Consider the following 115,343-nt stretch of genomic DNA (forward strand, 5'->3'; position numbering starts at 1 on the left):
CTGAGCCGGGCACGCGCGGGCAGACCCGACGACGCCTCGGCGTCGGCGATGCCGGCCTCGATGGCGGTGAGCTGCTCGAGCAGACCGGTCACGCGATCGGCGAGCACGGCGACGTCCACCGTGCTGACGGCACCCGACGGAGCGGAGGACGCCGAGCGGGACGGAGTGGTGCGGACGGCGGCGGACGCACCGGCGCGGGCCGAGGCCTTCCGGACGTCGGCGGCCGCGGGACGCTTCGGCAGGCGGACCCGGTCGAGAGCGGCACGCGCACTGCGAGCCGCGGTGCGGTGCTCGAGCTCCTCGTCGTCGTCGGACGTCACCGCGCCGCCCAGAGGACGCAGGCCGTACATGCCGATGAAGCGACGCGCCGCGTCGATCGTGTTCTCGTGTTCACGGCACTCACCGCACCGGGGCTCGTCCCGGTAGATCTCGATGTCGGTCCGGCTGCCGCACCACACGCAGCCGCCGGGACTCCACCGCCGGGTGACGGGGGTGTCGTCCGCAGCGGTGTCGTGGGGTGAGGTGGTGGTCATCGTGGAGGAGGCGCCGGAGCCGAGATTTCGATCGTCGATCACGTCGAACCAGCGTAGTGCACGACACGAGGCCCGAGGAGCGGGAGCGGCTGTCGCCTCGTGCTTTTCGCGTCGTCGGTGACCAACGTCATGACACACCCGGCTCCGCTCGGTCGTGTCATCGGCGTGTCGCGTCAGCAGACTCGTCGGTCTTCCCCCGGGGCTCCCGACCGTCCATACTCGGCAGTCGTGAGCACACTCGAAGTCACGACCGTCGCCGACGGCGTGCACGTCGCGTTCGGGCCGGACGTCAACTGGACACTGTTGGTCGACGGCGAGGACGTGACGCTGGTCGACTCGGGATATCCGCGGTACGTCGGTGCGGTCGTCGAATCGCTCCGTCGTGTCGGTCGGCGTCCGGAAGACGTGCGGGCGATCCTGCTGACACACGCGCACATCGACCACATCGGCGGCGCCGGCCACTTCGCCTCGACCTACGGCACGCCGGTGCTCACCTCGGACACCGAGGCGCGGCATGCCCGACGTGAGTATCTCGAACAGGCATCGCCGCTCGACGTGGCGCGTAACGTCTGGCGGCGCGGTGCGCTCGCATGGACGGTGCGCATCGCTCGCGCGGGCGGAACCGAATCGGGCGCCGTCGCCGACGCCGAGGGGTTCGACTCGGTCGTCGGATCCGTGCCGGGTGGGCCGTTGGACCTGCCGGGCGGGCCGGTGCCGCTCGACAGTTCGGGTCACACGTCCGGTCACACCGGGTATCACGTGCCGGGTGCGGGGGCCGTTCTGTCCGGTGACGCCCTGGTCACCGGACACGCTCTGAGCGTTCGGACCGGACCGCAGATGCTGCCGCCCCTGTTCGCGCACGATCGGCCGCGGGAGTTCGACGCGCTCGACGCTTTCGTCGGCCTGGACGCCGACGTCCTGATTCCCGGACACGGGGGAGTGCATCGCGGGTCCGTCGACGACGCGGTGCGGCGGGTCAGGTCCGCACGCGCCTGAGTCGACTCCGGGTCAGCGGGGTCGCCGAATGCGGATGGGACCCTTCGCCGTCGACGGGTCGACCACGTTTCCGCCCTGCGTGATCTCCGCCTCGCCCGCGGCGACGAGACGGCGGGCGGCGCGGCGGACGGGTTCCATCAGGGGGCGCCAGTCGTCCGGCGCCACGGCGCGAGCCACGTCGGAGGGACAGATCGACGAATCGCGCGAGCGACTGTCGAGCAGCCGCCGGATCGCGTCCTCGAGGCCGTCGTCGGCTCCCGCGGAGCCCGTGCGTCGGCACGCGTCGCTGCAGTACTTCACCGAGTCCCAGTCGCGTTCCCACTTCTTGCGCCACTCGATCCGTCGACCGCAGACGGCGCAGGTCTTGTCCGCCCGAGCCTCGGCCTCGCCGCTCGGCGCCTTCTTCCTGTGTGCCACCTCGTCGATTGTGCACCGGTCGGGGATAGCGTGAGCGCGTGCGCAGTCTCACGTCCTCTCTCGGCTCCCGGCGCGGTGGAGCTCCCCGGTCGTCCTCCAGCGTCGGCATGGCCAGCGGTGTCGGTGCGTACGGACTGTGGGGACTGTTCCCGGCCTTCTTCGGCGTGCTGTCCTTCGCCGGACCCGTCGAGGTCCTCGCGCACCGCATCGTGTGGACGTTGGTGCTCATGCTCGTCGTCCTGGCGGTGTTGGGACGACTGTCCACGCTGCGCGGTCTCCCGGCGCGCACGTGGGGTGTGGTGGCGTTGTCGTCGGCGTTCATCTCGATCAACTGGGGCGTCTACATCTTCGCGGTCTCGCAGGACCGTGTGGTCGAGGCAGCCCTCGGATACTTCGTCAATCCGCTCGTCAGTGTCCTGCTCGGCGTCGTGGTGTTCCGGGAGCGGTTGGGCCGTGCGCAGATCGCGGCCCTCGCGCTGGCCTTCGTCGCGGTGGTCGTGCTCACCGTCGACTACGGACGGCCTCCCGTCATCGCCCTCACCCTGGCCTTCTCGTTCGCGCTGTACGGCGTCATGAAGAAGGTGGTCCGGCTCGAACCCACCACGTCGCTGACCGCGGAGGGGCTCGTGGGGGCGCCGATCGCGATCGGTTACCTGGTGGTGCTGGGCGTCACCGGGGGAGCGAGCGCCCTCTCGCTCGGGGTGCCGCACGCCCTGCTGCTCGTCCTCGCCGGGCCCGTCACCGCACTGCCGCTGCTGCTGTTCGGGGTCGCCGCGCAGAAGCTGCCGTTGGTCACCCTCGGTCTGCTGCAGTACCTGACACCGGGCCTGCAGCTCGCGTGGGGAGTGCTGGTGCTGAACGAGGACATGCCCGCGTCGCGGTGGATCGGTTTCGCGCTCATCTGGTGCGCGCTGGCGATCTTCACGGTCGACTCCGTGCGGCGTCTGCGGGCGCATCGCGTGGCGTCGGTGCCGGTCGAGGCGGCGTCCGCGGACACCCCGCGCTAGTCCTCATCCGTCACAGTCGTCACACGCCGCGTGTGCGGAGAATGTTGTCGGCCCGACGACCTAGAGTGGATCCCGTGTCGGACTTCGTTCATCTCCACAATCACACCGAGTACTCCATGCTGGACGGGGCGGCGAAGATCGCGCCGATGTTCGCGGAGGCCCAGCGCCTGGGGATGAGCGCGGTCGGGATGACCGACCACGGCAACATGTACGGGGCCAGTGAGTTCTACAACGAGGCCAAGAAGGCCGGGGTCAAGCCCATCATCGGGATCGAGGCCTACATCGCCCCGGAGTCCCGTTTCAACAAGAAGCGCGTGCTGTGGGGAGACCGCAGCCAGAAGTCGGACGACGTCTCGGGCAGCGGCGCGTACACGCACATGACGATGGTGGCGGAGAACGCGACGGGTCTGCGCAACCTGTTCAAGCTGTCGTCCCTCGCGTCCACCGAGGGGCAGCTGGGCAAGTGGGCGCGCATGGACGAGGAGATCATCGCCAACCACGCCGAGGGCATCATCGCCACCACCGGCTGCCCGTCCGGCGAGATCCAGACCCGGCTTCGTCTGGGCCACGAGCGTGAGGCGCTCGAGGCGGCGGCCAAGTGGCAGGAGATCTGGGGCCCCGACAACTTCTTCCTCGAACTGATGGACCACGGTCTGTCGATCGAGCGGAGGGTGCGAGAAGGACTGCTGAGCATCGGGGAGCAGCTCGGCATCCCCCCGCTCGCGACCAACGACTGCCACTACGTCACCAAGGACGCGTCGGTCAATCACGAAGCGCTGCTGTGCATTCAGACCGGCAAGACGCTGAGCGATCCCACCCGGTTCAAGTTCGACGGCGACGGCTACTACCTCAAGTCCGCGGAGGAGATGCGCGCCCTCTGGGACGACGAGGTGCCCGGCGCGTGCGACTCCACGTTGCTCATCGCCGAACGCGTCCAGTCCTACGACGAGGTGTGGGAGCACCGCGACCGGATGCCGGTGTTCCCGGTGCCGGAGGGCTACACGCAGGGCACCTGGCTCCGCAAGGAGGTCATGGACGGCCTGCACCGCCGCTTCCCCGATGGTCCGACGGAGGAGTACCTCTCCCGTGCGGACTACGAGATCAGCGTCATCCTCGAGATGGGCTTCCCCGCCTACTTCCTCGTCGTCGGTGACCTCATCAACCACGCCAAGGAGGTCGGCATCCGCGTCGGCCCCGGTCGAGGTTCGGCGGCCGGGTCGCTCGTCGCCTACGCGATGGGGATCACCAACATCGACCCGCTCCCGCACGGTCTGCTGTTCGAGCGGTTCCTCAATCCCGAGCGCGTCTCCATGCCCGACATCGACATCGACTTCGACGATCGCCGACGCGGCGAGATGGTGCGCTACGCCACCGAGAAGTGGGGCAGTGATCGTGTCGCGCAGGTGATCACGTTCGGCACCATCAAGACGAAGGCCGCCATCAAGGACTCGGCCCGCGTGCAGTTCGGGCAGCCGGGCTTCGCCATCGCCGACCAGATCACCAAGGCACTGCCCCCGCCCGTGATGGCGAAGGACATCTCGGTCGCGGGTATCACCGATCCGACGCACGAGCGGTACAAGGAGGCCACCGAGGTCCGCTCGCTGATCGACTCGAACCCCGACGTCGCGAAGATCTACCAGACGGCCAAGGGTCTCGAGGGGCTGATCCGCAACGCCGGCGTCCACGCCTGCGCGGTCATCATGTCCTCGGAGCCGCTGACCGACGCCATCCCGGTGTGGAAGCGTCCGCAGGACGGCGCCATCATCACCGGCTGGGACTACCCGTCCTGCGAGGCCATCGGCCTGCTGAAGATGGACTTCCTGGGGCTGCGCAACCTCACGGTCATCGGTGACGCCATCGACAACATCAAGGCCAATCGCGGCATCGACATCGACCTCGACGCCCTGCCTCTCGATGATCCGGCGACGTTCGAACTGCTCTCGCGCGGAGACACTCTCGGCGTGTTCCAGCTCGACGGCAGCGCGATGCGGGACCTGCTGCGCAAGATGCAGCCCACCGGATTCGAGGACATCGTCGCCGTCCTGGCGCTCTACCGGCCCGGTCCGATGGGCATGAACTCGCACAACGACTACGCCGATCGCAAGAACGGCCGTCAAGAGGTCAAGCCGATTCACGCCGAACTCGAGGAACCGCTGAAGGTCATCCTCGGCGAGACGTACGGCCTGGTGGTCTATCAGGAGCAGATCATGCAGCTGGCGCAGAAGGTCGCCGGCTACTCGCTCGGCCAGGCCGACCTGCTGCGGCGCGCCATGGGAAAGAAGAAGCTGTCCGAGCTGGAGAAGGCGTACGCCGGATTCCGCCAGGGCATGCTGGACAACGATTTCTCCGAGGCCGCCATCAAGGCGCTCTGGGACACCGTGCTCCCGTTCGCCGGCTACGCGTTCAACAAGTCGCACTCGGCGGGGTACGGGCTGGTGTCCTACTGGACGGCGTATCTCAAGGCCAACTACCCGGCCGAGTACATGGCCGGACTGCTCACCAGTGTCGGCGACGACAAGGACAAGGCGGCGATCTATCTCGCCGACTGCAGACGGCTCGGCATCACCGTGCTGCCGCCGGACGTCAACGAGTCCGAGCTCAACTTCGCCTCGGTGGGCGAGGACATCCGCTTCGGTATGGGCGCGGTGCGCAACGTGGGCGCCAACGTCGTGGCGTCCATCATCTCGGCGCGCAAGGAGAAGGGGAAGTTCACCGACTTCTCCGACTACCTGGCCAAGATCGATGCGACTGCCTGCAACAAGAAGGTCACCGAGTCTCTCGTCAAGGCCGGTGGTTTCGATTCGCTGGACCATCCACGCAAGGGGCTGATGCTGATCCACGCCGACGCGATCGACTCGGTGCTGGGCACCAAGAAGGCGGAGGCCATCGGCCAGTTCGACCTGTTCGGCGGCGTCGACGCCGACGAGTCCATCACCTCCGTCTTCAACGTGAAGATCCCGGCCGAGGAGTGGGACAGCAAGCACCGTCTCGCTTTGGAGCGGGAGATGTTGGGGCTGTACGTGTCCGGGCATCCGCTGAACGGAGTCGAGCACGTGCTCGCGGCTCAGTCGGACACCGCCATTCCCACGATCCTCGAGGGCAGTCTGAAGGACGGCACGCAGGTCACGGTGGGCGGCATTCTGGCGTCGGTCAACCGACGGGTGAACAAGAACGGTCTGACCTGGGCGTCCGCCCAGCTCGAGGATCTCACCGGCGGTATCGAGGTGCTGTTCTTCCCGCAGGCGTACTCCGTGTTCGGTGCGGACGTCGCCGAGGACGCCGTGGTGCTGGTGAAGGCCAGGGTGTCGGCTCGGGACGATCGGATCTCGCTCATCGCGAACGACATCGCGGTTCCCGATCTGTCGTCCGTCGGTGTCGCCAAGCCCGTCGCCGTCAGCTTGCCGACGCGTCAGTGCACCGCGGACAAGGTCGGGGCGCTCAAGCGGGTGCTGGCCAGCCATCCCGGTACCACCGACGTGCACCTGCGCCTCATCAGTGGCGACCGGGTCACCATGCTCAAGGTGGACGAGAAGCTGCGCGTCACACCGTCGTCGGCGCTGATGGGCGATCTCAAGGCGCTGCTCGGACCCGGCTGCCTCACCGTCTGACGCTGCCTCACCGTCTGACGCTGCCTCACCGTCTGACGCTGCCTCACCGTCTGACGACGGCCGACCGCTCGACGGCTGCCGCGAGGTAGGCATCGGGATCGACGCCGAACGGGTTGTCCCGCAAGCCCTCCGCGATGACGTCGCGGTAGCGGTCGGCCGGCACTCCGCGTTCTCGCACGTGGCTCGACGTCAGAGTCATCGCCGGGACGCCGTCGATGTCGTCCAGGCGCAGCGCCGCGTCGTACTTGCCGCGGTGCGGCTCGGGCGACACCTCGACCGGCAGCAGCGCCCACGCTCCCGGCCGTGTCGGTAGGGACGCGCGGACGTCGAGTGTCTGCTCCGTCTGCGCGTTCTCCACCGTCGAGATGTGGTCGAGGGCGGCCCAGTCGAGCAGGTAGGCGCGGGCGATGCTGTCGGAGTCGGGGGAGGGTGTGAGCGAGAGGAACGCGGACGCTCCGGTCCACCGGGCCGAGACGCCGGCGAAGTACACCGCATGCGGCACGGTGATCCACCGGTGTTCGCGAGGAAGCGAGAGTGTCCGCGGGGCGGCGTGCGCACCGAATCTGCTGTCGGCCGCGGAGCCGCCCAAGTAGGCGTCGAGGCGTGCGGGCAGGGTGTTCGAGCCGTAGCCGACGTACCAGACGAGTTCGTGACTGTTCACAGGGACGGACGGTACCGTCGGATCGTCACGTCGAACTCGACCGAGAGGGATGATCCCATGATCACGAACTTCATCAACGCCGTGCTCGAACTCGTCGGTGGCATCGCCGCCGGAAGCAGCGGTCTCTACCTGGCCCCCGGTGTCCTGCCGTTCGGTTCCTGACATACGGCCGGACCACACGAACGCCGACGGGGCGCCCACGTGGAGTGGGCGCCCCGTCGGTGTCTGTCCGTGATCAGTGTCGGGTGCGGAACCGCTCGGTCGCGCCGAGGGCCCACCACAGCGTCACGCCGACAGCGGCGGAGGTGAGGACTGCCGTCTGCATGCTGACTGTCAGTGCGAGAGCGGCGAAGAGGATGACGGCGACCATGATGCTCTCGAGCTTGTAGAGCGGCCAGTCGGTGCCGGCCACGTCCACGGTACGAACGCTCGTCGAGTGCCGCGGGCGTGTGAACTGCAGGTCGACCGTGGTCATATTCGCCTCCCGAACCATTCGTGTTCCGTGTGCCGTGCGTTGGTCCCCAGGCTACACGTACATGGAAGTTAGGGCGACCGAAACCTCCTGATCACCCTGCGGATGGTTGCCGGAGACCGCCGAGGTGTGTGTACTGGGATCATGCCGCTGCACGGAGAGTACGAGCCGAGTCCGTCCACCTGGGCCGCCGATCAGGCCGACCTGTACGAGAGCTCGGGAGGGACCGAGGGCACCGAGATGCGGGGGATGCCCGTCATCCTCCTCACGACCATCGGGAACAAGACGGGCAAGCTCCGTCGGACCCCTCTGATGCGCGTGGAGCACGACGGTGCGTACGCCGCCGTCGCGTCGCTCGGCGGCGCGCCGAAGCACCCCGTCTGGTACTTCAACGTGCTCGCGAACCCCCACGTCGAACTGCGGGACAAGACCGAGAAGTGGGACATGGTCGCGCGCGAGGTCCACGGCGAGGAGAAGGCGCAGTGGTGGGAGCGCGCGGTCGCAGCCTACCCCGACTACGCGGACTACCAGAAGAAGACCGACCGCGAGATCCCTGTCTTCGTGCTCGAGCGGGCCTGAGCGCAGATTCGTCACCCCCGCCGGCGGCCGCTCCGCAGGTGAGGGTGGGTCGGTGGTCGTCGCACCACCGTGGCAGCATGTCCGTGTGACCGAGACGACGAGCCGTACCGACGCCGCTGCGCCGACCGCAGACGACATCGATGCCGCGGCCGTCCGGCTGCGGGACGTGGCCACCCGCACCCCGCTCGAGTTCTGCGAGCGGTTGTCCGAGCAGACGGGTGCGCGGATCCACCTCAAGCGCGAGGATCTCCAGCGCGTGCGCTCGTACAAGTTGCGCGGCGCGTACAACCTCATGCTGCAACTCGACGACGACGAGCGCGCGGTCGGTGTCGTGGCGGCGAGCGCCGGCAATCACGCGCAGGGTGTCGCGTTCGCGTGTCGGGCGCTCGGCATCCGCGGTCGCATCTACGTGCCGACCAACACCCCGAAGCAGAAGCGCGATCGCATCGCCTTCCACGGCGGCGACATGGTGCAGGTCATCAGCGTCGGCTCCACCTTCGATGCGGCCGCGGCGGCCGCCCTCGCCGACGTCCGCACCACCGGGGCCACCATCGTGCCGCCGTTCGACGACCCGAGAACCGTGGCGGGACAGGGAACCATCGCCGCGGAGATCCTGGAGCAGCTCGGTGCCGCTCCGGACGTCGTCGTGGTCGCGGTGGGCGGTGGTGGGTGCATGACGGGCATGTCGGCCTACCTCGCCGAGCGGTCGCCGAACACCTCCGTCGTCGGTGCGGAGCCTACCGGCGCCGCATCCATGGCGGCGGCGCTCATGGCCGGCGGCCCCGTCACACTCGACGAGATCGACCCGTTCGTCGACGGCGCCGCCGTGCGCCGGATCGGCGATCTCCCGTACCGGGTCGTGTCGTCGCTCGGCGCGACCGTCGCCTCGCATGCCTCGGTGACGGTCGGTGCGGGCGACGACGGACGCGGGTCGGTGGTGGTCACGCAGGTGGACGAGGGTGCCATCTGCACCGCGATGCTGGATCTGTACCAGAGTGAGGGCATCATCGCCGAACCCGCCGGAGCGCTGTCGGTGGCCGCGCTGTCGCAGATCGACATCCCGGCCGGCTCGTCCGTCGTGTGCCTGATCTCGGGCGGTAACAACGACGTCTCGCGCTACGGGGAGATTCTCGAACGGTCGCTCGTGCACAAGGGGCTGAAGCACTACTTCCTCGTCGATTTCCCGCAGGAGCCGGGCGCACTGCGCACGTTCCTCGACGTCGTTCTCGGTCCGGAGGACGACGTGACGCTGTTCGAGTACGTCAAGCGCAACAACCGCGAGACGGGTGCCGCGCTGGTGGGTATCGAGCTCGGTTCGGCCGCGGGCCTGTCGTCCCTCCTCGAGCGGATGGAGACGTCGCCGATGCACGTCGAGCATCTCGAGCCCGGGTCTCCCGCATACCGCTACCTGACCTGAGTCATCCGGCCGACCCCTGACCGCTCGGGTCGACACTGCTCGAACCGCCACCGAGGAGCCGTTCGACCACGTCACGGTGCAGGTCGGGCGGCGTGTGGGGGAGGCCGAGCAGCGCGGCGAGGTAGATGCCGTCGCCCACCAGCCGCACGATCTCGGCCTGCACCGGATCGGTCACCTCGCGCTGCAGCGCGCGGTCCCACATGCCCATGACGTCGATGACGGCCTGCTGCACCTCGCCGGGTCTGCCGTCGATGCTGCGCAGCGCGGCGAGAGTGGAGCGGTAGAGCGCCACCTCCTCGGCGGACGAGGCGTCCGGTGGCTGGAGATACCACTGCGCCAGCGAGGTGCCGGCGGCCTCCGCCTCGACGCGTTGGACGTCGGATCGTTCACCGAGGCGACGCACCAGCGCGGCCATCATCGCGTCCTTGCTGGGGAAGTGGTACAGCAGACCGCCTTTCGAGACGCCGGCCCGAGAGGCCACCGCCTCGAGGGTGGCCTTGTCCGCGCCGTCGTCGAGGAGCAGCGTCTCGAGGGCGTCCAGGATGCGGTCGCGTGTGTCGGCTGCCATGACACGCACTGTACCGGCCGGACGGTTGTTGCTACGCTGTCGGTGTCCGTCGACTGTACCGTCCGGACGGTAAACGAAAGAGGTGCCTCGTGTCCGTGTCCCCGGCAGCGTCCGTGCAGCCGAATCCCGACGATCTCGTACCGGCCGGCGCCACCCGCCGCGACTGGCTCGGTCTGGTGGTGCTGGCCGGTGCCGTGATGCTCATCGCCGTCGACGGCACCGTCCTCGACATCGCGCTGCCGTTCCTCAGCGCGGATCTCCGCCCGAGCAGCACCGAGCTGCTGTGGATCATCGACGTCTACTCGTTCGTCCTCGCCGGCCTGCTGGTCACCATGGGCACCGTCGGCGACCGCATCGGACGACGGCGGTTGCTCCTGATCGGCGCGGTCGGTTTCGGGCTGTCCTCGGTGCTCGCCGCCTTCGCGGTCGACCCCGCGATGATGATCGCGGCCCGTGTGCTGCAGGGCATCTCGGGTGCCACGTTGATGCCCGCCACCCTGGGCCTGATCCGCACGATGTTCCAGGTGCGCCGTGAACGCACGCTCGCGATCGGTGTCTGGGGTGCCATGGCCGGCGGCGGCGCGGCGGCGGGTCCTCTGGTGGGCGGGTGGCTTCTCGAGCACTTCTGGTGGGGCTCGGTCTTCCTGATCAACGTGCCGATCATGATCGCGCTGGTCGTCGTGGGTCCGTTCACCATCCCGGAGTCCAAGGATCCGGAACCGGGCCGATTCGACGTACCCAGCGCCGCGCTGTCGATCCTGGCCATCGTTCCCGTCGTCTACGCGATCAAGGAGACCGCGGCTCACGGGCCGCACCCGTCGATGATTCCGGTCGCGCTGGTCGGTCTGGCCGCGGGCACCGTCTTCGTCCGCCGGCAGGGCCGACTCGCCGCTCCGATGATCGACCTGACGCTGTTCGCGCAGCGTCGCTTCTCGACGGCCGTCGCGACGAACCTGCTGTCCGTCTTCGCGCTCGCGGGAGTGCTGTTCTTCGGCTCGCAGTACCTGCAGTCGGTTCTCGGCACGTCGCCTCTGGAGGCCGGTCTGATCATGCTGCCGGGAACGGCGACGAGCATCGTCGCGTCGCTCGCCGCCGCACATCTCGTACGCCGCTGGGAGGCGGGCACCGTTCTCGCCGTGGGACTCGGGGTCTCCGCGGCGGGGGCACTGCTCCTGACACGTCTCGGTCAGACCGACGGCATCGCCGTGTTCATGGCGTCGTTCGTCCTGGTCGGTGTCGGCGCTGGCCTCGCGCTGACGCTGACGTCGGATCTGGTGGTCGCCTCGGTTCCCGCGCCGCGCGCCGGCGCAGCGTCCGCGATCTCCGAGACGGCGTACGAACTCGGAATCGCTCTCGGCGTCGCGTTGCTCGGGTCGGTGGTGATGGCCGTGTTCCGTGGCGGTATCGACACGTCGGCGCTCGACCCGGACACCGCGTCGGGTGCCCGCGAGACCATCGGCGAGGCGGTCTCGCTCGCGCGGACGCTACCGGCGGAACTCGGTGACGCTCTGACCAGTTCGGCCGGCGCCGCCTTCGTCGACGGGATGCACGTCGCGGCGGTGGCCACCGCGATCGTGCTCGCCGCCAACGCTCTCCTCGTGGCTCTGGCTCTGCGTGGCTCGGACGCCGGCGGCGCGCCGGCCGAGCCGGAGAGTCACTCCAGCGGAACTCACTCCAGCACGACGAAGGAGTGACCCGGAACGGTCGTCGCCGACGCGGTCGCGTTCGGCGTCGGCTCGTCCCACCACAGCAGCGGTGAGCCGCCCACCGGCACTGTCACCGGCGAGTCGGTGAGGTTGCACGCGATGCTCAGACCACGGCCCGCGGTGGGGTGCGCCCGGTGGATCACGATCCATCGGGCGTCCTCGTCGTAGTCGACGTGCACGCCGGTCAACCACGGGTTCGTGATCTCGGTGCGCTGGGCGCGCAACGCCAGAAGTGCTCGGTAGCAGTCGAGTACGCGGGCGTGATCGCCCTCGGTGACCTCGTCCCAGTTCAGCTTCGAGTTCTCGAACGTCGCGGGATCCTGCGGGTCGGGGATGTCCTCGCTGTCCCACCCGTGGGACGCGAACTCGGCCTTGCGGCCCTTCGCGGTGGCCTCACCCAGCTCGGGTTCGGGATGGGAGGTGAAGAACTGGAACGGGGTGGAGGCGTCGAACTCCTCACCCATGAAGAGCATCGGGGTGAAGGGGGACAACAGGATCAGCGCCGCCTTGACCGCCAGCTGCCCCGGCGTGAGTGAGAAGCCGGGACGATCGCCGATTGCGCGGTTGCCCACCTGATCGTGCGTCGTGGTGTACGCGACGAGCGAGCTCGCCGGGAGCACCCGTCGGTCCAGGGGTCGACCGTGCACGCGGCCACGGAAGGTCGAAAACGTCCCGGCGTGGAAGAAGCCCTGCGTGATGGTGGTCGCGAGGCACTGCATCGAGCCGAAGTCACCGAAGTAGCCCTGACGTTCGCCGGACACCGCTGCGTGCACGGCATGGTGGACGTCGTCGTCCCACTGGGCAGTGAGGCCGTACCCGCCGCCCGCCCGGGGAGTGATGAGCGTCGGGTCGTTGAGGTCACTCTCCGCGACCAGGCTCAGGGGTCGACCGACGTGCGCCGACAGGGCCTCGGTCTCCACGGCGAGCTGCTCGAGGATGTGGGTGGCCGTGGTGTCGGCCAGGGCGTGCACCGCATCGAGACGGAGCGCGTCCACGTGGAACTGCTCGAACCACCGCAGTGCGTTGTCGATGATGTAGCGCCGCACCGTGTCCGACTCCGCGCCGGCCACGTTGACCGTCTGTCCCCAGGAGTTCGCACCCTCGGACATGTACGGGCCGAACTTCTCAAGGTAGTTGCCCGACGGACCCAGGTGGTTGTAGACCACGTCGAGCGTGACGGCCAGCCCCCGGGCGTGGCAGGCGTCGACGAACCGCTGGAAACCTTCCGGACCGCCGTAGCCCTCGTGGACGGTGTACCAGAGGACGCCGTCGTAGCCCCAGTTGTGTGTCCCGTTGAAACCGTTGACCGGCATGACCTCCACGAAGGTCACGCCGAGGTCGACGAGGTGATCGAGTCGGTCGATCGCCGCGTCGAACGTCCCCTCCGCGGTGAAGGTGCCGATGTGCAGTTCGTACAGCACGCCGCCCGCCAGCGGGCGACCCGTCCACGCGTCGTCGGTCCACGCGAAGGTGTCCGCGGAGTACAGCGCCGAGGCCTCGTGCACGCCGTCCGGCTGCCGCGGCGAGCGCGGATCCGGGATCACCGCATCGTCGTCGTCCAGGACGAAGCCGTACCGGGCACCGTCGGCGGCGGGCACCTCGGCGCTCCACCACCCGTCCTTCTCGGTCATCGGGTGCAGGTCGCCGTCGAGGTGCAGTCGGACCCGCTCGGGTGTGGGTGCCCAGACCGCGAACGTCCGGGGTCCAGTGGTGCGGGAAGCGGCGCGAACCGGAGTGCTCATGGACGCATCCTTACCCAGTAGCCGGGCCACCGACACCGGACCGGCGGGGGAGTTGCACCACACCCGGGTCGTCGGGTTCTGTCGCGGTGGTCGCGGTGAGTGCATGCTGGTGGTGTGGACGACGACATGCACGCCCGGTCCGACGACATCTACGAGCTCCCGATGTTCCCGCTCGGCTCGGTGGTACTTCCGGGGGACGACGTGCCGTTGCACGTGTTCGAGCCCCGCTACCGCGCGATGGTGCAGCACTGCCTGGACACCGAGTCGCACTTCGGGGTGGCGCTCATCGAGCGAGGCCACGAGGTCGGCGGCGGGGACGTGCGCGGCGTGGCCGCAGTGTCGACCCGGATCGACCGCGCCCTCCCCACACCGGACGGGCGCTTCGTGCTCGAGTGCCGCGGAGTCGACCGGATCCGCGTGCTGGAGTGGCTGCCGGACGATCCGTACCCGCGGGCGCGTGTCACCGCCTGGCCCGATCTCCCGGCGGGCGACGAATCGCTGGACGAGGTGTACGACCTCGTGCAGGAGCGCACCGACCGGCTGTTCGAGATCCTGACCGGCATCGCACGCTCGCGTGATCTGCCCACACCCGAGGCGCCGCGTGTCGACGCGGACGGAACGCGCTCCGGCGCCGAGGTCTGGGAGTTCGCGTCGTCCCTGCCGCTCGGCTCGTCCGATCGCGCGAAGGTGCTCGCGGCAGAAACGGTCGGACGACGACTCCACGTCCTCGCGACCGCTCTCGAGGACGTCATCGCGATCGCCGAGTTCTCCGCGCTGCCCGATCTCTGACCGTCCGACGACGCGGTCGGGGTCTCGATCCGACAGTCGTGGTCCGCGGTCGTTGCTCGCCCACTAGGGTTCTCGGGGCGGGGGTACGCAATCGACACAGGAGGACCCGAGTGGCTCACGAGCGAGCGGGACAACGGGCACAGGCATCGGATCTGGTTGATCTGTCGCATCTGGTGACGGCCTACTACAGCGTGAAGCCGGACGTCGAGAATCCCGATCAGCAGGTGGTCTTCGGTACCTCCGGACATCGTGGATCGTCCCTGGACGGCGCCTTCAACGAAGACCACATCGTGGCCACGACACAGGCCATCGTGGAGTACCGGTCCGCGCAGGGCACCACGGGACCGCTCTTCCTCGGTCGCGACACCCACGCGCTCTCCGAGCCCGCGTGGGTCACCGCCGTGGAAGTTCTCGCCGCCAACGACGTTGCGGTGCTGGTGGATTCGGCAGACCGCTACACGCCCACCCCGGCGGTGAGCCACGCGATCCTGCGTCACAACGCCTCGGGTCCGTCGGCGCTCGCGGACGGCATCGTCGTCACGCCGTCCCACAACCCGCCGCGCGACGGCGGTTTCAAGTACAACCCGCCGAACGGTGGACCCGCCGACAGCGACGCCACCTCCGTGATCGCGGCGCGCGCCAACGAGATCCTGCGCTCCGGTGTGTCGTCCGTGAAGCGCGTGTCTCTGGCGTCGGCACTGGCCGGGTCCGTGCAGAAGTACGACTTCCTCACCACGTACGTGGACGATCTCCCGTCCGTCGTCGACATCGATGCCATCCGGTCCGCGGGTGTGCGCATCGGCGCCGATCCGCTGGGCGGTGCGAGCGTCGACTACTGGGCGGCGATCGCCGAGCGACACCGCCTCGATCTGACCGTGGTCAACCCGCTCGTCGACGCGACATGGCGGTTCATGACCCTGGACACCGACGGCAAGATCCGGATGGACTGCTCGTCGCCCAACGCGATGGCGTCGTTGATCGGCGCCCGGCACGACTACGACGTGTCGACGGGCAACGACGCCGATGCGGACCGGCACGGCATCGTCACCCCCGACGGCGGACTGATGAACCCGAACCACTACCTCGCGGTGGCGATCGACTACCTGTTCTCGCACAGGCCGGGATGGCCCGCCGAGGCGGCGGTCGGCAAGACCCTCGTCAGTTCCTCGATGATCGACCGCGTCGTGGCCTCGCTCGGTCGCACCCTGCTCGAGGTGCCCGTGGGGTTCAAGTGGTTCGTGCCCGGTCTCGTCTCCGGTGAGATCGGGTTCGGCGGCGAGGAGAGCGCCGGCGCCTCGTTCCTGCGGACGGACGGATCCGTCTGGACCACCGACAAGGACGGCATCATCCTGGCCCTGCTCGCCTCCGAGATCACCGCGGTGACCGGGAAGACACCGTCGACCCGCTACCGGGAGCTCACCGAGCAGTTCGGTGACCCGTCCTACGCACGCACCGATGCGCCCGCGACGCGCGAGCAGAAGGCCGTGTTGGCGAAGCTGTCGGCGGAGCAGGTCACCGCGACCACCCTGGCGGGGGAGGACATCACCGCCACGCTCACCTCGGCTCCCGGCAACGGGGCGGCTCTGGGCGGACTCAAGGTCACCACGGACAGCGCCTGGTTCGCCGCTCGGCCGTCGGGTACGGAGGACGTCTACAAGATCTACGCCGAGTCCTTCCGCGGTGCGGATCACCTCGCCGAGGTGCAGAGCGCCGCACGCGATCTCGTGTCGTCCGTCCTGACCGGGGAGTGAGCGCCGCAGCAGGGGCCGGTGCCGGGACGCGGGGGACCGCCCCCGATCCCACCCGCGACATCTGGATCCTCGTCTCGGCCGCGTTCGTCATCGCACTCGGCTTCGGCATCGTCGCGCCCGCGCTCCCGGGGTTCGCGCTCGCCTTCGGGGTCGACGAGTTCGCGGTCACCGTCATCATCAGTGCCTTCGCGGCGACACGGCTGATCTTCGCGCCCGCCAGCGGATCGCTCGTGCAGCGCATCGGCGAGCGCCGGGTCTACCTCACCGGTCTCGTCGTCGTCGCGGTGTCGACCGGGTTGTGCGCACTGGCCCAGACGTACTGGCAACTCCTCCTCTTCCGGTCGCTCGGCGGTATCGGGTCCACCATGTTCACCGTGTCCGCGCTGGGACTGCTCATCCGGATCGCCCCGCCCGATCGCCGCGGGCGCGTCTCCGGCATGTACGCGTCGAGCTTCCTGGCCGGCACAGTCCTGGGCCCGTTCGTGGGCGGCATCGTGCTCGGTGTCGGAGGTCTGCGGGCGCCGTTCGTCTTCTACGCCGTGACGCTGGTCGCGGCCGCCGCCGTCGTGGCGGTGGGCCTACGAACACCCGCCGCGACCACGGAGGCCCATCGGGACGCGGCGGTCGTGCTGCGGTTCGCCGACGCCCTGCGCTCCCCGACGTACCGGTCGGCCCTGCTGTCCAACTTCGCCAACGGATGGGCGGTGTTCGGCGTGCGCACGGCCATCGTGCCGCTGTTCGTCGTCGCCGCGCTCGGACGCAGCGATTCCATGGCCGCCGTGGCCCTCGCGGTGTTCGCGGTGGGCAACGCGGTGGTGTTGGTGCCGGCGGGGCGATGGTCCGATCGGTACGGGCGCAAGCCGTTCCTCGTCGCCGGGCTCCTGCTGTGCGGCGCATCGACCGCGACCATGGGCATCTCGGGATCGACGGAGGTGTTCCTCGTGATCACCTTCGTCGCCGGGCTCGGGTCCGGGCTGATCACGCCGACCCAGCAGGCGGCGGTGGCCGACATGATCGGCTCGCGCGCCCGCGGAGGCCCCGTCCTCGCCGCATTCCAGATGGCCATGGACGTGGGCTCGGTCATCGGGCCGCTGGTCGCCGGTGTACTCGTGACGGAACTCTCCTACGCGGCCGCGTTCGGGACCTCGGGCGCCATCCTGCTGATCGCCGCGGTCGGTTGGATGGTGGTACCCGACACGCGGTCCGGGCGGGTGTCGCTGACCGGGAAGCCCAGCGCGGTGACGATCGATCCGGACGGCGACTCAGGCGGTGCCGACACCGATGAGGGATCCGACGGCGTAGGTCGCCGCGACGGCGAGTGAGCCGAACAGTAGTTGGCGGAGCGCTCCGACGACGGTCGACCGCGAGGTGAAGTGCGCGGCGAGCGCGCCCGCGATCATGAGGCCCACGGCGCCGCACGCGAGCCCGAGGGCGAGGACGTCCGATCCCAGCAGGAACGGTATGAGCGGAATGATCGCGCCGATCGAGAACAGGACGAAGGACGATCCGGCCGCCACCCACGGTGACGGCTTCTCGGTGGGGTCGACACCCAACTCCCGCGAGATGTGCAGATCCACGGCACGATCGGCGTCCGTGTGGATCTCGCGCGCGGCGACCGTGGCCGTCTCGGTCGACATGCCCATGTCGGTGAGCATGCCCACCAACTCCGCCTGTTCGGCCTCCGGGTACTTCGTGAACGCGGCGCGCTCGGTGGTCACCTCGGCATCGATCTGCTCGTTCTGGGTGGACACGGACGTGAACTCGCCGAGTGCCATCGAGAACGCTCCCGCGACGAGGCCGGCGATGCCGCTGAGGACCAGCGCGTGCGTCGAGACGCCCGCACCGCCGACACCCGCGATGAGCGAGGTGTTGGTCACCAGTCCGTCCATGGCCCCGAACGTGGCGGCCCGGAGCCAGCCTCCCGAGACGTCGGCGTGTGTGTGATCGATGTCGTGGGGCAGGCCGGGCCCTCCCTCGACGGGCACGGCGGACGCCTGCGGATCACGGGGCTCGATGTGGGTCACGGGGCGAATGTACGCGCGCCGGAACGTCTCTACCAGCAAGCATTGGCATACCTGACATCCAGTTCTCAGCACACTGTCAGTCGCGCATGACACAGTATTCGCGTGAATGCCTCGAAATCGTCGTCATCGAAATCGTCGAGCAAGTACACGCCACAGAAGTCGTCGAGCACGTCGACCTATGTTCTGGGCGGTCTCGCTCTCCTGGTCATCGCGGCCGTCGTCATCGGCGGAGTGTTGTGGCAGAATTCCCGCAGCCAGCCGCGCGCCGACGGATACGGGTCTGTGCAGAATGCGGCGGTCACCTCCTCGGTCGACGACGACGGCGTGGTGCGGCTGGGTCTCCCGGAGGCGACACGCACGGTCGACATCTACGAGGACGCGATGTGCCCGTACTGCGCCGAGTTGGAGAACACCTACGGCCAGGAACTCGCGCAGAAGATCGACGAGGGCACCATCGCGGTGCGCTATCACATGCTCGACTTCCTGAATCAGTTGTCGCCCAGCGGTGACTACAGCACCCGTGCGGCCGCCGCATCGCAGTGCGTCGCCGCCACGGGCGACGGGCCCGCCTACTCCGCATTCCACTCGGCCCTGTTCTCGCCGGACTTCCAGCCGGAGGAGAAGGGCAGCGCGGACCACACCGCGGACGAGCTCGCCGCCCGCGCCACGGAGGCGGGAGCCTCCGACGACGCGGCGCAGTGCATCACCGACGGAACGCGAGTGGCGGACGCCGCCACCGACGCTGCGACGGGCAGCGCGGCGCTCGCAGCTGCCGGCGCGCGAGGCACTCCCACCGTCATCGTGGACGGCGCGATCGTCGACACCACCACCAACTCCGCCTGGGTGTCCGATCTCGGCTGACGCTGATTTGGACCTCGTCGAACCGATGGTGTAACTTCGGTCGAGCGTTCTTCGAGCGGTGCGAAACACTCTTTCTCACGGTCAGAAGGGCACGGGGCTATGGCGCAGCTGGTAGCGCACCACACTGGCAGTGTGGGGGTCAGGGGTTCGAGTCCCCTTAGCTCCACCGATTGACAGCTCCACCGGAGTAACGGCTCCACCGAAGTAGGCGGACACGCGAAAGGCCCCGTACCGGTCAGGTACGGGGCCTTTCGCGTGTGATGTGGTGTCAGTGCGCTGCGTCGTACGCGCTCTGCACCTCGGAGGGAATGCGCCCGCGGCTCGACACCGTGAATCCCGCGTCCACGGCCCATTCGCGCACGGCCCTGGTCTGTTCGGGACTGCGTCGTCCCATCGGCTTCGTGCTGCGTCGTCCGCTGCGCGTTCCGGCCGACACCTTCGCCGCGTGCTCGATGTAATAACCCAGAACACGTCGGAACTCGGCGGCATTGTCGGGCCCGAGGTCGATCTCGTAGTGCGTGCCGTCGACCGCGAACGTGATGTGTTCGCCGTCGTCCTCGAGAGGTGTTCTGTCGATGTCGTCGACCAGCTGAACAACGACCTTCTTCGCCATGTCTTCTGCTTTCGTCGCTGAGCTCGGTTAATCACGCTTTGCCGAGACCATACCGTGTGAACCGCCCTTCCAATTCGGTCGGGGGCGCCGCGATACACGTCATTTTCTCGGGGCGCGGAGCCATTGTGCACGGATATCGCGATTCACGCTGTCCGGACTCGCGAACGGTCACGACGGGGTCACGGACGGCTACCGATCATCACACGTTCAACCAATTCGCCGTGCCATTCTTGGAAATCGCGAGAACATCGTGTCGGCGTACGTGCGCCGAGGTGGGAAGTGGGGCGTATGCGATCGTCGGTTGCACGACACTGTGGTGTCTCGATCCTCGCGGTCGCACTGGTCTCCGTGGCGGTCCCGCCGGGGGCCGCTGCGATCCCGGTGACACCGGACGCACCGCTCGCGGGCACCGTGATCTTCCTCGATCCCGGACACCAGGGAACGGGCCACGGGGAGAACCTCGCAGCGCAGGTGGACGACGGCCGGGGCGGTACGAAGGACTGCCAGACGAGCGGGATGACGGCGCTCGGCGGAACGCCGGAACACACCATCGTCTGGGACGTGTCGCAACTGGTGGCCTCGCGCCTCGAGAGTCTGGGTGCCGAGATCGTGCTGAGCCGGCCGGACGACACGGGATGGGGTGGCTGCATCACCGACCGCGCGCGAGCGGCGAGTGCATCGGGCGCCGCGGTGGCGGTGAGTGTTCACGCCGACTCCACCTCACTCCGCTCCGACGACGCGCATCACGGATTCCACGTCATCGTGCCGGCGCTGCCGGTGCCGTCCGCCGACGTCGACGAGGTGCAGTCCGGTGAGGGACGGCGTGCATCCACCGCCATGCGGGACGCGTACGAGCGAGCCGGATTCACCCCGGCGAACTATGCGGGGGTGGACGGGCTGCAGGTGCGATCCGACGTGGCCGCCCCCGCTCTCACGACCGTCCCCGTCGTCTTCCTCGAGATGGGCAACGGGTCGAACCCGTCGGATGCCGCCGAGCTCGAGAGTGCCGAGGGTCGCGCGTCCCATGCGGCGGCGATCGCGACCGGGATCGTCGATTTCGTGGCGGGAAGGCCGGAGGCCGGTCGGTAGGGGCGGGGAGGCTGAATCGGCTGACGTACCCTGACGCGGTGTCTCGCAGCGCTGTTCCGGTCGTTCTCGTCGCCGGGTACCTCGGATCCGGTAAGACGACGTTGCTCAACCATCTCCTCCGCCGCAATCACGGCATTCGAATCGGTGTGGTGGTCAACGACTTCGGCGCCGTGGACATCGACTCGATGCTGGTCGCCGGGCAGGTCGACTCGATGATCACCCTGGGCAACGGCTGTCTGTGTTGCGCCGTCGACACCGAGGATCTCGACGAGATGTTCGGAGCCTTCACCGCGACCAGTGCCGCCGTCGACGCGATCGTCGTCGAGGCCAGCGGTGTGGCGGAGCCACGTGCTCTCATCAGGATGGTGGTCGCGAGCACCGACTCGCGGATCCGGTACGGCGGCATGGTGATGGTCGTGGACGCCCTGCACGTGCTCGAGTCGACGGCCCGGCACCAGCACCTCGCTCAGCATCTCGGTCTCGCCGACCTGGTGGTGGTGAACAAAGCGGATGCGGTGGGACCCGGACGCATCGACGAGGTGCTCACGCTGGTGCGCGACGCGGCTCCCGCTGCCCCGACGGTGGTGACGTCGCACGGAGCCGTGGACGTGTCGCTCCTTCTCGATCCGCCGGAGCGCCCCGACGACGGGTCCCGGCAACTCGCCCTCGACGATCTGTTGCGGGAGCAGGACGATCCCCACGACCACCTGCACGCGAGTTACGAGACGTTCAGCGTCGAGACCAGCGACTGCCTCGATCCGCGGGCGTTCTTCGAGTTCCTCGAGAACCCGCCGGCGGGGCTGTACAGATCCAAGGGATTCGTTCGATTCGGCCGTGGCGCGGCGCGATTCGTCGTCCAGACGGTCGGCGTCCACATCGACGTCGAGACCGCCTCGTCCCGCGGAGACACCGCGCTGGTCTTCATCGGCTCGGGACTCGACGTCGCGGCGGCGCGTTCCCGGATCGAGGCGATGATCCGCACCGAGAGTGCGACCGACGCAGAATCACTCGTGGTGCACAGGTTCCTGCGCACCGGCGACCGCTAGAGCCCCACCCACTCGCTGGTGCCGCCGGGGAACTGCTGGCGCTTCCAGATCGGCACCTCGGTCTTGATGCGATCGACCAACGCCTGCAACGCTGCGAATGCTTCGGCGCGATGGGGAGACGCGACCGCGGCGACGAGAGCGGTGTCACCGATCGTCAGGTCGCCGACGCGATGCACGGCCGCCGTCGGCAGGCCGGACGACGCGGCCGCGTCCTCGCAGCAGCGACGCAGGAACTTCTCGGCGTCGGGGTGGGCTCGGTACTCGAGTGCCGACACCGACTCGTCGTGGTCGTGGTCGCGGACGACTCCCCAGAACACCAGCACGGCACCGTGTTCAGGACCCGAGACGGCGTCGGAGACCTCCGCCGGATCGATCGGATCGCTCGAGATCCGGGCGAGAACCGTTGTCATTCGTGAGCACCGCCTCCGCGTACCTGGGCGACGAGATGGTCCACGATCGGATCCAGCACCGTCAGTCCGTCCTTCACTCCGCCGGGTGATCCGGGCAGGTTCACGATCACTGTCTTCCCAGCGACGCCCACCAACCCGCGGCTGATCGAGGCGTGCACGGTGGCTGCCAGTCCCGTACGTCGGATCTCCTCCGCGACGCCGGGTAGTTCGCGGTCGAGCAGTGGCCGGGTGGCGTCGGGTGTGGCGTCGGTGGGGGAGACGCCCGTGCCGCCGGTGCTGATGATCAGGGCGGGTCCGCCGGTGAGGGCGTCTCGTAAGCCCGCGGCCACGTCGGCGTCTGCCACGACGAGAGGCCCCCGAACGTCGAAACCGCGGTCACCGAGCCACGACACGATGCGCGGTCCCGTGGTGTCCTCGCGCGTCCCGGCTGCGCCGCCGGTGGACGCGACGACGACGACCGCAGTTCGATCGCCGAGAGGCGTTGCTGTGGAGGAGGTGTCGGGCTGGTGGTCGTCGCGCGTCCACACGCCGCGCTTGCCACCCTCCTTGCGGATCAGACGCACCGACTCGATCGACGCTGCCGGATCCACGGCCTTGACCATGTCGTGCAGCGTGAGCCCGGCGATGGACACCGCCGTCAGTGCTTCCATCTCGACGCCCGTCCGCCCGGTCGTGACGGCTGTGGCCTCTATCGTGATCGTGTCGTCGGTGAAGCCGAAGGACACTGCGACCGAGGACAGCGGAAGCGGATGGCACAGCGGAATGAGATCGGACGTCCGCTTCGCTCCGGCGATGCCGGCGATGCGCGCGGTCGACAGGACATCGGCCTTCGGCATGCCGTCGGCACGCACCAGGGCGATGACGTCCCGAGTCGTCCGCAGGGACCCGGCGGCGACCGCGGTGCGCGTGGTCTCGCTCTTCCCGCTGACGTCGACCATGCGGGCCCGGCCGTCGGAGTCCAGGTGCGAGAGCCCTGTGGAGGAACTCCCGGATGAGTGCGCAGCGGATGAATCGTTCACAGCGGCCACACTCGCACACTGTTGCCCGCAGGCACCTCGACGGTGTCCGCGGGGACGTCCACCAGGACATCAGCGGCGGCCATCGACACCACCAGGTGCGACCCCGGTCCGGACGACACCACGACGCCGGTCTCCGTGAGTCGGCCCCGCAGGAACTGACGCCGTCCGGGCAGGGATCGGACGGCCTCGTCGGCGATGCGCTCGGTGACGGTCGCGTCGGGGAGGCCCGAGAGCCTCCGGATCGCCGGACGGGCGAAGACGAGGTAAGACACCAGGGTGCTCACGGGATTGCCGGGGAAGCTGATCACCGGGGTGCCGTCGAGGTCGGTCCACCCCTGCGGCCCACCGGGCTGCATCGCGACGTGGGTGAAGGTTCCCCCGCGGGGGCCGAGCACGTCCCGGACCACCTCGAAGTCGCCCATCGACACACCCCCCGAGGTGATGATCACGTCCGCGTTCTCGGCGGCCTCGGACAGCATCGCGGAGAACTCGTCGGCGGTGTCGGTACTGCGGCCGCGGAACGTCACCACGGCGCCGTCCGCGGTCACCGAGGTCGCGAGCGTGAGACCGTTCGAGTCGTACAGCTGACCGGGTCCGAGTGCACTGCCCGCCTCGACGAGTTCGGCGCCGGTCGCGATGACCGCGACCCGCAGCCGGGGGCGGACGGTGACGTCGGATCGGCCGACGGCCGTGAGAGCGCCGAGGTGACGGGGGCCGAGCGTCGTGCCGGCCGGGACGACGACCGACCCCGCCGCGATGTCGCTGCCCTGCTCCCGTACGTACTCACCCGAGCGCCGTGAGCCGAGGACGCGGACACCGTCCCCGTCCATCTCGGTGTCCTCGACGGGGATCACCGCGTCGGCGCCCTCGGGTACCGGAGCGCCGGTCATGATCTTGCGTGCCGTGCCCGAGCGATGCCGTTCGTCCCCGGCGTCGCCGGCGGCGAGAACGCCGGTGACCGGCAGTGTGACCGGTACGCGGGCAACCGATTCCGCGTCGACCGCGTATCCGTCCATCTGGGAGTTCCGGAAGTTGGGGACGTCGATGAGGGCCTCGATGTCCGCGTGCGTCACGCGGCCGAGCGCATCGGTGAGCGGAACCGTCTCCGGGGGGCGAGCGGACCACGCGCGGGTGATCATCTCGTCGATCCGAACGGCGTGATCCTCGACCGAGCGTGCCGACGTCGTGTGCGCATGGCCCATGCGGTCATCCTAGAGCGGGAATGAGGACGGTCGGGTTCCCGTTGCCCCGAACGGGCATACTGACGTGAACGGCGAGTGGAGGTGATCGAATGACGACGGTGAGCATGGGAATTCCCAGCCTGCCCGGTGTCGTGCGCGCGCCGTCCATGGTCGGCCGTCCGGACGTTCCGCACCTGCTGGACAGTTTCGGTCGCATCGCGCGGGACCTGCGCATCTCGGTCACCGAGAAGTGCTCGCTGCGATGCACCTACTGCATGCCGGCCGAGGGGCTGCCGAACCTGGAGTTCGAACAACTGCTCACTGCGCAGGAGATCGCCCGCCTCGTCGGCGTCGCCGATCGACTCCTCGGTGTGCGCGAGGTCCGCTTCACCGGCGGCGAGCCGTTGGTCCGCAAGGACATCGTGGACATCATCGCCCTGACCTCTCAGCACGCACCCGGTGTCGAACTGTCGATGACCACCAACGGCATCGGCCTCGAACGCCGAGCGGAGCGTCTTCGCGAGGCGGGTCTGACCCGGGTCAACGTCTCTCTCGACACGATCGACCGCAAGCACTTCGCATCGTTGACCCGGCGGGACCGGTTGCCCGCCGTGCTCGGCGGCATCGACGGGGCCCTGGCGGCCGGACTGACGCCGGTCAAGATCAACGCCGTTCTCATGCGCGAGACTCTGCACGGCGCTCAGGACCTGGTGCAGTGGTGCCTGGACCGAGGTGTCGATCTGCGGTTCATCGAGCAGATGCCGCTCGACGCCGACCGGGAGTGGGCGCGCTCGACGATGGTGTCGGCGGCGGAACTGCTCGATCTGCTCGGGGAGCGGTTCACGCTCACCGAGATCGGCCGCACCGATCCGTCCGCGCCCGCCGAGGAGTGGACCGTGAACGGTGGCCCCGCCACGGTGGGCATCATCGCCTCGGTCACCCGGTCCTTCTGCGCCGACTGCGACCGGACCCGGTTGACGGCGGAGGGGACCGTGCGGTCCTGCCTGTTCAGCGACTCCGAGACCGATCTGCGGGTGGCGTTGCGCGGGGGTGCGACCGACGAGGAGATCGCGGACCTCTGGCGTGGAGCGATGTGGAACAAGTGGGCCGGCCACGGGATGGAACGTGAGGACTTCGTGCCGCCGGAACGCTCGATGGGTGCCATCGGTGGTTGAGTCCGTGACTGTGGACGTGCGGTACTTCGCGGGGGCCGCGGACGCTGCGGGCACCACGCAGGAGTCGTACGACCTGAGGGTCGGCGCGACCGTGGCGGACGTGAAGTCGGCGCTGCGTGGACGCCACGGGCAGAAATTGAATCGTGTGCTGGACGTGGCGGTGTTCCTCATCGGCGACGAGATGGTCCGCGACGACGCCTACCCCGTCGGTTCCCGGATCGACGTCCTCCCGCCCTTCGCCGGCGGCTAGAGATGGCGTTCGTCAAACGGCGTGAGGACGCGCATCCCGACTTCTTCGCCGCCGAAGCTGCAGGTCTGCGGTGGCTCGCCGACGGGGGAGCGCCTACGGTCGACGTCCTCGAGGTCGCGGCCGACCACATCGTTCTCGAACGCCTCGACTCCGTCCGGCCGACGCCGGACGCTGCTCGCCGCTTCGGCGCACTGCTCGCCCGCACCCACGACAGCGGTGCCCCCCGGTTCGGCTCGCCGCCTGCAGGTTTCGACGGAACGCTGTTCATCGGATCGCGCACCATGTCGTCGGTGGAGCACGACCGCTGGGGTGAGTTCTACGCGCAGGAACGGGTGCTGCCGTATCTCCGTGTCGCGGTCGACGCCGGCACGGTCACGCGGGACGAGGCCGACCTCGTGGAGCGTGCCTGCTCCGTCGTCGCGGACGGGTCGTTCGACTCGACCGACCCTCCGGCGCGTCTGCACGGCGACCTGTGGACCGGCAACGTGCTCTGGACGCCCGGCGGCGTGACGCTCATCGACCCCGCGGCGCACGGCGGACACCGCGAGACGGACCTCGCCATGCTGTCCCTCTTCGGCTGTCCGCACCTCGAGCACCTTCTCGACGGCTATCAGGAGCAGCACGAGCTCGCTCCGGGTGCCGAGGAACGGGTGCCTCTGCATCAGCTGCATCCCCTCGCCGTGCACGCGGCGGGCCACGGCCGGAGCTACGGCGTGGCACTGGCCGACGCCGCGACGCGAACCCTCGCGCTGGCCTGAGGTCAGGCGGAGGCGATGCGGCGGGCGAGATCCTCCCAGCCGCCGGCGAGGCGCTCGGTGGTCATTCCGGCGTCGCGTTGCAGGTGCAGCACCAGAGTGGCCTCGAGCGGGGCGAGCAGCGCGTAGGCCAGCAACGTGACATCGCCCGACACGCCGATCTGCCGCAGCAGTGTGCTCACGTGGGTCAGGCCGACCGCGTGGGCGGGCGCGGAGAAGCGCGAGACGGGCGAGTTCTCGGCTGCCCGCAGCACCTCACCCTGCACGGCGACCAGGTCGAGGCGGGCACGGCCGAACGCGACGAGTCGATCGAGCGGTGGTGCGCCGGGGCCCAGCGGGGGAGGACCGAAGAGGAAGGCCTGTTGGAGTTCGGTCTCGGTGTGGTCCAGAAGAGCGAACATCAGACCCGCACGACTGCCGAACCGACGGAACACGGTGCCCTTGCCCACACCTGCGCGGGCTGCCACGGCGTCCATGGTGACGGAGTCCGCTCCGCGCTCGTCGACCAGCCCGATCGCGGCGTCGAGGAGCAGACGGCGGTTGCGCGCGGCGTCGCAGCGCTCGCTGTCGTCGGCCGCCATCGGCAGAGGGGCATGTGTCACACCGTCAGGATAGCGCGTCACGGAAGAAAGTGGACTACGGTCCGGTTGTAGATCACGGACACACTTCGTCGAAAGGACCCACCCATGAGTCGCGTCATCGCACTCGTCGGCAGCCTCCGCGCCGCCTCCATCACCCGTCGTCTCGCCGAGACCGCCGCGTCCGTCGCACCCGAGGGCGTCGAGGTCGTCATCCACGAGGGCCTCGGAGACCTTCCGTTCTACAACGAGGACATCGACACCCCCGAGTCGGTCGCCTCGCTCGACACCGTGACCGCTCTGCGCGCGGCCGTCCAGGACGCCGACGCCGTGTTGCTGCTCACGCCCGAGTACAACGGCACCATCCCCGCAGTACTCAAGAACGCCATCGACTGGCTCTCCCGCCCCTACGGCAGCGGCGCCATCTCCACCAAGCCGACCGCCGTCATCAGTTCCTCGCCGAGCTCGAACGGCGCCCGGTGGGCCAAGGAGGACACGGAGAAGGCGGCGCGGATCGCCGGCGCGAGCGTGCTCGATGACGTCGATCTCGCCATCGGTGGCGTGGTGGCCGCGATCGACGGGGGCCATCCCCGTGACAACTCACAGATCGCCGCGGACATCGCCGAGGTTGTCACGGCGCTCACCCGCGCGGAGCTCGTCGACGCCTGAGGCTCGAGGCCCCGTCCGCAGCGCGGTCTCGCGACGCGCCCGAGGGGTCGCGACACGCCGGAGTTTTCCGCGTCCGACCAGGTAATTCCACCAGTGTCATTACAAAGTGTGGTGTTGCCTTGCACTGTCGGACACTAGGTGTAGTGTCTTGAACACCGAGAGGCCACAACGGCTCGAGGCCCGCATCACCCCCTTTTCGGAGGGGTGGATGCGGGTCCGGCGCGGTCTCTCGGACAGGTTGTCAGTGGTGTGCACGGCAGAGTCGGCGGGTCTCGCTTTCTCCAGTGCGATCCCACAGCAGCAGTGCAGGACAGCTCTCGGGCGAACAGCGAGCGCATCCGGACACAGGATGCGGAGAAGAGGATTCATGAGCGCCACCACCGTCACCGTCTACACCAAGCCCGCCTGCGTGCAGTGCAAGGCCACGTACCGCGCTCTCGACAAAGAGGGCATCGAGTACGACGTCATCGACATCTCGCAGGATCCCGAGGCACGTGACTACGTCATGGCGCTCGGCTACCTGCAGGCACCTGTCGTCGTCGCAGGCGAGGACCACTGGTCCGGCTTCCGTCCCGACCGCATCAAGACCCTCGTCACCGCCGCTGCCTGAAGCGCGTCCGCCGCGCCTTCCGACGAGGAGGCCGGCTCGGGTGAGTTCCCGACTCACCGCTGACGGCCGACCCACCCGGTCCGCGCCGTCGCGAATGTCGAAGAAGTGCGCAGAGTCGGCGGAGGATGGAGCATCGTGTCCGAATCGCTGGTCTACTTCTCGAGTGTCTCGGAGAACACCCACCGGTTCGTGGAGAAGCTCGAGATCCCCGCGACGCGCATCCCCGTCCGCTATCCCCGCGACGACGTGGAGATCGACCGTCCGTACGTCCTGATCCTCCCGACCTACGGCGGCGGCACCACCGCGCTGGGGCGCGACACGAGTTACGTCCCCAAGCCCGTCATCCGGTTCCTCAACGACGAGCACAACCGGTCCCTCATTCGCGCCGTCATCGCCGCGGGCAACACCAACTTCGGCGATTCGTACTGTTTCGCCGGGGACGTGGTCTCGGCAAAATGTCAGGTCCCGTTCCTCTATCGCTTCGAAGTCATGGGTACCCCGGAGGACGTGGAGCGGGTCCGCACCGGACTCGCCGAGTTCTGGGACCGGCTCGACGCGACCTGCACCATCTGATCGTCCGCACCAGTACCGCCCATCATCGATCTCAGGAGTACGCACATGGCACCGACCATCACCGACTCGTCTCCCGCCGTGTCGCGCCGTGACGACTCGGAGCTCGACTATCACGCTCTGAACGCGATGCTCAACCTGTACGGGCCGAACGGCGAGATCCAGTTCGAGAAGGACCGGGACGCCGCGCGGGCGTACTTCCTGCAGCACGTCAACCAGAACACGGTCTTCTTCCACAACCTCGACGAGAAGCTCGACTACCTCGTGGAGGAGAACTACTACGAGGCAGAGGTTCTCGACCAGTACTCGCGATCCTTCGTCAAGGGTCTGATCGAGCACGCCTACTCGAAGAAGTTCCGGTTCCCCACCTTCCTGGGTGCGTTCAAGTACTACACGTCCTACACACTCAAGACGTTCGACGGGAAGCGCTACCTGGAGCGCTTCGAGGATCGGGTGTGCATGGTCGCGCTGACGCTGGCCGCCGGCAACGAGACTCTCGCGACCGACCTGGTCGACGAGATCATCGCCGGCCGCTTCCAGCCGGCCACTCCCACGTTCCTCAACTCGGGTAAGAAGCAGCGCGGCGAGCCCGTCTCCTGCTTCCTCCTGCGCATCGAGGACAACATGGAGTCCATCGGTCGCTCCATCAACTCGGCACTGCAGCTGTCCAAGCGTGGTGGCGGAGTCGCGTTGCTGCTCAGCAACATTCGTGAATCCGGTGCGCCGATCAAGCGCATCGAGAACCAGTCGTCGGGCGTCATCCCCATCATGAAGCTGCTCGAGGACTCGTTCTCGTACGCGAACCAGCTCGGAGCGCGGCAGGGTGCCGGCGCGGTGTACCTGCACGCGCACCACCCGGACATCTACAAGTTCCTCGACACCAAGCGCGAGAACGCCGACGAGAAGATCCGCATCAAGACGCTGTCCCTCGGCATCGTCATCCCGGACATCACGTTCGAGCTGGCGAAGAAGAACGAGGACATGTACCTGTTCTCGCCGTACGACGTCGAGCGCATCTACGGCAAGCCCTTCGCCGACGTGAACGTCAGCGAGACCTACCACGAGATGGTCGACGACGCGCGCATCCGCAAGACGAAGATCAAGGCGCGCGAGTTCTTCCAGACTCTCGCCGAGCTGCAGTTCGAGTCGGGCTACCCCTACATCATGTTCGAGGACACGGTGAACCGGGCCAATCCCATCGAGGGCAAGATCACGCACTCGAACCTGTGCTCGGAGATCCTGCAGGTCTCGACGCCGTCCACGTTCAACGAGGATCTCTCGTACAGCCATGTGGGCAAGGACATCTCGTGCAACCTGGGTTCGCTGAACATCGCGAAGACCATGGACTCGCCCGACTTCGCGCAGACCATCGAGGTCGCCATCCGCGGCTTGACGGCCGTGTCGGACCAGACCCACATCTACTCGGTGCCGTCCATCGAGCAGGGCAACAACACCTCGCACGCCATCGGCCTCGGCCAGATGAACCTGCACGGCTACCTCGCTCGTGAGCGCATCCACTACGGCAGCGAGGAGGGTGTCGATTTCACCGACATCTACTTCTACACCGTGCTGTTCCATGCGCTGCGGGCCTCGAACCGTCTGGCGAAGGAGCGCGGCAGCTACTTCGGAGGCTTCCCGCAGTCCAAGTACGCGTCGGGCGAGTTCTTCGACAAGTACACCGAGCGCGCCTGGGAGCCCAAGACAGCGCGTGTCCGAGAGTTGTTCTCCCAGTCGGGAATCAGCATCCCGACGCAGGACGACTGGGTCGAGTTGAAGGCATCGGTGCAGCAGCACGGCATCTACAACCAGAACTTGCAGGCCGTCCCGCCGACCGGCTCCATCTCGTACATCAACTACTCCACCAGTTCCATCCACCCGGTGGCGTCGAAGATCGAGATCCGCAAGGAAGGCAAGATCGGCCGCGTCTACTACCCGGCGCCGTACCTGACCAACGACAACCTGGAGTACTACCAGGACGCGTACGAAATCGGCTACGAGAAGATCATCGACACGTATGCGGCAGCGACGCAGCACGTCGACCAGGGCCTGTCCCTCACGCTGTTCTTCAAGGACACCGCGAGCACCCGCGACATCAACAAGGCGCAGATCTACGCGTGGCGCAAGGGAATCAAGACGCTGTACTACATCCGGCTGCGCCAGATGGCCCTCGAGGGGACCGAGGTCGAGGGTTGCGTCAGCTGCATGCTCTAGTGGGCTTCGCCCCCGTGCGCCTTGTGCGCATCTGACGATGCGCACAAGGCGCACGGACGGGTGTCGTACCGGTCGTGCACCATCCCCGCATGCGCATCCGGGGGGACGAACATGAACTGCATCGACTAGTGGACGACCAGTCAGGCCTGTTCACGCAATCGCAGGTGACGGGCCTAGGGTACAGCCGAGACAGAGTTCGGCGCCACGTCGAGTCGGGCCGCTGGGCGATCGTTCTTCGGGGCGTCTACGCCATCGCAGCAGGTCCGCTCGATCGGGAACAGACTCTGCGCGCCGCCCTGCTCTACGGCGGCCCGGACTCCTTGCTCAGTCACCGGAGCGCAGCGGAGGAGTGGGGTCTGCGGCGAGTCTCATCGGGTGCACGCGCCCATGTCACGGTTCCCTACGGCCGTTCGGCGCGGTGCCAGAGTCCCACCAGGGTTCGCTCCCGAGTGACGGCGACGGGACCGGTGGCCCGCGTCGGGTCAGTTCTACATCCCGGGGTCGTGGTGCATCGGTCCCGCGCTCATGCACACATCGTGCACGACGGGCCGCTACCGAGAACCCGTGCGGCCGACACGGCGATCGACCTTACGACATCCGAATCGACTGCGCGCGAAGCGATGACGAGTCTGGTGTCCTCCGTGAGCAGTCGGATCGTGCGCCTAGACGACATCCGTGAGCGACTCGAGAAGCGTCGCCCCTACCGCTACCGTGTGGCCCTCGAACAGGCTGTGCGGTACATGTCCGACGGGGTGCAGTCCGTTCTCGAACTCGCGTACGCACTCGAGGTCGAGCAGGCGCATGAATTTCCCGTCGGTGCACGTCAGAGCCCTGTTCGCGTCGACGGGCGGACATTGTTCGAGGATGTCGACGATTCGAACGTCGGCGTCGACCTGATCGTTCGCCTGGACGGCCGTCGGTTCCACGCGATGCCCGGCGTGGCCTTCCGCGACCGTCGACGCGACAATGCCGCGGAACTTGCCGGCCGCCCGCGTCTGGTCTTCGGGTACGACGAGGTGGTCGACGATCCCTGCGGTGTCGCACGTGAGGTGACGACCGTCCTCCGTCGTGAGGGGTGGGTAGGCGAGTGGTCGGGCTGCGCCCGTTGTGAGCCTCGTGCGCATCTCTGAACGCGCATGAGGCGCACGGGTCGGAGACACACGGTGTTGTGTTGGCCCCCGGGGCATGCCACAACGGGTAGTGTTGCCGTCAGTGACAATTCGCGGCCACGGCCGCATTTCTCGCAGTCCCCGGCGCACCGCAGGTGCAGCCGTGAAGCAGAGTCATCGATCAGCAGGTAGGTACCCATGGTGAAGCTCATCGATCGCGTCTCCGCGATCAACTGGAACCGCGTCGTCGACGACAAGGATTCCGAGGTCTGGGATCGGCTCACCAGCAACTTCTGGCTGCCCGAGAAGGTGCCGATCTCGAACGACATCCCGTCCTGGGACACGCTGACGGACCACGAGAAGCAGCTCACCATGCGCGTCTTCACGGGTCTGACGCTGCTCGACACGATTCAGGGCACCGTCGGCGCCGTGTCGCTCATCCCGGACGCCATCACTCCGCACGAGGAGGCGGTGTACACCAACATCTCGTTCATGGAGTCGGTGCACGCCAAGTCCTACTCGTCGATCTTCTCGACGCTGTGCTCCACGCGCGACATCGACGATGCGTTCCGCTGGTCGGAGGAGAACCCGAATCTGCAGCGCAAGGCGTCCATCGTCATGGACTACTACAAGGGCGACGACCCGCTCAAGCGCAAGGTCGCCTCGACCCTGCTCGAGTCGTTCCTCTTCTACTCGGGCTTCTACCTGCCGATGTACTGGTCCTCGCGGGCCAAGCTCACCAACACTGCCGACCTCGTGCGCCTGATCATCCGCGACGAGGCCGTGCACGGGTACTACATCGGCTACAAGTACCAGCGCGGACTCGAGACCCGCTCGCCCGCCGAGCGCGAGGAGCTGAAGAACTACACGTTCGATCTGCTCTTCGAGCTGTACGAGAACGAGACCGAGTACACGCAGGACCTCTACGACGAGGTCGGTCTGACCGAGGACGTCAAGAAGTTCCTGCGCTACAACGCGAACAAGGCGCTCATGAACCTCGGCTACGAGGGCCTGTTCCCGAAGGACGAGTGCGACGTCAACCCGGCCATCCTGTCGGCGCTCTCACCCAACGCCGACGAGAACCACGACTTCTTCTCGGGTTCGGGCAGCTCGTACGTCATCGGCAAGGCAGTCAACACCGAGGACGACGACTGGGACTTCTGACCCACCTCACCTCGGGGCACCGTCCGCTTTGCGGGTGGTGCCCTGAGTCATGTCTGGTGAGCACGTCTCGAGTGCGAGGTGCTCCGGTTCCCGCAACCCGCTTCGGTTGTAGCAGGAGCGGGTTGCGGAAACCGGAGCACGTGCGCCGTTGCGCCCTCCTGCAACGGTTGTAGCAATCTGCACCGGTGGTGACCGGTGAAGGTGGCCGAAATCGGTGAGGGTGTACGGGCGCGCCCGACACTGAGCAGCGGTGCACACAGGACGCGGCAGGACGGCACGACCTACCGTCGGAACCAGGCCTCCGGGCCGTGGTCCAGCGCCTTCGCGATGCGGAGAGTCGAGGTGTCGGTGATGTCCGCGGGCAGCGCATCGCGCGCGAACCACTGCACGTCGAGGTTCTCGTCGTCCGCGACCCGCGCCTCGCCGGCGACGTACCGGGCGAGGAAGCAGACGTCGAGGTACTGGGTGCGGTCGCCGTTCGGGTAGACGATGGGCTCGGTGACGTCGACACTCGTCAACCGCACGAGCTCGGCCGTCACGCCCGTCTCCTCCAGGATCTCCCGGAGGGCGGCCGGTCCGGGTTCCTCGCCGGGCTCGAGGACGCCGGACACCACGGCCCAGAGCTCGTTGTCCTTGCGACGCGTCAGCAGGAGCCGATCGTCGGCGTCGAGCACGACGGCACTGACACCGGAGAGCCAGAGCGGATCGTGACCGATCTTGGCGCGCAGGGTGGTGATGAACTCGGGTATCGGCACTCCCGGAACGCTACCGCCGACGCGTCAGACGTAGCCGTTCAGCGTGTTCGACACGTCGGTGAGGACCGCGCCCGCAGCCACGAGGCCCTCGCCCGACCACACCGTGTCGTCGACGCTGAACACGCGACTGTCCGTCGCGGCGCCGAGGTCCTTCCAGGCGTCCGAGTCCATGACCTCGGTGCCGCGTTCCAGCCCCGCCTGTCCGTCGAACATGACGTAGATCAGGTCGCCCTCCGCGTCGGACAGATCGTCCTGCGGGAGTGCGCGGGTCTCGCCCAGCTGAGGCCCCGGTCGTCGCACGCCCGCCTGCGCGAGTACCTGCCCCGCGAAGCTGTCGTCGCCGAGCAGTTGTGTGCCGTCGGCGCCGAAGCGCACGAGAGACGCCTCGGTGATGCGGGAGTTCTGCTCGCGGCCCACGGTCTCGGCGCGTGCGCGGTACTGCTCCGTCGCACGGGTGGCGGCGTCACGTCGTCCCATCGCCGCGGCCGCGAGCGTGGACCGTTCGAGCCACGACGACGACGCGCGCGTGAGAACGGTCGGGGCGATGCCGTCGAGTTGCGCGGTGACGGCGGGGTCGAGGGCGTCGCCGCCGATGATGACGTCCGGAGCCAGTGCTCGGATCGCGTCGACGTCGGGGGAGCCCTCGGGTCCGACGCCGGCGATCTCGGCGATGCCGGTGCCGAGGTAGTCCGGGCGCAGCAGGCCGGACGGGGGAGCGGTGGGAGCGAGCGGCGCCGTGGGTGCGCCGACGACGCGCTCCCAGGTGCCGACGGCGCACGACGCGTCGAGTGCCGTCATGGTGAGAACCACGACACGTTGCGGATCGGCGGGCACCGTGGTCGCACGGCCGCTGCCGACGACGAGCCGGGTGTCACCTTGCTGACCGACCGAGTCGACCGGCTGCGGGAGCGCGCACAGGCCGGCGGTGTCACGTTCGATGCCGACGACGCCGGCTCCGGCCACGTTCGTGGTGGTCCGCACAATGGTGGAGGCGTCGTCACTCGAGGTGTCGCCGCAGGCAGAGAGGGCGAGCATCGCGGGAATCGTCGCGAGGGCGACGACCGATCGAGCGTGACGACGAGAGCGATCCGACATGGCCGAGACCTTACGGGCAGTCCGGAAGCCGGTCGCTCGGCGAGTGGCGGGCAGGCCGTGCTCCGGTCGTGGAGGCCTTCGGAAGAGGGCCTCCCGCGGGCCGGAAAATGCGACACCCGGGTGGAAGTACGACACTTCGTAGGACCCGTGCCGCAGTTCGTGTGTCATGGGGTTACGATCCATAGAGCGCACGAATTTCATGCGTCCACCTCGGGCACGGGGAGACGCGCTTTCAGGAGGATCAGTGACTGCCCTAGCGCCCCAGCCAGTCCCCGAGCTGACGGCTTCACGGCCGTACCCGCCCCGTATGGGGCCCAAGGGATCGTTCATCCACAAGATGGTGACGACCACCGATCCGAAGACGCTCGGGATCATGTACATGGTTACGTCGTTCGGCTTCTTCTTGTTCGGTGGCGTCCTCGCCCTGCTCATGCGTGCGGAGCTCGCCCTCCCGGGCATGCAGTTCCTGTCGAACGAGCAGTACAACCAGCTCTTCACCATGCACGGCACGATCATGTTGCTGCTGTACGCGACGCCCATCGTGTTCGCGTTCGCCAACTACATCCTCCCGCTGCAGATCGGTGCGCCCGACGTGGCGTTCCCACGTCTGAACGCGTTCAGCTACTGGCTGTACCTGTTCGGCGCACTCATCGCCTCGGCGGGCTTCATCACCCCCGGTGGCGCTGCAGACTTCGGCTGGACGGCCTACACGCCGCTCACCGACGCCGTGCACTCGCCGGGCGTGGGCGCGGACTTCTGGATCATGGGCCTCGCGCTCTCGGGCCTCGGCACCATCCTCGGTGGCGTGAACATGATCACGACGGTCATCTGCCTGCGTGCCCCGGGCATGACCATGTTCCGGATGCCCATCTTCACCTGGAACATCTTCGTGACGATGATCCTCGTGCTGCTCGCCTTCCCGCTGCTCACCGCGGCACTGCTGGGACTGGCGGCCGACCGACACCTGGGTGCGCACCTGTTCGATCCGGCCACGGGCGGTGTGTTGCTGTGGCAGCACCTGTTCTGGTTCTTCGGTCACCCCGAGGTGTACATCATCGCGCTGCCGTTCTTCGGCATCGTGTCGGAGATCTTCCCGGTCTTCTCCCGTAAGCCGCTGTTCGGTTACACGGGCCTGATCTACGCCACCATCGCCATCGCGGCGCTGTCCATCGCCGTGTGGGCCCACCACATGTACGCGACCGGTGCGGTGCTGCTGCCGTTCTTCTCCTTCATGACGTTCCTCATCGCCGTCCCGACGGGTGTGAAGTTCTTCAACTGGATCGGCACGATGTGGAAGGGCCAGCTGACGTTCGAGACGCCGATGCTGTTCTCGGTCGGCTTCCTGGTCACGTTCCTCTTCGGTGGTCTGTCCGGTGTGCTGCTCGCCAGCCCGCCCATCGACTTCCACGTCACCGACTCCTACTTCGTGGTGGCGCACTTCCACTACGTGCTGTTCGGCACGATCGTGTTCGCGACCTACGCCGGTATCTACTTCTGGTTCCCGAAGATGACGGGCCGGATGATGGACGAGGCTCTCGGCAAGTGGCACTTCTGGGCCACCTTCGTCGGCTTCCACGCCACGTTCCTGGTGCAGCACTGGCTCGGCGCCGAGGGATTCCCGCGTCGCTACGCGGACTACCTCCCGTCCGACGGCTTCACGGTGCTCAATTCGATCTCGACGGTCGGTGCTTTCGTCCTCGGCGCCTCGACGTTGCCGTTCCTCTGGAACGCCTTCAAGAGCTACCGCTACGGCGAGGTCGTCACGGTCGACGATCCGTGGGGCTACGGCAACTCCCTGGAGTGGGCGACCAGCTGCCCGCCGCCGCGCCACAACTTCGTGGAGCTCCCGCGTATCCGCTCCGAGCGCCCCGCGTTCGAGCTGCACTACCCGCACATGGTCGAACGCATGCGAGACGAAGCGCATGTGGGACCGGGCCACGGTGGAGGCAAGACCACCGAGGTGCTCGAGCAGGCACGCCGCGCGCCGATCGCGACCAGCGATCACGAAGGTTCGGGCGACCGCGACAAGTAGTCCTCTCGTTCCACGACCGTTCCAGCGACGAGCCCCTCTCCTCACGGTGAGGGGCTTTTCGTGTGACAAGGAGATACCTCGATGGTGGAGACACCACCCCCGCCGACGTCCGTGCTCGTGACGGTCACCGGCGGTGACAAGCCCGGTGTCACATCCGTGCTCTTCGCCTCGCTGGCGCGACACGACGTCAGCGTCGTGGACGTGGAGCAGGTGGTCATTCGCGGTCGCCTGACGCTCGGTGTCCTGGGCAGTTGCCCCGGGGACGTCGAAAGTTTGCAGGAGCACCTCGAGGAGGCCATGGGCACGGTTGGTGTCCACGTCGACGTCGAGGTCGGGGGAGCGCACGGTCGTTCGCCCCTCTCCACCCACGTCGTCGTCGTGTTGGGACGGCCCGTCACCGCGCGAGCCATCAGCGTGCTGTCGAGCGAACTCGCGCGACAGGGCGCCAACATCGACTCGATCCGCGGTATCGCCGACTACCCGGTGACGGGACTCGAGCTGTTGGTCTCGGCCCGTCCGCAGGAGGAGGGCGGGCTGTCGAGCGACGAGGCCGACGAGGCGTTGCGGTCGGCGCTCGCGACCGTGGCTGCCGGAGTCGGTATCGACGTCGCCGTCGAACGGTCCGGACTGGCTCGTCGAGCGAAGCGCCTCATCGTGTTCGACGTCGACTCGACGCTGGTGCAGGGCGAGGTCATCGAGATGCTCGCGGCGCGGGCCGGAGTCGAGGACGAGGTCCGAGCCGTCACCGAGGCGGCCATGCGAGGCGAGATCGACTTCGCGGAGTCACTGCACCGTCGAGTCGCGACCCTGGCCGGGTTGGACGCATCGGTCATCGACGACGTCGCCGAGGATCTCGAGCTCACGCCGGGCGCGCGCACCACCATTCGGACGTTGCGACGACTCGGCTATCACTGCGGCGTGGTGTCGGGCGGTTTCCGGCAGGTGATCGAGGGCTTGGCGCACGAGCTCGAACTGGACTTCGTGAAGGCGAACACCCTGGAGATCGTCGACGGCAAGCTCACCGGCCGCGTGATCGGCGATGTCGTCGATCGCGCGGCGAAGGCGGTGGCGCTGCGCCAGTTCGCCTCACAGGTCGGTGTGCCGATGGAGCAGACGGTGGCGGTCGGCGACGGTGCCAACGACATCGACATGCTCACCGCGGCGGGTCTCGGCATCGCCTTCAACGCGAAGCCGGCGCTGCGCGAGGTCGCGGACGCGGCGCTGTCCTATCCGTTCCTCGACGCGCTGCTCTTCGTCCTCGGTGTCACCCGCAGTGAGATCGAGGCCGCCGACTCCCTCGACGGCGGGGTTCGCCGCATCCCCATCCCGTGATCGACGAGGGTCCCCTGGAGGACGTCCGGCCGTCCACCCTCGAGGAGCGCCACGCGGTGCTGGTGGCCGGGACGAGTGCGGCCGGTTCCTACGGCTCGCGAGTCGATCCGCCCGATCCTGCCGACGTGCGCGCGATGCCGCTGGTGCTCCACATCCCCAAGGTCGATCCGCCGGCCCGGTCCGACCTGCTGGCCGCGGCGGCGTCCGCGACGCTGCAGGTGTGCCTGGACGAGCGCATCGCCCCGGGCGGTCCCTGGCACGAGGAGTACACGGCGTGGCTGGGTGCGCGGATCCGCAAGGTGTCCCGTCGCGCGCGGGGCGCGCAGTGGACGGCAGCGCAGGAGGTGGACGGCGTGACCGTCGACGCGGGCGGGGCGTCGGCTCGGGCCTACGTGCCGTGCCGTGTGGGTGATCTGGACTCGAGGCTGCGCAAGCTCCAGGTGGGAGGCACCGACCTGCCGGCCGACGACCCGGGACCGCACGCCGAGGGTGCCGTGCGGCTCTGGGTGGACGCGGAGCTCGAGTGACCGTCGGCAAGACCGCCGCCCAGGTGGGACACGCCGTGATGCTCGCTGCCGGTGCCATGACGGTCGAGGACGTCCGGGTGTGGCAGGACGCGCAGTGGGCCGTCAGCGTTCGTGATGCCGATGCCGAGACCTGGTCTCGCCTCGTGGCCGAGTGCGAGCGCGGCACCGCCGTCGGCGTGCGGGACGCCGGCTACACGGAGGTCGCCCCCGGGTCGATGACCGTGATCGCCGAGCTGGACGTCCCGCGCACCGCCTGAGTCAGGACGGGATCGTCGAGATGTAGACGAGCACGATCGGACCGGCCACTCGGACGGTGCTTCCCGCGGTGACGGGCGACGCGTCCACCGGTCGACCGTCGGGTGTCGCGGAGTCGAAGACGGGAACGTAACCGGGTGCCTCGTCCGGCCCGTGTCGACGGTGATCGGGGAGGACGATGTTCGCATCGCCTCCCGAGTGCACCACCAGCAGAGCCGAATCGAAGGTCTCCGCCTCGACCCCTGCGTGTCGGAGCGCGGGGATGCGCACGTCGGATCCGTCGACCCAGGCCTGCAGGGTCCGGGCGTGATCGTCGTTCCACCGATCGCCGACGATCTCGGCCCCGTCGTGGTCGAACCACATGAGATCCGGTTCGCCGCTGGGTGTGTCACGACCGGCGAAGAACTCCTGTTGGCGCAGAACGGGTGCCGATCGACGCAGCCGCAGTGCTCGTCCCAGAGTCGCCGTCAGGGCGTCGTCCCGTCTCGACCAGTCGATCGCGTGCGCATCCGCGGCCGATGTTTCCTGCGGCACGCAGTAGGCATTGTTGTTGCCGTGCTGCGTGTGTCCCAGTTCGTCGCCGGCCAGGAACATCGGTGTCCCGGTGGACAGGGCCAGGGTCGACAGCAGCGCACGCACGTGTCGATCGCGCGCCGCGAGCACGGCGGGGTCCTCGGTCTCGCCCTCGACGCCGTGATTCACCGAGAGGTTGTTGTCGGTGCCGTCGCGGTTGGACTCGCCGTTGGCCTCGTTGTGCTTGGCGTTGTAGGACACCAGGTCTCGCGCGGTGAAGCCGTCGTGAGCGGTGACGAAGTTGACGGACGCCCACGGCCTGCGTCCGGTCGGCGCGAACAGATCTTCGGATCCCGCGAGGCGTGACGCCAGCTCACGCACACCGCCGTGCCCGGCGAAGAAGCGGCGCAGCGTGTCTCGGTAGCGGTCGTTCCACTCGCTCCACACGCCGCCGAACCCGCCGACCTGGTACCCGGGCCCGGTCGCGTCCCACGGCTCGGCGATCAGCTTGGCACGGCACAGGATCGGGTCGGCGGCGATGGCGCTCAACATCGGGGCGTGCGGATCGAAGCGCCATCCGCCCGGCCTGCCCAGAGTGCTGGCGAGATCGAAGCGGAAGCCGTCGACCCCCAGTTCGGTGACCCAGTACCGCAACGAGTCGCAGACCATCCGGACGACGGCCGGGGACGCGGCGTCGACGGTGTTGCCGCATCCCGTCAGATCGATGTCGTGACCGCGGGCGTCCAGCAGGTAGTACCCGCGCGCGTCCAGGCCGCGCCACGAGAGGGAGGGGCCGTCGACACCGCCCTCGCAGGTGTGGTTGTAGACGACGTCGAGGATCACCTCGATACCCGCCTCGTGCAGCGTGTCCACCATCGTGCGGAACTCGGTGACCTCGGCGCCGGGGACCGAGGCGTACGACGGTTCGACGGCGAAGTACGAGCCGGTGCTGTAGCCCCAGTGGTTGCGCATCCCTCGGGCGCGCACACCGGGTTCGGTGAGGCACGCGTGCACCGGAAGCAGTTCCACCGCCGTCACACCCAGCGTACGAAGGTGCTCGAGCACCGCAGGGTGAACAAGTCCGAGGTAGGTGCCGCGTAGATTCTCGGGGACGTCCGGATGGGCACCGGTGAACGACCCGACGTGCACCTCGTACACGACGGTGCGGTCCCAGTCGGTCTCGAGTCGCGGTGCGTCCGAGGCCGGCAGGGGAGCGGTGACCACCGCGAGGGGAGCATGTCCCAGCGAGTCGACCGTCGACTGCGGTCCGAACGGGTCGTCGCGATACGGCAGGAGGGCTCGCGCGTCGCCGAGGCTGCCGACGATGCGCCGTGCGTAGGGGTCGAGAAGGATCTTGTGCGGATCGAACCGGTGACCGGCCTCGGGATTCCACGGTCCGGAGACGCGGTAGCCGTAGACGGATCCGACGCCGGCCTCGGCGACCACACCGTGCCAGATGCCGTACGTGCGCTGGGTGAGGAGGTGACGCGACTCCCGTGAGTCGGGGCCTGACCCGTCCACCAGACACACCTCGACGGCGTGCGCGTCGGGTGCGTGCACGGCGAAGCAGACGCCGCCCTCCACGGGGTGGGCGCCCAACGGGAAGGGCCTGCCCGACGCGGCGGCGGACTTCGGTGAGTTCTGTTCGTGCGACACGCGTGCTGATCCTGCCGTGGATGCACCCCGCGCGTGCGGGAAGATGGAAGGCGTGTCCTCTCCTGACCCAGACCTGCTCGTCGAACTCGCCGATGTCTCCGTCGTCCGCGGAGGGACGACCCTCGTCGGCCCCGTCTCCTGGAACGTGGAGCTGGACGAGCGGTGGGTGGTCCTCGGACCGAACGGTGCGGGCAAGACCACGCTGCTGCGCGTCGCCGCGGCGGAGATCTACCCGACCTCCGGCACCGCGCACGTGCTCGGCGAGACGCTCGGGCACGTCGACATCTCGGAACTCAAGCCGCGCATCGGCCTGTCGTCCTCTGCTCTCGCCGGACGCATCCCGTCCGACGAGGTGGTGGCCGATCTGGTCGTGTCGGCGGGGTACGCGGTGCTCGGTCGCTGGCGTGAGAAGTACGACGAGGTGGACGACGAGCGTGCGGTCGACATGCTCGAGACGGCCGGTATCGAGCATCTCGCTCGCCGGACCTTCGGGACGCTGTCCGAGGGCGAACGCAAGCGTGTCCTGATCGCCCGCGCTCTGATGACGGACCCCGAGTTGCTGCTGCTCGACGAGCCGGCCGCGGGTCTCGACCTCGGAGGCCGCGAGGATCTCGTCGCCATCCTCACCGACCTCGCACTCGACCCCGACGCCCCCGCGACGGTGCTGATCACGCACCACGTGGAGGAGATCCCACCGGGCTTCACCCACGCGATGCTGCTCAAGGAGGGCGGAGTCGTGGCGCAGGGTCTCATCGACGACGTCATCACGGAGGAGAACCTGTCCACCGCGTTCAGTCAGGCCATCGCCCTCGAGCGCACCGACGGGCGCTTCTTCGCGCGGCGCAAGCGGTCGCGGTCGTCCCATCGGCGAGCGCGGTGACCGAACCGGTCGCGCTGCGGGACGCCTCCACCGTCATCCTGCTGCGCGATGCGCCGGCAGGGCTCGAGGTCTTCCTGCAGCGGCGAGTCGGACGGATGGCGTTCGCCGCCGGCATGACGGTCTTCCCGGGCGGCGGTGTGGATCCGACCGATCGCACGCCCGCGGACGGGGAGGACCGGTGGGCCGGCCCGTCACCCGCGTGGTGGGCGGCACGGTTCGGCACCGACGACGACGCCGCGGCGCGGGCCCTGGTGCTCGCCGCGGTGCGCGAGACCTTCGAGGAGTGCGGTGTCCTGTTCGCCGGGCCCGACGCGCACACCGTCGTCGCGGACACGTCCGATCACGCCGACCGGCGTCGTGCCGTCGAGAAGCACGAGATCTCTTTCGGTGAGTTCCTGGCCGAGACCCGACTGGTGGTGCGCTCCGATCTGCTGCGCCCGCACGCCCGTTGGATCACGCCCGAGGGCGAGACGACCCGTCGGTACGACACCCGCTTCTTCGTCGCGGCGCTCCCGTCCGGGCAACGTCCCGACGGCGAGACGTCCGAGGCCGTCGACGCCGCGTGGGTGCGGCCCGCGGATGCCCTCGACGAGTTCCGTCGCGGCGACCGCATGCTGATGCCGCCCACCTGGGCGTGCCTGCGGCATCTCGCCGGTCACGGGTCGGTGGCCGAGGCCATGGCCGCAGAGGCCGATCTGGCGCCGGTGCAGCCCGTCATCAGCGGATCGGGTGGATCCGTGCGGGTGAACTTCGACGGCGCCGACGAGTATCGCGCCGACCTCCCCCCACGCACCGAGCGGACGTCGAACAGCTAGCGTGCTGGCCATGGCTGAATTCGTGACTCTCGACGTGACCGACGGCATCGGCACCATCCGGCTCTCCCGGCCGCCGATGAACGCTCTGAACCGCCAGGTGCAGGGTGAGCTCCTCGAGGTGTCGCGGGCCGCCGCCGAGGATCCGGATGTCAAGGCGGTCATCGTGTACGGCGGTGAGAAGGTGTTCGCCGCCGGCGCGGACATCAAGGAGATGGCGGAGATGTCCGCGGGTCAGATGACCGACGCGATCGGCGCTCTGCAGGCCGGTCTCGGAGCGATCGCGTCCATCCCGAAGCCCACCGTCGCCGCCATCACCGGATACGCCCTCGGCGGCGGTCTGGAGGTCGCCCTCGGTGCCGATCGCCGCATCGCGGGCGACAACGCGAAGCTCGGCGTCCCCGAGGTGCTGCTCGGCGTCATTCCCGGCGGTGGCGGCACCCAGCGACTCGCCCGGCTGATCGGCCCGAGCCGCGCGAAGGACATGGTGTTCACCGGCCGTTTCGTCGGGGCCGAGGAGGCGCTCGCCGTCGGTCTCGTGGACGAGGTGGTGGCCCCCGATGCCGTCTACGAGGCGGCGCGCACGTGGGCCGGTCAGTTCGTCCGCGGTGCCTCGCGCGCCCTCGCCGCAGCCAAGGCGGCGATCGACGAGGGTCTGGACACCGACCTCGCGACTGGCCTGAAGATCGAGGCGCACGTCTTCGCCTCGCTGTTCGGAACCGAGGACCGCGCGATCGGCATGGCGTCGTTCCTCGAGAACGGCCCGGGCAAGGCCGACTTCACCGGCAACTAGCCTCCCGCACTCGTTCAGATAGGGTTCCCTTCCATGACCGCTCGTGAACCGCACACCGACACCGCCGCCTCGACCGCACCGTCGGATCCGGCGCCGCGCCCGCACGCGAGTGCCGAGGAAGTGCAGGCCGCACGGTCGGACACCAAGCTGGCCCAGGTGCTCTACCACGACTGGGAAGCGGAGACCTACGACGACAAGTGGTCGATCTCCTACGACCAGCGCTGCATCGACTACGCCCGCGGCCGTTTCGACGCGGTGGCCGGATCCGAGGCCCTGCCGTACGGTCGCGCGCTGGAACTGGGCTGCGGTACCGGCTTCTTCCTGCTCAACCTCATGCAGAGCGGCGTCGCCGCGACCGGGTCGGTCACGGACCTGTCGCCGGGCATGGTCAAGGTCGCGCTGCGCAACGCCGAGAACCTGGGCCTCGACGTGGACGGCCGCGTCGCCGATGCCGAGACCATCCCGTACGAGGACGACACGTTCGATCTCGTCGTCGGTCACGCGGTGCTGCACCACATCCCGGACGTGGAGCAGTCTCTGCGCGAGGTGCTGCGCGTGCTCAAGCCCGGCGGCCGGTTCGTGTTCGCGGGCGAGCCGACGACGGTGGGCAACTTCTACGCGCGGTGGCTGGGGCGTCTCACGTGGGAGGCCACGACCCGCACGACGCGGTTGCCGTTCCTCGCGGACTGGCGTCGCCCGCAGCAGGAGCTGGACGAGTCGTCCCGTGCCGCGGCACTCGAGGCCGTCGTCGATCTGCACACCTTCGACCCGACGGAGCTCGAGAACATCGCCGTCGCCGCCGGTGCGGACGACGTGCAGGCCAAGACCGAGGAGTTCGCCGCAGCGCTGCTGGGCTGGCCGGTCCGCACCTTCGAGGCGGCGGTGCCGGCGGAGAAGCTGGGTTGGGGCTGGGCGAGGTTCGCGTTCAACGGCTGGAAGTCGCTGTCCTGGCTCGACGAGAACGTGCTGCACCACGTCGTGCCCCGTGGCTACTTCTACAACGTGATGATCACGGGCACGAAGCCGGACACCGGCGCGCTCTGACGCGTCGGTGGGATACTCGTTCGACCTCGACGACGTCGAGTACCTGGCCGGGGCGTCCGACGCGCTGGCCGCGGTCGGTGACCGTGCGCTGACGCCCGCCACGCTGGTCTCGGACATCGGCCGGATCCGCAGCGCCTTCGGTGACCGCGCCGCCGCGCTGATCGAGACGGTCACCCTGCGTCGCAAGGCCGCGACCAAGCTGCCGTTCGCCGGAACGTGGTTGGTCACCGACGACGCGGTGCAGCAGGCCACCACCGAACAGGTGTCCCGGCACCGGGCCGAGCGGCTGCGCGGACGTCGCATCCACGACGTCACCTGCTCGATCGGCACCGAACTGCACACCCTGCACTCGGTCGCGGACATCGTGGTGGGTAGCGATCTCGATCCGGTGCGGTTGGCCATGGCACGACACAACGTTCCCGACGTGGCCGTGCTGCGTGCCGACGCGGTGGCCCCCACCACGCGCGGCACCGTCGTCGTCGCCGACCCCGGCCGCCGCGCCGGCGGCCGCCGCCGTCACGACCCCGCAGCCCTCGAACCCCCGCTTCCGGACCTCCTCGACGCCTATGCCGGCCGCGACCTGGTGGTCAAGTGCGCACCGGGTCTCGACGTCGACCGTCTCGACCTCACGAGCCGACACACGCGGGCCGAGGTCGAACTCGTCTCCCTCGACGGCGCCGTCCGCGAGGCGTGCCTCTGGCTGGGGGAGGTGGCGGACCCCGCTGTGCGTCGCCGTGCGACGGTGCTCCGGTCGGACGGTTCCGCGTGGGAGGTGACGGACGCCGACTCGGACGCCATCGACGAAGATCGTGCCCCTGGCAGGTACATCGTCGATCCCGACGGCGCCGTCGTGCGGGCCGGTCTCGTGCGCCACTACGCCGCGAGACATGGACTGTGGCAACTGGATCCACGCATCGCGCACCTCACGGGAGACGCGATACCGGAGGGGACGACGGGCTTCGAGATCCTCGACAGGTTGCCCTTCACCGAGAAGGTGTTGCGCAAGCGGCTCGCGGAGCTGGGATGCGGGTCGCTCGAGATTCTCGTCCGCGGCATCGACGTCGATCCCGCGTTGCTGCGCCCCCGGCTCGATCTCCGGGGCACCGTGCCGCTGGGGCTCGTGATCACCCGGATCGGGCGCTCGGGGGTGGCCTTCGTGTGCGGGCCGCGCACCGGGCCTCAGCGGAACGAGTAGAGGGATCCCAGCGCGGTCGGGACGACCACCTCGCCGTCCGAGCCGACGACGACTCCGGGGCTGTAGCCCTCGGCGCCGGGGAGCGCGTCGGTGTCGACCGTCTCGCCGGTGGCCGTGTCGAAGGTGACGAGTGCGAGCCCGTCACCGTCGCCGACCACCGTGTAGCCCGTGGTGCCACCCGCCAGTGCGGAGGAACCCTGTGTCACGAGATCTGGCCGCTCCCACACCGTTTCGGGTCGCTCGCCCGCATCGCGGATCGCCCGCAGATGCGACCCCGCGCCGCCCGCGGGGACGATGGTGCCGTCCGCAGCGACGGACACACTTCCTGCCGCGCGGTCACCGACGAAGTAGGACCAGATCTCGGAGCCGTCCTCGGTGGAGTACGCCCGCACGGTGCCCTCGACGTCCGTGAGGTACACGCGGTCACCGTCGGGTGACACCACGGGGCTCGATGTCACGGCGGCGGGAAGCAGGGGCGACGACCACGCCTCGGTGAGCCCGGGGGAGTCCCCGCCGGTATAGGAGAGCGCCACGAGCTGGGGAGCGATGGCGCCGGCGCGCCACAGGACGAGGTAGACGGTCGAGGACTCCAGATCGACGGCCGGTGCCGCCGCGACGGCGCAGTCCGGCCCACCGCCCAGGCAGGCCAGCAGACCGTCGTCCGCGGGCCGCAGCGTGGTGTTCGGCGCGTCCAGGGGCGTGGGATTGGGGTTCAGGTCCAGTACGGGTGCGACCGCGTTCCCGGTCTGGTTGCTCAGCACGTTGATCTGACCGAACTGGGTGACCACCAGGACGTTGCCGTCGGGCAGGAACTGCGGGGTGCGCGGTACCCCGTAGACCGGTGTGCGCCAGCGCAGTTGACCGTTCTGGTTGATCGAGCTCATGCTGCCGTCGTCACCGGCGTAGAGGTTGGACGCCGAGTCGGCGACCGCGGTCGACGAGACGCCGGAGGGTCCGAGCGAGTTGCAGAACCGCTTGCGTCCGGTCTCGCCCTGGAACGATCCGAGCGCGCAGCCGGCGTCTGCGGTCATCGTCACCGTGATCTGACCGTTGGGCGCGACGGAGGGACGTGTGGACGTGGGAGCGCCGAGAGGGCGGGTCCAGTCGAGAGCGAGGGAGCGACTGCCCTCGGTGGTCACGGAGGCGGAGTTGTGGGCGTCGGCGAGACCGCCGCGCCAGCCCTCGTCGCCCAGGATGTCGATGGGCCCGGAGTCACTGCCACAGGCCCCGAGGGCGAGGGCGCCGACCGCGAGGAGAGCGGCACCGGCTCGACGAGTGCGCACCGAGGTACGCGGGTTCTCGTCGTGCATGCACTCTCCTGATGTCGGGTGATCGGCTCGCACGAGACTAACGGCTGAAACGATGCGTCACGGTTCCGACCCCCGGTGGTCGGCCCCCGGGTTCCCTGCGGCGGCGCCGACAGTAATGTGCCGCCCATGACCAGCATGTGGAACGCGCCGTTGCGCACCCGGTGGCGAGGATCGCGGCGACGCGACCCCGACCAGGCGCGCTTCCTCACGCTCGCGTCGCTGCGCTGGGTGATCGGCCACAAGGCGTACACGCCCTGGTACCTGGTGCGGTACTACCGCCTCGCGCGTTTCAAGGCCGCGAACCCGCACGTGGTGCTGCGCGGAATGGTGTTCCTCGGCAAGAACGTCGAGATCCACGCGACGCCCGAGCTGGCGCGACTCGAGATCGGTCGCTGGGTGCACATCGGTGACGGCAACGCGATCCGCTGCCACGAGGGGTCGCTGCGCATCGGTGACAAGGTGGTGTTCGGCAAGGACAACGTCGTCAACACCTATCTCGACATCGAGATCGGTGCGTCCACCCTCGTCGCCGACTGGTGCTACATCTGCGATTTCGATCATCGGACCGAGGACATCACGGTGCCGATCAAGGATCAGGGCATCGTCAAGTCGCCCGTGCGGATCGGCCCGGACACGTGGATCGCCGCGAAGGTGACCGTGCTGCGGGAGACCGTCGTCGGTCGCGGCTGCGTCCTGGGCGCGCACGCGGTCGTCAAGGGTCACGTGCCCGACTACGGGATCGCGGTCGGCGCACCCGCACGAGTGGTCCGGAACCGTCGCACCGACTGGGAGGCCGGCGCGGAGGACCGCGCGGCGTACGTCGCCGCACTGGAGGACATCGCCCGCAAGAAGTCGCTCGGGAGCGAGTGACTCAGTCCCGTTCGGGCAGTGGACGTTCGCTGATCGTGGGCCTGCCCAGCGGGAAGCGCACCCGGCGCTTCGCGGTGGAGTAGACCGTGGCGGTCTCGCGGGCCACGGAGTGCCAGTCGAAGTCGGACGTGAGTCGCGCACGTGCCGCGTCACTCCGGGTACGTGCCGCAGCGGGGTCGTCGAGTGTGCGCCGCACCGCCGTCGCCAAGGAGCCGACATCGCCGGGAACGAAGGACATCCCGGTGACGCCGTCGACGACGGCTTCGCCCAGGCCGCCCGCGGTGGAGGCGACGAGCGGTGTGCCGGCCGCGGCGCCCTCGAGGGCGATGATGCCGAAGGGCTCGTATCGACTCGGCAGCACCAGCGCGTCCGCCCGGTGCAGATGCCCGAGAACGCCGTCGTGGCCGAGGGATCCGACGAACGTCACCGCCCGGCGCACCCGGTGCACACGCGCCAGATCGACGAGGTGGTCGAGCTGGGTCCCGTCGCCGACGACGGTGAGCGTGGTGCCGGGGTGCGTCCGTCGGACACGCGGGAGTGCCGCTATCAGATCCTGCACCCCCTTCTCGTACTCCAACCGACCCACGAAGAGCAGGGACGGGGCGCCGGTGCGCGCCGCGCGAGGACGGTACGTCCAGGTCCGGGTGTCGATGCCGTTGCGTATCACGTGGACCGGGGACGGAAGCGGACCGAAGAGGCGGACCACCTCGTCCTCCATTCCCGCGGAACACGTGATGACGGAATCGGATTCGTGCGCCAGCCACCATTCCACGGAGTGCACCTGGCGGTTCACGCGGCCGGAGACCCATCCGCTGTGGCGTCCGGCCTCCGTCGCGTGGATCGTCGAGACCAGCGGGACGTCGTAGTACTCGGCGAGCGCGATCGCCGGGTGCGCCACCAGCCAGTCGTGGGCATGGACGACGTCGGGAACCCACCCCTCGCCGATGCCGGGCTTGGAGAGTGCGAGGCCGGCGCGCACCATCGCGTGACCCATCGCGAGCGTCCACTCCAGCATGTCCACTCCGAAGGTGAAGTGCGCCGGATCCTCGGCCACGGCGACGACGAGCACACCCTCGGCGACCGAGCTCACGGTGGGGTGGGTCGCCGCGTCGGAACCCGTGGGGCGGCGGGAGAGGACCACCACCTCGTGTCCGGCCGCGGCCAGTTCCACCGCGAGATGGTGGACGTGGCGACCGAGGCCGCCGACCACCACGGGCGGGTACTCCCACGAGATCATCAGGACCTTCACGCCCGCACCTCCCGACCCGTCGGTTGCAGACGCCGCGCATCGAGGTCCGGGAACAGATCGTCCGCCTGGTTCCACCCGGATGCAAGGTCGGCGGCTCGTGCGTGATGCCCGTGCACGCGGGCGTCGGCGATCTCGCGCACCGCGTGAGCGTGCTTGTGGGCGCGGTCGCGGGCGTACTGCGCGGCCGAGTCCTTGCTCACCATGAAGGCCCAGTCGCTCGAGACGGTGAGCATCGTCTCGCGCAGTATCTGGTCCGCGACACGGTCTCGCAGACCGCCGGGGGGTGCCGCGTCGACGGCGTCGAGCGCGGTGGCGGTGACATCGGCGTTGAGATCGACCAGGTCGCGGACGGGATCGCCCGCCCACACCCGCCAGTCCTTCCCGCTGCCCCAGGAGGTGTCCGGGAGTTCGACGGGGTCACCGACGTAGCCGTCTCGCTTCGCGCCCGCGAGTGTCCCGACGCGGATGCCGGCCTCGGGGAGCGCACGCAGGATGCCGGCCAACCATGCCGGACCCTCGTGCCACCAGTGTCCGAAGAGCTCGGTGTCGAAGGCGGCGACCACCAGTGCCGGGGACCCGGTGCGCGTGTGTTCGGAGCGCAGCCGGCGGCGAACCACGTCGACGAAGTCCTCGACGTGCGTGCGGACGGCTGCTGCGGCGCGCTCCGGGTCGTACGGCGCCTTGTCCGGGCCCGCGACGCTTCTGCCGGTGACCCGGGACGGCTTCAGCCCGGTGTCGTGGTCGTAGGTGTGGAAGTCGCGGTACGCGGAATGACCGGGATAACCGGACTTCGGTGACCACACGCGATAGCTGACCGGGAGATCACGACCGAACGCGACGACGTGGGTGTCGCCGACCGGACGGCCGCACGTCGTGTCTCCGTGCAGAGCCGGGCCGTCGACCATGAAGTGTCCGACGCCCGCGGCGGCGTAGTCGAGTTCCATCCCTGCGGTGAAGGCGCACTCGGGTGCCCAGATGCCCTCGGTGCCGCGGCCCCACCGGCGTACGGCGTCGGCGCGTCCCTCGCGGAGCGCGAACGTCCGCAGTCGTGGGTCGAGCAGAGGTTGGAACGGGTGCATCGACGGCCCACCGAGCAGTTCGACGGCGCCAGAGTCGGCCAGTTCGCGCAGTCGGGGGGCGCCGCCGTGGCGCCAGCGGGTCTCGTACTCGTGCAGAGCGGCAGCCGATCGCCGGTGTTCGCGGTGACCGAGCGCGCGGCGGTCCGGGTCACGGGACGCGGCGGCTTCGGCGGCGCGGAGCTGCCAGTTGCCGAGCCAGTGATGCATCCCGTCGAGGCTGTACGGATCGTCCAGTTGGGCGGCGAGTACCGGGGTGACGCCGAGGGTCAGCAGATCGGTGCGACCCTCGTCGGCCAGGGTCCGCAGTTCGCGGACCACGGGCAGGTACGAATCTGCCCACGACTGGTAGAGCCACTCCTCCCCGACGGGCCACCGCCCCTGGTGGGCGAGCCACGGGAGATGGGAGTGCAGGACGAGCGCGAACATGCCCGGTTCGTCGGCCGAGGTCGCGCTCGTCACGTGCTGGACGGTTTCCGGGCCACCGCGACGAGATCCAGGCTCTCGTCGATCGCCTCGGCGTGGATGTCGAAGTCGTCGACGGTGATGCCGGCGACGTCGGAGACGAGGGTCGCGGGCCACGGCTCACCGGCGAGCGCGCGGTCGATCTGCGCGTCGATGAACGATCCGCCGTGGGTCGCGTCGAGTGCGCGCAGTCGCTCGCCGTGATGCACGCCGGTCATCGAGTCGATCTCGAATCCCGTGTCGGACAGCAATTCCCGTAGTTCCGCGGCTGCGAGCTCGCGGGTGTGGAAGGGGTTCAGCGGGGTGTCCCGGCCGGGGGAGAACGTGATGCGGTTGGGAGTGCTGACGAGGAGGACGCCGCCGGGAACCAGAACCCGGAGGCACTCCCGCAGGAACTCGGCCTGGTCCCACAGATGTTCGATCACCTGGAAGTTGACGACGACGTCGACGCTCTCGCCGCGCAGCGGCAGCATCGCGAGGTTGCCTCGGGTCATGGCGACCGACGGGTACCGGCGAGCGACGTGTTCGGCGGCGCTGCGGTCGTAGTCGAGACCGATCACCCGTGTTGCCGTCCGCGCGATCATGTCCGCGCCGTAGCCCTCGCCGGAGCCCGCCTCGAGCACCACTCGGTCGGCGCAGGCCGGTGCGAGACGGCGGTACACGACCTCGTGCCGACGGAACCAGTAGTTCTCCTCGGCTATGCCGGGCACGGTGCGCTCGCCGGTGAGCGGGAGGGGTGTCTCGGTCGACACGGTCGTGTCGGTCGCGGCGTCGTTCATCCGGGCGACAGTAGTTCCCACCTGCCCGGTCGAGCGACGCCGGTCGGCGGTCCGAGGGGCCCCGGGGGTGATTTCTCGGCCCGACAGGAGTAAGTTACCCATCAGTAACCACGAATGGGGTAACGTCCGTGACACGTCGGTTCCGGGGCTTCGGCCCACCGCGCGCAGCGTGAACTCCGAATACGTTTCGGGCCCCGCGCTACGAGATCAAGACCTGATTCACCGAGACAGGACACAGGAGGTCGACGAAGACCCATGACGAACATCGTCGTACTAATCAAGCAGGTTCCCGACACGTGGTCCGAGCGCAAGCTCTCGGACGGCGACTACACGCTCGACCGCGACGCGGCCGATGCCGTGCTCGACGAGATCAACGAGCGCGCCGTGGAGGAGGCACTCCTGATCAAGGAGCGCGACGGCGGCGAGGTCAAGGTTCTCTCGGCAGGACCCGACCGCGCGACCGAGGCCATCCGCAAGGCCCTCTCCATGGGCGCGGACAGTGCTGTGCACGTCAACGATCCGGCCATGCACGGTTCCGACGCCATCCAGACCGCGTGGGCTCTCGCTGCCGCACTCGGCCAGGTGGAGTTCGAGAACGGTGAGGCCGCAGATCTGGTCATCGCCGGCAACGAGGCGACCGACGGCCGCATCGGCGCGGTCCCCGCCATCATCGCCGAGTACCTCGGCATCCCGCAGCTGACCCAGATGCGCAAGCTGGTCGTCGCCGACGGCAAGGTCAGCGGCGAGCGCGAGACCGACGAGGGCATCTTCGGCCTCGAGGCGGATCTCCCCGCGATCGTCAGCGTCACCGAGAAGATCAACGAGCCGCGCTTCCCGTCCTTCAAGGGCATCATGGCCGCCAAGAAGAAGACGGTGCAGGTCCTCACCCTCGCCGACATCGGCGTCGATCCGGAGACCGTGGGCGTCGCGAACGCCGGCACCACCGTCACCACGGTGACCCCGAAGCCGCCGAAGACCGCTGGTGAGCGCGTGAACGACGAGGGCGACGGCGGAACCAAGGTCGCCGAGTACCTCGTCGCGCAGAAGATCATCTAGATCCCCGTCACCAGCACACATTCGTCTCACTGCAGTACAGGAGAAACACCATGGCAGAGGTACTCGTACTCGTCGAGCACGCAGACGGGGCACTGAAGAAGGTCACCAGCGAGCTCATCACGGCCGCCCGCGTTCTGGGTGAGCCGTCCGCGGTGGTCACGGGAGCGCCGGGCACCACCGACGCGATCGCCGCCGCACTCACCGAGGCCGGCGCCGCGAAGATCTATGTCGCGGAGTCCGCCGACGTCGACGGCTTCCTCGTCACGCCCAAGGTCGACGTGCTGTCGTCCCTGGCCGAGTCGGTCTCGCCCGCCGCGATCCTCACGTCCGGTGGCATCGAGGGCAAGGAGGTGGCGGGTCGTCTCGCCGCTCGCCTCGGTGCCGGACTGCACCAGGACGTCGTGGCGATCAACGCCGACAAGTCCGCCACGTACTCCATCTTCGGTGGCGCGTTCACCGTCGAGGCGAAGACCAACGGCGACGTCCCGGTCATCTCGCTCCGCCCGGGTGCCATCGACGCCGAGCCGCAGGCCGGTGCCGGTGAGCGTGTCGACGTCGAGGTTCCCGCGCAGGAGGAGGCCGTCGTCAAGGTCACCTCGCGTGAGCCCGTCGCCGGCGGCGACCGCCCCGAGCTCACCGAGGCATCGGTCGTCGTCTCCGGTGGTCGCGGTGTCGGCAGCGCGGACAAGTTCTCCGTCGTCGAGGATCTGGCCGACTCGCTCGGTGCGGCCGTCGGCGCGTCGCGTGCAGCCGTCGACTCGGGCTACTACCCGGGCCAGTTCCAGGTGGGTCAGACGGGCAAGACCGTCTCGCCCCAGCTGTACGTCGCGCTCGGCATCTCCGGTGCGATCCAGCACCGCGCCGGCATGCAGACGTCCAAGACGATCGTCGCCGTCAACAAGGACGAGGAAGCACCGATCTTCGAGATCGCGGACTTCGGCGTCGTGGGCGACCTCTTCGACGTCACGCCTCAGCTCGCCGAGGCAGTGAAGAAGCGCAAGGGCTGATCCCCTCAGCAGTACCCGAGAGTCCCGCTACCGTTCGTCGGTAGCGGGGCTTTCGTCGTTCGTGCACCTTCCGGTCACGTCGTGTTGTGAGTGCCGTCGAGTGGGCTCGATAGATCTATGTGCCATGACATCAGATGTGTGCGACTCGGCACCGACCGTCATCACCCCGTCCTCGGCCGACGAGCACGTGCTCGTCTCCGACAAGCACCACTCACTCGTTCTCGGATCCACCCCGGAGCACGTGCTCGCGGCGCAGCGGTTGCGCGCCACCGTGTTCGGCTCGGAAGCGGGGTACGAGTCGACCGCCTTCGACGGCGGCCTCGACGCCGACCGCTTCGACGACCACTGCGATCACCTGCTCGTCGTCGACAACCGCACCGGCGATCGTGTCGGCTGCTACCGCATGCTCACCCCGGACGGTGCGGAGCGCGCCGGCGGGTACTACACGGCGACGGAGTTCGACATCAGCGAACTGCGTGCACACGAGTTGCGGACGGTCGAGATGGGTCGTGCGTGCGTCCTGGAGGGCCATCGATCCGGCTCGGTGCTGGCGCTGATGTGGTCCGGGATCCTCCGGTACATCGACGTCGGTGGCTACGACCGGGTGATGGGCTGTGTGTCGGTCCCCATGGCACTCGGCGACGGGGAGCCGGACGGCGCGCACGTCAAGGGCGTGTACGACCTCGTCGAGAAGCGGCACCGCTCCGAGGTCCGCGCGTATCCCCGGACCCCCGTGCGGGTCGACGGTGTCGCCCTCGCCGACATCACGGCACCCTCCCGCACCTCGGTGCCGGCCCTGATGCGCGGCTACCTGCGCATGGGCGCCTCGATCTGCGGGGAGCCGGCCCACGATCCCGATTTCGGCGTCGCGGACTTCGTCACCCTCCTGCACATGAAGGACGCCAACGTCCGCTATCTCGACCGGCTCCGCTCGGCCGCGGCGACCGCGGAGTCGCACGCGTGACGACACACGCCTGGATGCCCGCCAGCCCGTGCGGGACGGGGTGCCATCCGGCGGTCTCGGCGACCGTGGGCACCGCACGCGTGGTGGTGCGCTGCGTCCTGGTGGCGGTGCTGCTCGCCGTGGTCCCGCTCCTGCTGGCGGGCCGGGTGTTGCCGGCGGGCGGTCGAGGCGCCACCGCACGTGCCGGAGCCAGGGGACTCCTCGGCGCGCTCGGTGTCCGGGTGACTCTGGTCGGCGACCGCACGGCCGAGCCCACCGGCGTCGGAACGCTCGTCGTCGCCAATCACGTGTCCTGGACGGACGTCCTGGTGCTGGCAGCCTGTTTCCCGTGCCGCTTCGTCGCCCGCGCGGACCTCGTGGACTGGCCCGTCCTGGGTCTGCTCGCACGCATCGTGCGGGTCGTCCCCATCGCCCGTGAGCGACTCCGCTCCCTACCCGGCACCGTCGACGAGGTGACCGAGGCCTTGCGATCGGGAGCCACGGTGGTCGTCTTCCCCGAGGGCACCACCTGGTGCGGAACCGCCTACGGATCGTTCCGTCCCGCCCTGTTCCAGGCGGCCATCGACGCCGGTGCGGTGGTGCGGCCGATCGCGGTCACCTACCGCGACGTCGACCACCGTCCGACGACGGCCACCGCCTTCGTGGGCGACGAGACCATCGGCGAGTCGATGTCGAGGATCCTGCGGCTGAAGGGCGTCCGTGCCGCCGTGCGGGTGTGCGAGGACATCGCGCCCATCGACGATCGTCGACTGCTGGCGCGCAGCGCGGAGTTGGCCGTGCGCCGACACCAGGACGAGACGGCAGTTCCGCCCCTGCGCGTCACCCGCACGCGACTGCCGCGCCGGGATCGGCTCGCCCAGCCGGTCCGCCCCGGTGAGTACGCCGGAACCGTCGTGCGCGCGAGCTGACGCACGGCAGTTCGGGCGTGCTCGCGCGGGGGAGAGGCGAGGTCCGCGACCGGTTATCCTGGACCACGTCATGCCACAGCCCCCACGTGTGCCCGGAACGCCGGTGTACCTCGATCATGCCGCGACCACTCCGATGGTCCCCGCGGCGATCGAGGCGATGACGGAGATCCATCGGACCGTGGGAAACGCGTCGTCCCTGCACGGATCGGGGCGCACGGCCCGCCGCCGCATCGAGGAGTCGCGGGAGTCCATCGCCGCGGCGCTGGGCGCTCGTCCGTCCGAGGTCATCTTCACCTCCGGCGGCACCGAGAGCGACAATCTGGCGGTCAAGGGCATCTTTTGGGCACGCCGAGCGCGTGATCCTCGTCGCGTCCGCGTGATCACCAGCTCGGTCGAGCATCACGCCGTGCTCGATGCCGTGGAGTGGCTCGAACGTCACGAGGGCGCCGCGGTGTCCTGGTTGCCGGTCGAGGCCGACGGCCGCGTCCTCCCGTCGACGCTGCGCCGAGAACTCGAGCTGCACGCCGACGAGGTCGCCGTCGTGTCGATCATGTGGGCGAACAACGAGGTGGGCACCATCATGGCGATCCGCGAACTCGCTGCCATCGCGGCCGAGTTCGACGTGCCCATGCACAGCGACGCGGTCCAGGTGGCCGGTGTCCGTGAACTCGACTTCGCGTCCAGTGGTCTCTCCGCGCTGTCCATCGCGGCACACAAGTTCGGCGGACCCCAGGGCGTCGGCGCGCTGCTGCTCGGACGCTCTGTGCCCTGCGAATCACTGCTGCACGGAGGCGGTCAGGAACGCGACGTCCGGTCCGGGACGCCCGACACGGCAGGTGCCGTGGGCATGGCGGCCGCCCTCGAAATCGCCGTCGCCGGACGGGCCGACACCGAGGCGCGGCTCGTGGCGTTGCGCGAGCGTGTCATCGAGGGTGTCCTCGACGCGGTGCCCGGCGCGTCGGTCAACGGTGCCCGCGGCGCGGACAGACTCCCCGGCAACGTGCACGTCACGTTCCCCGGATGCGAGGGCGATTCACTGTTGATGTTGCTCGACGCGTCCGGTGTCGAGTGCTCGACGGGATCCGCGTGCACGGCGGGTGTCGCGCGGGCGAGTCATGTGCTGCTGGCGATGGGCGTCGATGCGGCCGATGCCCGCGGATCACTCCGGTTCTCCTTGGGCCACACCAGCACCGACGCCGATGTCGACGCACTGCTCGAGGTCCTGCCGCGCGTCGTCGAACGTGCGCGGGCCGCCGGCATGGCGTCCAGTTCGAGATGACGAGAACGTCGAGACGAGAAGAGTGGTGACATGAGAGTTCTGGCAGCGATGAGCGGCGGCGTCGATTCCGCCGTGGCGGCGGCGCGTGCCGTCGATGCCGGCCACGAGGTGGTCGGGGTGCACCTGGCGCTGTCCACCGCTCCCGGCGCTCTGCGCACCGGGTCGCGCGGGTGCTGCTCCAAGGAGGACGCCGGGGACGCGCGCCGCGCCGCGGACGTGCTCGGGATCCCGTTCTACGTCTGGGATTTCGCGGATCGGTTCAAGGAGGACGTGATCGACGACTTCGTCGCGTCCTACGCCGCAGGCGAGACCCCGAACCCGTGCCTGCGCTGCAACGAGAAGATCAAGTTCGCGGCGCTCGCCGATCGGGCCGAGGCGCTCGGTTTCGACGCGGTCGCCACCGGCCACTACGCCCGGCTCGAGGACGGCGTGCTGCGTCGTGCGGTCGATGCCGACAAGGACCAGTCGTACGTGCTGGGCGTCCTCACCGCGCGCCAGCTGTCCCGTGCCCTGTTCCCGATCGGGGACACCCCGAAGGCGGAGGTGCGTGACGAGGCCGCCCGCCGCGGTCTCGCCGTCGCGGACAAGCCCGACAGTCACGACATCTGCTTCATCCCCTCCGGCGACACCCGGGCGTTCCTCGGCGCCCGTATCGGCGTGCGCCCCGGATCGGTGGTCGACGCGGACTCCGGCGCGGTGCTCGCCGAGCACGACGGTGTGCACGGGTTCACCGTCGGCCAGCGCAAGGGCCTGGGCGTCGAGGGACCGGCCGCCGACGGCAAGCCGCGGTACGTCACCTCCATCGAGCCCGAGACCGGGACCGTCCGGGTCGGCTCGGCGAGCCGCCTCGACGTGTACGGCATCGATGCGAGCACACCCGTCTGGACGTCCGGCACGGCGCCCGAGGGCGACGTGGACTGCGTCGTCCAGGTCCGGGCACACGGCGGACTCGCGGACGCCGTCGCTCGTGTCGACGGCGACACTCTGCGCATCGGTCTGCGGTCCCCGCTCACCGGAGTCGCACGTGGTCAGGCAGCCGTGCTGTACCGCCCCGACCCGGCAGGCGACATCGTGGTCGGCAGCGGCACCATCGCGGGAACCTCCGCCGAGTCGCCACTCACCGCGTCCGCTCGCCCGTGACGGATCCTGCTGCCGCTCTGGCAGGCGTGGCGACGGGTATCGGCTCGTGGCCGGGAACGGACATCGCGAACGCCGTCACGACGGTGATCGGCGAGCTCCCCGACCTGCCGCACGTCGTGGAACTCCCGGCGCGAGGTCTCGGCGCCGACATGATCGGGCGCACCGGCGTGCTGCTGGTCGACATCGAGATCGATGCGGCCACCAGCGGATACCGCGTGAGCCGACGGCCGAGTACGACGAGCCGCCGGGCCCGCGACTTCCTGACGGAGGACCTCGACGTTCTCGAGGAGCAGTGGGAACTGGCCGGGCTGCGCGGATCCGGCCGCGCCGTCAAGGTGCAGGCCGCGGGCCCGCTGACGATGGCCGCGGACATCGAGCTGGCGTTCGGTCACCGCGCCTTGACCGACCGCGGTGCGGTGCGCGACATCGCCGGGTCGTTGGCCGAGGGAGTGGCCGCGCACGCCGACGAGGTCGCGAGGCGGCTCGGCGCCGAGGTGGTCGTCCAGTTCGACGAACCTCGCATCGCGGCCGTGCTGGCCGGTCGCCTGCAGGGCGTGACGAGCCTCGAGCAGATCGCCGCGGTGCCGGCGCCGGAGGTAGCCGACCTGCTGGGCTCGGTGGTGCAGCGGGTGAACCGACCCGTGATCGTGCACACGTGCTCCGCCGACGTCCCGTTCGAGGTCTTCGGACGCAGCGGGGTGCACGGCGTCTCGTTCGATCTGTCCTTGCTGTCCACGTCGCGGTACGACGCGGTCGGCGATTACCTGGAGAGCGGCGGTGTCGCCGTCCTGGGGGTGGTGCCGGGAACCGACCCGGAGAAGTACCCGGCGTGGCGCGAGAGTGCGGCGCCCGCAGTGGAACTGATGGATCGGTTGGGCTTCCCGAGGCGGTACCTCGCCGAGCGCGTCGCCGTCTCACCCACGTGTGGGTTGTCCGGCGCGAGCCTGCCGTGGGCCCGGCACGCTCTGACGGTGCTGCGCGACGTCCGCGCTGCTTTCACCGAGGATCCCGACGCGCTGTGACACCGGCCTTCGTCACCGGGAACGGTGTCGGAGCGCTCCGATAGTCTGCGATCGTGGACGAGATCGAGACACCGCCGGACCTGGTCCCGGCCTCACCCGAGCAGAAGCAGGAGTGGGACGCGCTGGCCGAGGAGGTCCGCGGTCACCAGTTCCGGTACTACGTGCGGGACGCGCCGATCATCTCGGACGGGCAGTTCGACGAGTTGCTGAAGCGCCTGCAGGCGATGGAGGAGGAGCATCCGGATCTCCGGACGCCCGACTCGCCGACGCAGCTCGTCGGTGGCGGCTTCGAGACGGATTTCACGGCTGTCGACCACCTCGAGCGAATGTTGTCCCTGGACAACGTGTTCGACGCGGACGAGCTGCGTGCCTGGGCGCGCAGGGTCGAGGTGGAGGCGGGGGAGAACCTGCACTACCTCTGCGAGGTCAAGATCGACGGTGTCGCGCTCAATCTCGTGTACGAGAACGGCCGACTGGTGCGCGCCGCCACCCGCGGTGACGGACGCACCGGGGAGGACGTGACGCTCAACGCGCGCACCATCGACGACATCCCCGAGGTGCTCACCCCGTCGGACGGGTTCCCGGTCCCGACGCTGCTCGAGGTGCGGGGCGAGGTGTTCTTCCGACTCGAGGACTTCCAGGCGCTCAACGCCTCTCTCGTCGAGCAGGGCAAGCCGCCGTTCGCCAACCCGCGCAACTCCGCCGCGGGGTCGCTGCGGCAGAAGAATCCCGCGGTCACCTCGCGGCGGCGGCTCGGCATGATCTGTCACGGGTTCGGCCGGATGGAGGGCTTCGCCCCCGCCGCCCAGTCCGTCGCGTACGACGCGCTCGCCGCCTGGGGTCTGCCGGTCTCGACTCACACCGCACTGGTGCAGGGCGTCGACGCGGTGGTCGAACGCATGGAGTACTGGGGCGAGAATCGGCACTCGGTCGAGCATGAGATCGACGGCCTCGTGGTGAAGGTCGACGAGATGGCGTTGCACCGCCGACTCGGATCCACGTCACGCGCACCCCGCTGGGCCATCGCCTTCAAGTATCCGCCGGAGGAGGCCACCACGACATTGGTCAACATCGAGGTGAGTGTCGGGCGCACCGGGCGAGTGACACCGTTCGCGTTCATGGAGCCGGTGCTCGTGGCGGGGTCGACGGTGTCGCGTGCGACCTTGCACAACGCGTCCGAGGTCGTGCGCAAGGGTGTGTTGATCGGTGACACCGTGGTCATCCGCAAGGCGGGCGAGGTGATCCCGGAGGTGCTCGGTCCGGTGGTCGACGCACGCACCGGGGACGAGCGGGAATTCGTCATGCCGACGCACTGCCCCGAGTGCGGAACCGAACTCGCACCGACCAAGGAAGCGGATGCTGACATCCGCTGCCCCAATTCGGAATGGTGCCCCGCCCAGAGGCGTGAGCGGGTCTTCTTCATCGCAGGGCGCAACGTGTTCGACATCGAGGCGCTCGGGTACGAAGCGGCGACGGCGCTTCTCAAAGCTGACGTCATCCAGAACGAGGGTGACCTCTTCATTCTCACCGAGGACGATCTCACCAAGACGGAGATCTTCCGGACCAAAGCTGGTCACCTGTCCGCCAATGGTCGTCGTCTGCTCGACAACCTCGAACGCGCGAAGATCAAGCCGCTGTGGCGTGTTCTGGTCGCGCTCTCCATTCGCCACGTCGGTCCTTCCGCCGCCCGCGCCCTCGCCGCCCGCTTCGGGTCACTCGACGCCATTCGGGCGGCGACGGAGGAGGAACTGGCCGCCGCCGACGGGGTGGGCCCCACCATCGCCCGCGCAGTCGTCGAGTGGTTCGACGTCGACTGGCACCGCGCCATCGTGGAGAAGTGGTCGGCGGCGGGCGTGCGCATGGAGGACGAACGCGACGAGAGTATCGAGCGCACGCTCGACGGTCTGTCGATCGTCGTCACCGGATCGCTCGCCACGTTCACGCGTGACGACGCGAAGGAGGCGATCCTGGCCCGCGGCGGCAAGGCGGCCTCGTCGGTGTCGAAGAAGACGGCGTTCGTGGTCGTCGGCGACGCGCCCGGATCGAAGCACGACAAGGCGCTCGAACTCGGTGTTCCGGTGCTCGACGAGGACGGGTTCCGCACGCTGCTCGGCGAGGGGCCCGACGCGGCCCGCGCGCTGGTCGCCGGGGCGGACTCAGCCGAGGACGGTGGCGACGATGCCGGCCAGGTAGCCGAGCCGGGCGATCTCTGACGGTCGGAAGTCCGGTCCGCCGGGTCGTCCGAGCACCAGCACGGTGCCCGACGATCCGAGCGGTGCCGCGGCCAGTGTGGTGTCCATGTCCTTCCACGACTGCGGAACCCATGCTCCGGTCGGGTCGAGGACTGCCGGCTTCTCGAGGGGCATCCACGGCATGTCGTCGGCCCGCGACTCGGGCGCCCCGGAGCTGCCGACGATGACGGCCGGACCGTGATCTGACATGCCCACCACGGTGCTCCATCCGACGCGCAGCACCCGCGGCGCACCGTCCACGAGCACCTGCAGACGGTCGTCGTGCGCCGTGGCCACCTGATCGATGAGCTCGAGCTCGCGGTGTGTGTCCAGGATGCCGGCGTAGGGACGGATCGAGTCCACGCGGACGTCGGTGAGCTTCTCGGCCGCGGTGATGAGTGTGTCGGGGAGGGCGCCCGGCGCGACGTCCACCACTAGATCGTCCACCGCGAATCCGGCTCCGCGTTCGATGACGTCGAGCGACAGGATGTCGGCCCCCACCGAACCCAGGGCGACGGCGAGCGACCCGAGACTGCCCGGACGGTCGGGCAACTGGACCCGCAGGAGATACGACACGCCGACATCCTCGCACTCGACGCCGTCTCCATCGAGTCGCACGCGGCTCACGGGAAGGTGGAGGACGGCCGGGCTCGCCGTCCCTCGCCGCGACGCGAGGCCGTGACGGTGGGGTGGTCGCCACGAACTAGGCTGCTCGGCATGCGTTACGAATCGAAGGGGGCCTGACGGACGTGTCTGCCATATCCCGCGACGAGGTCGCCCACCTCGCACGACTGTCCCGGCTCGCGCTCGAGGAGCACGAACTCGATGCGTTCGCCGGTCAGCTCGACGCCATTCTGGGCCACGTGAAGGCGGTGTCGGAGGTCGACGTCTCGGACGTCGACGCCACCGCGAGTCCGCTCGCTGTGACCAACGTCACCCGGCCAGACGTCATCGTCCCGGGTCTCGGCCCGGACAGTGCCCTCGCCGAGGCGCCCGCGTCCGAACAGAGCCGCTTCGCGGTGCCGCGCATCCTGGAAGAAGAGTGATGACCGCCGCCGAGCAGACCGATCTGATCCGGTCCACCGCGTCCGACCTGGCCGCGAAGATCCGTACCCGCGAGGTCTCCGCCGTGGAGGTCACTCGCGCCCACCTCGATCGCATCGCCGAGGTCGACGGAACGCTGCACGCCTTCCTGCACGTCGCGGGGGACGAGGCGATCGCCGCCGCCCAGCGCGTCGACGACGCGTTGGACGCGGGTGAGACGCCCGCGTCGAAGTTGGCCGGCGTCCCGTTGGCGCTGAAGGACGTGTTCACCACCACGGACATGCCCACCACCGCCGGCTCGAAGATCCTTGAGGGATGGGTCTCGCCGTACGACGCCACGGTCACCGCGAGGCTGCGTGCCGCGGGAATCCCGTTGCTGGGCAAGACCAACATGGACGAGTTCGCGATGGGGTCGTCCACCGAGAACAGCGCGTACGGACCGACCCTCAATCCGTGGGACACCACTCGGGTGCCGGGCGGTTCGGGCGGCGGTTCGGCCGCGGCGCTCGCGTCGTTCCAGGCACCGTTGGCCATCGGTACCGACACCGGTGGCTCGATCCGGCAACCGGCTGCCGTCACCGGAACCGTCGGGTGCAAGCCGACGTACGGCGGCGTCTCCCGGTACGGGCTCATCGCCTGCGCCTCTTCCCTGGATCAGGGCGGTCCCTGCGGGCGGACGGTGCTCGACACCGCGTTGCTGCACCAGGTCATCGCCGGACACGACCCCCGCGACTCGACGTCGGTCGACGCGGCGGTGCCGGACGTCGTCGCGGCGGCGCGCCGCGGCGCGGGTGGAGATCTGACGGGCGTGCGCGTCGGCGTCGTCAAGGAACTGCACTCGGACGCCTATCAGCCGGGGGTCATCTCCTCCTTCGACGCCGCCGTCGAGGTGCTCACCTCGCTGGGCGCCGAGGTGGTGGAGGTGTCGTGCCCCAACTTCGATCACGCCCTCGCCGCGTACTACCTCATCCTCCCGTCGGAGGTGTCGTCCAACCTCGCCCGCTTCGACGCGATGCGCTACGGACTGCGGGTCGGTGACGACGGAACGCACAGTGCCGATCAGGTCATGGCGATGTCGCGTGCCGCCGGGTTCGGCCCGGAGGTCAAGCGCCGCATCATGATCGGGACGTACGCGCTGTCCGCAGGCTACTACGACGCGTACTACGGCCAGGCTCTGAAGATCCGGACGCTCATCGCCCGGGACTTCGATCGTGCCTACGAGAAGGTGGACGTCCTGGTGTCGCCCACCACCCCGTCGACGGCGTTCGCGCTGGGCGAGAAGGTCGACGACCCCATCGCCATGTACCTGTACGACCTCTGCACCCTGCCGACCAACCTGGCCGGTCACCCGGCCATGTCGGTGCCGTCCGGTCTCGCGGACGGTCTCCCGGTCGGGCTGCAGATCATGGCTCCGGCGATGGCGGACGATCGCCTCTACCGGGTCGGTGCGGCGTACGAAGCCGCACGGGGAGAGTTTCCCCAGCCGTCCGCGATCTGATCCGACCGTGCCTCCGCGCGCCGGAGGTAGCAAGATGGTGACGAGCATCGTGCGCGGCGACCCCGCGTCGACACCCGCGATCGAGAGGCACCGACCCATGCGTATCGGAGTACTGACCGGCGGCGGCGACTGCCCGGGACTCAACGCGGTCATCAGGGCCGTCGTACGCACGGCGGACGCCCGCTACGGGTCGTCGGTGGTCGGATTCCTCGACGGCTGGCGCGGCCTGCTCGAGGACCGTCGTATCCAACTGCGCAACGACGATCGCAACGATCGACTGCTCACCAAGGGCGGCACCATCCTGGGGACCGCACGCGTCAATCCCGAGAAGCTGCGGGCGGGGCTCGACCAGATCAAGCAGACGATGGACGACAACGGCATCGACGTGCTCATCCCCATCGGCGGCGAGGGCACGTTGACCGCCGGACACTGGCTGTCGCAGGAGGGCGTGCCCGTCATCGGGGTTCCCAAGACCATCGACAACGACATCGACTGCACCGACGTCACGTTCGGTTTCGACACGGCACTCACCATCGCCACCGACGCGATCGATCGGCTGCACAGCACCGCCGAGTCCCACCAGCGCGTCATGCTCGTCGAGGTGATGGGGCGGCACGCCGGCTGGATCGCGCTGCACTCCGGCCTCGCGTCCGGCGCGCACATGACACTGATCCCCGAGCAGCCCTTCGACGTCCAGGAGGTGTGCGATCTGGTGAAGAAGCGGTTCCAGCGCGGGGACTCCCACTTCATCTGCGTCGTCGCCGAGGGAGCGACGCCCAAGGAGGGGTCGATGGAGATCCGCGACGGAGGAATCGACGAGTTCGGCCACGTCCGGTTCACCGGTGTCGCACAGCAATTGGGCGTCGAGATCGAACGCCGCATCAACAAGGAGGTCCGCACCACGGTGCTGGGCCACGTGCAGCGCGGCGGCAAGCCCACTCCGTACGACCGCGTCCTCGCCACCCGTTTCGGCGTCAACGCCGTCGACGCCGTGCACGCGGGGGAGAAGGGCAAGATGGTCTCCCTCCAGGGCGCCGAGATCGGCCTGGTGGACCTCGAGGAGGCCGTCCGCCAGCTCAAGCGGGTTCCCGAGAGTCGCTACCTGGACGCGGCCGCCTTCTTCGGCTGACACCGAGGGGGTTCGGCCCACCGGTCCGCAGTAAACTCGGCACCATGACTGCTGCCACCTCATCGCACTCGACGAGCCTGATGGATTACGACGAGGTGATCTCCCGGTACGACCCCGTGCTGGGCATGGAGGTGCACGTCGAGCTCGGTACCGCCACCAAGATGTTCTGTGGGTGCCCCACCGAGTTCGGTGCCGAGCCCAACACCCAGGTGTGCCCGGTGTGCCTCGGCCTGCCGGGTGCGCTGCCGGTGGTCAACGCGGCTGCCGTCGAGTCCGCCATCCGGATCGGCCTCGCGCTGAACTGCTCCATCACGCCGTGGGGTCGGTTCGCGCGGAAGAACTACTTCTACCCGGACCAGCCGAAGAACTACCAGATCTCGCAGTACGACGAGCCGATCGCCACCGAGGGCTTTCTCGACGTGGTGCTCGACGACGGGTCCACGTGGCGGGTCGACATCGAGCGCGCTCACATGGAGGAGGACACCGGCAAGTCGTTGCACGTCGGCGGCGCCACCGGTCGTATCGACGGAGCGAGTCACTCACTGCTGGACTACAACCGGGCCGGTGTGCCTCTCGTCGAGATCGTCACCAAGACCATCGAGGGCGCCGGCGACCGCGCGCCCGAGGTGGCCCGCGCCTACGTCACCGCGCTGCGGGAACTGATCCGCGAGCTCGGCGTGTCCGACGTGCGGATGGACCAGGGCTCGCTCCGGTGCGATGCCAACGTCTCGCTGATGGAGAAGGGCGCCACCGAGTTCGGCACCCGGACCGAGACCAAGAACGTCAACTCCCTCAAGAGCGTCGAGGTCGCCGTCCGCTACGAGATGCGCCGTCAGGCAGCAGTTCTCGCAGAGGGCGGCGAGATCGTGCAGGAGACGCGGCACTTCCAGGAGGCCGACGGCAGCACTGCGCCCGGTCGCAAGAAAGAGACCGCGGAGGACTACCGCTACTTCCCGGAGCCCGATCTCGAACCGGTCGCCCCGGACGCCGCCTGGGTCGAGGAACTGCGCGCCACCATTCCCGAGGCGCCGTGGATCACCCGCTCTCGCATCCAGAAGGAGTGGGGCTGGTCCGATCTCGTCATGCGCGACGTCGTCAACGCCGATGCGCTCGGCCTCATCACCGCGACCGTCGATGCCGGTGCGACACCCGACGCCGCCCGCAGCTGGTGGGTGGCGTACCTGTCGCAGCAGGCCAACACCCGCGGCGTCGACCTCGCGGACCTGGCGATCACCCCGGTTCAGGTGGCCCGCGTCGCCGCGCTGGTCGCCGACCGCACACTCACCAACGCCAACGCCCGCAAGGTGGTCGACGGTGTCCTCGATGGTGAGGGTGACCCCGACGCCGTCGTCGAGGCACGCGGACTCGCTGTCGTGCAAGACGATTCGGCGCTCGAGACGGCCGTGTCCGAGGCGCTCGCGGCCAACCCCTCCGTCGCGGAGAAGATCCGCGGCGGCAAGGTGCAGGCCGCCGGGGCCATCGTCGGTGCCGTCATGAAGGCGACCAAGGGCCAGGCCGACCCCGCGCGAGTCAAGGAACTCGTCATCGCCGCCTGCAGCTAGAACGACCGGCCTCCGGCCTTCCCGCCGACCGACCGACCGGCCTCCGGCCTTCCCGCTAGTCGCTCCCGCCGCCGCCGGCCGGCACCGGCACGATGACCACTCGGTCGTCCGTCGGCACCGGCTGGCCGCCGTCCTTGTTCACGGTGGTCACCCACACCTGGCCCTGAGCGCCGAGCGACGCACCACGCAGGCGGCCGTACCGGTCCTGTGCGGTGAGGGTCGGCGGCGTCGTCACCGCGTTGGTGTCCGGGTCCACGGGAACCAGTGCCAGCGCACGGGCACCGGACATCGACACGGCCACCGAGCCGGGTGCGGCCGCGCATCCGCCGACGCCCGGCTTGTCCGGCCACGTCCACACGGGACTGACGACGGCACCCTCGGGCGTGATGCGGGACAGCCGGTCCTCGGTGGCCGTCGCATCGGTCACCCAGGTGCTGCCCGTGGCGTCGATGCAGACGTCGCCGGCGCGGCCGATGCCGCTCATGACGACGCGGGGAGCCGAGGTGGAGTCGACACGCGGGTCGGTGACGGCCAGAACCTTGCCTGCGAGCGACGCCGGGTTCGCCGCAGCGGCGGGATCGCCCCCGTCGCCGGTGATCACCCGGAGTTCGTCGGGTGACGAGAAATCGAGGGCACCCGAGCTGGTGGTCCCGCGGGGGATGCCGGCGAGCACGGTCTTCGGGACGTCTCCCGCCGCGATGCGTACCACGCGGTTGTCGGTCGCCGTCGTGATGTACGCGTAGAGGAGGCGGTCCTCGTCGTAGGTGGGGGACAGCGTGATGTCGAGCAGTCCGCCGTCGCCGTCGCCGTCGACCGGGACGGTCACGACGGGTCGGGGTGCCTGGCCCGGAGCCACCTGGAAGATGGTGCCGGTGCGACGCTCGCCGACCAGGGCCGATGCCCCGCCGGGGAGGACGACGAGGCCGGACAGGGTGTCGAGACAGGTCGCGACCACGTTGGGATCCGGATCCACGCAGGGGCCGGTGGCCGGCGACGGCGCGGGCGGCGTGCTGGAACCCGGCGCTCCCGGCTCCACCGGTTCGATGTCGGCAGCGCCGAACGTGGGTTCGGGGGAGAACTCCGTCGAGGCGGAGTCGTCGAAGCGTGCGCATCCCGCGGAGGCCGTGACGATCGCCATCACCGCCGCGCCGAGCACGAACGATCGCCGGGCCGCGCGCCGAGTCCCACCCACTGTCATGAGATCCCACGGTACGGGTCGCGCCTGCGCCGGGAACGGGCCCGCCGCATCTACGCTGATGCACGTGAGTGAGAAGTCCGATGACACAGGCCGTTCCCCGTCCGGTTACGAGCCGGCGGCGAGTCCCTACGACCAGCCGACCGAGCGGATAGGCGGGGGCAGCGGAGCACAGCTCCCGCGCACCGACGACGAACTCGACGCCGAACGGTCGCGTACCGCGCATCCCACCGAGAAGCTCACCGGCTACCCCGGTGACACGACGACGGCAAGTCGCACCGAACCGGCCTACGACGACAGCGCGACGCGCGCGATCCCGGTGGCAGGAACCGATCGCACGGCGACCCCGGCCGAGGTGCGGCCCGAGGTGGTCCCGGAGCGTCGCGGCACGCTCGATCTCGGACTGCTGATCCTGCGCGTGAGCGTCGGCGCGATCGTGCTGGTGCACGGTCTGCAGAAGCTCACGGGATGGTTCGACGGTCCCGGGCTCTCGGGCTTCCAGGAGATCGTCGCCGGGTCCGGCTACGACCAGGCACGTCTGCTGTCCATTCTCGGTGCGGTCGGCGAGGTCGCCGGCGGTGCGCTGCTGATCCTCGGCCTGGCCACGCCTCTCGCGGGTGCCGCAGTCCTGGCCGTCATGATCAACGCCTGGCTCGTGCGTCAGGTCGGCGAGCCGGGGTTGCAGTTCTTCGCCCCTGCAGGTGTCGAGTACGAGACGCTGCTGGTGCTGGCGTCGGCGTCCATCATCCTCACGGGCCCCGGACGGATCGCCGTGGACGGCGGACGTGGATGGGCGCGCCGCCCCTTCATCGGGTCGTTCCTCGCGTTGGCCATCGGCATCGGCGGTGCTGCAGCGCTGTGGATCTTCCTGAACGGCGCCGACCCCTTCGCCTGATCCGTGCGTCACCGTCCACAACTCGGCCGGATCGACGGGATTCCGTCGATCCGGCCGAGTTGTGGTCGTTCAGGCCCGCGGTTCGGCCTCGTCCTGCTCGACGGCGGACTCGGCCTCGACCGGCTCGTCCTGAGCGGGCTCCTCGACCGGCGACGGATCCGGCACCGCGCCGCCGCTCGCCGCGGACAGAAGCGGGAGCTTGTCGACGGTCACGCCCGGCATCCGGACGGTCGAGCCGTCCTCGAGGGTCGCCTTGCCCCACCCGAGCTTCGGGAACAGCAGTCCCGTCACGGACGACCACGGCACCGTGGTGGAACGGAACGCCCTGCGCGAGACGAACCGCTCCGGAGTGACGGTGGTGCGGACGCGGATGATCCAGTATCCCAGCAGGACCGGGAGCGCGAGCATCCACCCGAAGAGCTCCGGCGCCCCGACCACGGGGAACGTGACCCCGAACAGGAACAGCGCCACGCCGGACAGCGCCAGGGCCGGGATGCGGAACACCGTGGGGGCCGCGGGGGAGGCGTCGGAAGTGGGGCTCTCGGTATGGGAGACTGTCACCGGTGGTTCGGACTGCTGCGAAGACGACACCCCTCCATCTTCGCACTGCATAACGCCATCCCACATAATGGGACAACGAGTTCGGTAAGTTTGACTGGCACCGCATCACGCGCCTAACGTCACACGCGTGAAGCGTGAAGAGTTCCTCGTGATCGGCAGGCGCGTCGTCGCCTGAGCCGAAACGTTTTCACGCTCAGCCACGACGCGCCACCCTCGTACAGCATCTGCTGGCGAGGGTTTTTTCTTGCCCGGATGAAGTTCTAAGGAAGCACCAGTGAGCGCACCCACCGCCCGGCCCGGCCCGGCACCACGCAAGGCTCCGCCCGCCGCCGATCGTCCCACTCCGTCCGCGACGCCGCAGCGTCGTCCCCTCGCGCCCGAGCGCGTGACCGGAGCGAAGTCCGTCGTCCGCGCACTCGAGGAGCTCGAGGTCGACGTCGTCTTCGGCATTCCCGGTGGTGCCGTACTTCCCGTCTACGATCCGCTGCTCGACTCGGCGAAGGTCCGGCACGTGCTGGTGCGACACGAGCAGGGTGCCGGCCACGCCGCCACCGGCTACGCGCAGGCCACCGGCCGCGTCGGCGTGTGCATCGCGACGTCCGGTCCCGGCGCCACCAACCTGGTGACGCCGCTGGCCGACGCGCAGATGGACTCCGTCCCGGTCGTCGCCATCACCGGACAGGTCGGCCGCGCGCTGATCGGTACCGACGCCTTTCAGGAAGCCGACATCTCGGGCATCACGATGCCCGTCACCAAGCACAACTTCCTCATCACCGACCCGCTCGACATCCCGCGCATGATCGCCGAGGCCTTCTACCTGGCGTCCTCCGGACGACCGGGCGCGGTGCTCGTCGACATCCCGAAGGACGTCCTGCAGGCGCAGACCACCTTCTCGTGGCCGCCGGAGATGAAGCTGCCGGGCTACCGCCCGGTGACGAAGCCGCACGGCAAGCAGGTGCGTGAGGCCGCGCGGCTCATCGCGGCAGCGAAGAAGCCGGTGCTGTACTGCGGCGGCGGCATCATCAAGTCGAACTCGTCGCCCGAGCTCCTCGAGCTGGCGGAGCTCACCGGCATCCCCGTCGTGACGACACTGATGGCGCGGGGCGTCTTCCCGGACAGCCACGACCTGAACCTCGGCATGCCCGGCATGCACGGAACGGTCGCCGCGGTCGCCGCACTGCAGAAGAGCGATCTGCTCATCACGCTCGGCGCTCGTTTCGACGACCGCGTGACCGGGCAGCTCGACTCGTTCGCCCCCGAGGCGAAGGTGGTCCACGCCGACATCGATCCCGCGGAGATCGGCAAGAACCGGTTCGCCGACGTGCCGATCGTGGGTGACTGCCGCGAGGTCATCGTCGAGCTGATCGAGGCGATCCGCGCGGACCAGGCCACCGGCACCGCGCTGGATCTCGCCGACTGGTGGACCTACCTCGACAACGTGCGGCGCACCTACCCGCTGAGCTACGACCGTCCGTCGGACGGTGCGATGTCGCCCGAGTTCGTGATTCAGTCGATCGGCAAGTTCGCCGGACCCGACGCGATCTACTGCGCCGGGGTCGGACAGCACCAGATGTGGGCCGCTCAGTTCATCAGTTACGAGAAGCCGCGGACGTGGCTCAACTCGGGTGGACTCGGCACGATGGGCTACGCGGTCCCGGCTGCGATGGGCGCCAAGATGGGTCTGCCCGACACCGAGGTCTGGGCCATCGACGGTGACGGCTGCTTCCAGATGACCAACCAGGAGCTCGCGACCTGTGCGGTCGAGGGCATCCCGATCAAGGTCGCCGTCATCAACAACGGCAACCTCGGCATGGTGCGGCAGTGGCAGACGCTCTTCTACGAGGAGCGCTACTCCAACACCGAGCTCGGCACGCACGGCGCCGTCCGCATCCCCGACTTCCTCAAGCTCGCCGAGGCGCTGGGATGCGTCGGACTGCGGTGCGAGCGTGAGGAGGACGTCGACGCGGTGATCGCGCAGGCGCGTGCGATCAACGATCGCCCGGTCGTCATCGACTTCATCGTCGGCAAGGACGCCCAGGTGTGGCCGATGGTCGCTGCGGGCACCGGCAACTCCGAGATCATGGCCGCCCGCGGCATCCGTCCTCTGTTCGACAACGACGAGGAAGCGGCGCAGGAGCCCGGCTCGGTCGGCGACGTCACCGAGGCGGCCCAGGGCGCGAATTCGAAAGGCATCGACCTGTGAGCACCAGTCACACCCTGAGCGTGCTCGTCGAGGACAAGCCGGGCGTGCTCGCACGCGTGGCGTCGCTGTTCTCGCGCCGCGGATTCAACATCGCCTCCCTCGCGGTGGGCGGCACCGAGGTTCCCGAGATCTCGCGCATGACCATCGTCGTCACGGTCGACGAGTTCCCGCTCGAGCAGGTGACGAAGCAGCTGAACAAGCTCGTCAACGTCATCAAGATCGTCGAGCAGGAAGCCGATTCGTCGGTCGCCCGTGAGCTCGTGCTCATCAAGGTCCGCGCCGACGCGAGCGTGCGGAGCGAGGTCATCGAGACGGTGAACCTGTTCCGCGCCAAGGTCATCGACGTCTCGCCGGAGGCAGTCACCGTCGAGGCGACCGGTACCCGCTCGAAGCTCGAGGCGTTGCTCCGGATGCTCGACCCGTACGGTGTTCGCGAGATCGTCCAGTCCGGCGTCGTCGCGGTGGGTCGTGGACCGAAGTCCATCACCGCGTCCCGCTAGTCACCCAACCCAGTAGTTTCGATTACCCGGTCACATGCGACCGGGACAGATGTAGGAGGAAACCACAGTGGCAGTCGAGATGTTCTACGACGACGATGCCGATCTCTCGATCATCCAGGGCCGCAAGGTCGCTGTGATCGGATACGGAAGCCAGGGCCATGCGCACTCGCTCAGCCTGCGCGACTCGGGCGTCGACGTCCGTATCGGTCTGAAGGAAGGCTCCAAGTCGCGTGACAAGGCTGCCGAGCAGGGCCTCGGCGTGGGCACGCCGGCGGAGGTCTCCGAGTGGGCCGACGTCATCATGCTGCTCGCTCCGGACACCGCCCAGGCGCAGATCTTCAAGGACGACATCGAGCCCAACCTCAAGGACGGCGACGCGCTGTTCTTCGGCCACGGCCTGAACATCCACTTCAAGCTCATCGAGGCCCCGGCCAACATCACCGTCGGCATGGTCGCCCCCAAGGGACCCGGCCACCTCGTGCGCCGTCAGTTCGTCGACGGCAAGGGTGTTCCCGCCCTCATCGCCGTCGACCAGGATCCGAAGGGTGAGGGCCAGGCTCTCGCGCTGTCCTACGCCCGCGGCATCGGCGGCACGCGTGCCGGAGTCATCAAGACCACGTTCAAGGAAGAGACCGAGACCGACCTCTTCGGTGAGCAGGCCGTGCTGTGCGGCGGCACCGAGGAACTGGTCAAGACCGGTTTCGAGGTCATGGTCGAGGCCGGCTACGCGCCCGAGATGGCGTACTTCGAGGTTCTGCACGAGCTCAAGCTGATCGTCGACCTGATGTACGAGGGCGGCATCGCGCGCATGAACTACTCGGTGTCCGACACCGCGGAGTTCGGCGGCTACCTCTCCGGGCCGCGCGTCATCGACGCCGGCACCAAGGAGCGCATGAAGGCGATCCTGGCCGACATCCAGTCGGGCGAGTTCACCAAGCGCCTCGTGGCCAACGTCGAGAACGGCAACACCGAGCTCGAGGGCCTGCGCAAGCAGAACGCCGAGCACCCCATCGAGGTCACCGGCAAGAAGCTGCGCGACCTCATGAGCTGGGTCGACCGTCCCATCACCGAGACGGCCTGACTCTCGCATTCCTGACACGGGGCACCCGCGGTCGAGTTCCTCGACCTCGGGTGCCCTGCGTCGGGTCGCGGCTCGGCCACTAGGCTGACGCCCGCACGAATCCGGAACCACACCTCTTCTCCGTCACCTGATCAGGGAGTTCTCCACGTGAGCCAGCCAGGCCGCCCCGTCGTCCTCATCGCCGACAAACTTGCGCAGTCCACCGTCGAGGCTCTCGGCGACGGAGTCGAGGTCCGGTGGGTGGACGGTCCGGATCGTCCGGCCCTCCTCGCCGCGGTCCCCGATGCCGACGCCATCCTGGTCCGCTCCGCGACCACGGTCGATGCCGAGGTGCTCGCTGCCGGTACCAAGCTCAAGATCGTCGCCCGCGCCGGCGTCGGCCTGGACAACGTCGACGTCCCCGCAGCCACCGAGCGCGGCGTGCTCGTCGTCAACGCCCCCACGTCCAACATCCACACCGCTGCCGAACACGCGGTGACGCTCCTGCTCTCGGCTGCTCGCCAGATCCCCGCCGCCGACGCCACACTGCGTCAGCACGAGTGGAAGCGCAGCAAGTTCAACGGCGTCGAGATCTTCGGCAAGACCGTCGGCGTGGTCGGGCTCGGCCGTATCGGTCAGCTCTTCGCGCAGCGTCTCGCCGCGTTCGAGACGCACATCATCGCGTACGACCCCTACGTCTCGCCGGCTCGTGCCGCGCAGCTCGGTATCGAGCTGGTCAGCCTCGACGAGCTTCTCGAGCGCGCCGACATGTTCTCCGTGCACCTGCCGAAGACCCCCGAGACGAAGGGTCTGATCGGCAAGGAGGCGCTCGCCCGGACCAAGAAGGGCGTCATCGTCGTCAACGCTGCCCGCGGTGGACTGGTCGACGAGCAGGCTCTCGCCGACGCGATCACCAGCGGCCACGTCTTCGCCGCGGGTATCGACGTCTACGCGAGCGAGCCCTGCACCGACAGCCCGCTGTTCGAGCTCCCGCAGGTCGTCGTCACCCCGCACCTCGGTGCCTCGACCACCGAGGCCCAGGACCGCGCCGGCACCGACGTCGCCAAGTCCGTCCTGCTCGCCCTCGCCGGCGAGTTCGTGCCCGACGCGGTGAACGTCTCCGGCGGTGCCGTCGGCGAGGAGGTCGCGCCGTGGCTCGACATCGTGCGCAAGCAGGGCGTCCTGCTGGGTGCCCTGTCGGACGAGCTCCCGACGTCGCTGTCCGTCGACGTGCGCGGTGAGCTGGCGTCCGAGGACGTCGACATCCTCAAGCTGTCGGCGCTGCGGGGACTGTTCTCCGCCGTCATCGAGGACGCGGTCACCTTCGTCAACGCACCGTCGCTCGCCGAGGAGCGTGGTGTCACGGCCGACGTGACCAAGGCCAGCGAGAGCCCCAACCACCGGAGCGTCGTCGACGTCCGTGCGGTCTACGGCGACGGGACCGTCGTCAACGTCGCGGGCACCCTCACCGGTCCCCAGCACGTGGAGAAGATCGTCAACATCAACGGCCGCAACTTCGATCTGCGCGCCGAGGGCAAGAACCTCATCGTGACGTACGACGACCGTCCCGGCTCGCTCGGACGCATCGGCACCGCCCTGGGCGACGCCGGTGTCGACATCGCCGCCGCGGCACTCAGCCAGGACGCGGAGGGCGGTGGCGCCACCATCCTGCTGCGCGTCGATCGTGATGTGGCGCAGGACGTTCGGGACGCCATCGCCGCCTCCGTGGGCGCGACGACCATCGAGCTGGTCGACCTGTCCTGATGTCGACGCCGAACGAGGGGACTTCGATGAAGCTGGGTGTCGTGGCCGGAGACGGCATCGGACCGGAGGTGGTGGCCGAGGCACTCAAGGTGCTCGAGGTGGTCGCGCCCGGTGCGGAGACCACGGAGTACGACCTGGGTGCACGGCGCTATCACGCGACGGGGGAGATCCTGCCGCCGTCGGTGCTCGAGGAGCTCCGCGGACACGACGCCATCCTGCTCGGCGCCATCGGTGATCCGTCGGTGCCCAGCGGTGTGCTCGAGCGCGGATTGTTGCTGACCGCACGATTCGCGCTGGATCACCACATCAACCTGCGCCCGTCCAAGCTGTACCCGGGTGTCGTCGGTCCGTTGGCGGGCAACAAGCCGGTCGACATCGTCGTCGTGCGGGAGGGCACCGAGGGCCCGTACACGGGCAACGGCGGCGCCATCCGCGTCGGCACTCCGCACGAGGTCGCCACCGAGGTCAGCCTGAACACGCGGTTCGGTGTGGAGCGCGTGGTCCGTGACGGCTTCGCGCGAGCGATGGGTCGTCGCAGGCACCTGACCCTGCTGCACAAGACGAACGTGCTGGGGTTCGCGGGATCGCTGTGGAAGCGGACGGTCGACGAGGTCGCCGCAGAGTTCCCCGACGTCGAGGTGGCGTACCAGCACATCGACGCGGCGACGATCCACCTGGTGACCGACCCGGGCCGCTTCGACGTGATCGTCACCGACAATCTCTTCGGCGACATCATCACCGATCTCGCGGCCGCGGTCGCCGGTGGTATCGGTCTGGCCGCGAGCGCGAACATCGATGCGACGCGCACGAATCCGAGCATGTTCGAGCCCGTGCACGGCAGTGCGCCGGACATCGCCGGCAAGGGAATCGCCGATCCGACGGCCGCCATCCTGTCGGTGTCGCTCCTCCTCGCACATCTCGGCGAGACCGAGGCGGCGGCGCGCGTCGAGTCCGCCGTCGCGCAGGACCTGGCGACGCGCACCGCCGGGGACCCGGGCACGACCGCGGCGATCGGCGATCGGATCGCCTCACTGGTGTAGTCGGTCTCGCGCTTCTCGCGGAATGGTCGGTACCGCGAGAAGCGCGATCGCCGCGGACACCCCGAACGCCACCGCGTACGACGTGTGCGTGATCAGGGCGCCGAACACCGGGGGAACCGCCGACGCGGCGATGAACTGACTGGTGTTCTGCGCGCCGAGTGCTCGCCCGCTCCAGAACGGACCCGCCCGCTCGGCCACGGCGGTGAATGCGAGCCCGTTGGGTGACACCGTCGCCACCGACGCGACCACGAGTATCACCACCGATACCGCGAGGCCCGCGGCGTCCGCGATCGCCAGCGCGGCCATCACGGCCACGACGCCGACGGCGACCCACCGCATCGGTCCGAGTCTGCTGCCCACCCGGTCCGACACTGCGCCGGCGGCGATGCGTCCTCCCGCTCCGAGGATCTGCGAGACGGTGATCAGGACACCGGCGGCCTCCGGGGACCAGGCCCGTTGGTCCACGAGCCAGACGAGGGCGAACGTCCACACCACGTACTGCGGCACCACCAGCGCGACCGACGCACCGTGTATGCGCCAGAGATCGCGACGCCCGCGGTAGGGGTTCGCGAGGAGATCGGCACTCGAGGCGGCCGATCGGGAGGGCCGCGGCGGATCGAACACACCGACGAGGCAGGCGAGAGCGGAGAGGGCGGACGCGACCGCGGGAAGGAGCATCGCGGTTCCCACTCCGTGATCGCGGGCGATACCGGGAATCAGCAACGCGGACAGCGCGACTCCGAGAGGGAGTGACATCTGCCGGATTCCCATCGCCAGGCCGCGGCGGTGGGGAGGGAACCACCCCACCACCACGCGTCCGGTGGCGGAGTTCACGCTGGCGGCGGCCATGCCGCCGAGCAGCAGGAAGACGGCCAGCGCCACCGTGGACTCCGTCGCGGCGGCGCAGAAGGCGGCCATCGACGTCAGCACGGAACCAGCGATCAGGGATCGCCGTTCGCCCACGCGGTCGACGACGGCGCCCCACGCGAACAGAGTCAGGACGATGCCGGCCGTCGGCATCGCCACGACCAGACCCGCCGACGCGAGCGAGAGTCCGCGCTGATCCCGAAGTGCGGGGATGAGGAAGGCGGCGCCGTTGAGAAGCAGTGCCGTGGAGGCCGTCGCGAGCATGCCGATCACGAGCATCGCCCACCGACCCGCCGTGGACGTGGTGTAGCGCTGGACGCGACTCATACCGGCTCCGTTCTCACTATGTGGGACAACATTCTCGCCTGTTGAACTCCCGGTCGCCGATGCTACCCCGTACGTGATCGTCGTTCGTCGCCCGCCGGTGTCCGCTCGACGCCGCTCGATAGACTTCCGCCATGCGTCTTGGTCGAGTAGCGAGTCCCGACGGTGTTGCATTCGTCGCCATCGAAGGCGACGGAGACGAGAGGACGGCGCGAGAGATCGCGGAACATCCCTTCGGCACACCCACCTTCACCGGCCGGAGCTGGTCCCTGGCCGATGTCCGCCTGCTGGCGCCCATTCTGGCCAGCAAGGTGATCTGCATCGGCAAGAACTACGCGGCGCACGCCGCGGAGATGGGCTCGGACGCACCCGAGGACCCGGTCATCTTCATCAAGCCCAACACGTCCATCGTCGGACCCGGTGCGAACATCGTGCGTCCGCCGACGTCGTCCGAGGTCCACTTCGAAGGTGAGCTCGCGGTGGTCATCGGCCGTCCGTGCAAGGACGTTCCGGCAGCACGCGCTCTCGACGTGGTGCTCGGCTACACCGTTGCGAACGACGTCACGGCCCGCGACAACCAGCGCCACGACGGTCAGTGGACCCGCGCCAAGGGTTACGACACCTTCTGCCCACTCGGCCCGTGGATCGAGACCTCGCTCGACGCCTCGGATCTCGCTCTGACCACCACGGTGGACGGCGTGGTGAAGCAGAACAGCCGTACGTCGCTCCTGCTGCACGACGTGCCGAAGATCATCGAGTGGATCTCGTCGGTGATGACGCTGCTTCCCGGTGACGTCATCCTGACCGGCACCCCGGAAGGCGTGGGGCCGATCGTGGCGGGCGAAAGCGTGTCCGTCGAGATCGAGGGCATCGGCACGCTGACCAATCCGGTGGTGGACAAGTGACCGCCGCGAGCGTTCCCGCATCCGACGTCCGCGTCCGGTTCTGCCCGTCGCCCACCGGAACCCCGCACGTCGGGCTGGTGCGCACGGCGCTGTTCAACTGGGCGTTCGCCCGCCATCACGGCGGCGCATTCGTGTTCCGCATCGAGGACACCGACGCGGCACGTGATTCCGAGGAGTCGTACCAGGCGCTGCTCGACGCACTGCGGTGGCTCGGACTCGACTGGGACGAGGGTCCCGAGGTCGGTGGGCCGTACGAGCCGTACCGGCAGTCGTTGCGCCGCGATCAGCACCTCGCCGTGGTGCAGCAGCTCGTCGACGCGGGGGAGGCGTACGAGAGCTTCTCCACACCGGAGGAGGTGGAGGCGCGGCATCTCGCGGCCGGCCGGGATCCGAAGTTGGGCTTCGACAATCACGACCGCACGCTGACCGACGAGCAGCGGGAGGCCTTCCGCGCCGAGGGACGCAAGCCCGTCGTCCGGTTGCGTATGCCCGATCACGATCTGTCGTGGAACGACCTCGTGCGCGGCGAGACGACGTTCCGCGCCGGCACGGTCCCCGACTTCGCGCTCACCCGCGGCAACGGTGTCCCGCTGTACACGTTGGTGAACCCCGTGGACGACGCGCTGATGAAGATCACGCACGTCCTGCGCGGTGAGGATCTGCTGTCCTCGACCCCGCGTCAGATCGCGCTGTACGAAGCCCTCGTGCGCATCGGTGTGGCAGAACGCATTCCGCAGTTCGGGCACCTCCCGTTCGTGATGGGGCAGGGCAACAAGAAGTTGTCGAAGCGCGACCCCGAGGCCGATCTCTTCCTGCACCGGGAGCGCGGGTTCGTCCCCGAAGGTCTGCTGAACTACCTGGCTCTCCTCGGGTGGGGATTCTCCGAGGACCGGGACGTGTTCTCGCTCGACGAGATGGTGGGTGCCTTCGACATCTCGACGGTCAACTCGAACCCGGCCCGCTTCGACCAGAAGAAGGCCGACGCCATCAACGCCGAACACATCCGGTTGCTCGAGCCGGCCGACTTCGCCGCGCGCCTGCGGGCGTATCTCGAGACGCACGGCCATCCGATCGGGGTGTCGGACGCAGCGTTCGCCGAGGCCGCGGAACTGGTGCAGACGCGCATCGTCGTGTTGTCCGACGCCTGGGGACTGCTGAAGTTCCTGCTTGCCCCCGCCGACGAGTTCACGGTCGATCCGGCATCGGCAGCCAAGAATCTGGGCGCCGACGCGGCACCCGTTCTGGACGCGACGGTGAGCGCCGTCGAGGGCGCACCGGAGTGGACTGCGGAGGCCTTGGAGTCGGCTCTCAAGGTCGCGCTGATCGACGAGATGGAGCTGAAGCCGCGTAAGGCGTTCGCGCCGGTGCGCGTGGCGGTGACCGGTTCCCACATCAGCCCACCGCTGTACGAGTCGATGGTGCTGCTGGGCCGGGAGCTGACGCTGGCCCGCTTGCGGTCGGCCCGTGCGTCGATCGTCTGAGGTGACTCGGGGCAGTTCGGGCGAAAGGGTGTGGTGATGAGCTTCACCGATCGGATCGACAGATTTCAGCAGCGGCATCCCGCCATGGGGTTCCCGTTGGCCGTGTTCTACAAGTTCTTCGACGACCAGGGCGGCTACCTGGCAGCGCTCATCGCCTACTTCGGTTTCATCTCGCTGTTCCCGTTGCTGCTGCTGTTCTCCACCGTCCTGGGCATCGTCCTGGCCGGTGATCCCGAACTGCAGCAACGGATCATCGATTCGGCCATGAGCCAGATCCCCTTGATCGGTGAACAACTCGGCCAACCGGAAGGGCTGAGCGGGGGGACCGGGGCCATCGTCATCGGTGTCCTGGGATCGCTCTACGGCGGCCTGGGTGTGGCGGTGGCCGCACAGAACGCGATGAACGTCGCCTGGTCCGTCCCGAAGAACGATCGCCCCGATCCCGTCCGGGCGCGGGTGCGCGGCTTCGGCCTGCTGCTGACCGTCGGGACGGCCGTCATCGGCGTCACGGTCCTGAACGGTTTCAACGCGGCGGGCTTCTTCGGCACGGTCGCACAGGTGCTCGTCACGATCGCGGCGATCGTGCTCAACACCGCCACGTTCGTCGTGGCGTTCCGGCTCGGGACCACGCGTGCGGTGAGCGTGCGCGACGTGCTTCCCGGAGCCGTCATCGGCGCGCTGCTGTGGCAGGCCCTGCAGTCCTTCGGTGGGCTGTACGTCCAACGCGTCGTCGGCGGTGCGGACACCACCAACGGTGTGTTCGCGATCGTCCTCGGGCTGCTCGCGTTCCTCTACATCTCCTCGCTGGTGTTGGTGCTGTGCATCGAGGTGAACGTCGTGCGGACCGACAGGTTGCACCCGCGCGCTCTGCTCACCCCGTTCACGGACAACGTCGAACTGACCGACGGTGATCGAGACGCGTACACGGCGCAGGCGGAGGCGCAGCGAAGCAAGGGTTTCGAGGAGATCGAGGTCACCTTCGGCGAGCCCGACGGGTCGCAGTCGACCGACTCAGCCCGCTGACCAGCCGATTTGGTGAATGCGGGATGGTGTTTGGTAGTGTTCTCCACGGCTCGAAACGGCCCGGAGAACGCGGCCGGACCAGGCCATTGGGGTATGGTGTAATTGGCAACACAGCGGTTTCTGGTACCGCCATTCTAGGTTCGAGTCCTGGTACCCCAGCGGAGAAACACCCGATTTCGTCGGATGCTCTCGGCCGGTTATGCTCTCCCGGTTGCTCCACCTGATTCACAGATGAAGATCCTGGCCCCGTCGTCTAGCGGCCTAGGACGCCGCCCTCTCAAGGCGGTAGCGCGGGTTCGAATCCCGTCGGGGCTACAACAAAACGAGGACCACCGCGATGCGGTGGTCCTCGTTTTCGTCGATGCGGTACCAGATGGTTTGGTTCGACTGGTGGGCGAGTGTCCGATTGTCGTACGTTGTTTGTGTGTCTTCACTACTGATTGCTGTTCCCGTCTACGGCCAGATCGAATACACCCATGCCTTGGTGAAGGATCTGCGGCGGGAGAACGCCACCTTCGTGATCATCGACAACCGCGGTGACTACATCCCGCTCGCCGACGAGCGCGTCGTCACGCCCGGCCGCAATCTCGGCTGGGCCGGCGGGTCGAACCTCGGGTTCCGCATCGCCTTCAGCGACGGCCACACCCATGCGATGACGCTGAACAACGACACGCGGTTGTCCCGCGGGTTCCTCGACGCGGTGACCGACCCGCAACTGCCGTCCGATGCGGGCATCGTCGTGCCGGTCTACGACGATGCCTATGGCCACCGAGACATGAAGACGACGTACTCGGGGCCCGCCGAGGACTACGTCCCGGTCGACCGGTACCGCAAGTGCTTCGCCGTGGACGGAACCGCCATGACGATCACGAAGGACACCTGGCTCGCACTCGGCGGGTACGACGAACGCAACTTCGGGTCCACGGGCTGGGGTGCGGACGTCGACTTCTGCATCCGCGCCACAGCAGAGGGATTCGGCAGCTATGTCACCGAGCGCGCGTTCATCAACCACTTCGGCCGCGCAACGGCCATCGCGATGATGGGCAACCGCAAGTATCTCGCCAAGTCTGCGGTGGGCATGGTGGGCGGTGTGCTGCGCCTGCACCGGGGCAACGTGAGGAAGTGGCTGTCCACGCCGCAGCCGACAGTGCACGAGTTCGAGCGCTCCGACGCCGTCTCGTCGAGAGGGCACGTTCCGGTGACCCGGTCGGCGCAGCGTCGGAGCCAACGGTGGGGCGAGCGTTCGCACGGCTGATCCGGTACGCGAGACCGAACCCCCGGATCGGCCGGGCTCCGCCTCAGAGGCGCTTCTGCACGGCGTCCGCGGCCGCGAGAAGGTCGGCGGCCCAGCGCGCTCCGGGGCGGCGCCCCATGCGGTCGATCGGGCCGGACACGGAGATCGCGGCGACCACGCGGTCGTCGCGTCCGCGGATCGGTGCGGCGACGCTGGCGACGCCGGGCTCGCGCTCGGCGGCGCTCTGCGCCCAGCCGCGCTTGCGTACCTCGGCTAGCACTCGCTCACCGAAGGCTGCGTCGGGGAGGACGCTGCGCTGTAGTGCGGGGTCGGCCCACGCCAACAGCACCTTGGCGCCGGAGCCGGCGGTGAGGGGGAGGCGGGCGCCGACGAGCACGGTGTCGCGCAGCCCGGTGGGAGGTTCCATGGAGGCCACGCACACGCGCACCGTGCCGTCGATGCGGTAGACCTGCACGCTCTCCCCGGTGATCTCGCGCAGCCGTGGCAGCACCGTGGCCGCGGCGTCGAGAAGAGGGTCCTCGGCGGTGTGCGCGAGTTCGGCGAGCGCCGGCCCCGGTCGCCACAGTCCGTCGGCGTCGCGGCTCAGCATGCGGTGCGTCTCGAGTCCGATGGCGAGCCGATGCGCGGTGGCGCGGGGGAGCCCGGTGGCGGAACACAGGTCGGCGAGGCTGCACGGTTCGAGTGACGCAGCCTGCAGAACGCTCATTGCTTTGTCCAGAACGCCGATGCCGCTATGCTGTCCCATGTAGCGATACTAGCGTCTCACAACGTGAGATGGTGATCGTCGTCGGTCGAAAGGTGGAGTCATGGCAGCGAAGACCCTGGCGGAGAAGGTCTGGGATCAGCACGTCGTCGTTCGCGGCGGTGGTGAGGGTGACGCGACCAAGCCGGATCTCGTCTACATCGATCTCCACCTCGTGCACGAGGTCACCAGCCCGCAGGCGTTCGACGGACTGCGTCTGGCCGGTCGGCCCGTGCGCCGGCCCGATCTGACGATCGCGACGGAGGACCACAACGTCCCGACGGTCGACATCGACCAGCCGATCGCGGATCTCGTCTCCCGGACGCAGGTGGACACCCTGCGGCGCAACTGCGAGGAGTTCGGCATCCGCCTGCACTCGATGGGCGACATCGAGCAGGGCATCGTGCACATCATCGGGCCCCAGCTCGGTCTGACGCAGCCGGGAACCACTGTCGTGTGCGGGGACAGCCACACCTCGACGCACGGCGCGTTCGGCGCCCTCGCGATGGGCATCGGCACCAGTGAGGTCGAGCACGTGCTGGCGACCCAGACACTGTCGTTGCGCCCCTTCAAGACCATGTCGGTCACGGTGGACGGCGAGCTCGGTGACGACGTCGGCAGCAAGGACCTGATCCTGGCGGTCATCGCACAGATCGGTACGGGCGGTGGGCAGGGCTACGTCATCGAGTACCGCGGCGAGGCCATCCGGAAGATGTCGATGGAAGCGCGGATGACCATCTGCAACATGTCCATCGAGGCGGGCGCGCGCGCGGGCATGATCGCCCCCGACGAGATCACGTTCGAGTACATCAAGGGTCGGCCGCACGCTCCCTCCGGTGAGCTGTGGGAGCAGGCCGTCGCCGACTGGTCCACGCTCGTCACCGACGACGGTGCCGTCTTCGACAAGGAAGTGCGGATCGACGGGTCGGCGCTGACTCCGTTCGTCACCTGGGGCACCAACCCCGGTCAGGGCGCCCCCCTCAGTGCGTCGGTACCCGATCCGGCCGAGATCCTCGACGAGGGCGAGAGTCAGTCCGCCGAGAAGGCGCTCACCTACATGGGTCTCGAGCCGGGCACGCCGTTGCGCGACATCGCGGTCGACACCGTCTTTCTGGGGTCCTGCACCAACGGTCGGATCGAGGATCTCCGTGTGGCAGCGAAGATCTTGGACGGCCGTACCGTTGCCGACGGTGTGCGGATGCTCGTCGTTCCCGGCTCGATGCGCGTGCGCGCACAGGCCGAGGACGAGGGACTGGGCGCGATCTTCACTGCCGCAGGGGCGGAATGGCGCCAGGCGGGGTGCTCGATGTGTCTCGGCATGAATCCCGATCAGCTCGCTCCGGGTGAGCGATCGGCCTCGACGTCGAACCGCAACTTCGAAGGGCGCCAGGGCAAGGGCGGCCGTACGCACCTCGTCTCACCGGCCGTCGCCGCCGCCACCGCGGTGCGTGGACGGTTGTCGGCTCCCGCCGATCTCGGCTGAGTCGACCGAGAATCCGTCCGCCCCGTCCCTCGTACGCCCCGTCAGGAGCTCGTCATGGAATCGTTCACCACGCACACCGGAATCGGTGTCCCGCTGCGCCGCAGCAACGTCGACACCGACCAGATCATCCCCGCCGTGTACCTCAAGCGCGTGACCCGAACGGGTTTCGAGGACGGGCTCTTCGCGGGGTGGCGCACCGATCCCGGTTTCGTCCTCAACACCCCGCCGTTCGACAAGGGTTCGGTTCTCGTCGCCGGACCCGATTTCGGCACCGGGTCCTCTCGGGAGCACGCCGTGTGGGCACTCTCGGACTACGGATTCCGGGCCGTGATCGCGTCCAGATTCGCCGACATCTTCCGCGGAAACGCCGGAAAGGCGGGTCTGCTGGCCGCCGTTGTCGAGCAATCGGATGTGGAACTGCTGTGGAAATTGCTCGACGAGCGCCCCGGGACGGAACTCACCGTCGACCTCGAGACGAAGACGATCAGCGCCGGAACACTGGTGGTGCGCTTCGATATTGACGACTACACGAGGTGGCGTCTGCTGGAGGGGCTGGACGACGTCGCGCTGACGTTACGCCAGGTAGAGGCCATTTCCGAGTTCGAGAAGTCGCGTCCGGAATGGAAGCCGAAGACACTTCCGGCGCCCGATCAGGCTCGGTGATTCCGGGCCGAAAAGGTCCTTCCCGCGACACTCATTGTGGCTGCGACGATTACAGCCGAACAGACTGTTTTGGCGTGGCTCGTGGACTCGTGCGCATTTCCGGTTTACCGTGGTACTCAGTCGGTCCGACGACGGGCCAATCAGTATGCGGAGGAATCACCGATGAACAAGGCAGAACTGATCGACGCCCTGACCGAGAAGACAGGCGCGGATCGCCGGAGCGCCACGGACGCTGTCGAGAACATCGTCGACATCATCGTGCGCGCCGTGCACCGCGGCGAGTCGGTCACCATCACCGGCTTCGGTGTCTTCGAGCAGCGTCGCCGTGCGGCCCGCGTCGCTCGTAACCCGCGCACCGGCGAGACCGTCAAGGTCAAGCCGACGTCCGTTCCCGCGTTCCGTCCCGGTGCTCAGTTCAAGGCCGTCATCGCCGGTGGCCAGAAGCTGTCCGCCACGGGTCCCGCCGTGAAGCGTGGCGCCTCCGCAGCCCCCGCGAAGAAGACTGCGGCAGCGAAGAAGACGGCGGCGGCGAAGAAGACCGCGGCCAAGGCTCCCGCGAAGGCGGCGACCAAGGCTCCCGCCAAGACGGCGGCGAAGAAGACCACGGCCACCAAGGCACCGGCCAAGACGGCGGCGAAGAAGACCACGGCCACCAAGGCACCGGCCAAGACAGCGGCCAAGAAGACCACCGCCACCAAGGCACCCGCCAAGACGGCAGCCAAGAAGACCACCACGGCCGCCGCGAAGAAGACCACAGCGACGAAGGCACCGGCCAAGACTGCAGCCAAGAAGACCACCCCGGCCAAGAAGGCCGCGCCCGCGAAGAAGGCGCCCGCCAAGAAGGCGCCGGCGAAACGTACTGCACGCAAGTAACGTTCCCGTTCGGCACGAAGGGGCCCCGGACCATCGGTCCGGGGCTCCTTCGTGTTCGTGTCGGCCGTGCCGGCAGTTCAGTCGTGCCGGCTACGCGGGAGTGGCGAATCGGTGTAGTCCGCTGCCACCAGCACACCACCGACGAAGCTGAGCACCCAAACGCTGGCCTTGCGTGATCGGGTGCGGGAGAGTTCGACGCCGTCGCTCTCGGCCCACCACTCCATCAGGTTCGGAATCACCTTGCCCTGACTGCAGATCACCGGGACGCCGGACGTCGAGGCGATGATCTCGCGTGCGCGCTGACGTCCCTTGTCGGGATCCTGCGCGTACCCCTCCTCGGTCAGCGTGGGCTCCAGGGCCAGATCGACTCCGACGGACTCGGCCCACGGCGCGATGGTCTGGACGCACCGAGCACGCTCGGCGGTGAATCCGTCGGTGCCGCCGTAGGCCTGGATCAGAGGAACCAGTGCGGCCGCCTGGCGGACCCCGACGCTGTCGAGAGGCCGTTCGGCGTCGTCCCCCTTGTAGCGAGCCTTGCTCCCCGCCCGCGCATGGCGCACCAGCACAGCCGTACTCGTCGGGACCGGGTGCTGCGCGAAACGGCCGACGACGTCCCGGTCCGCCTCGTAGGTCGCGAGATCACGAGCCTCGGCGGGAGTGAGCCACCGCAGTTCGTCGACCTCGTCGTTGACGGCGAACTCGCCGTCCACGACTCGAGCGGCCCAGTAGTCCACCTGCTTGATCTTCTTCGAGCGCGGGAGCGGGTAGGTGGTGGTTCCGAGACCGTGTCCGAGAACGCACCGGAAACCGGTCTCCTCCCACACTTCTCGGACGGCGGCGACAGCGGGTACCTCGTCGGCCTCGACCTTGCCCTTCGGAAGGGACCAGTCGTCGTAGCGCGGTCGATGCACCAGCGCCACCATCGGCTCGTCGCCCTCGGGGCCCGGACGCCACAGCACCGCACCCGCGGCCAGGACCGGATCAGGCGTCTTCGATGCGCGTGAGCTGCTCATCGACCCACCTCACGATCCGGTGTAGCGACGCTGGCGCATGAGGGACACCTGGTGATCCCGCACCGTCTCGCCGCTCGCGGGGGACGCCGTCCAGGCGCCGTCGGACTGCAGTACCCAGCAGCGGGTCGTGACGTCCATGGCCGAGTCGAGCATCGAGTTCAGCTGACCGGACAGCTTCGGGTCCTTCACCTGAGCCATGACCTCCACGCGTCGATCGAGGTTGCGGTGCATCATGTCCGCGCTGCCGATCCAGAACTCGTCGATCGCCTCGAAGTGCAACACACGCGAGTGTTCGAGGAACCGTCCGAGAATCGACCGCACCTGAATGTTCTCGCTGAGACCGGGTACGCCCGGCTTGAGAGCGCAGATACCGCGGACGACCACCTCGACCTGGACGCCCTCGGTGGACGCCCAGTACAGCGCGTCGATCACCTGCTCGTCGACGAGTGCGTTGGCCTTCAGGCGGATTCGGGCTTTCGCGCCGTCCTTGTGCGCCCGCACCTCGGCCTCGATGCGCTCGACGATTCCCGCCCGCACACCGAACGGCGCGACGAGGAGGTTCCGGTACTGCTCCTTGCGCGAGTAACCGGTGAGCGAGTTGAACAGGTCGGTGAGGTCGGCGCCGATCTCGTCGGCGGCCGTGATGAGACCCACGTCCTCGTAGAGTCGGGCGGTCTTGGGGTTGTAGTTGCCGGTGCCGATGTGGCAGTACCGGCGAATGGTGTCGCCTTCGCGGCGGACGACGAGGCACGTCTTGCAGTGGGTCTTCAGGCCGACCAACCCGTAGACCACGTGCACGCCGGCCTGCTCCAGTTTGCGTGCCCAGGCGATGTTGGCCTGTTCGTCGAAGCGCGCCTTGATCTCCACGAGAGTCACGACCTGCTTGCCGGCCTCTGCCGCGGCGATCAGCGCGTTGACGATGGGGGAGTCGCCCGACGTCCGATAGAGGGTCTGCTTGATGGCGAGCACGTGCGGATCGGCTGCCGCCTGCTCGATGAAGCGCTGCACGCTGGTGGAGAACGAGTCGTACGGGTGATGCAGCAGCACGTCCCCGTCGCGCAGCGTGGAGAAGATCGACTTGGGCGTCTCGCGCTCTCCGAAGGCGGGGTGCGTCGCAGGCACGAACGGTGCATCCTTCAGGACGGGCTTGTCGACGCCGTAGAGCTGCATGAGGCACGACAGATCGAGCAGTCCCGGCACCTGGATGACGTCGCCGGGATCGACGTCCAACTCGCGCAGCAACAGGCTGAGCATGTGGTCGGTCATGTCGTCCGCGACCTCGAGGCGCACGGGCGATCCGAAACGGCGGCGCGCGAGTTCGCGCTCGAGGGCCTGCAGGAGGTCCTCGTCCCGATCCTCCTCCACCTCGAAATCGGCGTTGCGCGTGATGCGGAAGGCGTGGTGCTCGACGATCTGGAGTCCCGGGAACAGAACGTCGAGATGCGCCGCGATGAGCTCCTCCATGGGAAGGAACGCGGGCACGGCGCCGACGTCGCCTCGGTGCAACTGCACGAACCGATCGACGTTGTCCGGGACCTTCACCCTGGCGAAGTGCTCGCCGCCCGTGGTCGAGTCCTTCACCGTCACAGCGAGATTGAGGCTCAGTCCGGAGATGTACGGGAACGGGTGGGCGGGATCCACGGCCAGCGGGGTGAGGACGGGGAACACCTGCTCGGTGAAATACCGTGTCAGACGGGTCCGCTCGTCGGAGGTGACCTCCGACCACCGGATGACCGAGATTCCCTCGTTCGCCAGCTCCGGCAGGATGCGGTCGATGAAGGTGCGGGCGTGACGGTCGGCGATCTCCTGGGTGCGCCGGGCGATCAACGCCAGCTGTTCGCGGGGGGAGAGTCCGTCGGCGGAGCGGACGGACAGGCCGGTCTCGTCGCGGCGCTTGAGGCCGGCCACCCGCACCATGTAGAACTCGTCGAGGTTGCTGGCGAAGATGGCGAGGAACTTCGCCCGCTCAAGCAGCGGAAGCGACGAGTCCTCCGCGAGTGCCAGCACCCGTGAGTTGAAGTCGAGCCAGCTCAACTCGCGGTTGAGATAGCGGTCCTCCGGGAGCAGGTCCACCGGCACCGCGGTGTCCGATGTCGCGGCCGGCGGTGCCGTGGGTGCGGAGGGTGCGCGGCTGGCCAGCGGCGCGCTCCACTCACCGTCGACGGCGTCACCGGGTGCTGCGGAACTCGTGGGGGCCCCGGAACGGGAAGGGGCGTCGGTCGTGTTCTCGGTCGCCTCGTTGGTCACGCGTCGATCATCCCTCACGCGGGCCGAGCGCGAGTAGTCGACCGCGTGCGAATTCGCGACGGGCCTCGCCCGGCCGTGTCAGCGCGCGGCGGTCCAGCCGAGCTCGGCGAGCAGCGCGGCGGTGTGCGGCCCCACCCCCAGGTCGAGGGCGGCGCGGACGTCGTCCGCCGTGTCCACGTCCAGACGCAGACCCGGCCAGGTGCCGCGGAGAGGGAACGCCCCGGAATCGACGTGGCGCGAGGCCGAGTCCGGACCGAACCGTGGTTCGAGGCGCCGGGGGCGACCCCGCACGATCAGGGCCGACGTTCCGGTTCCGGTGTGATCGATCACCACCGAGCGGGTGTCCGGGGGAGCGGCGGCGTAGGCCGCGACCAGTTCCGCGGTGCGCAGGGCGGGGAGGTCGGCCTGCAGGGCGATCACGTCGCCGCCGTGGGCGTCACTGATCGCGTCGTCCGCTGCGGACAGGGCGCGGTTGAGTCGCTCCACGGTGGTGGCGGCACCCGACTCGGGTTCGGACACCGTGTGTCCGCCGAGGGCGACCGCGACGCTCGCGACGCGAGAGTCCGGCGTGACGACCGACCATCCGGTGACGACGTCCGCCGCTGCGGCGGCCGACGCGGTGTCGCGCAACATCGCCAGCACGAGTTCGGCGCGTTCGTCGCCGGGGAAGGTCGTGGACAGTCGGCTCTTCGCGTCGACGAGGTTCTTCACCGCGAGCACGAGATGGACACCGCGCCGTGGGGCGGTGTCGGTCGGAGGTCGACTGGGCGTGCTCATGACCGTCGATCCTGCCAGCAGTCATTACCGCCGACTTCGTTCGGCAGGCCTCCGACATCGCTACTGTGAGCCGCCAGGGCTGCCGAGCGGGCGACGGCCTCGTGTCGATCGAGGAAAGGCTGGGTCATGGTCAAGGCAGCGGTGCTCGGTTCCGGTTCGTGGGGAACCGCGTTCGCGAAGGTGCTCGCCGACGCGGGCACCGACGTGACCATGTGGGCGCGTCGAGAGGAACTCGCGACGTCCATCCAGGAGAACCACCGGAACGACGACTACCTTCCGGGAGTCGCACTGCCGTCGGCCATTCGAGCGACTCACGACGCCGCGGAGGCGTTGGACGGGGCCTGCACGGTCGTCCTCGCGGTGCCCTCGCAGGCCTTGCGCGCCAACCTGGCGGAATGGGCACCGCTGATGGGGTCGGACGTCACCCTGCTCTCGCTCGCCAAGGGCATCGAGACGGGGACCCTCATGCGCATGTCGCAGGTGATCTGTCAGGTCACCGGTGCGGACCCGAGTCGCGTCGGCACGTTGTCGGGACCGAACCTCGCCAAGGAGATCGCCGCCGAGCAACCCACCGCGACGGTCATCGCGTGCCCGGACTCCAATCGCGCGATCGCGCTCCAGTCGGCGTGTGCCACCAGCTACTTCCGCCCGTACACGAACTCCGACGTCATCGGGTGCGAGATCGGCGGTGCGTGCAAGAACGTCATCGCCCTCGCGTGCGGCATGGCGGCGGGTGTCGGTTTCGGGGAGAACTCGGTCGCCAGCATCATCACCCGCGGTCTCGCCGAGGTGACCCGTCTCGGTGTCGCGCTCGGCGCCAACCCGTCGACGCTCGCGGGTCTCGCCGGGGTGGGTGACCTCGTCGCCACGTGCTCGTCCCCGCTCTCGCGTAATCGCACGTTCGGCGAGCGGCTGGGTTCGGGTGGCTCGCTGGAGAGTGCGCAGGAAGCGGCGCACGGTCAGGTGGCCGAGGGTGTGAAGTCGTGCACATCCATTCGAGCTCTCGCGGAGGCCTACGACGTGGAGATGCCGCTCACCGACGCGGTCCACCGGGTCTGCCACGAGGGCCTCTCCGTTCCGGACGCCGTCCACAGCCTCCTGGGGCGTCGTCACAAGCCGGAGTGAACCGCGGCGGTGCGCGTCACGCCTCGTCCGGGGTTCGCCGGTACGGTGCTCACGTGACCGATCCCATCAAGGTCGCCGTGATCTACGGCGGTCGAAGCAACGAACACTCCGTCTCCTGCGTCTCGGCAGGAAGCGTCATGCGTCACCTCGACTCCGACCGCTTCGACGTGATCCCCATCGGGATCACGCGCGCCGGAACGTGGGTCGAGGGCACCGCCGACCCGACGGAGTTGCAGATCCGGGATCGGGTTCTCCCGTCGGTCGCCGGTGCGGGCGTCCCGCTCGCTCTCGGAGTCGATCCCGAGAACCCCGGTCGCATCACGCGCTCCGTCGACGGGACGGCCGAGGACATCGGTGCGGTCGACGTCGTCTTCCCGGTGCTGCACGGTGCCTACGGCGAGGACGGCACGGTCCAGGGGCTGTTCGAGGTCGCCGGCGTCCCCTACGTGGGACCGGGAGTCCTCGCGAGCGCCGCGGCGATGGACAAGGAGTTCACCAAGAAGCTGCTCGCGGCCGAGGGCCTTCCCGTCGGGCGCCAGGTCGTCCTGCGCCGCGATCGCGAGACCCTGACCTCCGACGAGCGCGACGTCATCGGTCTCCCCGCGTTCGTGAAGCCGGCCCGCGGCGGATCGTCGATCGGGATCACGCGCATCGTCGACTGGGCCGAGTTGGACGACGCGGTGGCCGTTGCGCGAGAACATGATCCGAAAGTCGTGATCGAGGCCGCCATCGTCGGCCGCGAGGTGGAGTGCGGTGTCCTGGAGATGCCGGACGGCTCCGTCCGCGCCAGCGTCGTCGCCGAGATCCGCATGGACGAGGCCTCGGCGTCGGCCGGTGGTGCGACGTTCTACGACTTCGACAGCAAGTACCTCGACGACGTGGTCGAGTTCGACATCCCGGCCCTGCTGGACGACGACGTCTCGACGGTGCTGCGGGAGATCGCGGTCCGTGCCTTCGCTGCGCTGGATCTGCAAGGTCTCGCGCGCGTCGACTTCTTCGTGACCGACGACGGTCCGGTGATCAACGAGATCAACACGATGCCCGGCTTCACGGCCATCTCGATGTACCCGCGGATGTGGGAGGCGACGGGCGTCGGCTACTCGCAGCTCGTCGGCACTCTCGTCGACACCGCGCTCGCACGGGGGACCGGACTGCGGTGAGAGGTCGGCCCTGCCGGATCAGTTGATCGGAGCGGGGTCCAGCGGCGTCTGCGGAAGGGCTCCCGACACCGCGGCAGACAGGGCCTGGATCGGTGTGGGGCCCGTGCCGTCGGGGATGGTGGCCGCGGCGTACACGCCCCGGTCGACGACGAACCAGGTGCTCGCGGCGAGGCCCTGATCCGCGCCCGACACCCGGAACCACTGCACGCCGTCGACGACGTCGAGAGCGGCGGCCTGATCGAATTCCGCCGGACGCTCGAGCCCACACCGCAGCACGATGGGGTCGGTGACGTCCTCGGACTGCCAGGCGGCCGCACCCACGGGCGCGGGGTCGGCCAGCTCGGCGCGAGTGAACGAGTCGAACGTCTCGGGCAGTGCGCCGAGCAACGTCGCGCACTGGGTGCTCTCGGCGAGCGGCGAGGGGACCGCGCCGAGAGCGACGGGCTCGCGGACGGGAGTTCTGTTCGCCATGACCGCCGCGACGATGATGCCGACGACGAGCGCGACGGGCAGGGCGATCGCGGTGGCGATTAGAGCGGGGTGCAGACCCGTGGCCGACTCGTCCGTCGCGGTCGGTTCGTCCTGCGTCATCGTGCTCCCTCGTGTCGAACGGTCTCGGCGGAAACGTTACCCGCGCCCTGACGGGGGCCCGGATGCGTGACGACGACGAGGCCCCGTGGGATGCTGCACGACGGTGATCCACGACGGTGATGGAGGAGTTCTGTGTCACAGGCGGACGATCCCGCGACCGGGACGGTGGGGGACCTCGGTGAGTTCGCACTCATCGGCCGCGCGACGGCCGGCCGTGTCCACCCCCCATCGGTCGCGATCGGGCCGGGGGACGACGCGGCGGTGATCGCCGCCCCCGATTCCCGCGTCGTCGTCACGACCGACATGCTGGTGGAGGGTCGACACTTCCGCCTCGACTGGTCGAGTCACCACGACGTCGGCCGAAAGGCCATAGCGCAGAACGCCGCGGACATCGCCGCGATGGGCGCGCGGTGCACGGGATTCCTCGTCTCGATGTCGTGCCCGTCGACCACCGCGGTGTCGGACGTGGACGCGCTCACCGCGGGTCTGTGGGCGGAGGCGACGCGAGTCGGCGCGTCGATCGTCGGCGGGGACGTCACGGGAGGGGACCGGCTGGTGTTGTCGATCACCGCGCTGGGTGACCTCGAGGGTCGACCCCCGGTGCTGCGGTCCGGTGCCCGGCCGGGGGACGTGCTCGCACTGTCCGGACCCACCGGCCGGTCCGCTGCTGGGTGGGCACTGTACGAGGCGGGCTCGACCACCCACCCGGATCTGCTGGCAGCACATCGCGTCCCGACGCCCGATCCCGCCGACGGTCCGGCCGCGGCGCGCGCGGGAGCGTCGTCGATGTGCGACGTGTCCGACGGCGTGATCGGCGACGCGGGACATCTGGCGGCGATGTCCGCTGTGCGGCTCGACATCTCGTCGGCCGACATGGAGATCCCCGAGGACGTGGTGCACGCCGGCACCGAACTCGGCGTCGACCCGCTGCACTGGGCTCTCGGCGGCGGGGAGGACCACGTGCTGCTCGCGACCTTCGCCTCCGACGACGTGCCGACCGGCTGGCGCCGGATCGGATCCGTGAGTGCGGGAACAGGAGTCACGGTGGACGGTGTGCGATGGGAAGGACCTGCGGCATGGACGAGCTTCTGACGGTCACGACCACTCGGCTCGACGACCCGGACGTGGTCGCGATGATCGACGAGGTCCAGCAGGAGTACGTGCGCCGCTACGGCGGCCCCGACGAGACGCCGCTCGACGTCCGAGAGTTCCTGCCGCCGCACGGCGTGATGCTGCGGGCCGACCTGGACGGCGCCGTCGTCGGTATGGGCGGCTGGCGGACCCACGAGCACGGAGGACCCGAGGCGGAGGGCCTGCGCACCGGCGACGCGGAGATCAAGCGCATGTACGTCCGCACCGAGGCGCGAGGCGCGGGCGTCGCGCGTGCCCTGCTGCGGACGATCGAGGACACCGCCCGCGACGCTGGCCGGCTACGACTGGTCCTCGAGACCGGATTGCGTCAACCCGAGGCCATCGGCCTCTACACCTCGAGTGGGTATCGACCGCTCGTACCGAAGTTCGGCCTCTACCGGCACGAGGAGCAGTCGGTGTGCATGGTGAAGGATCTGACCGGATGACATGCTGGAGCCATGACCGTCTACGCACTCGGTGACCGTGAACCCGACATCCACCCCACCGCCTATGTGCATCCCGATGCCGTCGTCATCGGTGCGGTGACACGCGCTGCGGGAGTGTCGGTGTGGCCCGGGGCGGTGCTGCGCGGCGACTACGGGACCATCACCGTGGGGCAGGACACGAACATTCAGGACGGCACCGTCGTGCACTGCACGCCGATCCATCCGACCGTGATCGGCGCCGGGTGCGTCGTCGGGCACAACGCGCACGTCGAGGGGGCGACCATCGGAGACGCGGTCCTCATCGCGTCGGGCAGTGTCGTCCTCAACGGCGCGTCCATCGGATCCGGCGCGATCGTCGGCGCCGGCGCCGTGGTCCCCTTCGACGCCGTCGTGCCCGAACGCCGGATGGCACTGGGGGTTCCGGCAAAGGTCCGCGAGAGCCACGAGGTGGCGGAGGGGCACGTGGACGTCAACGTCGCGATGTACAAGGCCAATGCGGAGTACTACCGGGGCGCGCTGCGCGTGCTGTCGTGACGGCGCCCGTCGCGGATCCGGGGTGGGCGTCCGCGCTCGGTCCGGTGGCCGACGACATCGCCCGGATGGGCGACTTCCTGCGCGCCGAGAACGCCGCCGGGCGAGGCTACCTGCCCGCCGGGGAGGACGTGCTGCGCGCCTTCAGCCGCCCGTTCGAGGAGGTGCGTGTGCTGGTGCTGGGACAGGATCCCTACCCGACGCCGGGACATGCTGTGGGACTGAGCTTCTCGGTCGCACCCGACGTGCGGCCGGTCCCGCGCAGCCTCGCGAACATCTTCACCGAGTACAGCGCCGATCTCGGCCTGCCGACGCCCACCACCGGTGATCTGTCTCCGTGGGCCGATCGTGGTGTGCTCCTGTTGAACCGTGTTCTGACCGTGGAACCGGGCAAGGCGGCGTCGCACCGGCGCAAGGGCTGGGAAGCGGTGACGGCGCAGGCGATCACCGCTCTGGTGAACCGACCCGGCCGCCCCCTGGTCGCGGTCCTCTGGGGACGCGACGCCGCGACGGCCAAGCCGCTGCTCGGGTCCACGCCCACGGTCGAGTCCGTCCATCCTTCACCGCTGTCCGCGTCGCGGGGGTTCTTCGGGTCACGGCCGTTCAGCACCGTGAACGACCATCTCGCGACGCTGGGCGAGGAACCCGTCGACTGGCGTCTGGACTGAGGCGGCCGTCAGTGGCCGAAGGACGGCCGGCGCTTCTCCACGAAGGCGTCGACACCCTCGATGCCGTCCGCGGTGGACGCCTGGTGAGCGATCGAGTCGGTCTCGGCGTCGAGCTGATCGGACAGCGACGCGGAGTCCGAGGCGAGCAGTAACCGCTTGGTCGCACGGGACACCTCGGTGGGCCCGGCCGCGAGAGAGCGCGCCACCCGCTCGGCCTCCGATGCGATGACGTCGTCACCGACCAACCGTGTCAGCAGACCCAGGCGGTAGGCCTCGTCCGAGCCGAGAACGCCGTCGGTGAGCAGGATGTCGCGCGCGCGGCGGGTGCCGATGATGCGGGGGAGAGCCCACGTCAGACCGCCGTCCGGAGTGAAGCCGAGCGCCGGATACGCGGGACGGAGCCGGGTGGATCGACCGCCGATCGCGATGTCGGCGTGACACACGAGCGACATGCCCGCTCCCGCTGCCCAGCCCGGTACTCCCGCCACGACGGGGACCGACACCGAGGTGAGCGCGCGGACGAAATCGTGGAACGTGTCGGCGAGCTGCCGGACGAACGCGCTTCTGTCGGGCGCCCCGTGGAAGGCGCGCACGTCGCCACCGGCGCAAAAGTTGGATTCGGCGCCGACGAGCAGCACGGCGCCCACGGACTCGTCGAGATCGGACAGCGACGCAGCGCCTGCGGCCATCGCCTCGCCGTTCAGCACGTTGCCGCCGCGGGGCGTCGCCACCCGCACGTACAGGACACCGTCCTCGACGGTGACGGGGGACGTGGCCGGGGGGTCGACTGATTCGGTCATCGTTCGAACTTAGACCAGGACTGCTCGGCTCCGGAAACGACAGAGTCGCCGGAGACGACAGAGGCCCCGATACCGAGGTATCGGGGCCTTGCCGTGAAAATGTCGTGCGGGAACGTCAGCCCCGGACCACCTTGCCGGCCTTGAGGCACGAGGTGCACACATTGAGCCGACGAGAGTTACCCGGCGCGACCTGCGCGCGGACGGTCTGGATGTTGGGGTTCCAGCGACGGTTGGTACGGCGGTGCGAGTGCGAAACCGACTTACCGAAGCCGGGTCCCTTGGCGCATACGTCGCAGACGGCAGCCATAGTCGCGAACTCCTTGGTATTCGAGGTGAGACCGGGACACGATTCGAACCGTGGCCGGTGTGGGGCAAGATCTTCGTACAACTGCGCCCGATACCTCCGGGCATGCCGGACGCGTCAGACGCAACCCTGCAAGACTAGCCGCTCGGGTGCCCCGAGTCCAAACCGGCCCGCGCGCGCCGATGCCCCAGGTGCCTGGTGGAATGGTCGCACAGATGGCGGCAGCATCAGGACGGGAGCAGCGCGGTGGTTCAGCTCGGTGACCGGCTCGACCACGTACTGGGTCGCAGGGCCGCCGATCCGCTCGAGACGGCGTTCGGTCTCGTCACGGTCGAGGACCTGCTGCGTCACTACCCCTTCCGCTACGTGACACAGGGTCAGGAGCTGGCCCGCAAGGACCCGGACGACGGTGAACGCATCACCGTCGTGGGGACGGTGTCCAAGGCGGACCTCGTGCCCATGAAGGCGCGCAAGGGCCACATGCTCAAGGTCGTGCTCACGTGCGACGGTCAGAACGTCTCCGCCACCTTCTTCAACGGTCACAAGGTGCGTCACAACATCACGGTGGGGTCGCGCGCGATGTTCTCGGGCACGGTCAAGTGGTTCCGGACGTCCTGGTCGCTGAACCACCCCGGTTACCTGATGCTCGAGGGCGACGAGGACGACCTGGTGGGGCGCCCGCACGGCGGCGGCGAGCTCGCCGGCATGGCTCGCGGCGCCACGGACAGTTCCGGTGCGGTGAACATGTCCATGCTGTCGCTTCCGTTCCTTCCCATGTACGCGGCGACGCGGGAGGTCGAGAGTTGGACCTTCCTGCGCTGCGTGCGTCAGGTCCTGGACCAGCTCGATCGCGTCGAGGATCCGCTGCCCGAGACGGTGCGCGCCGAGCATGCGCTGATGAGCCTCGACGACGCACTGCGGGTCGTGCACTTTCCGGAGTCCGAGGACGATATCGAGAACGCGCGCTACCGTCTGCGCTTCGACGAGGCGACGGCGTTGCAGTTGGTGCTCGCCGAACGGCGCCACTCGGTGGCGGTGCGCACGGCGCCGGCCTGCCCGCGCGTGGCCGACGGTGTCGCCGCCGCCTTCGACGAGGTGCTGCCGTTCGAGCTGACCGACGGGCAGAAGGAGGTCGCCGAGGAGATCGAGAGCGACCTGTCCCGCACTCGGCCGATGAGCCGGCTCCTGCAGGGTGAGGTGGGATCGGGCAAGACGATCGTCGCTCTGCGCGCCATGCTGCAGGTGGTGGACGCGGGACTGCAGTGCGCGTTGTTGGCACCCACCGAGGTGCTCGCCACACAGCACCACCGGTCGATCACGCGGCAACTCGGGGCGCTCGCGACGGCCGGGGAACTGGGTGCGCCCGACCGCGCCACCCGAGTGGTGCTGCTGACCGGATCGATGTCGACGGCCGCGAAACGTGCCGCGCTGTTGTCGATCGTGACCGGAGACGCAGGCATCGTCATCGGCACTCACGCACTCATCCAGAGCACGGTGTCGTTCTTCGACCTCGGGATGGTTGTGGTCGACGAGCAGCACCGCTTCGGAGTCGAGCAGCGGGACGCGTTGCGCGCGAAGGCGAGAGAGGGCGTCAGCCCGCACCTGCTGGTCATGACGGCCACGCCCATTCCGCGGACGATCGCCATGACCACGCTGGGCGATCTCGAGACGTCCACCCTGCGTGAGCTTCCCCGCGGACGCGCGCCCATCCGCACCTCGGTCGTTCCCGCCCAGCACAGACCTGCATGGGTCGAGCGAGCGTGGAGCCGGATCTCCGAGGAGGTGGCCGCCGGCCGCCAGGCCTACGTGGTGTGTTCGCGGATCGGCGACGAGAAGCCCGAGGATCTCGGCAAGGACACTCCGGACACCGCGTCGGCGGTCGATGTGTACGAGTCGCTCCGCGCCGGCGCTCTGGCGAACCTGCGCGTCGGGTTGCTGCACGGGCGGCTGCCCACGGAGGAGAAGGACGAGGTGATGTCCGCGTTCAACGACGGCGACATCGACGTCCTCGTCTGCACCACCGTGGTGGAGGTCGGTGTCGACGTCCCCAACGCCACGGTCATGGTCATCGTGGACGCCGACCGGTTCGGCGTGAGTCAGCTGCATCAGTTGCGTGGCCGCATCGGTCGTGGCGGCCACCAGGGTCTGTGCATCCTGCTCACCGAGCTCGCACCGGGCACCCCCACCTACGCGAGGCTCGACGCCGTCGCGGCGACGACCGACGGGTTCGAGCTCGCCGTTCTCGATCTACGGCAACGCCGGGAGGGCGACGTGCTGGGCGCAGCGCAGTCGGGCACCACGACGACCCTGCGACTGTTGTCGCTCCTCGATCACCTCGACATCATCACCGCGGCCCAGACCTTCGCCCGCGACGTCGTCGATCGGGACCCGGGGCTCGTGGAGCACCCCGGGCTCGCGGCGATGATGCGGTCCGCGGTCGATGTCACCCGTGTCTCATATCTGGACAAGTCATAGCTCCGTCTCGCCCGTACTGAAGGTAGGTTGACCGGAATGTTCTCCAAGGTGCTGGTGGCAAATCGCGGCGAGATCGCGATCCGTGCGTTCCGTGCGGCGTACGAACTCGAGGCGCAGACGGTGGCGGTGTTCCCGTTCGAGGACCGCAATTCGGTGCATCGGACGAAGGCCGACGAGGCGTACGAGATCGGTGAGCCGGGGCATCCGGTGCGCAACTACCTGTCGGTGGATCTGATCGTCGACGCGGCGGTGCGTGCGGGTGCGGACGCGATCTATCCGGGGTACGGGTTCCTGTCGGAGAATCCGGAGTTGGCGGCGGCGTGTGCGGCGGCGGGGATCACATTCGTGGGTCCGTCGGCGGAGGTGTTGGAGCTGACGGGTAACAAGGCGCGGGCGATCGCGGCGGCGAAGGATGCCGGGTTGCCGGTGTTGGCGTCGTCGGAGCCGTCGACGGATGTCGATGCGTTGGTGGCGGCGTCGGAGTCGATGACGTTCCCGGTGTTCGTCAAAGCGGTCGCGGGCGGTGGTGGCCGCGGTATGCGGCGGGTGGCGGAGCCGTCGGGGTTGCGTGCGGCGATCGAGGCGGCGGCGCGGGAGGCGGAGTCGGCGTTCGGTGACGCGACGGTGTTCCTGGAGCAGGCGGTGGTCGAGCCGCGGCACATCGAGGTGCAGATTCTCGCGGACACCCACGGCGATGTGATCCATCTCTTCGAGCGTGACTGCTCGGTGCAGCGCCGTCACCAGAAGGTGGTGGAGCTGGCGCCGGCGCCGAACATCTCGGACGAGCTGCGGGCCCGGTTGTGCAGTGACGCTGTGGCGTTCGCGCGCAAGATCGGGTACTCGTGTGCGGGCACGGTGGAGTTCCTGGTGGACCGGGACGGTAACCATGTGTTCATCGAGATGAATCCGCGGATCCAGGTCGAGCACACGGTGACCGAGGAGATCACCGATGTCGACCTGGTGCAGTCGCAGTTGCGGATCGCCTCGGGGGAGTCCCTCGAGGATCTGGGGTTGCGGCAGGAGGACATCCGGATCCGGGGTGCGGCGATGCAGTGCCGCATCACGACGGAGGACCCGGCGAACGGGTTCCGCCCGGACACCGGCCGTATCACCGCGTACCGCACCCCGGGCGGTGCGGGTATCCGTCTCGACGGTGGGACGACGTTGGGTGCGGAGGTGTCGGCGTACTTCGACTCGATGCTGGTGAAGCTCACCTGCCGTGGTCGCACGTTCGAGGACGCGGTGGCGCGGTCGCGGCGGGCGTTGGCGGAGTTCCGTATCCGCGGTGTCTCGACGAACATCGGCTTCCTGCAGGGACTTCTGCAGGACGAGGACTTCCGTGCGGGCAACGTCACGACGTCGTTCATCGAGGAGCGACCCGAGCTGTTGACGGCGCGGTCGTCCGGCGATCGCGGTACCAAGATCCTGACCTACCTCGCGGACGTGACGGTGAACAAGCCGCACGGCGAGCGTCCGAGCACGGTCTACCCACAGGACAAGCTGCCGGACATCGATCTGTCCGTCGCGCCGCGCGACGGGTCTCGGCAGCGGCTGCTCGAGCTCGGTCCCGAGGGTTTCGCCCGCGACCTGCGTCAGCGAAAGGCGTTGGGCGTCACCGACACCACGTTCCGCGACGCCCACCAGTCCCTGTTGGCCACGCGCGTGCGGACCTCGGGACTGCTGATGGTCGCCCCCTACGTCGCGCGGACCACACCCGAACTGTTGTCGATCGAGTGCTGGGGCGGTGCGACGTACGACGTGGCGCTGCGGTTCCTGCACGAGGATCCGTGGGAGCGGTTGGCGGCGCTACGCGAGGCGGTGCCGAACATCGCCCTGCAGATGTTGCTGCGCGGGCGTAACACCGTCGGCTACACCCCCTACCCGGAGCGGGTGACGACAGCATTCGTCGAGGAAGCGGCGGCGACGGGTGTCGACATCTTCCGCATCTTCGACGCGCTGAACAACGTCGATCAGATGCGCCCCGCGATCGACGCCGTCCGCGAGACCGGCACGACGATCGCCGAGGTGGCGATGTCGTACACCGGTGACCTGTCGAACCCCGACGAGAAGCTCTACACCCTCGACTACTACCTGCGGTTGGCGGAGCAGATCGTCGACGCCGGCGCGCACGTGTTGGCGATCAAGGACATGGCGGGGCTTCTGCGGGCGCCGGCGGCGACGACGTTGGTGACGGCGCTGCGCAAGAATTTCGACCTGCCGGTGCACGTGCACACCCACGACACCCCGGGTGGTCAGTTGGCGACGTACCTGGCGGCGTGGCAGGCCGGGGCGGATGCTGTGGACGGGGCGTCGGCGTCGATGGCGGGCACGACCAGTCAGCCGGCGTTGTCGGCGATCGTGGCGGCGGCGGCGCACACCGAGCGGGACACCGGGTTGGATCTGGCGGCGGTGTGCGATCTGGAGCCGTACTGGGAGGCGATCCGAAAGGTGTACGCCCCGTTCGAGTCCGGGCTCCCCGCCCCGACCGGGCGGGTCTACACCCACGAGATCCCGGGTGGGCAGCTGTCCAACCTGCGTCAGCAGGCCATCGCGTTGGGTCTGGGGGACCGGTTCGAGGACGTGGAGAAGGCGTACGCGGACGCGGACAGGTTGCTGGGCCGGCTGATCAAGGTGACGCCGTCGTCGAAGGTGGTGGGCGATCTGGCGTTGCACCTGGTCGGTGCGGGGGTGTCGATGGAGGACTTCGCGGCGGATCCGGGGAAGTTCGACATCCCCGATTCGGTGATCGGGTTCCTGCGCGGCGATCTGGGCACCCCGGCCGGTGGGTGGCCGGAGCCGTTCCGCACCACCGCGTTGGCGGGGCGCGGCGCCGGGCGTGGGGAGGCGACGTTGACGACGCAGGACGAGGTGCTGCTCTCCGGCACGTCGGCGGAGCGGCGTGATCGTCTCAATCATCTGTTGTTCCCGGGGCCGGCGAAGGAGTTGGCGGAGCACCGGGAGAAGTACGGGGACACCTCGGGGTTGTCGGCGAATCAGTTCTTCTACGGGTTGCGCCGCGGGGACGAGCATCGGGTGCGCCTGGAGAAGGGTGTGGATCTGCTGATCGGGCTCGAGGCGATCTCGGAGCCCGATGATGCGGGGATGCGGACGGTGATGTGCATCCTGAACGGTCAGTTGCGGCCGGTGTCGGTGCGGGACAGGTCGATCTCGGCGGATGCGCCGACGACGGAGAAGGCGGACCGGGACGATCCGTCACATCTGGCGGCGCCGTTCGCCGGGGTCGTCACCTTGACGGTGACGGAGGGTCAGTCGGTGTCGGCGGGGGAGACCGTCGCGACGATCGAGGCGATGAAGATGGAAGCAGCCGTCACCGCGCCGCGGGCGGGCACCGTCACCCGTCTGGCTCTGTCCGGTGTCGCGCAGGTCGAGGGCGGGGACCTGATCTGCGTCATCGCCGTCGGCGACACCACCGACCGCTCCTGACAGGGTCTCGCAGTGACCAGGATCGTGGCCGGGACGGCCGGCGGGCGTTCGCTCGTCGTGCCGTCCCGCGGCACCAGACCCACCGCGGACCGGGTCCGAGAGGCGCTCTTCAGTGCGCTCGAGAGCCGGATGTACCTCGACGGTGCGTCGGTGCTGGACCTGTACGCGGGATCGGGCGCTCTCGGCCTCGAAGCGCTCTCGCGCGGAGCCGAGCACGTCCTCCTCGTCGAGAACGACGCGCGCGCGGCGGCCGTGGTCGCCCGGAACATCGAGTCCGTGGGACTGCCGGGAGCGCAGGTGCGTACCGCGCCCGTCGCGGCCGTCGTCGGCGGGACACCGGAGCGCCGCTACGACCTCGTGCTCGCCGATCCTCCGTACTCCGTGTCGGACGGCGCCGTGTCCTCGGTGTTGGACCGACTCGTCGAGGGCGAATGGCTCGCCGAGGACGCCCTCGTGGTCGTCGAGCGGTCCTCGCGCTCGCCCGCGACGCTGTGGCCCGCTGGGCTCGTCGAATTGAAGGCCAAGCGCTACGGCGAGGCTCGCATCGACATGGCCCGGTTCGAGGTCGCGCAGATCGAGCACCCCGCACAGGGAAGCTGATACGTTCACCCACCATGAGCCGCGCCCTGGTCCCGGGATCCTTCGATCCGATCCACAACGGTCATCTCGACGTGATCTCGCGCGTCGCAACGCAATTCGACGAGGTCATCGTCACGGTGGTGGTGAACCCCAACAAGAGTGGACTCTTCACCGTCGACGAACGGGTCGAGATGCTGGCGCAGGCCACCACTCATCTGCAGGGTGTGCGCGTCGCGACGTGGCAGGGGTTGCTCGTCGACTTCGCGTCGGAGTCCGGGGCCACCGCCATCGTCAAGGGTCTGCGCAACGCCGCCGACTTCGACTACGAGGTGCAGATGGCGCAGATGAACCGGCGACTCACCGGCGTGGACACGGTGTTCCTCGGAACCGACCCGGTGCACAGCAGCCTGTCGAGCTCGCTCATCAAGGAGATCGCGCGACTTGGCGGAGACGTCACGACGATGGTCCCGGCCGCCGTGCACGACCGACTGCTGGCCCGGCTCGCCGAGCGCTCCTGACCGGGCCGGACGGCGACACACCGGGGGACAATCGTGCGGACCGGTGCGCGTACCGGGCACACTGACACCGGAGATCGCGCCCGACGGGTGTGGTCGCCGAACTCAGAGACTGTCGATCGAAGTGAGGGCCGAGCACGGTGTACCGGGTATTCGAGGCGCTCGACGAGCTCGTCGCGATCGTCGAGGAGGCGCGCGGCGTCCCGATGACCGCGGGATGCGTCGTCCCGCGTGGTGATGTGCTGGAGCTGCTGGACGACGTCCGAGACGCCATTCCGGGTGAGCTCGACGACGCGCAGGACGTGCTGGACCACCGCGACAAGCTGGTGTCGGACGCACGGACCGGTGCCGAGAAGACGATCTCGTCGGCCGACGCGGAAGCCACCAGCACGGTGGAGAACGCGCGGGACGAGGCCGATCGACTCCTGGCCGACGCGAAGGCCCACGCCGACCGGATGGTCGCCGAGGCCACCGCGCACGCCGAGAGCCTCGTCGCCGACGCCACCGCGCGCGCCGACGCCACCATCGCGGACGCGGAGCACGAGTACGAGACGCTGACCGAGCGCGGCCGCGTCGAGTCCGCTCGCTCGATCGACGCCGGCAAGGCGGCCTACGAGCGTTCCGTCGCCGAGGGTCTCGCCGAGCAGGAGCGCCTGGTCTCGCAGACCGAGGTGGTGCAGTCCGCGCACGCGGAGTCCGCTCGGGTCATCGACGCGGCGCACGCCGAGTCCGATCGTCTGCGTACCGAGTGCGACCTCTACGTCGACACGAAGTTCGCGGAGTTCGAGGAGATCCTCTCCGGCACGTTGCGGTCCGTCGGTCGGGGACGGCAGCAGCTCCGCACCGGCAGTGGCGTTCCGAGTTACGACACCGATTTCGCCGACTCGCGTGGTGAGGGCCGCTCGCGCTACTGACCGCCACGCAGATCCCTCCTCGCAGGGATGGCTGGTGTGATTTGGCGCTGACCTGACGCTCCCGTATCGTGGAGTGGTTGCCCGCACCGCCCGTGAAAGGATCGTTCGTTGTCTCCCGCTGCTCGTCGCCACTCCGCCGAACCCGTCTCGGGGCTGGTGGTGGACACCCGTCGTCTGGGTCGCCGCGCAGGGTCGATGATGCCGGTCGCTCGCACCGTTCCCTCCCCGTCGCGCATCGGTCTGGACCTGATCGCGATCCAGGAGGGGGCCGACATCGATCTCGATCTCCGGTTCGAGTCCGTGTCCGAGGGTGTGCTTGTCAGCGGCACGGTCGACGCCGACACCGTCGGTGAGTGCTCGCGGTGCCTCGAGCCGTTCACGTCACACGTGCAGCTCCACCTGACGGAGCTGTACGCGTACCCGAACAGCGTCACCGAGGCCACCACGGACGAGGACGATCTCTACCGGGTCGAGGACGACGCGATCGATCTCGAACCACTGATCGTGGACGTGGCGGGGCTCACCCTGCCGCTGCGACCCCTGTGCACCGAGGACTGCCAGGGACTGTGCCCGGAGTGCGGCATCCGCCTGTCGATTGCGGAACCGGGTCATGCGCATGAGACAATTGATCCTCGCTGGGCCGGTCTCGCGGCGAAGCTGCAGACCGACACCGACCAGACCTAGTCGGCCGGCGCACCCTGCGCCTGCACGACCCGTGCTTCACCAGCACGACATTGCACCGAACGAGTACGAGGAGAAGTAGAAGTGGCTGTTCCGAAGCGCAAGATGTCGCGGTCCAACACCCGATCGCGACGCAGCCAGTGGAAGACCACTGCACCCACCCTCATCACCTGCCCCAACCGCGGGTGCGGCGAGAAGACCCTGCCCCACACGGTGTGCCCGAACTGCGGCACCTACAAGGGTCGCCAGGTCACCGCGGCAGTCTGACGGTGACCTCACAGTCGCCAGCGACAGACCGGAGCGGCGAGGACGATCATGCATCGCTTCTCGCCGCTCTTGGCGTGTCTCTGGACCACGACCTGCTCGTCCACGCTCTCACCCACCGCTCGTACGCGTACGAGAACGGTGGGCTACCCACGAACGAACGCCTCGAGTTCCTCGGAGATTCCGTTCTGGGTCTGAGCATCACCGAGCAGCTGTACAGCGCCCACCCCGACAAGTCGGAGGGCGAGCTGGCCAAGATCCGCGCGAGCGTGGTCAACATGCACGCGCTCGCCGAGGTGGCTCGCCAACTGGGTGACGGCGGACTCGGTGCGCACCTGCTTCTGGGCAAGGGCGAGGAGATGACCGGTGGGCGCGACAAGCCGTCGATCCTCGCGGACGGCATGGAATCGCTTCTCGGCGCCATCCACGTCGAGCACGGCATCGACGTCGCACGCGAGGTGGTGCTGCGTCTGTTCGACGCGTTGCTCGAGCGTGGACCGCGTCTCGGTGCCGGCCTCGACTGGAAGACCAGCCTGCAGGAGCTCACGGCCGAGAAGGGTCTCGGTGTTCCCGCGTACGAGATCACCGCGACGGGACCGGACCACGACAAGGAGTTCACGGCCACCGTGCTCGTCGGCGGATCGCCGCACGGGCAGGGCGTGGGGCGCTCGAAGAAGGAAGCCGAGCAGCGCGCCGCCAGCGCGGCCTGGAACGCTCTCAGTGAATCGGCCTCCGCAGCGCTGATCGCCGGCCCGACCCCGGAGATGTCGTCCGACCGGAATGCCTGAACTTCCCGAGGTCGAGGTGGTGCGACGCGGACTCGCGTCGCACGTCGTGGGGGAGACCCTCGTCGACATCGAGGTCCTTCATCCGCGTGCCGCTCGACGGCATCTCGAGGGAAGTCTCGATCTCCAGTCGCGACTGGCCGGCACCACCGTCGTGTCCGCCGAGCGCCGTGGCAAGTACCTCTGGCTCGTGGTCGCCGCGAACGACGACGCGACCGGCCCGCTCGAGTCGATCGTGGTGCACCTGGGCATGAGCGGGCAGATGCTCGTCCAGCCCGCGGACGCACCCGACGAGAAGCATCTCCGCATCCGCGCCCGACTGGGCAGCGGCACGGATCTGCGATTCGTCGATCAGCGGACGTTCGGCGGGTGGGCGGTCGCCGACCTCGTGGAGGTCGACGGCTCCCGGGTCCCGGTTCCCGTGGCGCACATCGCCCGCGACCCACTCGACCCCCAGTTCGACGCGGAGTCCGTGGTGACGGCGATGCGGGGCAAGCACACCGAGATCAAGCGCGCTCTCCTCGATCAGACCGTCGTGTCGGGCGTGGGCAACATCTACGCCGACGAGTCGTTGTGGCGCAGCAAGATCCACGGCAATCGACTCACCGATTCACTGACTCGCCCGGCGCTGCGCAGGTTGCTGAACAACGCGCACGCTGTCATGGGGGAGGCACTGGCGCAGGGCGGCACCTCCTTCGACGCGCTGTACGTCAACGTGAACGGTCAGTCGGGGTACTTCGACCGGTCACTGGCCGCATACGGCCAGGAGGGTCTCCCGTGCCCTCGCTGCGGCGCTCCCATCCGCCGCGAGAAGTTCATGAATCGGTCGTCCTTCAGCTGTCCGAAGTGTCAGCCGGCGCCGAGGGTTCGGCGGGGATGATTCCGGTGCGTGGCGTAAAGATCGCATCAAAGCGCCTGCTCGCAGCGTCAACAGAGCGTCAGTAAGGCCGAGATGGGCGCGTAGGGGGTGGACGCTGGCGTAGCTGCCGAGCATCCGCCGGCAGGTCGTCGCCGTTTCACGAGGATTGCATCCATGGCTGACCTGGCCTACCTACTCACCGCGGCAGCAGGTTTCGCTGCGCTGGTGTTCACCGTTCTTCGACTCGGTCGATCCGCATGACCGCCGCTGGAATCGAGAGCGTGATGTTGATCGTGGTCTCCGCGGCACTTGCGGTGTACCTGCTGATCGCCTTGCTCGACCCCGAGAGGTTCTGAGCCGTGACTCCCGCACTTGCGGCCGGGCTTCAGATCGCGGCCGTCGTGATCGTGCTCGCTGCCGCCTACGTTCCCCTCGGCGACCACATGGCGCGCGTCTTCACCACTCCGCGAGATGAACGTGCTCGTGACGAAGTGGTCAGCTCTGCCGCACGACAGGCTGCGGGATCGACGATCACCACGACCACCACGCTCGACCCGCCGAAGCCGACGAGCAGGTCGGTATCGGCAACGGCGGACTGGCGGGTGGAATCTCTGCTGTATCGCGTGTGCCGGATCGACCCCCGCGCGGAACAGACGTGGGTCGGCTACGCCTTGTCGCTGCTGGGCTTCTCTGCTGCCGGCGTCTTCTTCCTCTACGCCCTCCAACGTGTTCAAGGTGTTCTGCCACTGAACAACTCGCTGCCGGGCGTCAGCCCGTCGGTCGCGTTCAACACGGCGATCTCCTTCGTCACCAACACCAACTGGCAGTCGTACTCACCCGAGACGACGATGAGCAATCTGACTCAACCTCTCGGCCTCGCAGTACAGAACTTCGTCTCTGCCGCAGTCGGACTGGCTGTGGCCGTCGCGGTGATCCGCGGGTTCGTCCGTGTGCGCAGCGGAGGTGAACTCGGAAACTTCTGGGTCGATCTCACGCGCGGCGTACTGCGGATCCTGCTGCCGTTGTCGTTCGTCGTGGCGCTGATCCTGCTGACGCAGGGCGTCGTCATGTCGTTCCACAGCGGTTTCGCCTCGACGGGTCTGGACGGCAGCTCGATCACGAACGCACTCGCTCCTGTCGCCTCTCAGGAAGCGATCAAAGAGCTCGGTACCAACGGTGGCGGAATCCTGGGGGCCAACTCGGCGCACCCGTTCGAGAATCCGACGCCGCTGTCCAACATCGTCGAGATCATCGCCCTGCTGTTGATCCCGGTCGCATTGACGCGCACCTTCGGAACCCTCGTCGGAGAACGCAAGCAGGGTCTGTCGATCCTCGCCGTCATGGCGTTGCTGTGGGCCGGCATTCTCGCCGTGACGCTCGCTGCGGAATCCGGTACTCGTGGCGTCGCTGCGCAGGCCGCCGGCGCCATGATGGAGGGCAAGGAACAACGATTCGGCATTCCCGGCTCGGCCCTGTTCGCAGTCAACACCACCGGAACATCGACCGGTGCAGTCAACTCCGCGCACGACGCCATGTCCCCGCTCGGCGGTGGAGTCGTCATCCTGAACATGCTCTTTGGCGAGGTCGCACCCGGCGGAGTCGGGACCGGCCTCTACGGAATGCTGGTGCTGGCCGTCATCGCCGTGTTCGTGGGTGGGCTTCTGGTCGGACGCACGCCCGAATACCTCGGGAAGAAGCTCGGCAGACGCGAGATCACGATGGCAGCGCTGTCGGTACTGGTCATGCCGGCGCTCGTTCTGATCGGGACCGGTGTCACGGTGATCCTCGGTTCCACCAGCGGAGCGCTCGGCAACAGCGGCGACCCTGGAACTCCGGGTTCGATCCACGGGTTCAGCGAGGTGCTCTATGCCTACGCCTCCGCGTCGAACAACAACGGAAGTGCGTTCGGCGGACTGACCGTGACCGACGACTGGTTCCAGACCTCCCTCGGCATTGCGATGTTGCTCGGCCGATTCCTTCCGATCGTGTTCGTTCTGGCTCTCGCCGGCTCACTCGTGACCAAGCGTCGAAGTCCGGCCGGACCCGGCACGCTCCCCACCACGGGACTGCTGTTCGCCGGTCTTCTCACCGGCACGATCGTCCTCGTCGCTGCGCTCACATTCTTCCCGGCCCTCGCGCTGGGCCCCTTCGCGGAGGCTTTGCAATGACCCTCGTCAACGACCATCCCACTCAGTCGGAGGCGACACCCGACGACGGCGCGCCGGCTCCTGTCACATCCGGCTACTTCAGCCCCACACAGCTGTGGACCTCGTTGCCCACCGCATTCCGCAAGCTCGATCCGCGTCACCAGGCCCGCAACCCGGTCATGTTCGTCGTTCTGGTCGGCTCGGTCATCACCACTGTCATGGCGATCGCCGACCCGTCGGTGTTCTCCTGGCTCGTCACCGGGTGGCTCTGGTTCACCGTGGTGTTCGCGAACCTCGCCGAGTCCGTTGCCGAGGGTCGCGGCAAGGCCCAGGCGGCCAGTCTGCGCAACGTCAAACGGGACACGCTCGCGAATCGTCGGCTGCCCGACGGGTCCGTCGAGAGCGTGCCCGGCACCGAGCTGAAGGTCGGTGACGAGGTGGTCGTCACCGCAGGGGAGGTCATTCCCGGTGACGGTGATGTGGTCGACGGCATCGCATCGGTGGACGAATCCGCCATCACGGGTGAATCCGCACCGGTGGTGCGCGAATCGGGCGGTGACCGAAGCGCCGTCACCGGCGGCACGACCGTGCTGTCGGACCGGATCGTCGTGAAGATCACCGCCGCACAGGGTGAGACGTTCGTCGACCGGATGATCGCGCTCGTCGAGGGTGCGTCGCGACAGAAGACTCCGAACGAGATCGCTCTCAACATCCTGCTCGCGTCCCTGACCATCGTGTTCCTGCTTGCCGTCGTGGCCATCGGTCCCATGAGCATCTACGCGGGGTCGGCGCAGGATCCGGTCAAGCTCATCGCACTTCTCGTCTGCCTGATTCCGACGACCATCGGCGCACTCCTGTCCGCCATCGGCATCGCCGGTATGGACCGACTGGTGCAGCGCAACGTTCTGGCCATGTCGGGCCGCGCGGTCGAGGCCGCCGGCGACATCGACACCCTGCTCATGGACAAGACCGGCACGATCACCTTCGGACATCGCAGAGCCACGGCACTGCATCCGGCACCCGGGGTCGATGTTCGGGAACTCGCCGACGCGGCTCGCCTGTCGTCGCTCGCTGACGGAACTCCCGAGGGACGCAGCATCGTCGAACTCGTCGCACGCGACTTCGGCGGGGATGTGGATCCCACAGCTGGGGGTGAGTTCGTTCCCTTCACCGCTCAGACCCGCATGAGTGGGCTGGACGTCGACGGTCAGCAGATCCGAAAGGGCGCCTCCGACAGCGTGTTCGCCTGGGTTCGCGTGCAGAGTGGCCACGCCGCCGACACTGCGGTACGTGATTCGGTCGAATCGGTGTCCGAAGCGGGCGGTACACCGCTCGTCGTCGCGGTCGCCGAATCCGGATCGAGCGCCCGAGTTCTCGGAGTCGTCGAATTGTCGGATGTGGTCAAGCCTCACATCGCCGAACGATTCGAACGGTTGCGCGCCATGGGCATTCGGACCGTGATGGTGACCGGCGACAACCCCCTCACCGCTCGGGCCATCGCTGCGGAAGCCGGGGTGGACGACTTCCTCGCCGAAGCGACACCGGAAGACAAACTGGCCTTGATCCGCCGTGAACAGAACGGTGGTCGGCTGGTCGCGATGACGGGGGACGGCACCAACGACGCTCCCGCGCTGGCTCAGGCCGACGTCGGCGTGGCGATGAACACCGGCACGTCCGCAGCGAAAGAGGCGGGCAACATGGTGGATCTCGATTCCGATCCCACGAAGTTGATAGAAGTGGTCGAGGTCGGAAAGCAACTCCTCATCACCCGCGGAGCGCTCACCACGTTCTCGTTGGCGAACGACCTCGCCAAGTACTTCGCGATCCTGCCGGCACTGTTCTCCACGGTGTATCCCCAACTCGACACGCTCAACATCATGCGGCTGGCAACTCCGCAATCAGCGATCGTCTCGGCCGTGGTGTTCAACGCCTTGGTCATCGTGGCGCTGATCCCTCTTGCGCTGAAGGGTGTTCGGTACACGCCGTCCACCGCGTCGACACTGCTCGGCCGCAACCTCGCCGTCTACGGCGTCGGCGGCGTGATCTCGCCCTTCATCGGTATCTGGCTGATCGACCTCGTGGTCCGACTCGTTCCTGGAATGGGCTAGCAATGCGTACATTTTCGGTGTTCTTCAAACAGGTCGTCGCCGGGTTCACGGTCCTGTCGGCGTTGACGGTACTTCTCGGCATCGGGTACCCAGCGGCGGTGTGGGCGGTCAGCCGGATCGGGTCCGACTCGGCGGAAGGCTCACCCATTCGCGATGCCTCGGGATGTGTTGTCGGCAGCTCGCTCATCGGCGTCGACACCGTGGTCGCAGACGGACGACCCGATCCGTATTTCCACACGCGCGTCACAGGGTCGGTCGCCGACGACGACGCTTTCGCCGCGGGCGACCCCTCCGCCGCTCTCCCTCTGAACCAGGGTCCGAGCAGTGACATTCTCGCGTCGTTCATCGAGCAACGTCGTGCTGCGATCGCCGAGCGTGAGAACGTCGATCCGGCGGCGGTGCCCGTCGACGCGGTCACCGGTTCCGGTTCGGGTGTCGACCCGGACATCAGCCCGGCGTACGCGGAGCTTCAGGTCCCCCGTGTGGCGGCAGCAACCGGCAACTCCCGGGACGAGGTACGCGCGCTGGTGGCCGCGAACACCGACGGTCGTCAGTTCGGATTCCTGGGACAGGCGACGGTGAACGTCGCCACGCTGAACGTCGACCTGGGACTGACTGCACCCGACTGCTCGACCACGGGTGGATGATGAGCACGTGAGCATGCACGCCGACGCCGCGGACGAACGCACGACACCGGGGGGCAGGGGAGAACTGCGCATCTATCTCGGTGCGGCGCCGGGCGTGGGAAAGACGTTCGCGATGCTCGGCGAGGCGCACCGTCGCCAGTCCCGCGGGTGTGACGTCGTCGCCGGCGTCGTCGAGACTCACGGACGCACTCGAACGGCAGAGATGCTGGAAGGCATCGCAGTACTGGCGCCGACCATGGTCGAGTATCGCGGAGCCTCGGTCCCCGAACTCGACGTCGACGGCGTCGTGGCCAGAATGCCGGAAGTGGTCCTCGTCGACGAACTGGCCCACACGAACACTCCGGGCAGTCGTAACGCCAAGCGCTGGCAGGACGTCGAGGAGTTTCTGGCCGCCGGGATCGACGTGGTGTCGACTCTGAACGTGCAGCACCTCGAGAGTCTCAACGACGTGGTCCAGCGCATCACCGGTGTGGTGCAGCGAGAGACGGTTCCCGACGCTGTCGTGCGAGCCGCGGCCCAGGTAGAGCTGGTCGACATCACCCCGGAAGCGTTGCGACGCAGACTGTCACACGGGAACGTCTATGCACCCGAGAAAATCGACGCGGCATTGAGCAACTTCTTCCGCCGTGGAAACCTCACCGCTCTGCGGGAGTTGGCGCTGCTGTGGTTGGCGGACCAGGTCGATGCGGCGCTGGCCCGCTACCGCGCCGACAACGCCATCAGGGACACCTGGGAAGCGCGAGAGCGTGTCGTCGTCGCGGTGACAGGCGGACCCGAGTCCGACACTCTCGTACGCCGCGCCAGCCGGATCGCCGCGAAGTCCAGCGCCGAACTCATGGTGCTGCACGTGGTGCGAGGTGACGGGTTGGCGGGGGTGTCCGCCGCGCACATGGGTGCGGTGCGGACCCTGGCCGGCGCTCTGGGCGCCTCGATGCACAGTGTCGTCGGCGACGACGTGCCCGTGACGTTGCTCGAGTTCGCCCGCGGGGTGAACGCGACGCAACTCGTGCTCGGAACGTCGCGCCGGTCACGGTGGGCACGGGCCGTCGACGAGGGCATCGGATCGACCGTGGTGCAGAACTCCGGCGCGATCGACGTCCACATGGTCACGCACGACCACGCCTCCACCGGAGTCCGACGACTGTCGTCGCCGACCGTCCGGCGCCCGGTCGCCTGGATCGCCGCGCTCGCCGTACCGGCGGTGGCGGCGGGATTGATCTCGCTCGTGGACGACCTTCTCGATCTCGGCGGCGAGAGCGCGCTGTTCTTCATCGTCGTGCTGGCGGTGTCCCTGCTCGGCGGTGTGGCCCCCGCGATCCTGTCGGCGCTGTTCTCCGCCCTGCTGCTGAACTTCCTCTTCACCGAACCGCGCTACAGCTTCACCATCGCCGAGCCGGACAACTTCGTGACCACGGTGGTGCTGCTCGTCGTCGCCGTGGCGGTGGCCGTGCTCGTCGACGCGGCCGCCCGGCGGGCACGGGACGCCCGCAGCGCGTCGCAACAGGCGGAACTGCTGGCGCTGTTCGCCGGATCGGTGCTGCGTGGAGCCGACCTGCCCGCTCTGCTCGAGCGGGTGCGCGAGACGTACGGGCAGCGCGCCGTGGCGGTGCTGCGCTCGGGGCACGGCGTCGTCAGTGCAGTGGGGGAGAACCCGCCCACGAGCGTGGACGCCGCCGACACCGCGGTGGAGGTGGGCGACGAGGAGTACGCCCTCGTCCTCGCGGGGCACCGCACCCGCGCGACCGACCGGCGTGTCCTCACGGCGGTCGCCAATCAGGCGGTCGGCTTGATCCGCCAGAGCGAACTGGCCGCGGAGGCGAGCACCGCCGCGGCCGCCGTCGAGTCGGACACACTGCGGCGGGCACTGCTGTCCGCCGTGGGACACGACCTGAGGACGCCGCTGGCCGCGGTCAAGGCCGCCGCCTCGAGTCTGCGCAGCGAGGACGTCACCTTCTCGCCCGAGGACACCGCGGAGTTGCTGGCGACGGTCGAGGAGTCGGCGGATCAGCTCACCGCGCTGGTGGAGAACCTGCTCGACTCCTCGCGCCTGGCCGCCGGCGTGGTGCGGCCGGTGTCGGCGCGTGTGTTCCTCGACGAGGTGGTGCACCGCGCCTCGGCCTCCGTCGGTCCGGCGCGGTCCCGCCTGCAGGTGGAGGTGGGGGATCTGTCGGTGCTGGCGGACGAGGGTCTGCTGGAGCGAGTGGTGGCGAATCTGATCGACAACGCTGTGCGGTACGCACCCCACGGCGAGATCCGCGTGTCCGCTCGTGTGGACGACGACCGCGTCCGGCTCGCCGTGGCCGACCACGGGCCCGGTATCGCGGACGGCTCGGAGGAGACCGTCTTCGACGCGTTCCAGCGGCTCGGGGATCGCGACAACACCACCGGCGTCGGCCTCGGACTGTCCGTGGTGCGCGGCTTCGTCGAGGCCATGCACGGCACGGTGTCGACGCAGCGCACCGTCGGCGGCGGGCTGACCGTCACCGTCGACCTGCCGGCGGCGTCGTGACCGAGAACGGGGGAACGACCGAGACGCCGCGGCCGGGACCGCCGCCCACCCGTGTCCTCGTCGTCGACGACGAGCCGCAGTTGCTGCGGGCGCTGCGCATCAATCTCGGGGTGCGGGGCTACGACGTGTCGACGGCGTCGACCGGAGCGGGAGCTCTGCGCGCCGCCGCCGAGAGGCATCCGGACGTGATCGTCCTCGACCTGGGTCTGCCGGATCTCGACGGCCTGGAGGTGCTCGCCGGACTTCGCGGGTGGACCACCGTGCCCGTGATCGTGCTGTCCGCCCGTTCGGACTCCGGCGACAAGGTCGACGCGCTGGACGCGGGTGCGGACGACTACGTGACCAAGCCGTTCGGCATGGACGAGTTCCTCGCCCGGCTGCGCGTCGCGGTTCGGCGCGCCGCACGCACGGCGGACGGCGACGGCGAGGCGGTCGTCGTGACCGACTCGTTCACCGTGGATCTGGCCGCGAGATCGGTGACGCGCGACGGGCAGCCGGTCCACCTCACCCCCACCGAGTGGGGCATGCTCGAGATGCTGGTGCGGCACCGCGGCAAGCTGGTCGGACAGCGAGAACTGCTGCGCGAGGTGTGGGGTCCGGCGTACGAGACCGAGACCCACTATCTCCGGGTGTATCTCGGTCAGCTGCGGCGCAAACTCGAGCCCGATCCGGCGCATCCACGCCACCTGCTGACCGAGGCCGGCATGGGGTATCGCTTCCGAACCTGATGC

105 protein-coding genes, 3 tRNA genes and 2 pseudogenes (1 of these 110 running past the window's edge) are annotated in these 115,343 nt (G+C 68.7%); 79 read left to right on the forward strand and 31 right to left on the reverse strand.

Features of this window, described 5'->3' with window-relative positions:
• Positions 1–575 carry the 5' portion of a hypothetical protein gene (locus OHB23_RS12380; RefSeq protein ID WP_231476323.1) on the reverse strand. 79 nt of this gene lie to the left of the window's left edge, so 575 of the gene's 654 nt are visible here — the first part of the coding sequence; it begins with the start codon at positions 573–575; its stop codon lies beyond the left edge, outside the window.
• A gap of 186 nt (positions 576–761) precedes the next feature.
• Here OHB23_RS12380 and OHB23_RS12385 point away from each other — a divergent pair, with 186 nt between their 5' ends.
• Positions 762–1,529, forward strand: a complete 768-nt coding sequence (locus OHB23_RS12385; RefSeq protein ID WP_027505869.1) for an MBL fold metallo-hydrolase — start codon at positions 762–764, stop codon at positions 1,527–1,529.
• Between the two features lie 12 nt (positions 1,530–1,541).
• On the opposite strand, the gene OHB23_RS12390 is transcribed toward OHB23_RS12385, so the two are convergent.
• Positions 1,542–1,829: a DUF3253 domain-containing protein gene (locus OHB23_RS12390; RefSeq protein ID WP_285186082.1), complete on the reverse strand. Its 288-nt coding sequence runs from the start codon at positions 1,827–1,829 to the stop codon at positions 1,542–1,544.
• A pseudogene (locus OHB23_RS12395) lies at positions 1,812–1,946 on the reverse strand (DUF2256 domain-containing protein); the annotation flags it as partial. The gene OHB23_RS12390 and the pseudogene OHB23_RS12395, both read right to left, overlap by 18 nt.
• Positions 1,947–2,053: 107 nt before the next feature.
• Between OHB23_RS12395 and rarD the strand changes: the two are divergent.
• Together rarD and dnaE are read left to right on the forward strand one after the other, a co-directional pair.
• Positions 2,054–2,953 carry an EamA family transporter RarD gene (gene rarD / locus OHB23_RS12400; RefSeq protein ID WP_307097397.1) on the forward strand — a complete coding sequence of 300 codons (900 nt, stop codon included), beginning with the start codon at positions 2,054–2,056 and terminating at the stop codon, positions 2,951–2,953.
• Between the two features lie 41 nt (positions 2,954–2,994).
• Complete coding sequence (gene dnaE / locus OHB23_RS12405; RefSeq protein ID WP_442972981.1) at positions 2,995–6,561, forward strand: DNA polymerase III subunit alpha; 3,567 nt, start codon at positions 2,995–2,997, stop codon at positions 6,559–6,561.
• Positions 6,562–6,604: 43 nt separating this feature from the next.
• Here dnaE and OHB23_RS12410 read toward each other — a convergent pair whose 3' ends face one another.
• Together OHB23_RS12410 and OHB23_RS12415 are read right to left on the reverse strand one after the other, a co-directional pair.
• Entirely contained in the window at positions 6,605–7,222 is a 618-nt protein-coding gene (locus OHB23_RS12410; RefSeq protein WP_027505873.1) for a hypothetical protein, read from the reverse strand.
• A 235-nt stretch (positions 7,223–7,457) separates the two neighbouring features.
• Entirely contained in the window at positions 7,458–7,697 is a 240-nt protein-coding gene (locus OHB23_RS12415; RefSeq protein WP_027505874.1) for a hypothetical protein, read from the reverse strand.
• Between the two features lie 141 nt (positions 7,698–7,838).
• On the opposite strand from OHB23_RS12415, the gene OHB23_RS12420 reads away from it, so the two are divergent.
• Entirely contained in the window at positions 7,839–8,273 is a 435-nt protein-coding gene (locus OHB23_RS12420) for a nitroreductase family deazaflavin-dependent oxidoreductase (RefSeq protein WP_027505875.1), read from the forward strand.
• An 85-nt stretch (positions 8,274–8,358) separates the two neighbouring features.
• Complete coding sequence (ilvA, locus tag OHB23_RS12425; RefSeq protein WP_328809631.1) at positions 8,359–9,690, forward strand: threonine ammonia-lyase IlvA; 1,332 nt, start codon at positions 8,359–8,361, stop codon at positions 9,688–9,690.
• A 1-nt stretch (position 9,691) separates the two neighbouring features.
• On the opposite strand, the gene OHB23_RS12430 is transcribed toward ilvA, so the two are convergent.
• Complete coding sequence (locus OHB23_RS12430; RefSeq protein ID WP_056446231.1) at positions 9,692–10,258, reverse strand: TetR/AcrR family transcriptional regulator; 567 nt, start codon at positions 10,256–10,258, stop codon at positions 9,692–9,694.
• Between the two features lie 89 nt (positions 10,259–10,347).
• Between OHB23_RS12430 and OHB23_RS12435 the strand changes: the two genes are divergently transcribed.
• The gene (locus tag OHB23_RS12435) at positions 10,348–11,952 is read left to right on the forward strand and encodes an MFS transporter (protein WP_328809632.1); all 1,605 of its coding nucleotides are present in this window, start codon (positions 10,348–10,350) and stop codon (positions 11,950–11,952) included.
• Here OHB23_RS12435 and treZ read toward each other — a convergent pair.
• Positions 11,928–13,706, reverse strand: coding sequence for a malto-oligosyltrehalose trehalohydrolase (gene treZ / locus OHB23_RS12440; protein ID WP_328809633.1), 1,779 nt, complete (start codon positions 13,704–13,706; stop codon positions 11,928–11,930). The genes OHB23_RS12435 and treZ overlap by 25 nt on opposite strands.
• 114 nt (positions 13,707–13,820) lie before the next feature.
• On the opposite strand from treZ, the gene OHB23_RS12445 reads away from it, so the two are divergent.
• From OHB23_RS12445 to OHB23_RS12455, 3 genes are all read left to right on the forward strand, one after another.
• Positions 13,821–14,495: an LON peptidase substrate-binding domain-containing protein gene (locus OHB23_RS12445; protein ID WP_222637780.1), complete on the forward strand. Its 675-nt coding sequence runs from the start codon at positions 13,821–13,823 to the stop codon at positions 14,493–14,495.
• 110 nt (positions 14,496–14,605) lie between these two features.
• Positions 14,606–16,246: a phosphoglucomutase (alpha-D-glucose-1,6-bisphosphate-dependent) gene (gene pgm, locus OHB23_RS12450; protein WP_222630619.1), complete on the forward strand. Its 1,641-nt coding sequence runs from the start codon at positions 14,606–14,608 to the stop codon at positions 16,244–16,246.
• Entirely contained in the window at positions 16,243–17,568 is a 1,326-nt protein-coding gene (locus OHB23_RS12455) for an MFS transporter (RefSeq protein WP_328809634.1), read from the forward strand. The genes pgm and OHB23_RS12455 overlap by 4 nt, the downstream gene beginning before the upstream one ends.
• Here OHB23_RS12455 and OHB23_RS12460 read toward each other — a convergent pair.
• Positions 17,509–18,261, reverse strand: a complete 753-nt coding sequence (locus OHB23_RS12460) for a VIT1/CCC1 transporter family protein (RefSeq protein WP_442973041.1) — start codon at positions 18,259–18,261, stop codon at positions 17,509–17,511. The genes OHB23_RS12455 and OHB23_RS12460 overlap by 60 nt on opposite strands.
• A 111-nt stretch (positions 18,262–18,372) precedes the next feature.
• Here OHB23_RS12460 and OHB23_RS12465 point away from each other — a divergent pair, with 111 nt between their 5' ends.
• Both OHB23_RS12465 and OHB23_RS12470 read left to right on the forward strand, forming a co-directional pair.
• Positions 18,373–19,131: a DsbA family protein gene (locus OHB23_RS12465; protein WP_328809635.1), complete on the forward strand. Its 759-nt coding sequence runs from the start codon at positions 18,373–18,375 to the stop codon at positions 19,129–19,131.
• Positions 19,132–19,224: 93 nt separating this feature from the next.
• A tRNA-Ala gene (locus OHB23_RS12470) sits at positions 19,225–19,297 on the forward strand.
• A 102-nt stretch (positions 19,298–19,399) separates the two neighbouring features.
• Here the strand turns inward: OHB23_RS12470 and OHB23_RS12475 are convergent.
• Complete coding sequence (locus OHB23_RS12475; protein ID WP_328809636.1) at positions 19,400–19,744, reverse strand: histone-like nucleoid-structuring protein Lsr2; 345 nt, start codon at positions 19,742–19,744, stop codon at positions 19,400–19,402.
• A gap of 288 nt (positions 19,745–20,032) precedes the next feature.
• Here OHB23_RS12475 and OHB23_RS12480 point away from each other — a divergent pair, with 288 nt between their 5' ends.
• Together OHB23_RS12480 and OHB23_RS12485 are read left to right on the forward strand one after the other, a co-directional pair.
• Positions 20,033–20,833, forward strand: a complete 801-nt coding sequence (locus OHB23_RS12480; RefSeq protein ID WP_051613375.1) for an N-acetylmuramoyl-L-alanine amidase — start codon at positions 20,033–20,035, stop codon at positions 20,831–20,833.
• A 38-nt stretch (positions 20,834–20,871) separates the two neighbouring features.
• Positions 20,872–21,879 carry a CobW family GTP-binding protein gene (locus tag OHB23_RS12485; RefSeq protein ID WP_328809637.1) on the forward strand — a complete coding sequence of 336 codons (1,008 nt, stop codon included), beginning with the start codon at positions 20,872–20,874 and terminating at the stop codon, positions 21,877–21,879.
• On the opposite strand, the gene OHB23_RS12490 is transcribed toward OHB23_RS12485, so the two are convergent.
• Genes OHB23_RS12490 through OHB23_RS12500 form a run of 3 tightly spaced genes read right to left on the reverse strand, consistent with a single transcriptional unit; the run spans position 21,876 to position 24,510 of the window.
• Complete coding sequence (locus OHB23_RS12490; RefSeq protein WP_328809638.1) at positions 21,876–22,289, reverse strand: molybdenum cofactor biosynthesis protein MoaE; 414 nt, start codon at positions 22,287–22,289, stop codon at positions 21,876–21,878. The two genes, OHB23_RS12485 and OHB23_RS12490, sit on opposite strands and share 4 nt — an antisense overlap.
• The gene (gene moaCB, locus OHB23_RS12495) at positions 22,286–23,308 is read right to left on the reverse strand and encodes a bifunctional molybdenum cofactor biosynthesis protein MoaC/MoaB (protein ID WP_285185367.1); all 1,023 of its coding nucleotides are present in this window, start codon (positions 23,306–23,308) and stop codon (positions 22,286–22,288) included. Before moaCB ends, OHB23_RS12490 begins: the two co-directional genes overlap by 4 nt.
• Positions 23,305–24,510 (reverse strand): molybdopterin molybdotransferase MoeA, encoded by a 1,206-nt coding sequence (locus tag OHB23_RS12500; RefSeq protein WP_328809639.1) that lies wholly within the window; start codon positions 24,508–24,510, stop codon positions 23,305–23,307. The genes moaCB and OHB23_RS12500 overlap by 4 nt, the downstream gene beginning before the upstream one ends.
• Positions 24,511–24,599: 89 nt before the next feature.
• Between OHB23_RS12500 and moaA the strand changes: the two genes are divergently transcribed.
• The 3 genes from moaA to OHB23_RS12515 are packed head-to-tail and all read left to right on the forward strand — an operon-like array spanning position 24,600 to position 26,672.
• Positions 24,600–25,664: a GTP 3',8-cyclase MoaA gene (moaA, locus tag OHB23_RS12505; RefSeq protein WP_222630637.1), complete on the forward strand. Its 1,065-nt coding sequence runs from the start codon at positions 24,600–24,602 to the stop codon at positions 25,662–25,664.
• A gap of 4 nt (positions 25,665–25,668) precedes the next feature.
• A complete protein-coding gene (locus OHB23_RS12510; protein WP_307092495.1) occupies positions 25,669–25,914 on the forward strand; it encodes a MoaD/ThiS family protein in 246 nt (81 codons plus the stop codon).
• A 2-nt stretch (positions 25,915–25,916) separates the two neighbouring features.
• Positions 25,917–26,672 carry a fructosamine kinase family protein gene (locus OHB23_RS12515; protein ID WP_222630639.1) on the forward strand — a complete coding sequence of 252 codons (756 nt, stop codon included), beginning with the start codon at positions 25,917–25,919 and terminating at the stop codon, positions 26,670–26,672.
• Between the two features lie 2 nt (positions 26,673–26,674).
• Here OHB23_RS12515 and OHB23_RS12520 read toward each other — a convergent pair whose 3' ends face one another.
• On the reverse strand, positions 26,675–27,271 hold the full coding sequence (locus tag OHB23_RS12520; RefSeq protein ID WP_222649253.1) for a TetR/AcrR family transcriptional regulator: 597 nt from the start codon (positions 27,269–27,271) through the stop codon (positions 26,675–26,677).
• A gap of 84 nt (positions 27,272–27,355) precedes the next feature.
• Here OHB23_RS12520 and OHB23_RS12525 point away from each other — a divergent pair, with 84 nt between their 5' ends.
• The 6 genes from OHB23_RS12525 (at position 27,356) to nrdF (ending at position 33,580) form a co-directional block, all read left to right on the forward strand.
• Positions 27,356–27,916, forward strand: a complete 561-nt coding sequence (locus OHB23_RS12525; protein ID WP_222637772.1) for an NAD(P)H-dependent oxidoreductase — start codon at positions 27,356–27,358, stop codon at positions 27,914–27,916.
• A 367-nt stretch (positions 27,917–28,283) separates the two neighbouring features.
• Positions 28,284–28,526 carry a redoxin NrdH gene (locus tag OHB23_RS12530; RefSeq protein ID WP_027507048.1) on the forward strand — a complete coding sequence of 81 codons (243 nt, stop codon included), beginning with the start codon at positions 28,284–28,286 and terminating at the stop codon, positions 28,524–28,526.
• 135 nt (positions 28,527–28,661) lie between these two features.
• A complete protein-coding gene (gene nrdI, locus OHB23_RS12535; protein WP_037187075.1) occupies positions 28,662–29,099 on the forward strand; it encodes a class Ib ribonucleoside-diphosphate reductase assembly flavoprotein NrdI in 438 nt (145 codons plus the stop codon).
• 45 nt (positions 29,100–29,144) lie between these two features.
• Positions 29,145–31,307, forward strand: coding sequence for a class 1b ribonucleoside-diphosphate reductase subunit alpha (gene nrdE / locus OHB23_RS12540; RefSeq protein WP_027507046.1), 2,163 nt, complete (start codon positions 29,145–29,147; stop codon positions 31,305–31,307).
• Between the two features lie 89 nt (positions 31,308–31,396).
• A complete protein-coding gene (locus OHB23_RS12545; RefSeq protein WP_328809640.1) occupies positions 31,397–32,437 on the forward strand; it encodes a type IV toxin-antitoxin system AbiEi family antitoxin domain-containing protein in 1,041 nt (346 codons plus the stop codon).
• A gap of 177 nt (positions 32,438–32,614) precedes the next feature.
• The gene (gene nrdF / locus OHB23_RS12550) at positions 32,615–33,580 is read left to right on the forward strand and encodes a class 1b ribonucleoside-diphosphate reductase subunit beta (protein ID WP_056445506.1); all 966 of its coding nucleotides are present in this window, start codon (positions 32,615–32,617) and stop codon (positions 33,578–33,580) included.
• Between the two features lie 281 nt (positions 33,581–33,861).
• On the opposite strand, the gene OHB23_RS12555 is transcribed toward nrdF, so the two are convergent.
• Both OHB23_RS12555 and OHB23_RS12560 read right to left on the reverse strand, forming a co-directional pair.
• Positions 33,862–34,335, reverse strand: coding sequence for an NUDIX hydrolase (locus OHB23_RS12555; RefSeq protein ID WP_027507044.1), 474 nt, complete (start codon positions 34,333–34,335; stop codon positions 33,862–33,864).
• Positions 34,336–34,359: 24 nt separating this feature from the next.
• Entirely contained in the window at positions 34,360–35,430 is a 1,071-nt protein-coding gene (locus tag OHB23_RS12560) for an ABC transporter substrate-binding protein (protein WP_027507043.1), read from the reverse strand.
• A 244-nt stretch (positions 35,431–35,674) separates the two neighbouring features.
• Between OHB23_RS12560 and ctaD the strand changes: the two genes are divergently transcribed.
• From ctaD to OHB23_RS12575, 3 genes and pseudogenes are all read left to right on the forward strand, one after another.
• The gene (gene ctaD / locus OHB23_RS12565; protein WP_328809641.1) at positions 35,675–37,462 is read left to right on the forward strand and encodes an aa3-type cytochrome oxidase subunit I; all 1,788 of its coding nucleotides are present in this window, start codon (positions 35,675–35,677) and stop codon (positions 37,460–37,462) included.
• Between the two features lie 81 nt (positions 37,463–37,543).
• On the forward strand, positions 37,544–38,794 hold the full coding sequence (gene serB, locus OHB23_RS12570) for a phosphoserine phosphatase SerB (protein WP_027507041.1): 1,251 nt from the start codon (positions 37,544–37,546) through the stop codon (positions 38,792–38,794).
• 134 nt (positions 38,795–38,928) lie between these two features.
• Positions 38,929–39,578, forward strand: a pseudogene (locus OHB23_RS12575) (peptidyl-tRNA hydrolase).
• Position 39,579: 1 nt separating this feature from the next.
• Here OHB23_RS12575 and glgX read toward each other — a convergent pair.
• The gene (gene glgX, locus OHB23_RS12580; RefSeq protein WP_222645393.1) at positions 39,580–41,745 is read right to left on the reverse strand and encodes a glycogen debranching protein GlgX; all 2,166 of its coding nucleotides are present in this window, start codon (positions 41,743–41,745) and stop codon (positions 39,580–39,582) included.
• Positions 41,746–41,788: 43 nt separating this feature from the next.
• Here glgX and OHB23_RS12585 point away from each other — a divergent pair, with 43 nt between their 5' ends.
• Genes OHB23_RS12585 through OHB23_RS12605 form a run of 5 tightly spaced genes read left to right on the forward strand, consistent with a single transcriptional unit; the run spans position 41,789 to position 46,469 of the window.
• The gene (locus OHB23_RS12585) at positions 41,789–42,625 is read left to right on the forward strand and encodes an ABC transporter ATP-binding protein (protein WP_027507055.1); all 837 of its coding nucleotides are present in this window, start codon (positions 41,789–41,791) and stop codon (positions 42,623–42,625) included.
• Complete coding sequence (locus tag OHB23_RS12590) at positions 42,622–43,440, forward strand: NUDIX hydrolase (RefSeq protein ID WP_222645392.1); 819 nt, start codon at positions 42,622–42,624, stop codon at positions 43,438–43,440. Before OHB23_RS12585 ends, OHB23_RS12590 begins: the two co-directional genes overlap by 4 nt.
• A gap of 10 nt (positions 43,441–43,450) precedes the next feature.
• Positions 43,451–44,230, forward strand: a complete 780-nt coding sequence (locus tag OHB23_RS12595; RefSeq protein ID WP_056446209.1) for an enoyl-CoA hydratase/isomerase family protein — start codon at positions 43,451–43,453, stop codon at positions 44,228–44,230.
• A gap of 33 nt (positions 44,231–44,263) precedes the next feature.
• The gene (locus OHB23_RS12600; RefSeq protein WP_027507036.1) at positions 44,264–45,274 is read left to right on the forward strand and encodes a class I SAM-dependent methyltransferase; all 1,011 of its coding nucleotides are present in this window, start codon (positions 44,264–44,266) and stop codon (positions 45,272–45,274) included.
• Positions 45,275–45,281: 7 nt separating this feature from the next.
• Positions 45,282–46,469 carry a THUMP-like domain-containing protein gene (locus OHB23_RS12605; protein WP_328809642.1) on the forward strand — a complete coding sequence of 396 codons (1,188 nt, stop codon included), beginning with the start codon at positions 45,282–45,284 and terminating at the stop codon, positions 46,467–46,469.
• Here OHB23_RS12605 and OHB23_RS12610 read toward each other — a convergent pair.
• Positions 46,454–47,779, reverse strand: coding sequence for an outer membrane protein assembly factor BamB family protein (locus OHB23_RS12610; protein WP_328809643.1), 1,326 nt, complete (start codon positions 47,777–47,779; stop codon positions 46,454–46,456). The two genes, OHB23_RS12605 and OHB23_RS12610, sit on opposite strands and share 16 nt — an antisense overlap.
• Positions 47,780–47,905: 126 nt before the next feature.
• On the opposite strand from OHB23_RS12610, the gene OHB23_RS12615 reads away from it, so the two are divergent.
• Positions 47,906–48,649 carry an acyltransferase gene (locus tag OHB23_RS12615; RefSeq protein WP_027507033.1) on the forward strand — a complete coding sequence of 248 codons (744 nt, stop codon included), beginning with the start codon at positions 47,906–47,908 and terminating at the stop codon, positions 48,647–48,649.
• Between the two features lies 1 nt (position 48,650).
• Here the strand turns inward: OHB23_RS12615 and OHB23_RS12620 are convergent, their stop codons facing one another.
• Genes OHB23_RS12620 through OHB23_RS12630 form a run of 3 tightly spaced genes read right to left on the reverse strand, consistent with a single transcriptional unit; the run spans position 48,651 to position 52,218 of the window.
• The gene (locus tag OHB23_RS12620; RefSeq protein ID WP_027507032.1) at positions 48,651–49,898 is read right to left on the reverse strand and encodes a glycosyltransferase family 4 protein; all 1,248 of its coding nucleotides are present in this window, start codon (positions 49,896–49,898) and stop codon (positions 48,651–48,653) included.
• Positions 49,895–51,403, reverse strand: coding sequence for a 1,4-alpha-glucan branching protein domain-containing protein (locus OHB23_RS12625; protein ID WP_442973042.1), 1,509 nt, complete (start codon positions 51,401–51,403; stop codon positions 49,895–49,897). The genes OHB23_RS12620 and OHB23_RS12625 overlap by 4 nt, the downstream gene beginning before the upstream one ends.
• A gap of 29 nt (positions 51,404–51,432) precedes the next feature.
• Positions 51,433–52,218, reverse strand: coding sequence for a class I SAM-dependent methyltransferase (locus tag OHB23_RS12630; protein ID WP_051613650.1), 786 nt, complete (start codon positions 52,216–52,218; stop codon positions 51,433–51,435).
• A gap of 255 nt (positions 52,219–52,473) precedes the next feature.
• On the opposite strand from OHB23_RS12630, the gene OHB23_RS12635 reads away from it, so the two are divergent.
• From OHB23_RS12635 to ligA, 8 genes are all read left to right on the forward strand, one after another.
• Complete coding sequence (locus OHB23_RS12635) at positions 52,474–53,274, forward strand: electron transfer flavoprotein subunit beta/FixA family protein (RefSeq protein ID WP_027507029.1); 801 nt, start codon at positions 52,474–52,476, stop codon at positions 53,272–53,274.
• 50 nt (positions 53,275–53,324) lie between these two features.
• Positions 53,325–54,281 carry an electron transfer flavoprotein subunit alpha/FixB family protein gene (locus OHB23_RS12640; RefSeq protein WP_027507028.1) on the forward strand — a complete coding sequence of 319 codons (957 nt, stop codon included), beginning with the start codon at positions 53,325–53,327 and terminating at the stop codon, positions 54,279–54,281.
• Between the two features lie 124 nt (positions 54,282–54,405).
• Positions 54,406–55,245: a GNAT family N-acetyltransferase gene (locus tag OHB23_RS12645; RefSeq protein WP_328809645.1), complete on the forward strand. Its 840-nt coding sequence runs from the start codon at positions 54,406–54,408 to the stop codon at positions 55,243–55,245.
• Entirely contained in the window at positions 55,242–56,153 is a 912-nt protein-coding gene (locus OHB23_RS12650; protein ID WP_328809646.1) for a lysophospholipid acyltransferase family protein, read from the forward strand. The genes OHB23_RS12645 and OHB23_RS12650 overlap by 4 nt, the downstream gene beginning before the upstream one ends.
• 70 nt (positions 56,154–56,223) lie before the next feature.
• Positions 56,224–57,432 carry a cysteine desulfurase family protein gene (locus tag OHB23_RS12655; RefSeq protein WP_328809647.1) on the forward strand — a complete coding sequence of 403 codons (1,209 nt, stop codon included), beginning with the start codon at positions 56,224–56,226 and terminating at the stop codon, positions 57,430–57,432.
• A gap of 30 nt (positions 57,433–57,462) precedes the next feature.
• On the forward strand, positions 57,463–58,572 hold the full coding sequence (mnmA, locus tag OHB23_RS12660) for a tRNA 2-thiouridine(34) synthase MnmA (protein ID WP_222631828.1): 1,110 nt from the start codon (positions 57,463–57,465) through the stop codon (positions 58,570–58,572).
• Entirely contained in the window at positions 58,569–59,594 is a 1,026-nt protein-coding gene (locus OHB23_RS12665; protein WP_027507024.1) for a methionine synthase, read from the forward strand. The genes mnmA and OHB23_RS12665 overlap by 4 nt, the downstream gene beginning before the upstream one ends.
• Before the next feature lie 62 nt (positions 59,595–59,656).
• Entirely contained in the window at positions 59,657–61,807 is a 2,151-nt protein-coding gene (gene ligA / locus OHB23_RS12670) for an NAD-dependent DNA ligase LigA (protein WP_328811637.1), read from the forward strand.
• Here the strand turns inward: ligA and OHB23_RS12675 are convergent.
• Complete coding sequence (locus OHB23_RS12675) at positions 61,751–62,401, reverse strand: amino acid-binding protein (protein WP_027507022.1); 651 nt, start codon at positions 62,399–62,401, stop codon at positions 61,751–61,753. The genes ligA and OHB23_RS12675 overlap by 57 nt on opposite strands.
• Before the next feature lie 173 nt (positions 62,402–62,574).
• Here OHB23_RS12675 and gatC point away from each other — a divergent pair, with 173 nt between their 5' ends.
• From gatC to gatB, 4 genes are all read left to right on the forward strand, one after another.
• The gene (gatC, locus tag OHB23_RS12680) at positions 62,575–62,871 is read left to right on the forward strand and encodes an Asp-tRNA(Asn)/Glu-tRNA(Gln) amidotransferase subunit GatC (RefSeq protein WP_328809648.1); all 297 of its coding nucleotides are present in this window, start codon (positions 62,575–62,577) and stop codon (positions 62,869–62,871) included.
• Positions 62,871–64,367, forward strand: a complete 1,497-nt coding sequence (gatA, locus tag OHB23_RS12685; RefSeq protein WP_328809649.1) for an Asp-tRNA(Asn)/Glu-tRNA(Gln) amidotransferase subunit GatA — start codon at positions 62,871–62,873, stop codon at positions 64,365–64,367. The genes gatC and gatA overlap by 1 nt, the downstream gene beginning before the upstream one ends.
• A gap of 97 nt (positions 64,368–64,464) precedes the next feature.
• Positions 64,465–65,496: an ATP-dependent 6-phosphofructokinase gene (locus OHB23_RS12690; protein WP_027507019.1), complete on the forward strand. Its 1,032-nt coding sequence runs from the start codon at positions 64,465–64,467 to the stop codon at positions 65,494–65,496.
• 44 nt (positions 65,497–65,540) lie between these two features.
• Positions 65,541–67,058, forward strand: a complete 1,518-nt coding sequence (gatB, locus tag OHB23_RS12695; protein WP_328809650.1) for an Asp-tRNA(Asn)/Glu-tRNA(Gln) amidotransferase subunit GatB — start codon at positions 65,541–65,543, stop codon at positions 67,056–67,058.
• Between the two features lie 55 nt (positions 67,059–67,113).
• Here the strand turns inward: gatB and OHB23_RS12700 are convergent, their stop codons facing one another.
• Positions 67,114–68,256: a PQQ-dependent sugar dehydrogenase gene (locus OHB23_RS12700; protein ID WP_027507017.1), complete on the reverse strand. Its 1,143-nt coding sequence runs from the start codon at positions 68,254–68,256 to the stop codon at positions 67,114–67,116.
• 58 nt (positions 68,257–68,314) lie between these two features.
• On the opposite strand from OHB23_RS12700, the gene OHB23_RS12705 reads away from it, so the two are divergent.
• Positions 68,315–69,148 carry a DoxX family protein gene (locus OHB23_RS12705; protein ID WP_442972982.1) on the forward strand — a complete coding sequence of 278 codons (834 nt, stop codon included), beginning with the start codon at positions 68,315–68,317 and terminating at the stop codon, positions 69,146–69,148.
• A 69-nt stretch (positions 69,149–69,217) separates the two neighbouring features.
• Here OHB23_RS12705 and OHB23_RS12710 read toward each other — a convergent pair whose 3' ends face one another.
• Complete coding sequence (locus tag OHB23_RS12710) at positions 69,218–69,709, reverse strand: PH domain-containing protein (protein WP_162246770.1); 492 nt, start codon at positions 69,707–69,709, stop codon at positions 69,218–69,220.
• 274 nt (positions 69,710–69,983) lie between these two features.
• Here OHB23_RS12710 and OHB23_RS12715 point away from each other — a divergent pair, with 274 nt between their 5' ends.
• The 5 genes from OHB23_RS12715 (at position 69,984) to OHB23_RS12735 (ending at position 76,276) form a co-directional block, all read left to right on the forward strand.
• Positions 69,984–71,912, forward strand: a complete 1,929-nt coding sequence (locus OHB23_RS12715) for an acetolactate synthase large subunit (RefSeq protein WP_051613648.1) — start codon at positions 69,984–69,986, stop codon at positions 71,910–71,912.
• Positions 71,909–72,412, forward strand: a complete 504-nt coding sequence (gene ilvN / locus OHB23_RS12720) for an acetolactate synthase small subunit (protein ID WP_027507015.1) — start codon at positions 71,909–71,911, stop codon at positions 72,410–72,412. Before OHB23_RS12715 ends, ilvN begins: the two co-directional genes overlap by 4 nt.
• Before the next feature lie 79 nt (positions 72,413–72,491).
• The gene (gene ilvC, locus OHB23_RS12725; protein ID WP_027507014.1) at positions 72,492–73,493 is read left to right on the forward strand and encodes a ketol-acid reductoisomerase; all 1,002 of its coding nucleotides are present in this window, start codon (positions 72,492–72,494) and stop codon (positions 73,491–73,493) included.
• A gap of 147 nt (positions 73,494–73,640) precedes the next feature.
• Positions 73,641–75,236 (forward strand): phosphoglycerate dehydrogenase, encoded by a 1,596-nt coding sequence (serA, locus tag OHB23_RS12730; protein WP_056445463.1) that lies wholly within the window; start codon positions 73,641–73,643, stop codon positions 75,234–75,236.
• Between the two features lie 26 nt (positions 75,237–75,262).
• Positions 75,263–76,276 carry a 3-isopropylmalate dehydrogenase gene (locus OHB23_RS12735; protein WP_328809652.1) on the forward strand — a complete coding sequence of 338 codons (1,014 nt, stop codon included), beginning with the start codon at positions 75,263–75,265 and terminating at the stop codon, positions 76,274–76,276.
• Here OHB23_RS12735 and OHB23_RS12740 read toward each other — a convergent pair.
• Positions 76,265–77,470, reverse strand: a complete 1,206-nt coding sequence (locus OHB23_RS12740; protein WP_222637758.1) for an MFS transporter — start codon at positions 77,468–77,470, stop codon at positions 76,265–76,267. The two genes, OHB23_RS12735 and OHB23_RS12740, sit on opposite strands and share 12 nt — an antisense overlap.
• Before the next feature lie 131 nt (positions 77,471–77,601).
• On the opposite strand from OHB23_RS12740, the gene OHB23_RS12745 reads away from it, so the two are divergent.
• From OHB23_RS12745 to OHB23_RS12770, 6 genes are all read left to right on the forward strand, one after another.
• On the forward strand, positions 77,602–78,372 hold the full coding sequence (locus tag OHB23_RS12745) for a fumarylacetoacetate hydrolase family protein (protein WP_328809653.1): 771 nt from the start codon (positions 77,602–77,604) through the stop codon (positions 78,370–78,372).
• Complete coding sequence (gene gltX, locus OHB23_RS12750) at positions 78,369–79,853, forward strand: glutamate--tRNA ligase (protein ID WP_027507009.1); 1,485 nt, start codon at positions 78,369–78,371, stop codon at positions 79,851–79,853. The genes OHB23_RS12745 and gltX overlap by 4 nt, the downstream gene beginning before the upstream one ends.
• Before the next feature lie 36 nt (positions 79,854–79,889).
• Positions 79,890–80,876: a YihY/virulence factor BrkB family protein gene (locus tag OHB23_RS12755; RefSeq protein WP_037187043.1), complete on the forward strand. Its 987-nt coding sequence runs from the start codon at positions 79,890–79,892 to the stop codon at positions 80,874–80,876.
• Between the two features lie 87 nt (positions 80,877–80,963).
• A tRNA-Gln gene (locus OHB23_RS12760) sits at positions 80,964–81,035 on the forward strand.
• Between the two features lie 83 nt (positions 81,036–81,118).
• Positions 81,119–81,191 (forward strand) — tRNA-Glu (locus tag OHB23_RS12765).
• Between the two features lie 109 nt (positions 81,192–81,300).
• Positions 81,301–82,131, forward strand: coding sequence for a glycosyltransferase family 2 protein (locus tag OHB23_RS12770; RefSeq protein ID WP_222649240.1), 831 nt, complete (start codon positions 81,301–81,303; stop codon positions 82,129–82,131).
• Between the two features lie 43 nt (positions 82,132–82,174).
• Here the strand turns inward: OHB23_RS12770 and OHB23_RS12775 are convergent, their stop codons facing one another.
• Complete coding sequence (locus OHB23_RS12775) at positions 82,175–82,876, reverse strand: IclR family transcriptional regulator (protein WP_027507006.1); 702 nt, start codon at positions 82,874–82,876, stop codon at positions 82,175–82,177.
• A 61-nt stretch (positions 82,877–82,937) separates the two neighbouring features.
• On the opposite strand from OHB23_RS12775, the gene leuC reads away from it, so the two are divergent.
• The 3 genes from leuC (at position 82,938) to OHB23_RS12790 (ending at position 85,892) form a co-directional block, all read left to right on the forward strand.
• Complete coding sequence (leuC, locus tag OHB23_RS12780; RefSeq protein WP_204867952.1) at positions 82,938–84,356, forward strand: 3-isopropylmalate dehydratase large subunit; 1,419 nt, start codon at positions 82,938–82,940, stop codon at positions 84,354–84,356.
• A 54-nt stretch (positions 84,357–84,410) separates the two neighbouring features.
• Entirely contained in the window at positions 84,411–85,019 is a 609-nt protein-coding gene (gene leuD / locus OHB23_RS12785; RefSeq protein ID WP_027507004.1) for a 3-isopropylmalate dehydratase small subunit, read from the forward strand.
• 162 nt (positions 85,020–85,181) lie between these two features.
• The gene (locus tag OHB23_RS12790; protein ID WP_027507003.1) at positions 85,182–85,892 is read left to right on the forward strand and encodes an HU family DNA-binding protein; all 711 of its coding nucleotides are present in this window, start codon (positions 85,182–85,184) and stop codon (positions 85,890–85,892) included.
• A 77-nt stretch (positions 85,893–85,969) separates the two neighbouring features.
• Here the strand turns inward: OHB23_RS12790 and OHB23_RS12795 are convergent, their stop codons facing one another.
• The 3 genes from OHB23_RS12795 to cofC form a co-directional block, all read right to left on the reverse strand.
• Positions 85,970–86,905 carry an NUDIX hydrolase gene (locus OHB23_RS12795; RefSeq protein ID WP_222649238.1) on the reverse strand — a complete coding sequence of 312 codons (936 nt, stop codon included), beginning with the start codon at positions 86,903–86,905 and terminating at the stop codon, positions 85,970–85,972.
• Between the two features lie 9 nt (positions 86,906–86,914).
• Positions 86,915–89,044 carry an RNA degradosome polyphosphate kinase gene (locus tag OHB23_RS12800; RefSeq protein WP_231476464.1) on the reverse strand — a complete coding sequence of 710 codons (2,130 nt, stop codon included), beginning with the start codon at positions 89,042–89,044 and terminating at the stop codon, positions 86,915–86,917.
• Between the two features lie 186 nt (positions 89,045–89,230).
• Positions 89,231–89,929 (reverse strand): 2-phospho-L-lactate guanylyltransferase, encoded by a 699-nt coding sequence (cofC, locus tag OHB23_RS12805; RefSeq protein WP_027507000.1) that lies wholly within the window; start codon positions 89,927–89,929, stop codon positions 89,231–89,233.
• Between the two features lie 126 nt (positions 89,930–90,055).
• On the opposite strand from cofC, the gene OHB23_RS12810 reads away from it, so the two are divergent.
• Together OHB23_RS12810 and OHB23_RS12815 are read left to right on the forward strand one after the other, a co-directional pair.
• On the forward strand, positions 90,056–91,054 hold the full coding sequence (locus OHB23_RS12810; protein WP_328809654.1) for an NAD(P)H-dependent glycerol-3-phosphate dehydrogenase: 999 nt from the start codon (positions 90,056–90,058) through the stop codon (positions 91,052–91,054).
• Between the two features lie 53 nt (positions 91,055–91,107).
• Positions 91,108–92,214: a D-alanine--D-alanine ligase family protein gene (locus OHB23_RS12815; RefSeq protein WP_222649236.1), complete on the forward strand. Its 1,107-nt coding sequence runs from the start codon at positions 91,108–91,110 to the stop codon at positions 92,212–92,214.
• Between the two features lie 18 nt (positions 92,215–92,232).
• Here OHB23_RS12815 and OHB23_RS12820 read toward each other — a convergent pair whose 3' ends face one another.
• Positions 92,233–92,805 carry a DUF3515 domain-containing protein gene (locus OHB23_RS12820; protein ID WP_027506997.1) on the reverse strand — a complete coding sequence of 191 codons (573 nt, stop codon included), beginning with the start codon at positions 92,803–92,805 and terminating at the stop codon, positions 92,233–92,235.
• A gap of 132 nt (positions 92,806–92,937) precedes the next feature.
• On the opposite strand from OHB23_RS12820, the gene OHB23_RS12825 reads away from it, so the two are divergent.
• The 4 genes from OHB23_RS12825 to OHB23_RS12840 are packed head-to-tail and all read left to right on the forward strand — an operon-like array spanning position 92,938 to position 95,581.
• Entirely contained in the window at positions 92,938–93,897 is a 960-nt protein-coding gene (locus OHB23_RS12825) for a thiamine-phosphate kinase (RefSeq protein WP_056445450.1), read from the forward strand.
• On the forward strand, positions 93,882–94,382 hold the full coding sequence (locus OHB23_RS12830; RefSeq protein ID WP_037187035.1) for a GNAT family N-acetyltransferase: 501 nt from the start codon (positions 93,882–93,884) through the stop codon (positions 94,380–94,382). The genes OHB23_RS12825 and OHB23_RS12830 overlap by 16 nt, the downstream gene beginning before the upstream one ends.
• 12 nt (positions 94,383–94,394) lie before the next feature.
• Positions 94,395–94,916: a gamma carbonic anhydrase family protein gene (locus OHB23_RS12835; RefSeq protein ID WP_328809655.1), complete on the forward strand. Its 522-nt coding sequence runs from the start codon at positions 94,395–94,397 to the stop codon at positions 94,914–94,916.
• Positions 94,913–95,581, forward strand: a complete 669-nt coding sequence (locus OHB23_RS12840; protein WP_027506993.1) for a uracil-DNA glycosylase — start codon at positions 94,913–94,915, stop codon at positions 95,579–95,581. The genes OHB23_RS12835 and OHB23_RS12840 overlap by 4 nt, the downstream gene beginning before the upstream one ends.
• 8 nt (positions 95,582–95,589) lie before the next feature.
• On the opposite strand, the gene OHB23_RS12845 is transcribed toward OHB23_RS12840, so the two are convergent.
• Complete coding sequence (locus OHB23_RS12845; RefSeq protein ID WP_328809656.1) at positions 95,590–96,381, reverse strand: enoyl-CoA hydratase/isomerase family protein; 792 nt, start codon at positions 96,379–96,381, stop codon at positions 95,590–95,592.
• Positions 96,382–96,496: 115 nt separating this feature from the next.
• A complete protein-coding gene (gene rpmB, locus OHB23_RS12850; protein WP_042576517.1) occupies positions 96,497–96,688 on the reverse strand; it encodes a 50S ribosomal protein L28 in 192 nt (63 codons plus the stop codon).
• Between the two features lie 243 nt (positions 96,689–96,931).
• Here rpmB and recG point away from each other — a divergent pair, with 243 nt between their 5' ends.
• The 15 genes from recG (at position 96,932) to OHB23_RS12925 (ending at position 115,340) form a co-directional block, all read left to right on the forward strand.
• A complete protein-coding gene (recG, locus tag OHB23_RS12855) occupies positions 96,932–99,160 on the forward strand; it encodes an ATP-dependent DNA helicase RecG (protein WP_328809657.1) in 2,229 nt (742 codons plus the stop codon).
• 36 nt (positions 99,161–99,196) lie between these two features.
• Entirely contained in the window at positions 99,197–102,604 is a 3,408-nt protein-coding gene (locus OHB23_RS12860) for a pyruvate carboxylase (protein ID WP_328809658.1), read from the forward strand.
• A 12-nt stretch (positions 102,605–102,616) separates the two neighbouring features.
• Positions 102,617–103,204, forward strand: a complete 588-nt coding sequence (gene rsmD / locus OHB23_RS12865; protein ID WP_056445096.1) for a 16S rRNA (guanine(966)-N(2))-methyltransferase RsmD — start codon at positions 102,617–102,619, stop codon at positions 103,202–103,204.
• 14 nt (positions 103,205–103,218) lie between these two features.
• Positions 103,219–103,701 carry a pantetheine-phosphate adenylyltransferase gene (coaD, locus tag OHB23_RS12870; protein ID WP_027504973.1) on the forward strand — a complete coding sequence of 161 codons (483 nt, stop codon included), beginning with the start codon at positions 103,219–103,221 and terminating at the stop codon, positions 103,699–103,701.
• A 137-nt stretch (positions 103,702–103,838) separates the two neighbouring features.
• Positions 103,839–104,612, forward strand: a complete 774-nt coding sequence (locus OHB23_RS12875; protein WP_027504974.1) for a DivIVA domain-containing protein — start codon at positions 103,839–103,841, stop codon at positions 104,610–104,612.
• 195 nt (positions 104,613–104,807) lie between these two features.
• Positions 104,808–105,296: a YceD family protein gene (locus OHB23_RS12880; protein ID WP_081821208.1), complete on the forward strand. Its 489-nt coding sequence runs from the start codon at positions 104,808–104,810 to the stop codon at positions 105,294–105,296.
• 81 nt (positions 105,297–105,377) lie between these two features.
• Entirely contained in the window at positions 105,378–105,560 is a 183-nt protein-coding gene (rpmF, locus tag OHB23_RS12885; protein WP_027504976.1) for a 50S ribosomal protein L32, read from the forward strand.
• A 2-nt stretch (positions 105,561–105,562) separates the two neighbouring features.
• Complete coding sequence (gene rnc, locus OHB23_RS12890; protein WP_027504977.1) at positions 105,563–106,345, forward strand: ribonuclease III; 783 nt, start codon at positions 105,563–105,565, stop codon at positions 106,343–106,345.
• Positions 106,338–107,222: a bifunctional DNA-formamidopyrimidine glycosylase/DNA-(apurinic or apyrimidinic site) lyase gene (gene mutM, locus OHB23_RS12895; RefSeq protein WP_056445093.1), complete on the forward strand. Its 885-nt coding sequence runs from the start codon at positions 106,338–106,340 to the stop codon at positions 107,220–107,222. The genes rnc and mutM overlap by 8 nt, the downstream gene beginning before the upstream one ends.
• A gap of 236 nt (positions 107,223–107,458) precedes the next feature.
• Positions 107,459–107,557, forward strand: coding sequence for a K(+)-transporting ATPase subunit F (kdpF, locus tag OHB23_RS12900; protein ID WP_222630725.1), 99 nt, complete (start codon positions 107,459–107,461; stop codon positions 107,555–107,557).
• 3 nt (positions 107,558–107,560) lie between these two features.
• Entirely contained in the window at positions 107,561–109,369 is a 1,809-nt protein-coding gene (kdpA, locus tag OHB23_RS12905) for a potassium-transporting ATPase subunit KdpA (protein WP_328809659.1), read from the forward strand.
• Entirely contained in the window at positions 109,366–111,456 is a 2,091-nt protein-coding gene (kdpB, locus tag OHB23_RS12910; RefSeq protein ID WP_328809660.1) for a potassium-transporting ATPase subunit KdpB, read from the forward strand. Before kdpA ends, kdpB begins: the two co-directional genes overlap by 4 nt.
• 2 nt (positions 111,457–111,458) lie before the next feature.
• Positions 111,459–112,103, forward strand: coding sequence for a potassium-transporting ATPase subunit C (locus OHB23_RS12915; RefSeq protein WP_222649228.1), 645 nt, complete (start codon positions 111,459–111,461; stop codon positions 112,101–112,103).
• 13 nt (positions 112,104–112,116) lie between these two features.
• Positions 112,117–114,612 carry a sensor histidine kinase gene (locus OHB23_RS12920; RefSeq protein ID WP_328811638.1) on the forward strand — a complete coding sequence of 832 codons (2,496 nt, stop codon included), beginning with the start codon at positions 112,117–112,119 and terminating at the stop codon, positions 114,610–114,612.
• On the forward strand, positions 114,609–115,340 hold the full coding sequence (locus OHB23_RS12925; protein ID WP_328809661.1) for a response regulator: 732 nt from the start codon (positions 114,609–114,611) through the stop codon (positions 115,338–115,340). Before OHB23_RS12920 ends, OHB23_RS12925 begins: the two co-directional genes overlap by 4 nt.
• The last annotated feature ends 3 nt before the right edge of the window (positions 115,341–115,343 follow it).

Source organism: Rhodococcus sp. NBC_00294 (assembly GCF_036163995.1).
In the GTDB taxonomy this organism is placed as follows: Bacteria; Actinomycetota; Actinomycetes; order Mycobacteriales; family Mycobacteriaceae; genus Rhodococcoides.

Coding starts and splice junctions, on each gene's coding strand:
- rarD (WP_307097397.1), top strand. CDS start 2,054: ATGGCCAGCGGTGTCGGTGCGTACGGACTGTGGGGACTGTTCCCGGCC.
- dnaE (WP_442972981.1), top strand. CDS start 2,995: ATGTTGTCGGCCCGACGACCTAGAGTGGATCCCGTGTCGGACTTCGTT.
- OHB23_RS12415 (WP_027505874.1), bottom strand. CDS start 7,697: ATGACCACGGTCGACCTGCAGTTCACACGCCCGCGGCACTCGACGAGC.
- OHB23_RS12420 (WP_027505875.1), top strand. CDS start 7,839: ATGCCGCTGCACGGAGAGTACGAGCCGAGTCCGTCCACCTGGGCCGCC.
- OHB23_RS12430 (WP_056446231.1), bottom strand. CDS start 10,258: ATGGCAGCCGACACACGCGACCGCATCCTGGACGCCCTCGAGACGCTG.
- treZ (WP_328809633.1), bottom strand. CDS start 13,706: ATGAGCACTCCGGTTCGCGCCGCTTCCCGCACCACTGGACCCCGGACG.
- OHB23_RS12475 (WP_328809636.1), bottom strand. CDS start 19,744: ATGGCGAAGAAGGTCGTTGTTCAGCTGGTCGACGACATCGACAGAACA.
- OHB23_RS12480 (WP_051613375.1), top strand. CDS start 20,033: ATGCGATCGTCGGTTGCACGACACTGTGGTGTCTCGATCCTCGCGGTC.
- OHB23_RS12490 (WP_328809638.1), bottom strand. CDS start 22,289: ATGACAACGGTTCTCGCCCGGATCTCGAGCGATCCGATCGATCCGGCG.
- OHB23_RS12500 (WP_328809639.1), bottom strand. CDS start 24,510: ATGGGCCATGCGCACACGACGTCGGCACGCTCGGTCGAGGATCACGCC.
- moaA (WP_222630637.1), top strand. CDS start 24,600: ATGACGACGGTGAGCATGGGAATTCCCAGCCTGCCCGGTGTCGTGCGC.
- OHB23_RS12515 (WP_222630639.1), top strand. CDS start 25,917: ATGGCGTTCGTCAAACGGCGTGAGGACGCGCATCCCGACTTCTTCGCC.
- OHB23_RS12525 (WP_222637772.1), top strand. CDS start 27,356: ATGAGTCGCGTCATCGCACTCGTCGGCAGCCTCCGCGCCGCCTCCATC.
- OHB23_RS12530 (WP_027507048.1), top strand. CDS start 28,284: ATGAGCGCCACCACCGTCACCGTCTACACCAAGCCCGCCTGCGTGCAG.
- nrdE (WP_027507046.1), top strand. CDS start 29,145: ATGGCACCGACCATCACCGACTCGTCTCCCGCCGTGTCGCGCCGTGAC.
- OHB23_RS12545 (WP_328809640.1), top strand. CDS start 31,397: ATGCGCATCCGGGGGGACGAACATGAACTGCATCGACTAGTGGACGAC.
- nrdF (WP_056445506.1), top strand. CDS start 32,615: ATGGTGAAGCTCATCGATCGCGTCTCCGCGATCAACTGGAACCGCGTC.
- OHB23_RS12560 (WP_027507043.1), bottom strand. CDS start 35,430: ATGTCGGATCGCTCTCGTCGTCACGCTCGATCGGTCGTCGCCCTCGCG.
- serB (WP_027507041.1), top strand. CDS start 37,544: ATGGTGGAGACACCACCCCCGCCGACGTCCGTGCTCGTGACGGTCACC.
- OHB23_RS12585 (WP_027507055.1), top strand. CDS start 41,789: ATGGAAGGCGTGTCCTCTCCTGACCCAGACCTGCTCGTCGAACTCGCC.
- OHB23_RS12595 (WP_056446209.1), top strand. CDS start 43,451: ATGGCTGAATTCGTGACTCTCGACGTGACCGACGGCATCGGCACCATC.
- OHB23_RS12600 (WP_027507036.1), top strand. CDS start 44,264: ATGACCGCTCGTGAACCGCACACCGACACCGCCGCCTCGACCGCACCG.
- OHB23_RS12610 (WP_328809643.1), bottom strand. CDS start 47,779: ATGCACGACGAGAACCCGCGTACCTCGGTGCGCACTCGTCGAGCCGGT.
- OHB23_RS12615 (WP_027507033.1), top strand. CDS start 47,906: ATGACCAGCATGTGGAACGCGCCGTTGCGCACCCGGTGGCGAGGATCG.
- OHB23_RS12625 (WP_442973042.1), bottom strand. CDS start 51,403: ATGTTCGCGCTCGTCCTGCACTCCCATCTCCCGTGGCTCGCCCACCAG.
- OHB23_RS12630 (WP_051613650.1), bottom strand. CDS start 52,218: ATGAACGACGCCGCGACCGACACGACCGTGTCGACCGAGACACCCCTC.
- OHB23_RS12635 (WP_027507029.1), top strand. CDS start 52,474: ATGACGAACATCGTCGTACTAATCAAGCAGGTTCCCGACACGTGGTCC.
- OHB23_RS12640 (WP_027507028.1), top strand. CDS start 53,325: ATGGCAGAGGTACTCGTACTCGTCGAGCACGCAGACGGGGCACTGAAG.
- OHB23_RS12645 (WP_328809645.1), top strand. CDS start 54,406: ATGACATCAGATGTGTGCGACTCGGCACCGACCGTCATCACCCCGTCC.
- OHB23_RS12655 (WP_328809647.1), top strand. CDS start 56,224: ATGCCACAGCCCCCACGTGTGCCCGGAACGCCGGTGTACCTCGATCAT.
- mnmA (WP_222631828.1), top strand. CDS start 57,463: ATGAGAGTTCTGGCAGCGATGAGCGGCGGCGTCGATTCCGCCGTGGCG.
- gatA (WP_328809649.1), top strand. CDS start 62,871: ATGACCGCCGCCGAGCAGACCGATCTGATCCGGTCCACCGCGTCCGAC.
- OHB23_RS12690 (WP_027507019.1), top strand. CDS start 64,465: ATGCGTATCGGAGTACTGACCGGCGGCGGCGACTGCCCGGGACTCAAC.
- gatB (WP_328809650.1), top strand. CDS start 65,541: ATGACTGCTGCCACCTCATCGCACTCGACGAGCCTGATGGATTACGAC.
- OHB23_RS12700 (WP_027507017.1), bottom strand. CDS start 68,256: ATGACAGTGGGTGGGACTCGGCGCGCGGCCCGGCGATCGTTCGTGCTC.
- OHB23_RS12705 (WP_442972982.1), top strand. CDS start 68,315: ATGCACGTGAGTGAGAAGTCCGATGACACAGGCCGTTCCCCGTCCGGT.
- ilvC (WP_027507014.1), top strand. CDS start 72,492: ATGTTCTACGACGACGATGCCGATCTCTCGATCATCCAGGGCCGCAAG.
- OHB23_RS12735 (WP_328809652.1), top strand. CDS start 75,263: ATGAAGCTGGGTGTCGTGGCCGGAGACGGCATCGGACCGGAGGTGGTG.
- OHB23_RS12740 (WP_222637758.1), bottom strand. CDS start 77,470: ATGAGTCGCGTCCAGCGCTACACCACGTCCACGGCGGGTCGGTGGGCG.
- OHB23_RS12745 (WP_328809653.1), top strand. CDS start 77,602: ATGCGTCTTGGTCGAGTAGCGAGTCCCGACGGTGTTGCATTCGTCGCC.
- OHB23_RS12755 (WP_037187043.1), top strand. CDS start 79,890: ATGAGCTTCACCGATCGGATCGACAGATTTCAGCAGCGGCATCCCGCC.
- OHB23_RS12775 (WP_027507006.1), bottom strand. CDS start 82,876: ATGGGACAGCATAGCGGCATCGGCGTTCTGGACAAAGCAATGAGCGTT.
- leuC (WP_204867952.1), top strand. CDS start 82,938: ATGGCAGCGAAGACCCTGGCGGAGAAGGTCTGGGATCAGCACGTCGTC.
- leuD (WP_027507004.1), top strand. CDS start 84,411: ATGGAATCGTTCACCACGCACACCGGAATCGGTGTCCCGCTGCGCCGC.
- OHB23_RS12790 (WP_027507003.1), top strand. CDS start 85,182: ATGAACAAGGCAGAACTGATCGACGCCCTGACCGAGAAGACAGGCGCG.
- OHB23_RS12795 (WP_222649238.1), bottom strand. CDS start 86,905: ATGAGCAGCTCACGCGCATCGAAGACGCCTGATCCGGTCCTGGCCGCG.
- cofC (WP_027507000.1), bottom strand. CDS start 89,929: ATGAGCACGCCCAGTCGACCTCCGACCGACACCGCCCCACGGCGCGGT.
- OHB23_RS12810 (WP_328809654.1), top strand. CDS start 90,056: ATGGTCAAGGCAGCGGTGCTCGGTTCCGGTTCGTGGGGAACCGCGTTC.
- OHB23_RS12820 (WP_027506997.1), bottom strand. CDS start 92,805: ATGACGCAGGACGAACCGACCGCGACGGACGAGTCGGCCACGGGTCTG.
- OHB23_RS12830 (WP_037187035.1), top strand. CDS start 93,882: ATGGACGAGCTTCTGACGGTCACGACCACTCGGCTCGACGACCCGGAC.
- OHB23_RS12835 (WP_328809655.1), top strand. CDS start 94,395: ATGACCGTCTACGCACTCGGTGACCGTGAACCCGACATCCACCCCACC.
- OHB23_RS12845 (WP_328809656.1), bottom strand. CDS start 96,381: ATGACCGAATCAGTCGACCCCCCGGCCACGTCCCCCGTCACCGTCGAG.
- rpmB (WP_042576517.1), bottom strand. CDS start 96,688: ATGGCTGCCGTCTGCGACGTATGCGCCAAGGGACCCGGCTTCGGTAAG.
- OHB23_RS12860 (WP_328809658.1), top strand. CDS start 99,197: ATGTTCTCCAAGGTGCTGGTGGCAAATCGCGGCGAGATCGCGATCCGT.
- coaD (WP_027504973.1), top strand. CDS start 103,219: ATGAGCCGCGCCCTGGTCCCGGGATCCTTCGATCCGATCCACAACGGT.
- OHB23_RS12880 (WP_081821208.1), top strand. CDS start 104,808: ATGATGCCGGTCGCTCGCACCGTTCCCTCCCCGTCGCGCATCGGTCTG.
- mutM (WP_056445093.1), top strand. CDS start 106,338: ATGCCTGAACTTCCCGAGGTCGAGGTGGTGCGACGCGGACTCGCGTCG.
- kdpF (WP_222630725.1), top strand. CDS start 107,459: ATGACCGCCGCTGGAATCGAGAGCGTGATGTTGATCGTGGTCTCCGCG.
- kdpB (WP_328809660.1), top strand. CDS start 109,366: ATGACCCTCGTCAACGACCATCCCACTCAGTCGGAGGCGACACCCGAC.
- OHB23_RS12915 (WP_222649228.1), top strand. CDS start 111,459: ATGCGTACATTTTCGGTGTTCTTCAAACAGGTCGTCGCCGGGTTCACG.
- OHB23_RS12920 (WP_328811638.1), top strand. CDS start 112,117: ATGCACGCCGACGCCGCGGACGAACGCACGACACCGGGGGGCAGGGGA.